Annotated in this window: 97 protein-coding genes and 16 pseudogenes (1 of these 113 cut by a window edge); 64 read left to right on the top strand and 49 right to left on the bottom strand. The window is 69.5% G+C overall.

The features are described from left to right. Positions 1-170 precede the first annotated feature (170 nt). A complete protein-coding gene (locus AB0D59_RS24350) occupies positions 171-368 on the top strand; it encodes a hypothetical protein (RefSeq protein ID WP_362569156.1) in 198 nt (65 codons plus the stop codon). A gap of 315 nt (positions 369-683) precedes the next feature. On the opposite strand, the pseudogene AB0D59_RS24345 reads toward AB0D59_RS24350, so the two are convergent. The 5 genes and pseudogenes from AB0D59_RS24345 to AB0D59_RS24325 all read right to left on the bottom strand — a co-directional run. After that, a pseudogene (locus AB0D59_RS24345) lies at positions 684-1,139 on the bottom strand (ATP-binding protein); the annotation flags it as partial. A 56-nt stretch (positions 1,140-1,195) separates the two neighbouring features. Further along, a pseudogene (gene istA, locus AB0D59_RS24340) lies at positions 1,196-2,793 on the bottom strand (IS21 family transposase). A 123-nt stretch (positions 2,794-2,916) separates the two neighbouring features. After that, positions 2,917-3,501, bottom strand: coding sequence for a hypothetical protein (locus tag AB0D59_RS24335; protein ID WP_362568922.1), 585 nt, complete (start codon positions 3,499-3,501; stop codon positions 2,917-2,919). Positions 3,502-4,659: 1,158 nt separating this feature from the next. Next, complete coding sequence (locus AB0D59_RS24330) at positions 4,660-5,046, bottom strand: peptidoglycan-binding domain-containing protein (protein ID WP_362568919.1); 387 nt, start codon at positions 5,044-5,046, stop codon at positions 4,660-4,662. Positions 5,047-5,296: 250 nt separating this feature from the next. Continuing rightward, a complete protein-coding gene (locus tag AB0D59_RS24325; RefSeq protein WP_362568916.1) occupies positions 5,297-5,713 on the bottom strand; it encodes a peptidoglycan-binding domain-containing protein in 417 nt (138 codons plus the stop codon). Between the two features lie 298 nt (positions 5,714-6,011). Between AB0D59_RS24325 and AB0D59_RS24320 the strand changes: the two genes are divergently transcribed. The 5 genes and pseudogenes from AB0D59_RS24320 (at position 6,012) to AB0D59_RS24300 (ending at position 10,224) form a co-directional block, all read left to right on the top strand. Next, the gene (locus AB0D59_RS24320) at positions 6,012-6,725 is read left to right on the top strand and encodes a peptidoglycan-binding protein (RefSeq protein ID WP_362569144.1); all 714 of its coding nucleotides are present in this window, start codon (positions 6,012-6,014) and stop codon (positions 6,723-6,725) included. Continuing rightward, the gene (locus AB0D59_RS24315; protein WP_362568913.1) at positions 6,722-7,582 is read left to right on the top strand and encodes a helix-turn-helix domain-containing protein; all 861 of its coding nucleotides are present in this window, start codon (positions 6,722-6,724) and stop codon (positions 7,580-7,582) included. The genes AB0D59_RS24320 and AB0D59_RS24315 overlap by 4 nt, the downstream gene beginning before the upstream one ends. A gap of 292 nt (positions 7,583-7,874) precedes the next feature. Continuing rightward, positions 7,875-8,447 (top strand): annotated as a pseudogene (locus AB0D59_RS24310) (transposase); the annotation flags it as partial. A gap of 166 nt (positions 8,448-8,613) precedes the next feature. Beyond that, a complete protein-coding gene (locus tag AB0D59_RS24305; protein ID WP_362568910.1) occupies positions 8,614-8,913 on the top strand; it encodes a putative quinol monooxygenase in 300 nt (99 codons plus the stop codon). Positions 8,914-9,024: 111 nt separating this feature from the next. After that, positions 9,025-10,224: an IS630 family transposase gene (locus AB0D59_RS24300; protein ID WP_362568907.1), complete on the top strand. Its 1,200-nt coding sequence runs from the start codon at positions 9,025-9,027 to the stop codon at positions 10,222-10,224. An 82-nt stretch (positions 10,225-10,306) separates the two neighbouring features. On the opposite strand, the gene AB0D59_RS24295 is transcribed toward AB0D59_RS24300, so the two are convergent. Together AB0D59_RS24295 and AB0D59_RS24290 are read right to left on the bottom strand one after the other, a co-directional pair. After that, on the bottom strand, positions 10,307-10,603 hold the full coding sequence (locus AB0D59_RS24295; protein WP_362568905.1) for a hypothetical protein: 297 nt from the start codon (positions 10,601-10,603) through the stop codon (positions 10,307-10,309). A gap of 25 nt (positions 10,604-10,628) precedes the next feature. Beyond that, positions 10,629-11,045, bottom strand: coding sequence for a hypothetical protein (locus tag AB0D59_RS24290; protein ID WP_362568903.1), 417 nt, complete (start codon positions 11,043-11,045; stop codon positions 10,629-10,631). A gap of 3 nt (positions 11,046-11,048) precedes the next feature. Here AB0D59_RS24290 and AB0D59_RS24285 point away from each other — a divergent pair, with 3 nt between their 5' ends. The 3 genes and pseudogenes from AB0D59_RS24285 to AB0D59_RS24275 all read left to right on the top strand — a co-directional run. After that, the gene (locus AB0D59_RS24285; RefSeq protein WP_362568901.1) at positions 11,049-11,885 is read left to right on the top strand and encodes a methyltransferase; all 837 of its coding nucleotides are present in this window, start codon (positions 11,049-11,051) and stop codon (positions 11,883-11,885) included. Positions 11,886-11,897: 12 nt separating this feature from the next. Continuing rightward, the gene (locus tag AB0D59_RS24280; protein ID WP_362568898.1) at positions 11,898-13,043 is read left to right on the top strand and encodes a glycine amidinotransferase; all 1,146 of its coding nucleotides are present in this window, start codon (positions 11,898-11,900) and stop codon (positions 13,041-13,043) included. Then, positions 13,040-13,552 (top strand): annotated as a pseudogene (locus tag AB0D59_RS24275) (type III polyketide synthase); the annotation flags it as partial. The gene AB0D59_RS24280 and the pseudogene AB0D59_RS24275, both read left to right, overlap by 4 nt. On the opposite strand, the pseudogene AB0D59_RS24270 reads toward AB0D59_RS24275, so the two are convergent. Both AB0D59_RS24270 and AB0D59_RS24265 read right to left on the bottom strand, forming a co-directional pair. Next, a pseudogene (locus tag AB0D59_RS24270) lies at positions 13,551-14,391 on the bottom strand (transcriptional regulator); the annotation flags it as partial. The pseudogenes AB0D59_RS24275 and AB0D59_RS24270 sit on opposite strands and share 2 nt — an antisense overlap. 538 nt (positions 14,392-14,929) lie before the next feature. Further along, on the bottom strand, positions 14,930-15,133 hold the full coding sequence (locus tag AB0D59_RS24265) for a cold-shock protein (protein WP_069934205.1): 204 nt from the start codon (positions 15,131-15,133) through the stop codon (positions 14,930-14,932). A 554-nt stretch (positions 15,134-15,687) separates the two neighbouring features. On the opposite strand from AB0D59_RS24265, the pseudogene AB0D59_RS24260 reads away from it, so the two are divergent. Beyond that, positions 15,688-16,149 (top strand): annotated as a pseudogene (locus AB0D59_RS24260) (ATP-binding protein); the annotation flags it as partial. A 34-nt stretch (positions 16,150-16,183) separates the two neighbouring features. Here the strand turns inward: AB0D59_RS24260 and AB0D59_RS24255 are convergent. Further along, positions 16,184-16,552: a hypothetical protein gene (locus tag AB0D59_RS24255; protein WP_362568894.1), complete on the bottom strand. Its 369-nt coding sequence runs from the start codon at positions 16,550-16,552 to the stop codon at positions 16,184-16,186. Positions 16,553-16,917: 365 nt separating this feature from the next. Between AB0D59_RS24255 and AB0D59_RS24250 the strand changes: the two genes are divergently transcribed. From AB0D59_RS24250 to AB0D59_RS24235, 4 genes are all read left to right on the top strand, one after another. Beyond that, on the top strand, positions 16,918-17,130 hold the full coding sequence (locus tag AB0D59_RS24250) for a hypothetical protein (protein ID WP_362568892.1): 213 nt from the start codon (positions 16,918-16,920) through the stop codon (positions 17,128-17,130). Then, positions 17,127-17,522 carry a hypothetical protein gene (locus tag AB0D59_RS24245; protein ID WP_362568889.1) on the top strand — a complete coding sequence of 132 codons (396 nt, stop codon included), beginning with the start codon at positions 17,127-17,129 and terminating at the stop codon, positions 17,520-17,522. The genes AB0D59_RS24250 and AB0D59_RS24245 overlap by 4 nt, the downstream gene beginning before the upstream one ends. 256 nt (positions 17,523-17,778) lie before the next feature. After that, positions 17,779-18,318, top strand: coding sequence for a hypothetical protein (locus AB0D59_RS24240; RefSeq protein WP_362568886.1), 540 nt, complete (start codon positions 17,779-17,781; stop codon positions 18,316-18,318). 225 nt (positions 18,319-18,543) lie between these two features. Further along, the gene (locus AB0D59_RS24235) at positions 18,544-19,386 is read left to right on the top strand and encodes an aminoglycoside phosphotransferase family protein (protein ID WP_362568883.1); all 843 of its coding nucleotides are present in this window, start codon (positions 18,544-18,546) and stop codon (positions 19,384-19,386) included. A gap of 8 nt (positions 19,387-19,394) precedes the next feature. Here the strand turns inward: AB0D59_RS24235 and AB0D59_RS24230 are convergent, their stop codons facing one another. Both AB0D59_RS24230 and AB0D59_RS24225 read right to left on the bottom strand, forming a co-directional pair. Next, positions 19,395-19,943: a GNAT family N-acetyltransferase gene (locus AB0D59_RS24230; RefSeq protein ID WP_362568880.1), complete on the bottom strand. Its 549-nt coding sequence runs from the start codon at positions 19,941-19,943 to the stop codon at positions 19,395-19,397. A gap of 541 nt (positions 19,944-20,484) precedes the next feature. Then, on the bottom strand, positions 20,485-21,129 hold the full coding sequence (locus tag AB0D59_RS24225; protein WP_362568877.1) for a dihydrofolate reductase family protein: 645 nt from the start codon (positions 21,127-21,129) through the stop codon (positions 20,485-20,487). A gap of 523 nt (positions 21,130-21,652) precedes the next feature. Here AB0D59_RS24225 and AB0D59_RS24220 point away from each other — a divergent pair. The 3 genes from AB0D59_RS24220 to AB0D59_RS24210 all read left to right on the top strand — a co-directional run bounded on the left by AB0D59_RS24220 (position 21,653) and on the right by AB0D59_RS24210 (position 23,572). After that, positions 21,653-22,249, top strand: coding sequence for a hypothetical protein (locus AB0D59_RS24220; RefSeq protein WP_362568874.1), 597 nt, complete (start codon positions 21,653-21,655; stop codon positions 22,247-22,249). Positions 22,250-22,403: 154 nt separating this feature from the next. Next, on the top strand, positions 22,404-22,859 hold the full coding sequence (locus AB0D59_RS24215) for a DUF1153 domain-containing protein (RefSeq protein WP_362568872.1): 456 nt from the start codon (positions 22,404-22,406) through the stop codon (positions 22,857-22,859). 158 nt (positions 22,860-23,017) lie between these two features. After that, entirely contained in the window at positions 23,018-23,572 is a 555-nt protein-coding gene (locus tag AB0D59_RS24210) for a hypothetical protein (RefSeq protein WP_362568869.1), read from the top strand. Positions 23,573-24,044: 472 nt separating this feature from the next. On the opposite strand, the gene AB0D59_RS24205 is transcribed toward AB0D59_RS24210, so the two are convergent. Continuing rightward, positions 24,045-25,034, bottom strand: a complete 990-nt coding sequence (locus tag AB0D59_RS24205) for a cytochrome d ubiquinol oxidase subunit II (RefSeq protein WP_362568866.1) — start codon at positions 25,032-25,034, stop codon at positions 24,045-24,047. Continuing rightward, a complete protein-coding gene (locus AB0D59_RS24200; RefSeq protein ID WP_362568863.1) occupies positions 25,031-26,446 on the bottom strand; it encodes a cytochrome ubiquinol oxidase subunit I in 1,416 nt (471 codons plus the stop codon). The genes AB0D59_RS24205 and AB0D59_RS24200 overlap by 4 nt, the downstream gene beginning before the upstream one ends. A gap of 1,021 nt (positions 26,447-27,467) precedes the next feature. On the opposite strand from AB0D59_RS24200, the gene AB0D59_RS24195 reads away from it, so the two are divergent. From AB0D59_RS24195 to AB0D59_RS24185, 3 genes are all read left to right on the top strand, one after another. Then, the gene (locus AB0D59_RS24195) at positions 27,468-29,438 is read left to right on the top strand and encodes a protein kinase (RefSeq protein ID WP_362568861.1); all 1,971 of its coding nucleotides are present in this window, start codon (positions 27,468-27,470) and stop codon (positions 29,436-29,438) included. Positions 29,439-29,603: 165 nt separating this feature from the next. Further along, positions 29,604-29,771 carry a hypothetical protein gene (locus AB0D59_RS24190; protein WP_362569153.1) on the top strand — a complete coding sequence of 56 codons (168 nt, stop codon included), beginning with the start codon at positions 29,604-29,606 and terminating at the stop codon, positions 29,769-29,771. Positions 29,772-29,941: 170 nt separating this feature from the next. Then, on the top strand, positions 29,942-30,529 hold the full coding sequence (locus AB0D59_RS24185; protein ID WP_362568858.1) for a hypothetical protein: 588 nt from the start codon (positions 29,942-29,944) through the stop codon (positions 30,527-30,529). A gap of 219 nt (positions 30,530-30,748) precedes the next feature. Here AB0D59_RS24185 and AB0D59_RS24180 read toward each other — a convergent pair whose 3' ends face one another. The 3 genes and pseudogenes from AB0D59_RS24180 to AB0D59_RS24170 form a co-directional block, all read right to left on the bottom strand. After that, complete coding sequence (locus AB0D59_RS24180) at positions 30,749-32,404, bottom strand: esterase-like activity of phytase family protein (RefSeq protein WP_362568855.1); 1,656 nt, start codon at positions 32,402-32,404, stop codon at positions 30,749-30,751. Positions 32,405-32,518: 114 nt separating this feature from the next. Further along, complete coding sequence (locus AB0D59_RS24175; RefSeq protein WP_362568852.1) at positions 32,519-33,505, bottom strand: L,D-transpeptidase; 987 nt, start codon at positions 33,503-33,505, stop codon at positions 32,519-32,521. Positions 33,506-33,635: 130 nt separating this feature from the next. Then, positions 33,636-34,229 (bottom strand): annotated as a pseudogene (locus AB0D59_RS24170) (LysR substrate-binding domain-containing protein); the annotation flags it as partial. Between the two features lie 29 nt (positions 34,230-34,258). Between AB0D59_RS24170 and AB0D59_RS24165 the strand changes: the two are divergent. Beyond that, complete coding sequence (locus tag AB0D59_RS24165; RefSeq protein WP_362568850.1) at positions 34,259-34,456, top strand: hypothetical protein; 198 nt, start codon at positions 34,259-34,261, stop codon at positions 34,454-34,456. A gap of 354 nt (positions 34,457-34,810) precedes the next feature. On the opposite strand, the gene AB0D59_RS24160 is transcribed toward AB0D59_RS24165, so the two are convergent. After that, positions 34,811-35,845 (bottom strand): LacI family DNA-binding transcriptional regulator, encoded by a 1,035-nt coding sequence (locus AB0D59_RS24160; RefSeq protein WP_362568847.1) that lies wholly within the window; start codon positions 35,843-35,845, stop codon positions 34,811-34,813. A 167-nt stretch (positions 35,846-36,012) separates the two neighbouring features. On the opposite strand from AB0D59_RS24160, the gene AB0D59_RS24155 reads away from it, so the two are divergent. The 7 genes from AB0D59_RS24155 to AB0D59_RS24125 all read left to right on the top strand — a co-directional run bounded on the left by AB0D59_RS24155 (position 36,013) and on the right by AB0D59_RS24125 (position 47,445). After that, complete coding sequence (locus AB0D59_RS24155) at positions 36,013-37,284, top strand: extracellular solute-binding protein (protein ID WP_362568844.1); 1,272 nt, start codon at positions 36,013-36,015, stop codon at positions 37,282-37,284. Between the two features lie 68 nt (positions 37,285-37,352). Next, a complete protein-coding gene (locus tag AB0D59_RS24150) occupies positions 37,353-38,243 on the top strand; it encodes a sugar ABC transporter permease (protein ID WP_362568841.1) in 891 nt (296 codons plus the stop codon). Positions 38,244-38,299: 56 nt separating this feature from the next. Further along, complete coding sequence (locus tag AB0D59_RS24145) at positions 38,300-39,148, top strand: carbohydrate ABC transporter permease (protein ID WP_362568838.1); 849 nt, start codon at positions 38,300-38,302, stop codon at positions 39,146-39,148. Next, positions 39,145-41,832, top strand: coding sequence for a hypothetical protein (locus AB0D59_RS24140; protein ID WP_362568836.1), 2,688 nt, complete (start codon positions 39,145-39,147; stop codon positions 41,830-41,832). Before AB0D59_RS24145 ends, AB0D59_RS24140 begins: the two co-directional genes overlap by 4 nt. 50 nt (positions 41,833-41,882) lie before the next feature. Further along, the gene (locus AB0D59_RS24135) at positions 41,883-43,586 is read left to right on the top strand and encodes a hypothetical protein (RefSeq protein ID WP_362568833.1); all 1,704 of its coding nucleotides are present in this window, start codon (positions 41,883-41,885) and stop codon (positions 43,584-43,586) included. Next, positions 43,583-44,518 carry an ROK family protein gene (locus AB0D59_RS24130; protein WP_362568830.1) on the top strand — a complete coding sequence of 312 codons (936 nt, stop codon included), beginning with the start codon at positions 43,583-43,585 and terminating at the stop codon, positions 44,516-44,518. The genes AB0D59_RS24135 and AB0D59_RS24130 overlap by 4 nt, the downstream gene beginning before the upstream one ends. Positions 44,519-44,571: 53 nt before the next feature. Next, on the top strand, positions 44,572-47,445 hold the full coding sequence (locus tag AB0D59_RS24125) for a hypothetical protein (RefSeq protein ID WP_362568827.1): 2,874 nt from the start codon (positions 44,572-44,574) through the stop codon (positions 47,443-47,445). A gap of 156 nt (positions 47,446-47,601) precedes the next feature. Here AB0D59_RS24125 and AB0D59_RS24120 read toward each other — a convergent pair whose 3' ends face one another. Further along, positions 47,602-48,240: a TetR family transcriptional regulator gene (locus AB0D59_RS24120; protein ID WP_362568824.1), complete on the bottom strand. Its 639-nt coding sequence runs from the start codon at positions 48,238-48,240 to the stop codon at positions 47,602-47,604. A gap of 273 nt (positions 48,241-48,513) precedes the next feature. Between AB0D59_RS24120 and AB0D59_RS24115 the strand changes: the two genes are divergently transcribed. The 3 genes from AB0D59_RS24115 to AB0D59_RS24105 all read left to right on the top strand — a co-directional run bounded on the left by AB0D59_RS24115 (position 48,514) and on the right by AB0D59_RS24105 (position 51,499). Further along, complete coding sequence (locus AB0D59_RS24115) at positions 48,514-49,164, top strand: nuclear transport factor 2 family protein (protein WP_362568821.1); 651 nt, start codon at positions 48,514-48,516, stop codon at positions 49,162-49,164. A 196-nt stretch (positions 49,165-49,360) separates the two neighbouring features. Continuing rightward, positions 49,361-50,275, top strand: coding sequence for an aldo/keto reductase (locus AB0D59_RS24110; RefSeq protein ID WP_362568819.1), 915 nt, complete (start codon positions 49,361-49,363; stop codon positions 50,273-50,275). Between the two features lie 243 nt (positions 50,276-50,518). Next, on the top strand, positions 50,519-51,499 hold the full coding sequence (locus tag AB0D59_RS24105) for an LLM class F420-dependent oxidoreductase (RefSeq protein ID WP_362568816.1): 981 nt from the start codon (positions 50,519-50,521) through the stop codon (positions 51,497-51,499). Here the strand turns inward: AB0D59_RS24105 and AB0D59_RS24100 are convergent. After that, positions 51,466-51,696: pseudogene (locus tag AB0D59_RS24100) on the bottom strand (hypothetical protein); the annotation flags it as partial. The gene AB0D59_RS24105 and the pseudogene AB0D59_RS24100 sit on opposite strands and share 34 nt — an antisense overlap. 350 nt (positions 51,697-52,046) lie before the next feature. Between AB0D59_RS24100 and AB0D59_RS24095 the strand changes: the two are divergent. Both AB0D59_RS24095 and AB0D59_RS24090 read left to right on the top strand, forming a co-directional pair. Continuing rightward, complete coding sequence (locus AB0D59_RS24095; RefSeq protein ID WP_362568813.1) at positions 52,047-52,646, top strand: isochorismatase family protein; 600 nt, start codon at positions 52,047-52,049, stop codon at positions 52,644-52,646. Positions 52,647-52,656: 10 nt separating this feature from the next. Continuing rightward, positions 52,657-53,568, top strand: a complete 912-nt coding sequence (locus AB0D59_RS24090; protein WP_362568810.1) for a DJ-1/PfpI family protein — start codon at positions 52,657-52,659, stop codon at positions 53,566-53,568. 56 nt (positions 53,569-53,624) lie between these two features. Here the strand turns inward: AB0D59_RS24090 and AB0D59_RS24085 are convergent. The 3 genes and pseudogenes from AB0D59_RS24085 to AB0D59_RS24075 form a co-directional block, all read right to left on the bottom strand. Further along, a pseudogene (locus tag AB0D59_RS24085) lies at positions 53,625-53,975 on the bottom strand (MFS transporter); the annotation flags it as partial. A 189-nt stretch (positions 53,976-54,164) separates the two neighbouring features. Continuing rightward, positions 54,165-54,719, bottom strand: a complete 555-nt coding sequence (locus AB0D59_RS24080; protein ID WP_362569141.1) for a GNAT family N-acetyltransferase — start codon at positions 54,717-54,719, stop codon at positions 54,165-54,167. Between the two features lie 89 nt (positions 54,720-54,808). Next, complete coding sequence (locus AB0D59_RS24075) at positions 54,809-55,744, bottom strand: MerR family transcriptional regulator (protein ID WP_362568807.1); 936 nt, start codon at positions 55,742-55,744, stop codon at positions 54,809-54,811. Between the two features lie 155 nt (positions 55,745-55,899). On the opposite strand from AB0D59_RS24075, the pseudogene AB0D59_RS24070 reads away from it, so the two are divergent. The 3 genes and pseudogenes from AB0D59_RS24070 to AB0D59_RS24060 form a co-directional block, all read left to right on the top strand. Beyond that, positions 55,900-56,142, top strand: a pseudogene (locus tag AB0D59_RS24070) (GNAT family N-acetyltransferase); the annotation flags it as partial. Between the two features lie 540 nt (positions 56,143-56,682). Further along, positions 56,683-56,958, top strand: coding sequence for an FG-GAP repeat protein (locus AB0D59_RS24065; RefSeq protein WP_362568804.1), 276 nt, complete (start codon positions 56,683-56,685; stop codon positions 56,956-56,958). A 417-nt stretch (positions 56,959-57,375) separates the two neighbouring features. Further along, positions 57,376-57,788 (top strand): annotated as a pseudogene (locus AB0D59_RS24060) (hypothetical protein); the annotation flags it as partial. Here the strand turns inward: AB0D59_RS24060 and AB0D59_RS24055 are convergent. Further along, positions 57,760-58,215 (bottom strand): hypothetical protein, encoded by a 456-nt coding sequence (locus AB0D59_RS24055; RefSeq protein ID WP_362568802.1) that lies wholly within the window; start codon positions 58,213-58,215, stop codon positions 57,760-57,762. The pseudogene AB0D59_RS24060 and the gene AB0D59_RS24055 overlap by 29 nt on opposite strands. A gap of 387 nt (positions 58,216-58,602) precedes the next feature. Beyond that, complete coding sequence (locus tag AB0D59_RS24050) at positions 58,603-59,166, bottom strand: hypothetical protein (RefSeq protein WP_362568799.1); 564 nt, start codon at positions 59,164-59,166, stop codon at positions 58,603-58,605. A 341-nt stretch (positions 59,167-59,507) separates the two neighbouring features. On the opposite strand from AB0D59_RS24050, the gene AB0D59_RS24045 reads away from it, so the two are divergent. Beyond that, positions 59,508-59,954: a hypothetical protein gene (locus AB0D59_RS24045; protein WP_362569138.1), complete on the top strand. Its 447-nt coding sequence runs from the start codon at positions 59,508-59,510 to the stop codon at positions 59,952-59,954. A 31-nt stretch (positions 59,955-59,985) separates the two neighbouring features. Further along, positions 59,986-60,111 (top strand): annotated as a pseudogene (locus AB0D59_RS24040) (IS5/IS1182 family transposase); the annotation flags it as partial. Positions 60,112-60,170: 59 nt separating this feature from the next. Here AB0D59_RS24040 and AB0D59_RS24035 read toward each other — a convergent pair. The 3 genes from AB0D59_RS24035 to AB0D59_RS24025 all read right to left on the bottom strand — a co-directional run bounded on the left by AB0D59_RS24035 (position 60,171) and on the right by AB0D59_RS24025 (position 62,595). Next, positions 60,171-60,425, bottom strand: a complete 255-nt coding sequence (locus AB0D59_RS24035; protein ID WP_362568797.1) for a DUF6332 family protein — start codon at positions 60,423-60,425, stop codon at positions 60,171-60,173. A 589-nt stretch (positions 60,426-61,014) separates the two neighbouring features. Continuing rightward, on the bottom strand, positions 61,015-61,746 hold the full coding sequence (locus AB0D59_RS24030) for an alpha/beta hydrolase (protein WP_362568795.1): 732 nt from the start codon (positions 61,744-61,746) through the stop codon (positions 61,015-61,017). Positions 61,747-62,091: 345 nt separating this feature from the next. Further along, positions 62,092-62,595, bottom strand: a complete 504-nt coding sequence (locus tag AB0D59_RS24025) for a DUF1203 domain-containing protein (protein ID WP_362568792.1) — start codon at positions 62,593-62,595, stop codon at positions 62,092-62,094. 517 nt (positions 62,596-63,112) lie between these two features. On the opposite strand from AB0D59_RS24025, the gene AB0D59_RS24020 reads away from it, so the two are divergent. Together AB0D59_RS24020 and AB0D59_RS24015 are read left to right on the top strand one after the other, a co-directional pair. Next, entirely contained in the window at positions 63,113-63,655 is a 543-nt protein-coding gene (locus tag AB0D59_RS24020; RefSeq protein WP_362568790.1) for a DUF485 domain-containing protein, read from the top strand. After that, positions 63,652-65,268: a cation acetate symporter gene (locus tag AB0D59_RS24015; RefSeq protein WP_362568788.1), complete on the top strand. Its 1,617-nt coding sequence runs from the start codon at positions 63,652-63,654 to the stop codon at positions 65,266-65,268. The genes AB0D59_RS24020 and AB0D59_RS24015 overlap by 4 nt, the downstream gene beginning before the upstream one ends. A 65-nt stretch (positions 65,269-65,333) precedes the next feature. On the opposite strand, the gene AB0D59_RS24010 is transcribed toward AB0D59_RS24015, so the two are convergent. Beyond that, a complete protein-coding gene (locus AB0D59_RS24010) occupies positions 65,334-69,605 on the bottom strand; it encodes a discoidin domain-containing protein (RefSeq protein WP_362568785.1) in 4,272 nt (1,423 codons plus the stop codon). A 1,089-nt stretch (positions 69,606-70,694) separates the two neighbouring features. Here AB0D59_RS24010 and AB0D59_RS24005 point away from each other — a divergent pair. Further along, on the top strand, positions 70,695-72,215 hold the full coding sequence (locus tag AB0D59_RS24005; protein WP_362568782.1) for a catalase: 1,521 nt from the start codon (positions 70,695-70,697) through the stop codon (positions 72,213-72,215). 102 nt (positions 72,216-72,317) lie between these two features. On the opposite strand, the pseudogene AB0D59_RS24000 reads toward AB0D59_RS24005, so the two are convergent. After that, positions 72,318-73,803: pseudogene (locus AB0D59_RS24000) on the bottom strand (MFS transporter). Between the two features lie 282 nt (positions 73,804-74,085). On the opposite strand from AB0D59_RS24000, the gene AB0D59_RS23995 reads away from it, so the two are divergent. The 3 genes from AB0D59_RS23995 to AB0D59_RS23985 all read left to right on the top strand — a co-directional run bounded on the left by AB0D59_RS23995 (position 74,086) and on the right by AB0D59_RS23985 (position 77,153). After that, positions 74,086-75,939 carry an arabinofuranosidase catalytic domain-containing protein gene (locus tag AB0D59_RS23995; protein WP_362568779.1) on the top strand — a complete coding sequence of 618 codons (1,854 nt, stop codon included), beginning with the start codon at positions 74,086-74,088 and terminating at the stop codon, positions 75,937-75,939. 148 nt (positions 75,940-76,087) lie between these two features. Beyond that, on the top strand, positions 76,088-76,777 hold the full coding sequence (locus AB0D59_RS23990) for a DJ-1/PfpI family protein (RefSeq protein ID WP_362568776.1): 690 nt from the start codon (positions 76,088-76,090) through the stop codon (positions 76,775-76,777). A 55-nt stretch (positions 76,778-76,832) separates the two neighbouring features. After that, complete coding sequence (locus tag AB0D59_RS23985; protein WP_362568773.1) at positions 76,833-77,153, top strand: hypothetical protein; 321 nt, start codon at positions 76,833-76,835, stop codon at positions 77,151-77,153. Between the two features lie 190 nt (positions 77,154-77,343). Here AB0D59_RS23985 and AB0D59_RS23980 read toward each other — a convergent pair whose 3' ends face one another. Genes AB0D59_RS23980 through AB0D59_RS23965 form a run of 4 tightly spaced genes read right to left on the bottom strand, consistent with a single transcriptional unit; the run spans position 77,344 to position 81,531 of the window. Beyond that, the gene (locus AB0D59_RS23980; protein WP_362568770.1) at positions 77,344-78,357 is read right to left on the bottom strand and encodes a sugar phosphate isomerase/epimerase; all 1,014 of its coding nucleotides are present in this window, start codon (positions 78,355-78,357) and stop codon (positions 77,344-77,346) included. Beyond that, positions 78,354-79,604, bottom strand: coding sequence for a Gfo/Idh/MocA family oxidoreductase (locus AB0D59_RS23975; protein WP_362568767.1), 1,251 nt, complete (start codon positions 79,602-79,604; stop codon positions 78,354-78,356). The genes AB0D59_RS23980 and AB0D59_RS23975 overlap by 4 nt, the downstream gene beginning before the upstream one ends. Beyond that, the gene (locus AB0D59_RS23970; protein ID WP_362568764.1) at positions 79,601-80,719 is read right to left on the bottom strand and encodes a Gfo/Idh/MocA family oxidoreductase; all 1,119 of its coding nucleotides are present in this window, start codon (positions 80,717-80,719) and stop codon (positions 79,601-79,603) included. The genes AB0D59_RS23975 and AB0D59_RS23970 overlap by 4 nt, the downstream gene beginning before the upstream one ends. Further along, entirely contained in the window at positions 80,719-81,531 is an 813-nt protein-coding gene (locus tag AB0D59_RS23965) for a sugar phosphate isomerase/epimerase (protein WP_362568761.1), read from the bottom strand. Before AB0D59_RS23965 ends, AB0D59_RS23970 begins: the two co-directional genes overlap by 1 nt. An 83-nt stretch (positions 81,532-81,614) precedes the next feature. Between AB0D59_RS23965 and AB0D59_RS23960 the strand changes: the two genes are divergently transcribed. Next, positions 81,615-82,244, top strand: a complete 630-nt coding sequence (locus AB0D59_RS23960; RefSeq protein ID WP_362568758.1) for a TetR/AcrR family transcriptional regulator — start codon at positions 81,615-81,617, stop codon at positions 82,242-82,244. Positions 82,245-82,455: 211 nt separating this feature from the next. After that, positions 82,456-83,127 (top strand): formylglycine-generating enzyme family protein, encoded by a 672-nt coding sequence (locus AB0D59_RS23955; RefSeq protein ID WP_362568755.1) that lies wholly within the window; start codon positions 82,456-82,458, stop codon positions 83,125-83,127. 48 nt (positions 83,128-83,175) lie between these two features. Here the strand turns inward: AB0D59_RS23955 and AB0D59_RS23950 are convergent, their stop codons facing one another. Both AB0D59_RS23950 and AB0D59_RS23945 read right to left on the bottom strand, forming a co-directional pair. After that, the gene (locus AB0D59_RS23950) at positions 83,176-83,601 is read right to left on the bottom strand and encodes a hypothetical protein (protein ID WP_362568752.1); all 426 of its coding nucleotides are present in this window, start codon (positions 83,599-83,601) and stop codon (positions 83,176-83,178) included. 161 nt (positions 83,602-83,762) lie between these two features. After that, the gene (locus tag AB0D59_RS23945; protein WP_362568749.1) at positions 83,763-84,785 is read right to left on the bottom strand and encodes an ankyrin repeat domain-containing protein; all 1,023 of its coding nucleotides are present in this window, start codon (positions 84,783-84,785) and stop codon (positions 83,763-83,765) included. A 336-nt stretch (positions 84,786-85,121) separates the two neighbouring features. Here AB0D59_RS23945 and AB0D59_RS23940 point away from each other — a divergent pair, with 336 nt between their 5' ends. Continuing rightward, a complete protein-coding gene (locus AB0D59_RS23940; protein WP_362568746.1) occupies positions 85,122-85,676 on the top strand; it encodes a hypothetical protein in 555 nt (184 codons plus the stop codon). 91 nt (positions 85,677-85,767) lie between these two features. Continuing rightward, a complete protein-coding gene (locus tag AB0D59_RS23935) occupies positions 85,768-86,358 on the top strand; it encodes an SMI1/KNR4 family protein (RefSeq protein ID WP_362568743.1) in 591 nt (196 codons plus the stop codon). A gap of 28 nt (positions 86,359-86,386) precedes the next feature. Here the strand turns inward: AB0D59_RS23935 and AB0D59_RS23930 are convergent. The 3 genes and pseudogenes from AB0D59_RS23930 to AB0D59_RS23920 form a co-directional block, all read right to left on the bottom strand. Then, positions 86,387-86,587 (bottom strand): annotated as a pseudogene (locus tag AB0D59_RS23930) (IS5/IS1182 family transposase); the annotation flags it as partial. 311 nt (positions 86,588-86,898) lie between these two features. Beyond that, a complete protein-coding gene (locus tag AB0D59_RS23925; protein ID WP_362568741.1) occupies positions 86,899-87,894 on the bottom strand; it encodes an amidohydrolase family protein in 996 nt (331 codons plus the stop codon). Between the two features lie 167 nt (positions 87,895-88,061). After that, entirely contained in the window at positions 88,062-88,325 is a 264-nt protein-coding gene (locus tag AB0D59_RS23920) for a DUF2630 family protein (protein ID WP_362568738.1), read from the bottom strand. 206 nt (positions 88,326-88,531) lie between these two features. Here AB0D59_RS23920 and AB0D59_RS23915 point away from each other — a divergent pair, with 206 nt between their 5' ends. Further along, on the top strand, positions 88,532-90,304 hold the full coding sequence (locus tag AB0D59_RS23915; RefSeq protein ID WP_362568735.1) for an ABC transporter ATP-binding protein: 1,773 nt from the start codon (positions 88,532-88,534) through the stop codon (positions 90,302-90,304). A 163-nt stretch (positions 90,305-90,467) separates the two neighbouring features. Next, positions 90,468-91,325, top strand: coding sequence for a DMT family transporter (locus AB0D59_RS23910; RefSeq protein WP_362568732.1), 858 nt, complete (start codon positions 90,468-90,470; stop codon positions 91,323-91,325). A gap of 26 nt (positions 91,326-91,351) precedes the next feature. Here the strand turns inward: AB0D59_RS23910 and AB0D59_RS23905 are convergent, their stop codons facing one another. Next, complete coding sequence (locus tag AB0D59_RS23905) at positions 91,352-91,933, bottom strand: TetR family transcriptional regulator (protein WP_362568729.1); 582 nt, start codon at positions 91,931-91,933, stop codon at positions 91,352-91,354. A gap of 115 nt (positions 91,934-92,048) precedes the next feature. On the opposite strand from AB0D59_RS23905, the gene AB0D59_RS23900 reads away from it, so the two are divergent. Both AB0D59_RS23900 and AB0D59_RS23895 read left to right on the top strand, forming a co-directional pair. After that, positions 92,049-93,245, top strand: coding sequence for an MFS transporter (locus AB0D59_RS23900; protein ID WP_362568726.1), 1,197 nt, complete (start codon positions 92,049-92,051; stop codon positions 93,243-93,245). A gap of 48 nt (positions 93,246-93,293) precedes the next feature. After that, positions 93,294-93,632: pseudogene (locus AB0D59_RS23895) on the top strand (MFS transporter); the annotation flags it as partial. A gap of 4 nt (positions 93,633-93,636) precedes the next feature. Here AB0D59_RS23895 and AB0D59_RS23890 read toward each other — a convergent pair. Next, positions 93,637-93,873: pseudogene (locus AB0D59_RS23890) on the bottom strand (ADP-ribosylglycohydrolase family protein); the annotation flags it as partial. Here AB0D59_RS23890 and AB0D59_RS23885 point away from each other — a divergent pair. Beyond that, positions 93,842-94,174: an aldehyde dehydrogenase family protein gene (locus tag AB0D59_RS23885; protein WP_362568723.1), complete on the top strand. Its 333-nt coding sequence runs from the start codon at positions 93,842-93,844 to the stop codon at positions 94,172-94,174. The pseudogene AB0D59_RS23890 and the gene AB0D59_RS23885 sit on opposite strands and share 32 nt — an antisense overlap. A gap of 312 nt (positions 94,175-94,486) precedes the next feature. Here AB0D59_RS23885 and AB0D59_RS23880 read toward each other — a convergent pair whose 3' ends face one another. Continuing rightward, a complete protein-coding gene (locus AB0D59_RS23880; protein ID WP_362568720.1) occupies positions 94,487-95,761 on the bottom strand; it encodes an MFS transporter in 1,275 nt (424 codons plus the stop codon). A 185-nt stretch (positions 95,762-95,946) separates the two neighbouring features. Further along, entirely contained in the window at positions 95,947-96,360 is a 414-nt protein-coding gene (locus tag AB0D59_RS23875; RefSeq protein ID WP_362569150.1) for a hypothetical protein, read from the bottom strand. Here AB0D59_RS23875 and AB0D59_RS23870 point away from each other — a divergent pair. Continuing rightward, positions 96,274-96,627 carry a TetR family transcriptional regulator C-terminal domain-containing protein gene (locus AB0D59_RS23870; protein WP_362569135.1) on the top strand — a complete coding sequence of 118 codons (354 nt, stop codon included), beginning with the start codon at positions 96,274-96,276 and terminating at the stop codon, positions 96,625-96,627. The genes AB0D59_RS23875 and AB0D59_RS23870 overlap by 87 nt on opposite strands. Positions 96,628-96,710: 83 nt before the next feature. Here the strand turns inward: AB0D59_RS23870 and AB0D59_RS23865 are convergent, their stop codons facing one another. Further along, complete coding sequence (locus AB0D59_RS23865; protein ID WP_362568717.1) at positions 96,711-97,145, bottom strand: Fur family transcriptional regulator; 435 nt, start codon at positions 97,143-97,145, stop codon at positions 96,711-96,713. Positions 97,146-97,252: 107 nt separating this feature from the next. Continuing rightward, a complete protein-coding gene (locus AB0D59_RS23860; protein WP_362568715.1) occupies positions 97,253-97,459 on the bottom strand; it encodes a DUF2180 family protein in 207 nt (68 codons plus the stop codon). A gap of 260 nt (positions 97,460-97,719) precedes the next feature. Between AB0D59_RS23860 and AB0D59_RS23855 the strand changes: the two genes are divergently transcribed. From AB0D59_RS23855 to AB0D59_RS23820, 8 genes are all read left to right on the top strand, one after another. Beyond that, positions 97,720-98,439 carry a GntR family transcriptional regulator gene (locus AB0D59_RS23855; RefSeq protein ID WP_362568712.1) on the top strand — a complete coding sequence of 240 codons (720 nt, stop codon included), beginning with the start codon at positions 97,720-97,722 and terminating at the stop codon, positions 98,437-98,439. Further along, positions 98,436-99,428 carry an ADP-ribosylglycohydrolase family protein gene (locus AB0D59_RS23850; RefSeq protein ID WP_362568709.1) on the top strand — a complete coding sequence of 331 codons (993 nt, stop codon included), beginning with the start codon at positions 98,436-98,438 and terminating at the stop codon, positions 99,426-99,428. The genes AB0D59_RS23855 and AB0D59_RS23850 overlap by 4 nt, the downstream gene beginning before the upstream one ends. Positions 99,429-99,524: 96 nt before the next feature. Continuing rightward, complete coding sequence (locus tag AB0D59_RS23845; RefSeq protein ID WP_362568706.1) at positions 99,525-101,003, top strand: cytosine permease; 1,479 nt, start codon at positions 99,525-99,527, stop codon at positions 101,001-101,003. Further along, positions 101,000-101,968, top strand: a complete 969-nt coding sequence (locus AB0D59_RS23840) for a PfkB family carbohydrate kinase (RefSeq protein WP_362568703.1) — start codon at positions 101,000-101,002, stop codon at positions 101,966-101,968. The genes AB0D59_RS23845 and AB0D59_RS23840 overlap by 4 nt, the downstream gene beginning before the upstream one ends. Positions 101,969-102,312: 344 nt before the next feature. After that, positions 102,313-102,867, top strand: a complete 555-nt coding sequence (locus tag AB0D59_RS23835) for a dihydrofolate reductase family protein (RefSeq protein ID WP_362568700.1) — start codon at positions 102,313-102,315, stop codon at positions 102,865-102,867. An 11-nt stretch (positions 102,868-102,878) separates the two neighbouring features. Next, positions 102,879-103,793 carry an RNA polymerase subunit sigma-70 gene (locus AB0D59_RS23830; protein WP_362568697.1) on the top strand — a complete coding sequence of 305 codons (915 nt, stop codon included), beginning with the start codon at positions 102,879-102,881 and terminating at the stop codon, positions 103,791-103,793. 297 nt (positions 103,794-104,090) lie between these two features. Beyond that, positions 104,091-105,446, top strand: a complete 1,356-nt coding sequence (locus AB0D59_RS23825; protein WP_362569132.1) for an RICIN domain-containing protein — start codon at positions 104,091-104,093, stop codon at positions 105,444-105,446. A 237-nt stretch (positions 105,447-105,683) separates the two neighbouring features. Continuing rightward, positions 105,684-107,111: an alkaline phosphatase family protein gene (locus AB0D59_RS23820; protein ID WP_362568694.1), complete on the top strand. Its 1,428-nt coding sequence runs from the start codon at positions 105,684-105,686 to the stop codon at positions 107,109-107,111. A gap of 108 nt (positions 107,112-107,219) precedes the next feature. Here AB0D59_RS23820 and AB0D59_RS23815 read toward each other — a convergent pair whose 3' ends face one another. Both AB0D59_RS23815 and AB0D59_RS23810 read right to left on the bottom strand, forming a co-directional pair. Next, positions 107,220-109,127 carry an FHA domain-containing protein gene (locus tag AB0D59_RS23815; RefSeq protein WP_362568691.1) on the bottom strand — a complete coding sequence of 636 codons (1,908 nt, stop codon included), beginning with the start codon at positions 109,125-109,127 and terminating at the stop codon, positions 107,220-107,222. A gap of 287 nt (positions 109,128-109,414) precedes the next feature. Beyond that, on the bottom strand, positions 109,415-111,028 hold the full coding sequence (locus AB0D59_RS23810) for a metallophosphoesterase family protein (protein WP_362568688.1): 1,614 nt from the start codon (positions 111,026-111,028) through the stop codon (positions 109,415-109,417). 281 nt (positions 111,029-111,309) lie between these two features. On the opposite strand from AB0D59_RS23810, the gene AB0D59_RS23805 reads away from it, so the two are divergent. Beyond that, positions 111,310-111,783: a carboxymuconolactone decarboxylase family protein gene (locus tag AB0D59_RS23805; RefSeq protein ID WP_362568685.1), complete on the top strand. Its 474-nt coding sequence runs from the start codon at positions 111,310-111,312 to the stop codon at positions 111,781-111,783. A 74-nt stretch (positions 111,784-111,857) separates the two neighbouring features. On the opposite strand, the gene AB0D59_RS23800 is transcribed toward AB0D59_RS23805, so the two are convergent. Then, positions 111,858-112,304, bottom strand: coding sequence for a cupin domain-containing protein (locus AB0D59_RS23800; protein WP_362568682.1), 447 nt, complete (start codon positions 112,302-112,304; stop codon positions 111,858-111,860). Between the two features lie 173 nt (positions 112,305-112,477). On the opposite strand from AB0D59_RS23800, the gene AB0D59_RS23795 reads away from it, so the two are divergent. Continuing rightward, positions 112,478-113,380: an RNA polymerase sigma-70 factor gene (locus AB0D59_RS23795; RefSeq protein WP_362568679.1), complete on the top strand. Its 903-nt coding sequence runs from the start codon at positions 112,478-112,480 to the stop codon at positions 113,378-113,380. A 210-nt stretch (positions 113,381-113,590) separates the two neighbouring features. On the opposite strand, the gene AB0D59_RS23790 is transcribed toward AB0D59_RS23795, so the two are convergent. Next, on the bottom strand, positions 113,591-113,613 hold the end of the coding sequence (locus AB0D59_RS23790) for a hypothetical protein (protein ID WP_362568676.1). The gene runs 319 nt beyond the window's last position; only the last 23 of its 342 coding nucleotides appear in the window; its start codon lies off the right edge, out of view — the gene reads right to left on this strand; it ends in the stop codon at positions 113,591-113,593.

The raw sequence follows: 113,613 nt of genomic DNA, 5'->3' as shown, positions 1-113,613 counted from the left end.
GCAACCGTACTATTTGCTGACGGTGGCGCCGGCGGTTCGGCTCCTGCGTGGAACTGGTCAGCAGAGCGCTCCTGCTCACTTGCCGCAGGAAGGTCACAGCCCCGCGTGCCGCGTAACGGCGGGCCGGCGCACCTTCCGTGGCGGCCCCGGGCCATGAGGTCCTGGCCGGGGTGACTGCCGCTCCCGCCCCCGCACTCCTCGTGCCCGACATCGCCGTGATCGCCCACGACGACGCCCGCCGGGCGAACGCGGCCGTCGCGCCGCTGCTGAACGTCGGCGTACGGCTGCTCGACCACTGCGACGGCGGCCAGGCCGGAGCCGGCGGCCATCCAGCTGCGTTCGGTGGGCGGCGCCGTCACGACGTATAGATCGGCGCGTCCGCGTATGCCCACCGGGACGAGAACACCCTCGTCATCGCCTCGGTCTTCCCGCCGCAGGGCCCGGCCACCCCGGATTCCGCGCGGCACGGCCTCGCCGACCGCCTGGACGGCGCCGCCGTGGGCGACCGGGGGACGCGCCAACGTGGGCTTCGAGAGCCGTCCCGACGCCGCCGCGTTCGCCCGCACCTGCCCCGGGGCCACCGGCGACCGCCTCACGGAGCTCTGCCCAACGTGGCGAATCTGCCGCTCGGAGACGAGTTCGTAAAGGTCGTCGGCCTGGGTGGCGTTCATCTGGCGCATCGCGAAGTCGTCGAGGATGAGCACGTCGGGACGTACCAGTTCGCGGATGCGTTTCTCCCAGGTGCGGTCCGCGTGGCCGCCGGCGAGTTCGGCGAGGATGCGGCTTGTCTTGGCGAAGCGGACGTGGGCGCCCTGGCGGACGGCGAGGTGGCCGAGGGCTTGGGCGATATGTGTTTTCCCGACGCCGACCGGACCGAAGAGGATGACGGATTCGCCCGCGTGCAGCCAGCGCAGGGCTCCCAGATCGCGGATCTGGGCAGCGGGTAGCTTGGAGGAGGCGGCGAAGTCGAACTCCTCCCAGCTACCCGCTGCTCGAACTTCGCTCGTTGGAGCCTGCGTTGGAAAGCGACGGTCTCGCGGCGGGTGATCTCGTCCTGGCAGAGGACCTGGAGGAAGTCGAGGTGGCCGAGTTCGCCGCCATGGGACCTGGGCGAGACGGGCGTCGAGGGTCTCCACCATCCCGGACAGGCGGAGGGACTTGAGCGATTCGCGCAGGGCGCTGTCCATCACGGTCATCACGCGTCCACCTCCGCGTCGTCGCGGACCTGGTCGTCGCGGTCGTCGTCCGTCGTGTCGGGGGTCGTCGCGGCGTCGCCGAACAGCTGGGCCGGGCCGTGGAGGAAGGCTGCGGCTCCGGCATCACCGCTGGTCGCAGGCTCGGGTTCGGTCTCGGTCCCGGCGATGAGGATGCCTTTGATGGTGCGGTAGGAGGGGTCGCCGACCGCGAGGGCCCTGGTGCAGGCGGCGTCCAGGCGGCCGTCGCCGTCCTTGCCTCGCAGGCCGAGAATCCCCTGGGCAGCGCGGAGCCGGTAGAGCGCGTGGACTTCGAGGAGCTGGTCGATGACCGTCCGGCAGCCGTCCCCGACCTGGGACGCCTGGGTGCGGCACCAGATGGGCGTCTTCATCTGGAAGGCGATCTTCTCCGGTGGGTAGTCCAGCTTGTCGGTGCGTTTGCCCTGCTCAAGGGCCGCGTGGGTCTTCATCAGGTCGCCCTCGTGGAAGACCTGGACCATGGTGGCGGTGGAGCGGACATCGACCCTCCTGCCGATCAGTTTCCAGGGCACGGAGTAGAGGGTGCGGCCGACCTTGATGTGAATGTCCGGTCCCACCACGGCAGTTGACCAGCGGGCCAGCACGAACGGGGTGGGTGGCAGCGGCAGCAGTTCGTCCGCCTCGATGTCTTCGAACACCGACGCCGGGGTGGCCCCGCCCAGCGGCCGGCACTGCCGCTGCCCGGCGACCTGCCGACTCCAGGTCACCGCCTCGGCTTGCATGTGCTCGACCGAGACGAACTCCCGCCCGCGCCAGAAGGATCCCGGACGTAGGGCATGGGCCGCTCGACCCGCGGCTTGTCCTTCGGCTTCGATGCCCTCGCTGGGTCCACCAACGCTCCGTAGTGCGTGGCGAGTTCGGCATACGCCTTGTTGATTTTCGGGTCGTAGAGGTCAGGCTTGTCCACTCCGGACTTCAGGTTGTCCGGCACCAGCCGGCGCGGGACGCCGCCGAAGAAGTCGAAGGCCGCGACATGCGCATCGGTCCAGGCATGCTGGCCCAGATGGATCACCGGGCGCACGAACATGTGCCGCGAACACGGCAGCTCCATCACGAACGCCCAGATCCGGTGGCGTTTGCCCGACCGCGGGATGACCCACTGCCCCAGAAGGCCGTAGTCGATCTGAGCTTCCGACCCCGGCGGGACCTCGTCCCGCGGCACGGTCACCTGGGCGCCCGTCACCTCGCTCGGCATCGTGTCGCGCACTCAGCGACGGAACGCCGTCAGCGAGACGTGCAACTTCCGTTCGTCCCGCAGGCGTTGATGGATCGTGGAGACGGTCACCGTCCCCAGCAGCGGCTTGGTGTAGTCGAGGTGCTTGTCGATCTCCGCCCACGTCACCTGTCGCAGCCGCCGGTCGGCGACCTCCGGGAACCACTCCTTGATCAGTTTGGCCCAGTCGGCCTCGCTCATCGGTGGTCCGCCCGGCGTGATGCCCGCTGCCTCCGCCGGCTTCAGATACTTCCTGACCGTCTTGCGGTCCACCCCCAGCGACGCGGCCAGACCGCTCTTCGAGCGCCCCGCGTACCAGTGGACATAGATCTCGGTGATATCGACCACGACGAACTTTCTCCTCGCCATCTGGGCTGCCCATCGGCCATCCGAACCAGCAGGACGAGGAACATGAGCAGCTCCGCGACGACCAGGTCCCTCGATCCCGAACGCCGCGCTACCCATGGCCAATTACAAAAATTCAGAATGGGGAATTACAACGCGTTCAAACGGCCAAAGTGGGGAAAATCGCGACCGTCGACACGAGCTGCCCTTCCCAGGCGTCCCAGCCCTCCGCGACGCTCGCGAGGACCCGCTGGACGGTGTAATAGGGCGGTCGTTGCCGCCTCCGTACAGCTCGGTCGTCCACTCCAGCAGCTCGACCAGGACACGGTCGGGGACACGCATGCTCTTGTCGTCGACGCGGGCTGTCGGCCCGAATTCGGCCGCCTTCGTGTCGGCCTCCTCGCGGGTGCGATAGTGGTCCACGGCCTTGCCGCTCTTGACGACCTCGAACCGCAGGAACCGCTCGGCGGTCTCCGGGGTCATGAGGCTGGCCAAGAACTGCCGCATCGCCCCGTAGACCTGGCGGAGCGCGGCTGGCTCCATCTTGGTCAGGTCCTGCTCGCCGCCAAGCGCGGCCTGCGCCTCCTGGACCTTGGCATAGCCGTCGAGGAACTCGTCCCCGAAGACCTCCGGAACGAAGTGCAGTTCACCCAGGGCGCCGAGGTTGGCGACGTGGGATTCGGTACGGACAGCGAAATCTCTTGTTGCCACGGGTGTGCCCTTGTCTCCCGCGTGGACGCCCGGCCCACAACCAGCGGCGTGCCGGGGAAGGATAGCGGTAGCCGCATCTCCAGCACAGATACGTGAATCGGCAGCGACGAGGCTGCCCGCTGGTCCAAGATCAGCCCATGGATTTGCAGGGGGTAGGCGCCATCACTGCCGCAGCTGTAGCTGCCGTAAGCATTCCGATTTCCGCGCTGGTCGGACGCTGGCAGATGCGTGGAGCTGTACAGACCGGGAGCGCTCGTTAACCGCACTGTACCGCTTGGTCCCCTGGAGTTCGGTTGACCTTGGAATTCGCCGCATCATAGAGCCCCGCCGGGTAAGTGCCCGACGGGGCTGAGATCTTTAACGGTGGGCGTTGTGTCGGGTGGTGACGGCTGTCGTGGGCTGCGCTGTGCCGGGGTGAGTAGTTGCAGCGCAGGGACCGCGGTTGTGAGTGGTCTTGGGGCTGGTCGTGCGGGTACGTGTTCGCGTGGCTGGTGGGCAAGGCGCGTCGGGTGGCGGGACGGGCGGATGGTGAGGTCGACCGGACCCTGGATGCGGGGATGGACCGCTTGCACGATCTGGTCCGCCGCAAGCTCGGTGCGGACCCGGCGCTGGAGCGGGCTCGGGAGGAAGCCGAGGCTGAAGCTTCCCCTATGCCACGAGCACTTCGATGTCTGAATTCGCGGACGTGATGGTTCCCGTCCAGCAGCCAGCATGAGCACCGGGCCCCCACCACTCGAACGTGTGTCTGCTCTTCTATGCGCCGCACCGGCTGCGTCGGCCGATTCCCGACGCCTCGAGTCGCTCCCAGCCTGTGAGGGATGGTCGTTGTTCACAGGCATTAGGTCTCACACGTCGTCCAAGCGCACCGGGTCCATTCCATGCGGGTCCATTCCATGCGGGTCCACATGCAGGGAAAGTCCCGGTCGCACATGGTGCGGTCGATGCCGTGGGCTTTTGGGCGCCACTCCTCTCCCTCGGGGGATCCGGCCGCGACGGAGCGGGCGCCGGCCTCACTCAGGCCGTAGAAGACCTGCAGCGGGCCTGTCGAGGGGCCGCCGGAGGCAGTACGGCAGCGTACGGCAGGCCCGCGTGGCGAATCACGGTTGAACCAGCGGGGACTGGAGACGGGTGAGCCACCGCGCCAGTCCCCGGCCCTACTCAGCCGGCGGCCAGGTAGCGCAGTCCGGGCCAGGACTGGGGCCCCGGAAAACCGTCGACTGAGACGCCTCCCATGGCTTCCTGAGCCAGTTTCATCGCTGCCTGGGAATGCGCACCGAAGATCCCGTCCACGGAGTAGCGGTAATACCCGATCCACTTCAGCAGGCACTGCGCCTCGATACCCGCATTCGTCACAGAGGAAGCCGACGGAACGACCGTGTTGCCGCTGTAGTAGCCGGCGTACTCATGACCTCCAGAGGCGGAGTAGTGACAGGTGTACGTCTGCGCCGACAGAGTTCGAGCCTCCGCGGCCGGGGCCATGGCCAGTCCTGCCGCGAGCACTACGGCAGCCGCGAATGCCGCCGAGAGACGCTTGTTGGTACGCATGGTGAGTTCTTCCTCCAGATGAGGCGTGAAGAGTCCGAATGACAAGTGCCGCCAATGTGTACGCGGGAGGCCATGGTCCGGAAAAGGAGGCATGTGACGGCAGCGGCCGACGCGCGCCCCACTCACGGGCGGCGAACTGCACGACACGGTGCGGGTGCTGGGCGAGGGAAACCGCACTGCCGGCTATGTCCACCCAGATGGAACAGATCTACGTGCTGGAGCGCACCGCAGCCAGTACCGCACCACCCCGTCAGGGAATTCGCAGGCAACGCCACGTCATGGGGCCGACGATGCCGTCCTGCTCCGCGGATGAGAATCCGCACCGCGCCTGCACACGCTTCACAGCCGCGGTGGTAGCCGGCCCGTAGATGCCGTCGAGGGCGCTGGGGCCCTCGCCGTAGTAGTCGGTGAGGCACTGGATCTCCTTGACCCTGTCCCCCGTCGCACCGGGCTGGACGGTGACGTTCCAGGCCCAGGAGTAGCCGGCCGTGAGGCCGATGTAGTTGGTGGTCTCCTTGGTCCAAACCAAGCAGCGGCTGGCCGGATGCACGACAGAAGCCGTGACCTTGGGGTCGGCTGAGGTGGCGGCCGCCGAGGCGGACGTGGTCGATACCGCGAGGCTGCAGGCGACCGCAGCCAGCAGGACCAGGCCCTTGCGATGGTTCATGGAATGTGTTCCTTTCTCGTCGTGGCGAGGGCGGCGCGGGGTGGACCGCGCCGCCCGGCTGGCACACCGAGACTGCAGGGCAACCGGTGCGGGCTGCCAGGAACGGCGCTGGATTGAGGGCTTCGCGGGACGTCCCGGCCGCCGACCTGCTGGGACAGTGCTCTGTTTGAAGCGCGGCCGGGATGCGACGGCACGTGCGGGAGGCGGCCGGGCTGACCGAAAGGCCGCCTACGGGCGCGTCCCCGAGACGGCATGATTGTGACAGCTAATCAGGTCGGCAAGTGGTATGGGGTGGAACGTGCCGCGTTGGAAAGAATTGCCTGATTCACTTGATGAGCGGTCGCGAAGACTGGTCGTTCAGCTGCGCCGGCTGAAGGATCACAGTGGGATGAGTCTGTCGTCGCTGCAGTCGAAGACGGGCTACTCCCGCTCCTCCTGGGAGCGTTACCTCAATGGGAGGGCGCTGCCGCCGCGGCGGGCAGTAGAAGAGCTGGCGCGGGTCGGCGGTGTCGATCCAACACGGCTTCTGGTGCTTCATGAGGTGGCTGAGGAGGCATGGCGGCAAGAACCCGACACATCGAAGGGGCCGGATCTGCCCCAGTCGCGGGGTGCACGGCGCACGGTGGTGATCGGCGTCCTTGTGGCTGTGGTCCTTGGCGGGCTGGTTGCCGGGCTCCTGGTCGTCGCGCCGTGGGAGAACGGGGGCTCGGCCTCTCCGTCTCGCGGGGCCTTCGCCTACAAGGCGGGGAAGACCTATCCCTGTGTGGTCAAGCACAAGGCGGGACGGCTGTACGCGGGCTACAGCAGCACCAGCACCGCGCTGCTCGCCGGGCCGGGGTGGGATGTCGTGGAGGCTCAGTGTCTGCTGCGCCATCTGGGCTTTGACCCCGGTGTTGTGGACGGCGTCTACGGGCCGGACACCACACGGGCGGTCAAGCGCCTGCAGGACAAGGCCGGCCTGCCTCCTGACGGTCTCGTGGGCCCGCACACGTGGCAGGTACTGCGGAAATGACGGATACAGCACCATCCGCGGCCGGGCCCCTGTGCGCGCGGCTGGCCGGGGAACTGCGCGATCTCAGGACCCGGACGGGCTTGAGCATGGTTGCGCTGGCCGAGCGCACCGCGTACAGCAAGTCCTCTTGGGAGCGCTACCTCAACGGCAGGCAGCTCGCCCCGCGCCAAGCCGTCGAGGCGCTGTGCACGGTGGCACGTGAACCCTCCGGGCGTCTGGTGGCGCTGTGGGAACTGGCCGACCTGGAGTGGAGCGGCCGGGCCAACACGACGGCGCCCCCCATGGCCCGAGCGGCCGCAACACCGTCACCCGACGACCGGCCGGGCGACCACGGAACTTCCACAGGCCACACCGCACCCGGCCGGGGACACATACGGAGCATCCGGCGGCACCAAGGGGTCCTCGTCGCCACGTGCGCGGTCGGGCTCACGGCCGCGATAGCGGTGACGGCCCTGCTTCATACGGCCACCGAGAACCCCACGAAGACCGCGTCCTCCGCACGGCCCGCCCCCGGATGCCACGCCCAGACGTGTACCGGTCACAAACCGACGGCGAAGGGCTGCGCGATGCCCCGTCAGGAAGAAATACTCCGCGAGCAGAAACTTTCAACCGGAACACCACTGGAGGTCGTCTACAGCAAGCAGTGCCGCGCCGCGTGGGCACTGGTGGGGACCGCGCAGGTCGGAGACGTACTCAGCGTGTCCACCCCGGGTGGCGCATCCGAGCATGTCAAGGTCACCGACAAGTACGACGCGGAGAGCCCCCTCGTCACGCCAATGATCGACGGCAGTGGCCTCACCGGACTCCGCGCATGCTTCACACCGGCGGACGGGCACAAGCAATGCTTCCAAACCTGAGCTTGACTCTGTCGGGGATCTTGGAGTTGCCCGGTGCGTCGGCGTGATCGGCGGGCATGCTCGGGGTGTTCCGAGAGTCCATGCAGTTGTCGAGGTGTCCGTTGTCGCTCCGTCCTCGTTCCGGTGAGCAAGTCCCGCTTCTGACCGCGCAGATCGCGCGGGCGAGCAACCCGGGTGGCACGACGGCGATGTGGGTGAGAGACCGCCTGGACGGGCTGTGGCGTGACGAGGACTTCGCTCACTGGTTTCCGCGTGGCGGGCGTCCGGGTCTCTCGCCTGCCCAGCTGGCAACAGGCTCACCCATCGCGGCCCCTGGCTGGGACACGTCAAAGAGGAACTGCCCATCCTGCACGGCACGTTGATCCGTCTCAAGGTCGAGCGCCTGCCGGGCGACCGTGACCCGAAACCGGTCTGGCTGTGGTGCTCCGCCAGCGGCGCTCAGGTGGACCTGTGGTGGCAGTCCTTCCTGCGCAGATTCGATCTTGAGCACACTTTCCGGCTGATGAAGCAGACACTCGGGTGGACCGCCCCGCAGGTCCGCCACGCCGACACCGCCGACCTGTGGACCTGGCTCGTCATCGCCGCCCATACCCAACTCCGCCTCGCCCGCCCCCTCGCCGAAGACCTCCCCCGCCCCTGGGAACGCCGCACCGAACCCCGCCGCCTCACCCCCGCCCGCGTCCGCCGCGGGTTTCGCAACCTCCGAGCGACCACGGCCTGCCCGGCAGCCGCACCGAAACCATCCCGCCCCGGCCCGGGACGACCACCCGGTTCGAAGAACAGACACCGCGCCAAGCGCCACGACATCGGCAAGACCGTCAAACGCGCCGAGACCATCAAGGAGCAGGAAGCCCGCCGAGGATAAACGTCAAGCTACGTGGTCGGCTCCGGAAGTCCTTCGGGGGTTGACTCCGGGGCCATTGAGGCGCGGCAGATTGTCGATCCACGCCGTCGACGCCGTACGCCAGTCGAGCTGCCGTCGACGCCGCTAGGTTCGTTGGCGGATATCGTTCGAGATCAAGAGGAGTGTCATGCGCTACGGCTACATCGGTTCGATGAAAGTCAAACCCGGTCACCGACCGGAGGTGGTCGCCGTACTGGTCGCCGGCGCGGACGGTCTGCGCAAAGCGGGATGTGATCTCTACATTGTGACCGAATCGGCCACCGACGAAGACACCGTATGGGTGAGTGAGGTATGGGAGAGCAAGGAGCATCACGAAGCGTCGTTGCAGTTGCCCGAGGCGAAGGCTGCCATCGGCAAGGTCATGCCGCTGCTGACGGGAGAGTTCACCCGTCAGGAGACGCACGTTGTAGGCGGTCTCGGTATCTAACCGCAGATGCGTGCCGTCAGCCAGGGGTTGGTCCGCTGCCTGGCTGATGACGGGAAGGCGTGGTCATCACGCCCTGCGGGCCGGGGACCGGGTGCGTCAGGACGGTCCGTCGTGATCCACCTCTCCCGATCGGCCTGCCTGGTCTTGCCCGTTGCCGCCGCCCACCCCATATCTCTGCGCGCCGCCGAGCGCGAGCGGCTGAAGAAGATGGCCTACGGCCACAAGACCGAGCACCGGCTGCGGAGACGCGCACAAGTGGTGCTTCACGCCGCACGTGGACGTTCCAACGCCCGGATCGCCCGCGAGACCGGCCTGCACCTGGACACAGTTCGCTGCTGGCGCGGCCGGTTCGCCGAGCGGGGCTTGCGCGGTCTGAACGACCGCGAGCGGTCGGGGCGGCCACAGTCGTTCACCTCGATCCAGGTGACCGAGGCCAAAGCGCTGGCCTGCCGCCTGCCCGCAGAGAGTGCGGTGCCGCTGGCGCGCTGGTCGTGTCCGGAGTTGGCCGCCGAACTCACCAAGCGTGGCATCACTGGCGACATCTCCGCCTCCACCGTGCGCCGCTGGCTCGCCGAGGACGCACTCAAACCCTGGCAGCACCGCTCCTGGATCTTCATCACCGACCCCGACTTCCGCGCCAAAGCCCAGCGCGTCCTGGATCTGTACGCCCGCACCTGGCAACGCCAAGCTCTGGGCGAGGACGAGTACGTCATCAGCGCCGACGAGAAGACCTCCATCCAGGCTCGCTGCCGCTGCCACCCCACCCTTGCCTCCGGGCAAGCCCGCGCGATGCGTGTGAACCACTCCTACGGACGCGGTGGCGCCCTGGCTTACCTCGCTGCCTATGACGTCCACGCCGCAAAGGTGTTCGGCCGCACGGAACCGCGCACGGGCATCGCGCCGTTCATGAACCTGGTCGCCCAGGTCATGAGCACCGAGCCCTACGCCAGCGCGAAGCGCGTGTTCTGGCTCGTGGACAACGGCTCCTCCCACCGCGGCACGAAGGCCGCCGACCGGCTGGCCGCGGCGTTCCCGAATGCGGTCATGGTCCACACCCCGGTGCACGCCTCATGGCTGAACCAGGTGGAGATCTACTACTCCGTCGTGCAGCGCAAGATCGTCTCGCCCAACGACTTCACCGACCTGGCCCAGGTCGGGGACCGGCTCCGGGCCTTCGAGGACCGCTACAACGCCACGGCACAGCCGTTCCAGTGGAAGTTCACCACTTCCGACCTGGACGATCTCCTGGCCAGGCTCGACCGGCACACAGCCGATCACCCAGAAGAATCCTCAGTCACCTCGACTCCTTGATCAACCCCCGAAGGACTTCCGAACCAGACCACTAAGTGCCAGAAGTTCGGCACTGAGGGCTACGGCTGCGCACGCCGACCGCTCACGGCTGTCTGGAAGCTGTCACCGTGTGAGTCCGGCCGGTACCCCGGCAGTGCCGACAGCGGCCGTCGCCGTCCGGCTGGGAGCTGTCGTGCGTGGCGAGCTCCCTTCGGAGCGTCTCGGCGATCCAACGGCCCGCCTCGGCAGGTAGTTCGACCCGCCGGGTGCCTTCCTGGTACGACGGTGACCTGATCCCGATGTGCAGGGCAGTGGCCTCCGAGCCGGGTTCAGGCAGTGCGCGGGCGAGTTCGGCGAGTAGGTCTGCCAAGTCGTCGACGTGGGGATGCTGTTCGGTCATGACGGCTCCCGTTCCTTTCTGATGGTCACACCGCGACCCGGCCGGCACGGTAACGAGTGAAGTCCGGCAGCGCCAGCCCGATGAGTGCCGCGCTGATCACCGTCGTCACTCCGCCGCTCACCAGGCCGAACGACGCCGAAGTCAGCGAACCGACGGCGCCAGCACGGAAGTTGCCCAGTTGCGGGCAGCCGACACCGACGACGTACTCGGCGGCGTTGACCCGGCCCCGGTACGGGTCGGGAGTGGCGACCTGGACGACCGTCGAGCGGAAGATGACGCTGATGGTGTCCGCCGCGCCGGCCAGCCCGACGAGGACCAGGGCCGGACCCAAGCTGTGCACCAGCCCGAAGCCCAACGGCTTTCCGGGCATCCCGGGGCCACAGCCGAGGACCTCCGTTCCTGGAGCGGTCTGCCCGCGCACCAACTGCGTGTCCTGCTCCAAGCCGTGTGCGCCACGGGCCTGCTGCGGCGCACCGAGGACGGCGGTTACGTCAACTCGGCCACCGCACAAGACCTGTTGGCGTCGGACGAGGCCGACAGCTGGGGGCACATCCTGGTGGGCTGGAAGGAGGTCTACTACCCGGCGTTCGCGCAGCTGACGACAGCACTGAAGGCCGGCACCAACACGGCCCTGGACGCCTACCCGCGCACCGGTACCACCCTCTACCAGCGCCTGGCCCACCAGCCGCAGCTGGAGGAGGTCTTCCACCGGGCCATGACCGCGTTCACGCTGCGCTCCCTCGACGCCCTCGTGGCCCGTCCCGAGTTCGCGTCCGTAGGACACCTGCTGGACGTCGGCGGCGACGACGGCACCACCTCGTTCCGGCTCGCCGAGCGCCACCCGGAGCTGACGGCGACCGTCTTCGACCTGCCCACCGTCTCCCGTCTCGCAAGTGACCACACCGACCGGGTGACCCTGCACCCCGGCGACATCTTCGAGGACGCCTTTCCGACGGGCGCCGACGCAGTGCTCTTCAGCCACGTCCTGGAGATCTTCTCGCCCGAGCAGATCTCCAGGCTGATGCGCAAGGCGTACGACGCACTTCCCCCGGGCGGGAAGGTGTTCGTCTACGGCTACAACGTCTCGGACGACGAGACCGACGGCGTCTTCTCCGCCCGTCTGGGCCTCTACTTCAACGTCCTGGCCAGCGGCCAGGGCATGGCCTACCCGGCGGTCGACTATGAGAACTGGCTGACGGGCGCCGGCTTCGATCGGATCACGACCGTACGCGGCTTCCCCTACGAACACGGCCTGACCGTCGGCGAGAAGCACTCTTCCTGAAAGGAACTCCTGATGCGTCTGAACAGCTTCGACGAGTGGTCGCCTCTCAAAGAGGTGATCGTCGGCTCCGCCGAGAATTACGTCTCACACGAGCGGGAACTCTCCTTCGACCTCTTCTTCCACGACAACATCGCCAAGGACAACGCCTCCCGGTCCGAGTGGTACTACCCCCGGCTCACGGCGAACGGCGGGAACCGAGCGAGCCAGCCCATCAAGCAGCGATACGTCGACGAGTTGAACGAGGACCTCGACGGCATCGTCAAGACCCTCGAGTCTTTGGGGGCGACCGTGCACCGGCCCCTGCCCCTGGACGCGGCGACCGCCGAGGTGCGCACCCCAGCCTGGACGGCGTCCGTCGTCCCACCGCTCAACGTCCGCGACAACACGCTGATCGTCGGCAACGAAATCATCGAGACTCCGCCGATGATCCGCTCGCGGTACTTCGAGACCCAGTTCCTCACCCCTGTCTTCCAGCGGTACTTCGAACAGGGCGCGCGATGGACGGTCATGCCGAGTCCGCTGATGACCGACTCCTCCTTCGACCTTTCCTACGCCCGCACCACGACGGCCGGTGGTCCCACCGAGCCGATCGAGGACCCCCAGCCGTCGCCGTACGACGTCGGACTTGAGCTGATGTTCGACGGGGCACAGTGTCTGCGCCTGGGCCGAGACCTCGTCGTCAACGTCTCGACGGCAAACCACGCCCTGGCCTGCGACTGGCTCGAACGGCACCTGGAGGGCCGGTTCCGCATCCACCGGGTGCACCGGCTCAGCGACAGCCACATCGACAGCATGGTGCTGGCCCTGCGCCCCGGCACCCTGCTGGTCCGCTCGGCGGAGGTCGCCGAGAAGCTCCCCGAACCTCTGCGTAAGTGGGACTTGATCGTGCCGCCGACGCCGGAGCACAACACCTTCCCGCAGTACGACGATGACGACCTCATCCTCACCAGCCCCTACATCGACCTGAACGTGCTCTCCGTGTCCCCGGACACCGTGCTGGTCAACGAGGCCTGCCCGGAGCTGGCGCGCGAGCTGGAACGGCACGGCTTCACCCCCGTACCGGTGCGCCACCGCCACCGGCGGCTGTTCGGCGGCGGCTTCCATTGCTTCACCCTCGACACGGTCCGCGAGGGCCAGGCCGAGGACTACCTCTCGTGAACTCCCCCGCGCGGCGCCCGCCGAGGATCATCGGCGTTGGCACGTCCGTGCCCGCCACGACGTACACCCAGCGGGAACTGCTCGACCTGTTCGCCATCACCGACCCGCGCATCCGCTCGGTCTTCCTCAACAGCGCCATCGAGCGCCGCGGTCTGACCCTGCCGCCGCCGGGTCCGGACGGCGCGCCACGAGCAGAAAGCCAGGGAGAGCTGCTGCATAAGCATGTCACGCAGGGGCTGGCGATGGGACGGGAGGCGGTCGAGCGGTGTCTGCGCGATGCCGGGAAAGACCTCGGTGATCTGCGCTATCTGTGCTGTGTCTCCTCCACGGGGTTCATCACACCGGGGTTCTCCGCCCTGCTGATCAAGGAGATGGGCATCAGCCGGCACTGCGCCCGCCTCGACGTGGTGGGCATGGGCTGCAACGCCGGCCTCAACGGGCTGACGGCGACCGGTGCCTGGACCGAGGCGCACCCCGGAGAGCTGGCGCTCATGGTGTGTGTCGAGGCATCGCGGACACCACGACCGCCAGTTCCGGGTCGCGCTGACGGTAGCCGTCCATCGCCTTCAAGAACTCCACCAGCGACAGATCGGCGCCCACCCCGAGGTCGGCCATCGTGGCGACGCAGGCGTCGCGCAACCGGTTGTACCAGCCGTCCAGGTCACGCCCGTTGTCGCGGCGCACCCACGCCCCGATCGGCACGACGTCGTAGCCGAGCTCCACCGCCTACGCCACGGTCGGCGTCGCGTACCAGGCCGGCCCCGGCGGGCGCTCGCCCCTCGACGTGAACGGACTGGGCAGCAGCCCGGCGTCCAGGTCCCCCCACTAGTCCTTGGCGACCTTCACACGGGACAGGTCGACAATGGCTCAGATCGACCAGCCAGGAACCGGGCAGTTTCAGATCGAACACAGGGTTCTTGACCTGCATCGGCGCGCCAAGGCCGACCACCAGGCCGTTCCCGCCGGCAGCGAAGGCCATGTTCACGCCGATCTCACGCACCAGGTTGCGGCGCAGGCATTCGGCGTCGGTGAGCGGGCGCGCCCCGTCGTACGCCTCCTCAACCAGGACCTCCGCCGGGGTACGGCGGTCGAAGCGCGGCAGGTCCGCCAGGATCGGGTGCCCGTCGGGTGCCTCGCAGGGCGCGCAGTCCACCGAGTCCTTGCCCAGCGAACCGGGGTTGTGCTCGGAATGCCGCTTGCCCGTCGCATCCGGCTCGGAGGCGCGGGTAGGCGGATGCAGCGCGGTCAACAGCTCCAGGCCGGTCACAGCGGTCGATCCGCGCGGCGTCATCACCCGGGCCGCATACGTGCCCAGCAACCGGACGAGTTCCGCCTGCGGCAGCTGCCCCGTGCCGGCGAACCACGCCTGAAACCACCCCGCAGTCCAGACGCCGTAGACAAGGCACCCAGGACCGCCCCCGCACCGGACGCGATCCCCGAGCCTCCGAACGGCGCCTCCGCATCCGAGCCGGACCGGGCACAGTGAAGAGACAGGATTGTGGCGGTAAACGCCACCGACGAAGGGCCGGGCGGCGGCGCGCGCCTTTCTGGGGCGGCTCCGGCGGGTGAGGCACCTGGTCAGGGTCTGTCCAGCCAACGGTGCAACTCAGATGATGTGAGCTGGCGGCGCCCTGCGGAGAGTTGGCCGTGGGCGGCGGCGTAGTTCGGGACATGCCAGGTGAGAGGACGCGAGACCGGCACCACCCGAATGCCACCATCGACGGCGCTGCAGCAGGTGGAGGCCGCCCGGGTCGAGGTGAGGCTGCCCGATGTCGATCCCGATGTGCAGCGGTTTGTCATCACCACGGCTCCGGAAGGGAGATGCGGGCCCGAGCCGTACGGAACGGGCCCGGAGCACCTGCTCCGGGCCCCGCATGTCCGAGGGGTCAGGCAGGCGTGATGTTCTCCGCCTGCGGGCCCTTCTGACCCTGGGTGATGTCGAAGGTGACCGCCTGGCCTTCCTGCAGCTCACGGAAGCCGGAGGCGTTGATGTTGGAGTAGTGCGCGAAGACGTCAGGCCCGCCGCCGTCCTGCTGAATGAAACCGAAGCCCTTTTCGGCGTTGAACCACTTGACGGTTCCGCTGGCCATGCTGATGCCTCTCAGTCCATGTCAGGAACCGCACCGCGCGGCCCTGGAGTTGATCGCCCTGGTCCGGCCCTGCACAGCAAAGCACCCGCGCCACGGCGCGGGCAGGTACTGCGAACCACGACATCTGCAGCGACGCTACACGGGGAAACCGTCGTTCACCAGAGAGCAACAGCCACAGTCCGCACCGAGCCACCGGCCTCAGCCGTGTATGCCCGCTTCGCGGATCCGCCCGCGGCCACGCCCGGCACTGCGGCCAAGCGACGCCCGCCGTCCAGCCTCAACGAGCTGGCCGGATGCGAGGACGGGCTGGTGGAGCTTCTGCTCCACGTCGCGTGGTCCGGATGGCGCACTCTCGATCTGGCCCGGGCCCGTCAGCACGCATGCGCTGGAAGCCCGCGCTCCAGGCTTTCGGCATCACCTTCGCCTGCCGGCTCTCCGGCGGCAGGCGCGGTCTCGGGCCGTGCCTGCCGCCGGTTCGGGTAGGTGACGTCAGGCACCCGCAGTGCGAGCACCGCCGTCCGCAGCATGCGCGCCCGCGAGCGCCGGCCGGTCGGCCACGGGGAGGGCAACGGACGCATGTCGCCGTCGGGCTCGCGGTCGCCGCCTGCCGGGCCGGCTACTCGATCTACTTCACCAGCCTCGACGGCGTGGTCCGCAACCTCAAAGCCGCCGAGGCCGCCGAAGCCGCCGGACGCCTGACCAGCGAACTCGGCATCTACCTGCGGCCAGGCATCCTCGTCGTCGACGAAGTGGGCTACCAGCCCCTGGAACGAGCCGAGACCGACCTGGTCTTCCAGGTGATCTCCAAGCGCCGCGAAAAAGGCTCGATCATTCTGACCTCGAACAAGACCTTCAGCGAGTGGGGCCAGGTCTTCGGCGACGAAGTCCTCGCAGTCCTCGCCACTGCGATCCTCGACCGCCTCCGCCACGGCTGCCGCGTGATCTCCATCAACGGCCTCAGCTACCGGCTCAGGAACCGGCTCGCCGCCATCGAAGGCGACACCGACGCGGCCTGATCGCCTGAGTCGTGCAGCCAGTAGGTTGGCGGCTCTACTCGTCGAGGTACTGGTACTCCCCGCTTGCGCTTCCGATCGCTACAGCCCCATCGCGGACCTGCCACTCACTCATGCCCCGGACTTCGTGGCTGACGAGGAAGAGGCCGATGACCAGGTCGTTGTCATCATCGGAGGCAGGAATCCTTGCTACGAGACGCAGTTGTTCCAGAAACCAGTCAACGGACTGCTCGCGCATGTCAGCGCCGAAGAAAACCCAGTTGGTCCAGTTGTACTGCCGCGCCGGAAAGCCCCAGCCTCCGCTATACGTCCGATCCGGGTCCTCGGAGCCGACGATCTCCTTGACCTGGGCAAGCTGCCGGTCGTCGCACTCCAACCACCCCCTGATCCGGACAAAGACACCCACGACGATCGCTCCCCCGTGCCTTAGGAACTGCCCTGTTGAGCGTCCACTGTGACGCCGAATCGAACGATAGGCGGAACGAGTTCAGCCTCGCAAAGGACTTGATCAGGGCCGACAGGGCGTCAGTCACAGCCTCTGACAACTGAGCACGTTCATCTGTGCTCGACTGAGCACTTCACCGAGTACGCCGACAACCATGGCTCAGCCCGGCGATCCGAACGGGTTCGCCGCCTGCACCAGTTGGCCGAATCCGGGCCGGCGAACTCGCGCAAGGACGCCCAGATCACCGCGACACGCATCGCGACCCTGCTGGCCTGCGAGGGTGGACTCATCCGCGACATCAGGTTGGCGACCTTGCCCTTGGCCAGTTGAGCGTCGAGGAGCTTGTGGACCGCTACCGCATCCAGTGCCGGCGGGTCCGCGATCTGATCGTGGACTACCTGAGGGAGCGGCAGCCTTCGCTGGACTTCGCCAGCTTGGACACGATCTCGTGCACGCTCGCGGGCCTGTTCCCGGCCCGCGAGCGACCACCTGTCGTGACCGCACTGTGCACGCGCCTTCGGGTCCCCTTGTGTTCATGAGCACGCTTGTGTCAGATGCTCGACACCTGCCCGATCAGCGCGATCCCTGGACTGCGGAGGGCAACCTCTACATCTACGTCGAAGCCGACGATGAGCAGGCCGGCCACCTCTTCTCCGGCTGGGGTCCCGACGACTTGGCGGCCCTCGAAGCGGCCGTCGGGCGTTGTCCCACGTGGGCAGTGCAGCTCGACGTCTCCGGACGGATCGACGGAACCGCAGAGGTTCACCAACTGGTCGAACTGTTGCTTGAGCACGGAGGCGTGGCGACCGACGACTGTTCCGCCCATCCCTGGACCTTGCAGGAGATCAAGTCTGGAGCAGTCAACGACGCCCTGCGCTTCTTCGGCTTTCGTGCCTACCACGAACTCAACCGCGAGTATGAACTTTCCTGACTCGATCACCGCGCGACGGCGAGTTCACAGAAGGGTGCGTGCTGCCCGATGCTCTGGCCCGACGCTGCCCAGCGCGACCGGCTGGTCGAGATCCGCGACAGTCTCATCGCCCGAATCGCCGAGGCCGAGCGCGAGCGGGGCTCGGCGAAGTCGAAGGTCTGCGTGTCAGCCTTGCGGAAGCCAAGGACAGGCTCGCCCACGTCGACCGGCGTCCCCACATCGAGCTCGGCATGCCCACCACCAGGAACGAGGACTTTTGAACGCCGACGCCGATCACGAAAACCCCACCAACGACCTCAGCACCTGGACGATCGAGCGACTTCGGTCGTTCACCGAAAACGCCCAGGGCCAGCAGTTTGAGGCGGTACGTGTCGTCGCGCAGGGCCATGCCTATCGCGCCGACGAACCCCCCGAGGCCCGCCGACAGTGGGCCAAGCTTTCATTGCAGGCCAACCAGCGTCTGCCCGGCGACAGTGTGTGGGATCGAGCACGAGCGACTCAGCACAACTTCATGCTCCGGATGTGGGTGATCGACCAGCTCGGCCCCGACGACGAGGATCATGACTGGAGCCCCGAGACACTGGCGGCCGACACAGTCACCGCGCTCGCCCTCACCCCTGCTGAAGCCCGTGCTCTCGCCACTCACTGGCGCGACCTCGCGATCGAGCAGATCGGCGAGCTACGGCGGCACAAGAACCTGACGGCCCATCTGGACCGGCTTGTCGACCACCTGCGACCCAGCCCGATACGGGATCAACTCCTCGCCTGGACAGAGACTCGCCGGCACCTGCCCTGACCGCTCCAGGTCAGCCCAAAGGTGTTGCCGAGGCTCGCCGGGTCGGAGAAGGATCTCTTGCTGAGGCGCAAGAGGGCTCAGGGCTCAGGGCTCAGGGCCCAGGGCCCAGGGCTCAGGGCTCAGGAAGAGCAATGGCTCGGCGAAATCGAAGGATAGGAGAACCCCGACCAAACCGCCCAGCTGCTCCCAGACGTGTATGTGAACTCAGCGATCAAGGAGGCCGCTATGGAGCCATGGGAACTCCGCCGCGCAGTTGAGGCAGGACGGGCGACCGCTTCGGAGCTGGGCCTTCAGGTCAACGATGTGGTCGTCATCCACAACTCGGACCGCGTCGCACTGCGCCTGGCCCCTTGCGATGTTCTGGCTCGGGTCGCGCCTTCGGGGCATCGGGCTGATTCCGAGTTCGAAGTAGAGGTCGCTCACCATCTCGCCGACGTCGACGCTCCGGTGGCCGAGCTCGACCCTCGAGTCGCCCCTCGAGTCTATTTGCGTGATGCCTTCGCCATCTCGCTGTGGACCTACTACGCACCTGTGGGGTCAGAGATCGCGCCCGCCGACCACGCGGACGCGCTCAGGCGGCACCATGCCGCCCTGCGTCAGATCGATCTGGACGCACCGCATTTCACCGATCGAGTCGCCGTGGCGCTGAGAGAGGTGAACGACCGGGAGCGGTCCCCCGAGCTACCCGATTCTGACCGGGAACTCCTCAGCTCCACACTCGGTGGTCTGAGCGCCGCGATCAGCATCGACAAAGCCGGCGACCAGCTGTTGCACGGCGAGCCGCATCCGGGCAACCTCCTGAACACAAGGAGAGGGCCGCTCTTCGTGGACCTCGCCACGTGCTGCCGTGGGCCGATCGAGTTCGATCTCTCCCATGCGCCCGAAGAAGCGGGAAAGCACTATGCGGAAGCTGACCACGACCTGACTCAGCGCTGCCGCGCCCTGAACTGGGCGTTGTTCTCGGCCTGGCGCTGGCGCCGTGACGACCAAATGCCTGACCGGGACCGCTGGAGAGTGGAGGGGCTCAACCGCGTTCGCGCTGCACTTGATCGCTGCGGGCTGGGCTGAACTCCAGCTCAACGGGACGGCGTGACCGCGGACCACACGCCGAACCACTGCTCGGCGCCGAACTCCTCGAACCTCGCCACCTCGGCGAACCCCAGCTTCAGCGCGAGGCGCATCGAGCGGTCGTTGGCCTTCTGGGTGCACAGCACCACCGGCTCGCCGGGGAGTACGTCGGCGAACCAGCCGAGTGCCGCCGCGCACGCCTCGGCGGCGTATCCGCATCCCCACGCCCTGGGCAGGAACATGTAGCCGAGTTCGGCCTCCCCGGCATTCGGAAGGACGTGACCCGGACGCTCCGCGTCGCGCCGATCGAGCGAGACCGTGCCGATCATCGCTCCGTCGAGATCGATCACGAAAAGGCCAGGGCGCCGCCCGGGCACCTCAGGCACCGCGCGTTCGAGTTCGTCACGCGGTCGAGGGCCTCCGAGGTATGTGCGCACTTCCGGCGATGAGAACAGCTCGATGAACGCCGTACGGTCGCGGGCCTCGGACTCGCGGAGCACGAGCCGTTCTGTCCTTATCGGGGCAGGAGGCCAGGCGACGGGTCCGAGTCCGCTCATGGCGGGCAACCTATCGCAGCCCGTGAGAGTGATCCGAAGGAGGAGGAGTAGGCGGGCGCCCTGACACAGTGCGGAGAAGCAGCCTGCACGCCAAGGGCGGGTCGGCAAAGCGCTGATCGCCCAGAAGATCGACGGCCGACCGATCCCTCAGATGACGGGGTCCAACGCCGACAAGGCCTCCCGCGGCCTCCGAGACCAGGACGTTCTTGTACGACCGGTTCGGCGTGCTGTGGGAGAAGCGGCCGGGGTACCGGCCGGCCGTCGCGGCGGGCAGCGCGAGCACGCGGCGGCGCCTGCGGCCTTGCGCCGCCGGTGAGCGCGGTCGCGCCGTCGGCGGGCGGAACGGCCTCGGCCGACGCACCGGAGGTGCGTGGTCCGGCGAGGCGGACCAGGAAGAGCGGCAGCCCGACCGCCGCCCGACCGCCACCGCGCGGCACTCGCCGCCCGAAGCAGGGAACGTACCCGCATCCGCGGCAGGAAGGGCGTCCGGCGGGACGGACGCCCTTCGCAGTCGCGGCCTCAACCCATGCGGGCCCTCGCGTCACCTTCGCCAGAACAGGTGGTGCCGCACGCCCCTCGGGCTGGGCACGACCTCCAAGTGGAACCGGTCGAGCAACTCGTCGGGCGACTCCCAGAGCCGGAGGCCGGACCCGAGCTTCATCGGCGAGACCGCCACATGCATGGTGTCGACGAGGTCGGCATCAAGGAACTGCCGGATGGTGGTGACCCCGCCGCCGAGCCGGACGTCCTTGCCCTGTGCCGCTTCCCGAGCCCGTGCGAGGACCGCGGCCGGGTCTCCGCCCACGAAGTGGAACGTGGTGTCGGAGAGCGTGAACGACGGACGCTTGTGGTGGGTCATGACGAACACCGGCGTACGGAACGGGGGCTCGTCCCCCCACCAGCCGCACCACTCATGGTCCTGCCAGGGCCCACGCTGAGGCCCGAACTTGTTGCGGCCCATGATCTCGGCACCGATATTGCGTGCGAAGTCGCGCGTGAAGTAGTCGTCCAGGCCCCGGCTCCCCCCGGGATCCGTGCGCCTGGGCCAGCTCGCCGTGGCTCCGGCCCAGGCGAAGAGCCTCTCGGGGTGGTCGTATCCGAACGGGCGCTCGAGACTCTGGTGCTCACCGGCACCGATTCCGTCACCCGAGACGCAGAAATTCATGACTCTCAGCAGTTGATCCACGTGTTTCCTCGTCAGGTCCTGTCGCGTCATCGTGCGGCGAGGCGCCGCACATCATGACGTCGAACGGAAGGTGGCCGGATCGACAGCGGCCCACAACTTTTCCGGGGCGCCTCAGCCGGCAGCCCCGCCGACGGTACGACGGTGACGGACGCGGACGGCATCGCGGGGGCCGCCGCGACCACTCACGTACGTCGCACCGGACGTCACGTAGGCGGAGCGCTGTCCCAGGACCGCCGCACGGCGCCCGGTTTTACCCGATCCATCCCGCCGGGTCAAGTCACGACCCCTCGGAACGTGACCGTGCGGTGTTCACGGGGCCTACTTGAAGTGCGGGCCTCACCGGAAAGGAAATCCGGACAACAAACGAGGCAACACGGCAGGACGGAAATCCTCACAGAGGGTTCCCTCTTTCACCGAAACCGCTAATTGTCCCGAACGGCTGTCCGGTAAAAGCGGTCCGCCGGTCATCGTCCGGGATTTCCGGGGCAAAAAGAAGAGCCCCCATATCGACAGGAGAGAACCCATGACCCGTATTTTTCACACCACCAGCGACGTCCGTTCCAAGCGCCGGGGCTTCCGCCTCGCGACACTCGCCGCCTCGGCCGCGGTCATCACCGGGGGCATCGCCCTTCCCGCGTCCGCCGCGACGGCCGCCCCGACGCATGCCGCGCAGGTCGTGAGCTTCGTCCACGGCGGCGGCGCCGGAGGTGACGGGGGTGCCGGAGGCGGCGGCTTCATCGGTGGTGGCGGTGGCTCCGGCGGCTCCGGCGGCGGCAGCGTCCTGGGCATCGGCGGCGACGGCGGCAAGGGCGGAAAGGGCGGCGACGGCATCCTGTCCGGCGGCGGTGGTGGCGGCGGCGGTGGCGGCGGTGACGGTGTCGTCGGCGGCAACGGAGGTATCGGCGGTGACGGCGGCACCGGCCTGTTCGGCGGCAGCGCCGGCTCCGGCGGCACCGGCGGCGACGGCATCCTCAAGGGCGGCAACGGAGGCAAGGGCGGCAACGGAGGCTTCGGTGTCTTCCAGGGCGGCAGCGGCGGCAAGGGCGGCGCGGGCGGGCTCGGCGTCCTCTTCGGCGGCCTGGGCGGCGGCGGTGGCGCCGGCGGCGGCAGCATCTTCTGACCGTCTCGCCCCGGTCGGGGACGGAGGCCCGCGCGGTCTCCGTCCCCCAGCCCCGGCCACCACGCCCGCTCCCCACCGACCAGTGTGCACAGCCGGGCGGCCGGCGCAGCACCCGCAGAACCACAACCTCGATCAAGGAAAACGGAGACCCCCCATGTCCACAACTCGCTGGCAGCGTCCGCTCATCCTGGCGGTGGCCTCGGTGGCCCTCGCCACCGGCACCGCGTGCGCCGCCCAGGCGGCGCCGGACGTCACCACAGGCACCAGCCACGCGGCCCCGGCCGACCCCGCCCACTGCGGCCGGGGCGGGGAAGGGGGGGAGGGCGGGGAAGGCGGCAAGGGCGGTGCGCCCGGCCAGCCGGGAGAGCCCGGTCAGCCCGGCCGGCTCGGCTGCTTCACGTCCGGTGACCTGCCCGACAAGCCGAAGTCGGATCTCACGGGAACGGACAAGATACGGATCATGCTGATCGTGGAATCCGGGCAGGCGAAGAAGCCCGACGTCATCAAGAAGTACAAGATCTCCGAGAAGGAGTTCGACACCTGGGACAAGCAGTTCCGCGACGGGGACTGGGCCGCACTGGCAGCACTCAATTCCCTCTTCAGCTCCTGAAGAATCCTCCCCGAAGCCCCGGCCCCGTGCGGGCCGGGGCGTTCCTGTCAAGCCCCGAATTCCCGGACCGTGACGACGAGCGCCTTGACCGGGTTTATTAGATACAGCGGAAACCGCAGTACGGGAAATAACTCTCCGGAAAGAGGGATGCCATGCGTATGAGTTCTTGGAAGGTCCGTCTCGGTCTCACGGTCTCGACCGCCCTGACCGCCGCCATCGCGGTCGGCGCGCCGGCCGCGATGGCGGCACCGGCGCCGCAGAGCCATACGGCCGTCGCGGCCGCCCGGCAGCTTCCCGCTGACAGCACCCGACCGGGCGGCGGCAGCCTGTTCGGCAGCGGCCGGTTCGGCGACGTCAAGGGGAGCAACGGCAGTGTGCGGATCGGCGACCGGGTGTGCGCGGGCAACTGCGACGCAACCGTCAACGGGAGCAACGGCAGCCAGGGCGGGATCTGCGCCGGACTGTGCAACGGCAGCGCCAACGGCGGCACCGGTACGACCGGCGCGCCGGGCCGCCAGGGCGGCGCCGGCGGCAAGGGCGGAATCTGCGCCGGGATCTGCGCCGGCAGCGCCAACGGCGGTACCGGCGGCACCGGTGGAGCCGCGACGGGCACCGGCGACGGCGGCCGCGGCGGCACAGGCGGCACCGGCGGCCGCGGCGGGATCTGCCTGGGGCTCGGCTGCGGAAGCGGTGGCACGGGCGGGACCCGCTGATGGGTCAGGCCCTGACAGACGAAGAAGGCCGCGATCGTCATCGGTCACCCACCACGACCAGTTCCCTCGTCGGTCACCCACCACGGCCAGTTCCCTCATCGGTCACCCACCACGACCGGTTCCCGCGGCCACGCCGCGCCCGCCCCACCCCTGAAGCAGAGCCGCGTACCCGTTCCCCGCCGGCAGGGACCCACCGAGCAGGCCGCCCCGACGGCGACCGACCCGGCATACCGCACGCTGAGGCTGCCCACGGCCCGGCCCCTCCCTCCTCGTCGGGGTCGGCGGGCCGGGCTCGCCGAACGGATCCGGGTTCGGACATCATCACACTGAGACCCGTGCCGTCCGACGGCTCACCGGCCGATCAGCCGCTGCGTGACGAACAGACCCGGTGGGAGCGGCAGCGGGACCGGGACGGTGGACAGCCGCCCTGGGCCCCGGGCCGGTGGTGGTCGTCACGGATCGCGCCTCCCCGTCAGCCGAGTCTGCGCCGCAGTTGCAGGATGTAGAGCAGCAGGAGCGACGGTGCGACCAGGACCGTCGCCACGCAGGAGACCACGAACAACTGCCACAAGGTGGCCGACGGGGACGCCGCCTGTTGGATGGTCAGATGCGTGCCCAGGAGGTAGGGATACTGCGCGACCCCCCAGCCCGCCACGACCGCGGCGATCGCGATGGCCGCAAGAGTACGGACGACGGGCGGGCTGCCCCTGCGCAGCAGAAGCAGCGCGGCCAGACCGCACACGGCGGAGACGACCAGCAGCGGCGCGCCGACCCTGCTCAGCTGGTGGAACAGCCGCGGAGCGTCCGCACGGAGGACGAACACGCCTGCCAGCGCCACCAGCCCCGCGACGATGCCGGCACCGAAGGCGCGGTGACGGAACGCCGTCTCCAAAGAGGACTGCGCCCGACGCCGGGCCTGTCCGGTGAGGAACACGGCGGCAAGGTAGGCGCAGGCGGTGACGGCGAGTACGCCGCCGAGAACCGACGTCGGATTGAGCCAACTCGACAGCGGATCACCGTGCCCCGCCGCGGGAACACGGCCGGAGGCGATCCCGCCGGCGACGGCGCCGAAGAAGAAAGGCGTGACCACCGACGAAGAGGCGAAGACGACACCGGCGACCGCCTCGCCCCGACCGCCCGCCAACGCGTGGCGGAAGGCAAAGCCGGCGCCCCGCAACACGATGCCCAGCGCCGCCAGGCCCAGGGGGATGTAGAGAGTGGTGGTGATGGCCGTGAAGGCCTGCGGAAATCCCGTCCAGATCATCACCAGGATGAAGACCAGCCACGTGTGATTGGCCTCCCACACGGGGCTGATGGAAACGTTGATCAACTCCCGGACGGGGCGACCGCGCCGACGCCCACCGGCTGTCAGATCCCAGAAACCGACCCCGTAGTCGGCACCTCCGAAGAGGGCGTAGGCGATCACGCCGACGAACAGGACCACGGCGGTCAGCGTGCTCATACGTCATCACCGCCGAACCCGCGCTCGCTCGTCGCCGGCACCGGCTCGGGCCCATAGGGAACCGCGACGGCCTGGGTACCCTCACGCAGCCAGCGACGATGCATCGCCCGCAGGACGAGCACCGCGCCCGCCCCGACACAGAGGTAGATGGCGAGGACCGTGGCGAACAGCGGCCACAGATTACCCACCGTGGTGACGGCGTCCCTCGTCAGCAGGAGGCCCACGACTGTCCACGGCTGCCGGCCGACCTCCGTCACCACCCAGCCGCTCCACAACGACAGGAGCGCGAGCAGTCCGCACACCGACGCACCGCGCAGGAACCAGCGGTTCACCGGGACCTCGCGACGCCGCCACCACAGCCAGCCGAACCACAGCGACATCAGCAACAGCAGCGAGGCGGTTCCGACCATGACGTCGAACGCGAGGTGCACGACGCTCACCACCCCGTCATCGGGGCGCACGGCCGGGGGAATCGCGTCGAAACCCTTGATCGTGGTGGACGGTCTGAAGCCCGCGAGGATCGAGGCCACGTCCGGAAGGGGGATGCCGTAACGGACCTTGCCGTCGACGAAGATGCCGCCGAGCGTCTCGGGGACGTGCTCACCGGTCTCCGGAACCATTTCGATGGCGGCGAACTTGGCGGGCTCCCTGTCGAAGACCTGCCGGGCGATCGTGTCCCCGACCAGGAACTGCAAGGGCATGGCGATCGCCCCGACCGTGAACGGCACGAGGAACCCGAGCTGGTGGTAGCGGTCCCGGCGGCCTTTGAGCAGGCCCCACGCGTACACCCCCGCGACCATGAACCCGGCGACGATGTACGACGCCAGGAACATGTGCACCATCTCCCACCAGAACGCGCCGTTGAAGAACACCTTGGACGGGAACACCTGCACGACCCGCCCGTGGCTGACGACGATGCCCGCCGGCTGGTTCATCCAGCTGTTCGCCGCGATGACGGAGGCCGTTCCACCGACACTCGCCAGGGTCACCACCACGCCCGTGAAAAAGTGCGGCCACGGTGGAAGCCTGTTCCAGCCGTAGATGTAAATGGCCACGAACACGGCTTCCAGGAAGAAGAAAAGCCCTTCGTAGGCGAACGGAAACCCGAACGCCGCCCCGTACCTGCCCATGAGCCCGGGCCACAGCAGCCCCAACTCGAAGGAAAGAACCGTGCCCGACACCGCCCCGACCGCGAACAGCACGGCAGCGACCTTCGACCATCGTTGCGCGAGAAGCAACGCCTCGTGATCGTCAAGGCGCAGCGCCCGGTAGTGGCAGACCAGCATCATGAAGGTGAATGCCACGCCGAACGGCACCAGAACGACATGGAATCCCAGAGTGAACGCCATCTGCTCACGTGCAGGGAGAAGCTGTGGCGGGTCGGCGGCTGCCAGCAGCGCGGACAACAGCATGAACTCTCTTTCCGGCTCGGACAGCGGCGGACGACTCGCATGTCAGTCATGTGCTCATCGCCGTGGGGAATCAGGTAGAACGGACACCGAGGAGCGTCGTCGAAGCTGGTAGCCATAGGCGGACACGCTGATCGCCCGCAGCGGCCGGAGGACTCACGCAAACATGCGGTCACCGCGGGCCGCACCGCGGCAGCCGCGCGCGATGTCCCGCAGAACTGTGGAGCCCATGTCATTCAAAACCTTCACGGCCCTTACCCCTAGGCAATCCGAACCGACAAAGCGAAATTACGCGAGGATGGATCTCGCGCATCCTAGTCAGCGTCTGGGGTCCCACTTGCCACGACGGTCGGCGGTGTCGTCGATTCCCCCGTTGGTGCCATATCCCGAGTGCCAATTAGCCGAAACGGCAAGGGCCGTCCGCGAGCCCGTCATGGAATTCACCCGCCAGGTCACACGGACACCGATCCAGGCGTCGCCGGTGCCTCGCCGCATTCCGGGCGCGGACGAGGCCGAGCCGGTCGCGATGCACCATCAGCGCTTCTCGACAGGACAGCAGGGGCTATGCCCGAGGCCGGCGTGGGGACCATCCCGGCCGCCGCGCGGCTGGATCACCGGGCCGACGACGATGACGAGTTCAGCGGCTGGTGGTCTCCCGCCTCTGCTCGGGCTTGGTCGGGTCGCCGTTCACCACAGCGCTAACCATGACGGCTGCGCCGTCTCGGCGCAGCCGTGTCCGCGTCCGCAGTGACAGCCTCCCTGGTAGCACCGCACGGTTCGTCAGCACATGCCGTGCCGGGCCACGGTCCCGGAGTCGCCGACACCAGGATCCACGGTCGCGCCGGGGCGCCGTCGACTGAATCTCCCGCGATGACCGGCCCTTCGCGACGGACTCGCCGGGCTACGCGGTGCACGGTTGAATCGAACACCAACTCGCCATTGTACCAAGGATGTTGCGATACTCTCCCGCTGACCGACACCAGTCACACACGTCCCACATGTCACGCGAGAGACCGGGATTCCCATGTCCGACCCTCATCTCAGCCGGTCCAACGCGCTCGCCTACGCAGCGGCCGGTATGGAACCCCCGCCTCCGATCCCGCTCCGGAAGAACGACCCCGTACGGGTCGGACCGTACGCACTCGTGTCGGTGCTCGGCAGTGGCGGCATGGGGCGGGTCTATCTGGGCCGGGACACCGTCGGTGGGGTCGGCCTGGCCGCCGTGAAGGTGGTCCGGCCCGAGTACGCGGAGGATCCCCAGTTCCGGAAGCGTTTCGAGCGCGAGGTCGGTGCGCTGGACCGGGTCCAGGGGGCACATGTCGTACGGCTGCTGAACAGCGGCTGCGACGAGGACCTGGTGTGGGTCGCCACCGAGTACGTCCCCGGGCCCACGCTCGCCGAGCTCGTCGAGGACCGTGGGCCGATCGGTGCGACGGACGCGTGGCGGCTCCTGGCCGACCTGGGACGTGCGGTCGAGGCCATCTGGCGCGCGGGGATCGTCCACCGTGACCTCAAGCCGTCCAATGTGATCCTGGCGGCCGACGGTGCCCGCGTCATCGACTTCGGTGTCGTCCAGGCCACCGACGGCACCTCGATCACCGCCACGGGCCAGAACGTGGGGACCCCCGCCTACATGTCCCCCGAGCAGGTCAGGGGAAAAGAGGTGACCGCCGCCTCCGACGTCTTCGCGCTGGCCTCGGCTCTCGCCTACGCCGTCACGGGACAGGCGCCGTTCGGCGAGGGCACGGGGGTCGACGTCCTGCACCGGGTGGCCTTCGAGCCGCCGCGGGAGGAGGTCCTCGACAAGGTGACGGCGGTCGATGCGGAACTGGGCGTGTTCATCCGCACCTGTCTGGACAAGGACCCCGAGGGACGTCCATCGCCGGAGACGGTGTTCCGGACCGCCATCGGGCACCAGCTGCCCGCCCCGGCCGAGCGGCCACCCCGGTCCGCGCCGAGGAGAACGAAGAGCACGCCCCTCCGTGACCAGCGGCCGGCCACCCCAGCCTCTCCGCCGCCCGCGGACCCGCCCGTCGGCTCCGTCACGTCCGGTGCTCCCCCGCAGGGGCGAAGAAAGCTGATGGTGGGCGCCGCCACCGCAGTGGGTGTCGTGGTCGCGGCGGCCGTCTCCGTGGCGCTGTTACGGCAGGGCGACGACCATGCCCCGGCGTCGGCGGGTTCCGGGCCCGAGACATCGGTGACCGTGACGTACACCCCGGCCTCGACGCCCAGCGGTTCGCACAACACGCCCGCGCCCACCGCGTCGAAGACCGACCAGGCGGTGAAGCAGGCGCCGAGTACGGGGGTCACGGAGGACTCCGACACGCAGGGCTCGGGAACACCGGATCTCCGCGCCGCCACCTGCCCCACCGAGATCGGCTCGGGGGCCGCCGGCGACTGCGTCAAGTCCCTGCAACTCCTCCTCTCCGGTCACGGCCTGTACGTGACGGCCGACGGCAGGTTCGGCAGTGGGACCCTCGCCGCGGTCAGGGCCTTCCAGACCGAAGCCGGGCTCACCGTCGACGGAAAGGCCGACGCGCAGACCAAGAAGCTTCTCTACGATCTGCCCCGTGGGCCGGTCCGGGGCGGCTCGCTCACCGTGACAGAGAGCGTCAACGCCGTCTCGGTGGCCCGATGTCTCGACACCCGCGGCGTGAACGTCCAGGTGTGGGGTTGCAAGGACACGGCCGGGCAGCAGTGGGCGCTGTATCGACTGGCCGACCAGAACGCCCGGTACCGCGTGGTCAATCAGGGCACCCATCTCTGCCTGGACGCCGACGCCGGCACGACCGGCCAGAACGGCCAGAAGGTCCAGGCGCAAAGCTGCGACGGGCTCGGCGCCCAGACATGGCGCCTCGGCGGCGGCGGAACGCTGGTCAGCGTCCCGGACGGATTCTGCCTGGACGCGGAGGCCTCCACCTCCGGGCAGGACGGTCAGGAGGTCCAGGGCTTCGGTTGTGCGGGCAGCAGCAACCAGGTGTGGAACTGGTCCTGACCTGCCGTCGGCCTCGGATCCCGAGCCGGGCCGGCAGCCGCTCTTGGTGGACCGCCGGGCCGCAGAAGAGCGGTTACGTGGACTTGGTCGAAGTCCTCGATCGTCTCGTCGGCTGCGTCGGCGGGCGGGCCAGTACACCGGCGTTGTGGCAGTAGCCCCCAAGGCGTGCACCATCGGAGCGAGGTACGCGAGTTCCTGACCAGCCGCCGTGCCAAGGTCACGCCGGTGCGGGCGGGACTGCTCGCCTGCAGCGGCAACCGGTGCGTGACGGCCTCGAACCCGGCCCGACGGCACGACGCCGACAACAAACACCGCGCACAGCGGAAGCCTTAGGTTCCGCGTCTTTACGCTCTCGAATTCCCAACGGCGGCCGGCCGCCCCAGTGGCGGGTGGGGATATCACGTGAAAAAATACCCTAGCGCGTCTGATGCGCAGCACGCCCTGCGGACGGGAGGGGCGGAGACGCACAGCAGCCGGACCTCCGCCGTTCGAAGGAGGAGAACATGGATGTGGTGTTCGATCCATCAGCCTATCCGCCCTTGGCTCTCGGATTCTTCGGTCTCGGTACCGGATACCTCGTCTACGGGCCGCACGAACTGTTCGGATATCCGCCGCAGAGCGATGCGACGGACCGGGCTCTCGGTGTCTGGGGAATATGGCTGCCGGGCATGTGTCAGTTCGTCGCGGGAAGCATTCTCTTCGTCGGGCTCAGCTGGTTCGAGGTCTTCATCAAGTCACCGCCGCTGTACATGGCCGCACTGGCCTTCTCGGCATACGGAATCCACTGGTTCGCGATGGGCTGGAACCGTTATCGCGGCAACGAGGCGCGTACCAATGCCGGTATGTGCGTCGCCTACATGGTGATCTCCGCGATGGGCTCCACGGTGTTCTTCAAGGTCGGAGACTGGCCGGTGGGACTCCTCTTCCTGGCGCTTTTCGTGATCTACTTCTGTCACTTCTTCTCCGTCATCGGCGTCAAACTGGGCGAACGCGGACTGGGGTTGTTCCATATCCTGACCGGCGGCTGGCTGATGTACCTCACCTACGCGGTCGCTGTGAATTCCTCCCTGGGCTATCACTGGCGGGTGTGAGCGGCGAAGCGGATCGGGCCGAGAGCCGAGAGTCACGTCGCACGAAGCCGTGCGGCCTCGTGGCGGGGTGCCTGCACGCTGGGCCGTCATCTCCGCCTTCGGTGAGCGGCAGCACCGCCGAGATGACGGCCACACCAGCGGCTCACCGTCCAGTCCGCCCGTTCCCGCCCAGGGCCCGTCCACCGGAGTGGACGGGCCCTGGGCGGAGGGATGAGTGCGTCACTTCACGCGGATCGTCACCGTGACGGTCTTGAGCACGGCCGGCAACTTGGTGGTGTCGACCTTCAGGATCTCGCCGTTGTCGGTCTGCCCCGTCGGCGGCAGCACCTTCTGGTGGACGGTCCACTTCCCGTCGGGGTCGACGGCGATGGTGTCGATGCCGAAGTCGTCGTCGTTGGACAGGTACAGCGTCTTGCCGGCGTCCGTGGTCGCGACGCCCTCGACCTTGTCGTGCGCGAAGAACTTCCCGCTGGGGTCGAGCTGGCTCACCAGCGTCCCGACGTTGAGGTACGGCTGCTTCTGCGCGACCTGGACGCCGGCACCGGTGAGCGCGGTGAGCGCGGCGTTGGTGCCGACCTTGCCGACGAACGCCTCGGGCGACTTGCCGCCGATCGTCAGCCCGCTGACGTCGGTCGCGCCGTTGATGTCGACTTCGTAGAGGGACTTCTGGGCGAACGGCTCGAAGTTGCCGTCCCGTTCGTCGATGACGAACTTCGTGTCGGACAGCGCCGTGATCTCGCTGTTGGCGTCCCCCGTGGTGGCCGGGTCGTCCAGCAGGTACAGGTACTGCTTGGTCTGGAACGTGCGCAGGTTGATCGTGACGATACGGGTGGGCGAGAGGTTGGACGCCTTGGTGCTGCCGAGATCCGGCTGCTGCAGCGGGGCCTGCATCACGCCCACCAGCGTAGAGCCGTCGGGCGTTACCGTCAGACCCTCCATGCCCTTGTTCTTCAGGCGGTTGGCCAGCTCGGCCGGCAGATAGCCGACGATCTTGTGGAACTGGTTGTCCGCGCTGTCCTTGTACGGGGTCAGCCGGCCCAGCTCGTAGCCGTTCGCGTCGAAGTGCGTGACGTACGGACCGTACTCGTCCGAGACCCAGAACGTGCCGTCGGGCAGCGCCACCAGGCCCTCGGAGTCGTAGCCGTAGGGGTCCCGGGCGACGGGCGCGGGAGTGCCGCCGTTGGCGTTCGTCGCGGCGACGTCGTCGATCACCTCGCTCGTGTCGTGCGGCGGACGACCGCTGTACTGCACGCCGCCAAGGCTCTTCGGCCCCTTCAGGGTGACCTTCTTGACCAGCTCGGCCTTGCCCTTGACGAGCTTGAACTCGCCGATCTGCGGCGTGAAGTCGGTGAGCATCTCGGACTTGTTGCCGTCCGGGGCGTCGGCGTTGGGGCCGCGGTCGGTGAGGCCCCAGAAGTAGCCCGGCCTGCCCGGCACCGGGGCGAGCGAGGAGCCGAAGCCCTCACCGGAGATCTGGGTGGTGGTGCCGCCCGGGCCGGCGACCGTCGCGAGCGAGGGCAGCGGGGCGCCGTTCGGCTGAGTGTCCTTGAACAGCTGCACGGCGTCGGTCGCCGTGTACGTGAAGGTGTCGGTGCCCGTGAAGCCGGAGCTCGGTGTGTACGTGAACGTGCCGTCCGCGTTAACCGTCGCCGTGCCGTGGGACGGGTCGGTGTGCCGCACGACGGCGGTCGCGCCGGAGTCGTTGCGCAGCACGTCGCCCGTCACCTTGTCGTGGCCGGAGAAGGAGTCGGCGGCCGCGTCGAAGTCGTGCGTCGGGGCGGACAGCCAGCCATGGGCCTGAGCCACGACTGTGCCGGTGCCCGCCACGGCGACGGTGACGGCGATCGCTATGCCGATCCGGGTGCGCTTGCGCAAGCGAGGTCTTGAGGTCATACCCATGAACCTGTAGGTCAGTGATGAACACTGAGTCGGTTTTCGGTGAACCATCAGTTCAAAACGGGCCTGTTTCGCTCTTGGGGCTTCAGTGCGTCAGAGCGTCGCTGTCGTCTGCTCCCCCGACGCGCTGCCCGCGAGCCACTGGTCCCATCCCAGGTTGAAGTCGGCGTAGCCGTTGTCGGCCGGGGCCTTGGCGCGGGGCGAGCCGGTGATGGTCACGGGGTCGCCCTGTTTGACCTGGCCGTAGAACCACTTGGCGTCCGACATGGACAGGTGGACGCAGCCGTGTGAGCCGCGGGCGCTGCCGCTGCCCGGGTTCGGGTCGCCGGTGGAGTAGTGCACGTACGTGCCGGACTGGGTCAGGTGGACGTCCCAGGGCAGTGTCAGGTCGTAGTAGTTGGGGCTGCCCTTGTCGCAGCTGATGCCGACGCTGCAGGAGGTCATGTGGACCTTCTCCTGCTTGTCGATGACGGCCATCGTGCCGTTCCACGTCGGATACTCGGCGCTGCCCGCGTTGATCGACAGGGTGCGTACCGTCTGGCCGTTCCGGGTCACCTTCATGGTGTGGTTGGTCACCGAGACGTCCGCGCGTACATCGTCGCCGACCTTGAAGGTGTGCGTGTAACCGTGCACGCCGTAGCGTCCGTTGCCGTTGCTGACGCCCTTCATGTCGGCGTCGATCTTCACGGTCGTACCGGAGGGCCAGTACGTCTTCGGGCGCCAGTCGGCGCGCCTGTCGCCCATCCAGTGCCAGGCGCCGGCCACCGGCTGCGAGGCGCTCACCTTCATGTGCTTCTCCACCGTGGCACGGGCCTTGGCCGCGACCGGGTTGGTGAAGATCACCGAGATCGGCATGGCCACACCGACCGTGGTTCCGGTCTGCGGGGTGATCGTGTCCAGCAGCATCGGCGGGCCGGCCGGCTTCGTCGGTGAGGGTGAGGCGCTCACGCTCGGCTTGCCCGACGCCTTCGCATCGCCCCCGCTCGCCTTGTCACTGCCGCCCCCGCCGCAGGCACTCGCACCCACCACGATCAGCCCCGTGACGAGTGCGATCCCTATGCCGCCCTTGCGCCGCCCCACGGTCTGCCCCGCTCTCTCGTTCTTCGGCCCTCACGGGCCCGACTCCGACTCACTGTTCAGACAGTGATGGCATGGCCCACGGTTGCCTGTTTCACGTAAAGCGTGTCCCAAGATTCGGTGCGCACCGCGGCAGGCGCGGGCCGACTGTGCGGGGCAGCGGCACGAAGGGCGAGTCCGCCACCTGTGCAGGCTGTACGGTCCGTTGGGCGGCCAGAGGATGGGTGGACGGCAGTACAGCCACGAAAGGCTCGCTGAGTACCGTCCTGAAGCCGAGCTCTGTCTCGTTGGCGGGGGGTTCGCGCAGTAGACCGATGTCGATGGTCTTGTCATGCAGGGCGGCGATCTGCGGAGCGGTGGTCATCTCGTGGATGTCCAGATGCACGCCAGGAAACTGGTCACGGAAGGTGTGCAGCAGGCCGGGCAGGATCGTCAGGGCGAGGGAAGCGGCGAAGCCGATCCGTAGGCAGCCGGCCCGGCCACTGCCAACAGCCGGGGCCGCGGCCAGGCCGTCCACGAGGTCGGTGAGTGCCCGTCGGGCGACGGGCAGCAGTTCGCTGCCGGCGGGCGTCAGGGTGACGCGCCCCGGGGCGCGGGTGAACAGCGCGTGGCCGACCTTCTCCTCCAGACGGCGGATCTGCTGGCTCAGCGGCGGCTGGGCGATGCCCAGGCGGGCGGCCGCGTGGCCGAAGTGGAGTTCCTCCGCGAGCACGACGAAGGCGTGCAGCTGCGGCGGTCGGACCGGAGGTCGACGCCTTGATCTCCATCTGTATCTCGAGGAGCAGCCGGTTCTCCTCGGACATCCGGGGCTTGGTCCCGTCGCCGGAAGACGCCTTCGTCTTCGCGGTCTTCTGGGTGGTGGTCCGAGAATGCTCGGTGTTCCCCGCCACGGCCTTGTGGCCGAAGGACGTCTCCGGCTTCGCGGCGCCCGTCTGCGACTGCTGGACGGCCTGAGGCTCGGCTCCGTGGCCGGACGAGGCGAGCGCCGTCGTGGCCAACACGGCGCAGAGACCCACGCCTACGACGCCGACAGCGGCAAACCCCCATATGCGGTGCTGCATAGTCGGGCCGCACGGCCGTCTCACCACCCCCACGCCACAGGCATCCGCTCAGCGCACACCCCGAGGACCTTCGTCATCGAATCGTGACGGAACACGGGTGCCCCGGCCAGTGAGCCCAGAAGGTCGTCCATCGACCCGAGCGGCCCCTCACCGGCTCATTCCGAATAACGTTATCGCGCACGATCCCAGTGGGCCTCGGCGCCTCCCCGCATGCGCCACATGCGCCAAGAGGCCTCGAACGGCGCCCTCACCCCGGACGTCGGGCGCGTACCTCCCCGGAGCCGCGGACCTTCAGGGTGACCGGGACGATCACGGACTGCACCGGGCGGGTGGGGTCGGCGATGCGGGCGCGGAGCAGTTCGACGGCTGTCCGGCCGATCTCGGAGGTCTGCTGGGCGATGACGGTGAGGGCGGGCTGCAGGAGGTCGGCGAGGGGGACTTCGTCGAAGCCGACGAGGGCCAGGCGGGAGGCGGCCTCGGGGCCGAGGTGCCGCAGGACCGCGAGTGTGGTGTCCATGTTGCCGGTGACCAGGGCGGTTGCCGGGTCCGGTCCGTGCAGTGCGGTGTCCAGGGCGGCGGCCACCCGTTCCGGGGTGATCTCGCCGGGGTGCACCAGGCCTTCGACCGCCTCGCCGTGGGCACGCAGGGCCGCGCGGAAGGCCGCGGCGCGCTCCCGGCCGGAGAAGACGCGTTCGCTGTCGCCGATGTAGGCGATGCGGCGGTGACCGTGCTGGTGGAGGTGGTGGAAGGCCATGCCGATGCCGGAGGCGTTGTCAGACATGACGCAGTCCACGGAGACCCCGCTCATCGGGCGGTCCATGGCCACCAGCGGCACGCCCGCGTCCAGTTCGGGCTGGAGGTAGGCGTGGTTCTCGCCGAACGGTTCGACGATGATGCCGTCGAGGCGTTGCCGGCACATGGAGATCAGGATGTCGCGTTCCCTGGTCTCGTCGAAGTCCGTGGAGGCGGCCAGGAGGGTCAGGCCCGCGTCCCGGGCCGTTCGTTCGATGGCGGCCAGTTCGGGGTTGACCTCGGCGATCCGCCGGACGGCGGCGCCGATCGTTCCGGTGACGCCGGTGCGCAGTTGGCGGGCACGGTCGTCCGGGCGGTAGTTCAGCGCGGCGATCGCGGCCTCGACCTTGACGACGTACTCCGCCCCCACCGTGGGGTCGCTGTTGACCACCCGGGAAACGGTGCGCAGGGCCACCCCGGCCTCGCGCGCGACGTCGACCATCGTCGGGCGCCTGGGCCGTCCCCCGCTGTCACGCCGTGCTCGCGTCATCCGGCAACTCCTCCTCGAAACATCGGACCGATATCAGACCGGCCCTTGACACATTCCCGCAACGCGCTTCTATTCTCGGGATAACGTTATCTCGAAGGGTGCGGCGGCGTCGATCCTGTCCGGTCCGCCCCATCCATCGGGCCGCATCGTCCCTTCAGGAGACTTCCATGAGGCGCAAACGTCCGACCGTTGTCTGCCTCGCCGCGGCGCTCGCCCTCACCGGATGCTCCGCCGCGTCGACCGGGGGCGGGAAGGGTGGCAGCACCCTGACCTACCTCACCTTCGAGACCCCCAGCCTGACCGCGACGTTCTGGGACACCTCGATCGCGGGCGCCGAGAAGAAGGTCCCGGGCGTCACGGTGAAGAAGATCGTCGCACCGAGCACGGACCGGGACGCGTACGCCAAGCAGTTGCAGGCCTCCGGGCAGTTCCCGGATCTGCTCCAGTCGATCACGCCGTCGACGTTCGCGACGGCCGGGCTGCTCAAGCCGTACGACCAGAAGTGGGTGAACGCCAACTTCCTGCTGCCCATGGGCAACGCCTACAAGGGCAAGGTATACATCCCGCCGACCAACTCGCAGATCATCCCCGAGGTCTTCTACAACAAGAAGCTGTTCGCCAAGGCCCACGTCACCGCGCCCCCGAAGACCTGGTCCGAGTTCATGGGCGCCTGCGCCAAGCTCAAGGCCGCCGGCGTCACCCCGGTCGAGCTGGGCGGCGGCGATCCCTTCTCGGCGTCGATGCCACTGGTCGGCATCCTCTCCGCCGACGTACTGGGCAAGAACCCGAACTGGCTGAAGGAACGCTACGCCGGCCAGGTCAAGTTCACCGACTCCAACGTCAAGGCTGCGGTGGGCAAGTACCGGACGATGGTCAAGAACGGCTACTTCGAGGACGGTGCCCTGGGCGTCAAGTACGCCGACTCCATCACGAACTTCACCTCCGGCAAAGCCGCGATGTACATGATGGGCAGCTGGTTCCTCGGTGCGGTGCCCAAGGACCACGCCGACGACTTCGGCGCCTTCCTCACCCCCACCGAGGACGGATCGCTCGTGGTGCCGTTCTCGGTGGGCGGCTCCATGGCGATCAGCGCCAAGACGCCGGACCCGGCCAAGGCGACCGCGTTCGCCGAGGCCTGGTCGCTGGACCCCGCCAACTACAAGGCCCTGATCGAGGGCGACGGCGCGTTCCCGATGCTCAAGGGCAAGACCCTGGACGACTACGGCGTCAACGTCACCAAGGTCTTCAAGGACTCGTACTCCTACGTCACCCAGCGGAACACGAAGGTCTCGGCGTTCGGCTGGGCGACCAACGACGACTCCATGCCCTCCGGTCTCAACAACGCCTTCTACGCGGCCAGTCAGGCGCTGTTCTCGTCCGACGACGTCGACGGGCAGCTGGCCAAGCTGGACACCGCCTGGGACTCGGCGACCAAGTAAGCCGCCTCACCGGCCCGGCCCCGGCCATACCGGCTCCGGCGCCGCAGATCTCCTCCGAGGGAAGAGCCATGATCACCCGAGTCCGCCCACGCCGTGGCGACCCCGCCCTGAGCGCGATCGCGCTCGTCGCGCTTGGCCTGTACGCCCTGTTCATCGTCGTTCCCGTGATCATGAGCGCCTGGAAGAGCCTCACGAACGAGAACCCGCTGCTGGCGCGCGCCGACTTCGTCGGCCTCTCCAACTACCGGGAGATGACGCACGACAGCGCCCTGGCCGGCAGCCTCGGCTTCACCCTGCTGCTGGCCGGCGCGGTGACGATCGTGGCCAACGCCGCCGGCATCGCCTTCGCGATGCTGCTCAACAGGACGTCGCTGAGCTTCCGGATGATGCGTACCGTCGCGTTTCTGCCACAGGTACTGTCCGGTGTCATCGTCGGCTACGTCTGGCGCTACATCCTGGCCAGGGACGGCATCCTCGACAACGTCCTCGTCTCGCTGGGCGTCATCGACAAGCCGATCACCTGGCTGGGCAGTCCGCATCTGGCGGTCCTGTCCGTGGGGACCGTCGCGGCCTGGGTACTGACGGGGTTCACCACCGTCGTCCACCTGGCCGCGTTGCAGTCGATCCCCGTCGAGCTGTACCAGGCCGCGATGGTCGACGGAGCCGGCCGCTGGCAGCGGTTCCGCCGGATCACGTTCCCGATGCTGGCCCCGGGCACCACCATCAGCGTCACCATCTCGCTGATCACGATGCTGAAGCTCTACGACATCATCGCGGTGCTCACCTCAGGCGGCCCGGCCAACTCCACGCAGTCCACCGCCCTTTACATCATCCAGCTCGCCTTCACGGACGACCGCTACGGCTATGCCTCGGCCGTCGCGATGCTCCTGCTCGTCGTCTCGATCGTGATCGCACTGTCCGTGACCGCCCTGCTGCGCCGCCGGGAGGTGGACCTGTGAGCACGTCGACTTCTGAGCGGCCCATGGCACGTGGGCGAACGGCACCATCTCCGGCCGTGCCCGCGCCGCACGGAAGCCGCCGTCCCTGGACCACACGCGGACACCTCGCGGCGGCCGCCCTGCTCACGCTGGCCTTCGTCAGCCCCGTCTACCTCACGATCGTCAACGCCTTCAAGACGCAGGACCAGATCGTCCGCGATCCGGCGGCTCCCCCGGCCCCGCCGACCACGCACAACCTGACGGACGCCCTCTCCCGGCCCGACCGGATCGTCCAGATCGGGCTGACCAACTCCGCGGTCACCGTGGTCGTCTCGGTGCTGCTGATCATCCCGCTGGGTGCCGCCCTGAGCTTCTGGCTGTCGCGCCGCTCGGCCCGGTTGCGCAGGATCGTCCTGGCGGGTTTCGCCGCCGGCCTCATGATCCCGCCCGCGGTGATCCTGCTGCCCACCATCCGCATCCTGACCTTCCTGCACCTCGACCACACCTATCCGGGGCTGGTGCTGGCCAACGTCGGCGGCGGCTACCTGTCGTTCGCGGTGTTCGTCTACTCCGGCTTCCTGCGGTCGATCCCCGGCGAGATCGTCGAGGCCGCGACCGTGGACGGCGCCGGGAGTCTGCGGGTCTGGTGGACGATCGTCATGCCGCTGCTGCGCCCGGCCACCGCGACCGTCACGATCTTCCTGTCGCTGTGGATCTGGAACGACTTCATGAATCCGCAGTTCATCCTCGGCCCGCTGCACGGCCAGACGATCACCACGGGGCTGTATCTGTCGGTAGGTCAGTTCTCCACCGACTACGCCCAGTTGTTCGGCGTGATGCTCCTGGCGGCGGTCGTTCCCGTCGCCGGCTACCTCGCGCTGCAGAAGCAGTTCATCGCCGGACTGACCTCGGGAGCGACCAAGTGACCACGAAGACCGACGCGCAGGCCGTGGGCATAGGCAGGACGGGCGTCCCGGACCTGGACGACGTCGCCGGACACTGGGTCGGCGTGGACGAGATCGCGCATCTGCCCTCCCTGCGCAACCAGCAGGGCCAGGTCCACGTCAACCACGACCTCACCTCCCTGTCCTGGCTGGCCGCCCCGCCCTTCACCTTCGGATACCACACCGGGGAACTGCGAGTGGACGGCCAAGTCCCGGCCGCACAGCGGTTCCTGTGGAAGCCGTGGGGCGTGCTGCGCGAACACCGCCGCCAGGACGGGCTGTTGCTGACCACCGACACCCGGATGGCGCTCGCCCGGGATCTGCTCCTGTGGCGGATCGAGGTCAGCAACGAGAGCGGTGCGGCCAGGACAGTCGAGTTGGCCCAGGACCTCTTCGCGATGGTCGCCCACTCCGAGGTCGGGTACGGCTGGCTGTACGACGGTCCGTGGAATCACGGCATGCACCACGACTTCATGGCGCTGGAGCGCATCCGGGCCACCACGGGCGGAGGCGAGCCGCACTACCTGCTCTCTCCCGCACCACGACGCCTCCGTCTCGGCAGGCCCCGCGTGCCAGGGATCCAACGCGACGAGGACCACGGCCCGATGCTCCTGGACGACGCGCTCCCGGCACACGTCAGCCACGACAAGGAGCCGGAACCCCGGGCCGGCGTGGGCGGGGCCGTGCGCTGGCTTCGGGTGGCGCGGGCCGACGGCGAGGGGATCCTGCGGGCCGCCGACGAGCCGATCGCGTTGACACCCGACGGCGAGACGGCTCTGGATCCCTTCGCCCTCTCCCCCGGCCTGACGATCGACTTCGCGCTGCGGCTCGACACGGCGGGACAGTCCGGGACGGTTCTCACGCACGGCAACCATCCCGACTCGCTCCAGATCGGTGTCGACCACGGCCGGCTGTGGCTCGGCATCACAGGGGAACGGGAGTCCACCGACGCCGAACTCCCTGTCGGGGACTGGCATCACGTCCACGTGGACGTCGAGGCCGACCAGGTCGTCCTGCGTCTCGCGGCCTCGGAGATCGTGCGTACCCGGCACTGGACCCAATCGCGCCGCTGGGTGTCCCGCATCGAGGACGGCAGGGTCGCTTTCACGGACTCCCGATCGCCGGCGCACGCCGTCTACGCCTTCGCCGGGCCGCCCGGCGAACTGCGGCCCCAGGACGCCGGCGGCCGGGCGACGTGGACGTGCCGGATCGAGCCCGGCCGGAGCGTGACCATCGGGATCGCCTGCGCGTACGGAACCGACCTCGACACCGTCTCGGCCCAGGCCCGTACCGCCGCCGAGGACTTCGAGGCGACGACGCGTGCCGGGGAGGACGGCTGGCGGCGGCTGTGGGCGAGCATGTTCACCCCGGGCAACCCCGAGTTCTCCGGGCACCTGCCGACCTTCACCACCGAGGACACCGGACTCGCGCGCACCTACTACATGGGGGCCCTGCAGGCGCTGTACATGCGCAACACCCGCATCCGGCCCGGCGAACCGGTGTTCCTCACCGGCGGCCCCCGGCTCGGGCCGACCACCACCTACTTCTGGGACCACTGCGAGTGGAGCCGCCTGTACGCCCTGCTGGAGCCGGCCGGACTGCGCTCCTGGCTGCTCCGGGTCCTGGCCGGTCCCTACCGTGACTCCTTCGGCGTCGAGAACCTCGGCGGCGGGCCCCTGGGAAATGCCTACAGCTCCACCGACTACGCGCTGTTCCGGCTCATCGAGCATTACGTCTGCGTCAGCGGTGACTTCGCCTTCCTCGACGAGACGACCGGCGGGGCGACCGGCGGGGCGACCGGCGGCACAACGGTCCTCGATCATCTGGAGCGGCTCGGCCTGGGGTGGTGCGAGCGGCGGAGCCCGGCCACCGGGGGCGTGCTCGCCGACTTCGGTGAGGATCCGTGGCAGTTGCTGGAGTGCGTGCCCACCTACACCGGTGTCGTCGCCTCCTTCAACGGCGCCTATGTCGCGTCGACGCGCTCGCTGGCCGGACTCTACCGACGGCTCGGCCGCGACGAGGACGCCGACCGTACGGACGCCGAGGCCGGTCAACTGGCCGATGCGCTCGTCGACTTGTACGCCGGATCGGGCCGCTGGCAGATACTCCGCCCGGACGGCACCGACACGATCGGGCACTGTCTGGACTTCGGTCTGGTCGCGGCGGCCCTCCACCGCGACCTTCCGTCCGGGACAAGGCAGGAGATGGCCGACTTCGTCACCGGCCGTCTGCTGGTGGGTGGTTGGATGCGGGCACTCAGTCCCGACGATCCCATCGCCGCCGCCTCCGACCGTCCCGACCACGGCGCGGCCGGCGCCTTCGCCGCCTGGCCCGGCGTCACCGCCCACGGGCTGGCCCGCCTCGGGTATCGCGACCGCGCGATCGCTCTCCTGCGCGACCTGTCGTCCGCCGCCTCGGGCGGGCTGTGGGGTCAGGCAATGGAGATCGTCTCCGGTGCGGACGGGCGGAACCGGCCCCGGGTGGCCGAGCGCGGCACCGCCACCCGTGACAACATCGCGGGCGCGGCCGGAGCGGAGGCGGTGCTCTCGGCCCTGTTCGGCATCAACCCGACGTTCGCGTCAGGCGGGAAAGCCCCAGCCCCACTGCCCGCCACCTTGTCCGTCGAGGGCGTCGGGACGCTCACGCATCTCGGCGCGGTCGCCTGAGCGACCCGAGCCTCACTCATGGTTGGACCCACAGAAAGGCCGACATCGTCATGCCGGGAGTTCGTGGCTACGAAGCCGACCCCTGCCACAGCATCACAGGAGAGGTCCACGTCGGATACCGGGACGCGGTCGCCGGGCTCGCTCCCGGGCTGATCCTCGCCGTCGACGGCCCGGTGGCCGTCGACTGGGAGACGGTCACCGGCGGCATCCGCGACGCGCTGGCAGCCCGCGACATCACGGCGAAGCAGATCGACGTGCGCGAGCACTTCGCCCCTTGGCAGGACATCCTCGCCCTCACCGCGTCCGCGGAGCTGACGGACGACCCGGACTTCGCCCCGTTGTCCCGGGCCGGGCTCGCCGACTTCTTCACCGGGCTGCCGCAGCCCGGGGCCCCCGCCGACACCGTCACCGTCGTCTTCGGGCCGGGGGCGGCCCTGGTGTCGTACGACAGGCTCTGGTACGCGGACCTGCCCAAGCGGTACGCCGAGGCCCGGATCACCGGCGGTGCCGGGCGCAATCTGGGTCAGCCGGCCGGCACCGGAGCGGGCACCACCCGCCGGCTGTTCTACATCGACTGGCCCGTCCTGGACCGGCACCGCGACAGCCTCGTCGGCGGCGTCGACCTGTGGCTGGACACCCAGGCCCCGCAGGCTCCGGCCTGGCTGGCGGGCCCCGCCCTGCGCGAGGCGCTCGCCGACCTGGCCGGGCGGCCCTTCCGTACCCGCCCGACCTTCAACACCACGTCCTGGGGCGGGCATTGGGCCCAGGAGCGACTCGGCTTCAACCGTGCGGCGGTCAACACCGCGCTCGGTTACGAACTCATCGCGCCGGAGAGCGGAATCCTCGTCGGCACGCCGGACGGCCCCCGGGTCGAGGTCCCCCTGCAGGCACTGGTCGCGGTGCATCCCGAGGAGCTCCTCGGAGACGGCGTGCACACGGAGTTCGGCACCTCGTTCCCGATCCGCTTCGACTATCTCGACACCGTCGGCGGCGGCAACCTGTCCGTCCACTGCCACCCGCAGTCGGACTACATGCGACGGGTCTTCGGCTGGCCGTACACCCAGCACGAGACCTACTACATGATGCTCGGCGGTCCCGACCGTCAGGTCTTCCTCGGCCTGCGCCAGGACGCCGACCTCGCCGCCTTCCGGCGCGAGGCGGACCGGGCGGTCCACGACGGCGTGCCGTTCGACATCGAACGCCACGTCCAGACCTTCCCCGCCGACCCACACCAGCTCTTCCTCATCCCGGCCGGCACCCCGCACGGCAGCGGCGAGGGCAATGTCGTACTCGAGATCAGCGCGACGCCCTACCTGTACAGCCTTCGCCTCTACGACTGGCTGCGCAAGGACGGCCAAGGGAAGCAGCGGCCGGTCCACGTGGGCCACGCCTTCGAGAACCTGGACCCCGCCCGGTCGGGGGAAGCCGTGGCGCGGGACCTGGTCCAGCAGCCACGCACCCTGCGTTCGGGCGACGGCTGGCGCGAGGACGTCATCGGCCGGCTCCCGGAGATGTTCTTCGAGGTCCGGCGCCTCGAACTGGCGGCGGACGCCGTCGCGGACGACGACACGGACCACCGCTTCCATGTCATCAACGTCGTGGAGGGCGACGGAATCCTCCTGGAGACAAGCGGCGGCCACGGCTTCGAACTCGCCTACGCCGAGACGCTGACCGTGCCCGCCTCGGTCGGCGCCTACCGCGTGCGGGCCCTCGGCGCGGGACCGGTGCGCTATGTGAAGGCGCTGGTGCGGTGAGACCCGGCGGCGGGAGCGTCGTCTCGGTGCTGGAGGTCGGTGGTACGCACGTGACCGCGGCGTGTGTGGACATCGGGACGCGGAGTCTCCGGTCGGGCCGGTCGTTCCGTGAGCCGTTGGACGGTGACGGCAGTACCGAGGACATCGTGTCCGCCCTCGTCCGCTGCGCCGCCCACCTGTCCGGCGGGAGCCCGGGCCCGTGGGCCGTGGCGCTGCCCGGTCCCTTCGACTACGAGCGCGGGATCGGACGGTACGAAGGGGTCGGCAAGTTCGACGCCCTGCGCGGGTTCGATCTCCGGGCCGCTCTGACGGCGTCGCTGCCCGGCGCCACCTCGGTCAGCTTCTGGAACGACGCGGACGCGTTCGTGCTCGGTGAGTGGTGGGCCGGAGCGGCGCACGGGCACCGGTCCGTCGCCGGGATCACCCTCGGAACCGGTGTGGGCTCCTGCTTCCTGCGTGACGGCCGCATCGTGCGACACGGGCCCGGGATCCCGCCCGAAGGCCGGGTCCACGCCCTGCGGTACGCGGACAAGCCGGTCGAGGAAACGGTGTCCAGACGTGCCCTGCGGCGAGCCTACGCACAGGCCACCGGCGCATCGCCGCCCGATGTCCGGGAGATCGCCCGACGAGCACGCGAGGGCGAAGGAGCCGCGGCCGCCGTGTTCGCCGAGGCCTTCAGTGCCCTGGGAAGGGTGCTGGGGCCGCCGCTCGCAGCCTTCCGACCGACGGTTCTCGTGGTCGGGGGCGCCATCGCGGGTGCCTGGGATCTCGTCGCCGAACCGCTGCGAGCGGGACTCGACGCGGCCGACCCGGCCCGCACCCGACACATCGTCATCACCCCGGCGCACCAACCGGATCAGGCCCCGCTGCTCGGCGCGGCCCGTCTGGCGACGGCGTGCGGTGAGTCGCGCCGCCGTACCGCGTCGCGCTGAAACGCCCGCTCGCCAAGAGCGGGACACCGGATGAGAAGAAAGGTCACACCGCAGTGGCATCCTCACGTCGCTACCGGCGACCCATCAGCACCCTGCTCGCCTCGGCTCTCATCGCCATCGGCCTGACAGCCCTTCAGGGCGGCTCGCCCGCCGCCGCACAGACCGTCCGCGATCCCACCGGGGCCCAGGCTCTGCGCACCGCGGCGAAGTTCCGGGGCGAGTGGGACTCCCCGCCCACCGTCCTGGCGAACGGCGAGACCGTCGACGCCCCGCTCATGGGCAACGGCGACGTCGGCGTCGCGGTCGGCGGCTCCATCGACGACCAGACCTTCTACCTCGGCAAGAACGACTTCTTCTCCACCGCCACCAACGGCATCGAACCACTGGGCCGGATCGTGCTGGCCGTCCCGGGACTCGCCGGCGCCGACCACCACGTCGTGCAGAACATCGCCCAGGCACAGGTCGAGGGCACGTACACGCTGGGCAACCAGACGCTGTCGTCCAGGAGTTGGGTGTCGGCCACCAAGAACCTCTTCGTCACCACCCTGCGGCTGTCCGGCTCGCGGGCGCAGGACGCGACCGTCACCGTGCAGGACGGACTCGGCAAGACCCCGTCAACGTCCAGCAGGAACGGCGTACTTGACGCCGACGTGCAAGCAGGCACCACCGACGCGCCGGGCAACCCCCATGCCCGGATCGCGACGAGCGTGCGCGGCACGGCCGCGAGACCGTCGGGCAACCGCATCAGCCTGACCCTCCGGCCCGGTGTGACCTACACCGTCGCCGCAGCGATACAGAGCAGTCATGACACGCCCCGCTACCAGTCGGTCGCCCATACGACGGCCACCTCGCTGACCGACGGCTCGCTGGCGAAGCTGTACGCGGCCCACGAGTCCTGGTGGCGCGCGTACTGGTCCCGCTCGTTCGTGCAGATCCCCGACCAGGCCGTGGAGAAGAGCTGGTACGGCTCGCTCTACCTGCTCGGCTCGGTCTCGCGTGCCGGGAAGTACGCCCCGGGCCTGTGGGGCAACTGGACCACCGGGGCCATGAACTGGTACGGCGACTATCACGCCAACTACAACTACGAGGCGGCGTTCTACCCGACCCTGTCCACCAACCACGTGGCCCAGATGGGTAATTACGACGACCCGATCCTGGACTGGATGCCGAGAGGCAAGGCGAAGGCCGCGGCGGCCGGCTACAAGGGCGTCCTCTACCCCGTGGGCATCTCACCCAACGGCACCAGCGCCGCCGACGACCTGTACAACCAGAAGTCCGACGCCGTGAACTTCGCCAGCGACATGGTCATGAAGTACGAGTACACCCGCAGCGCCACCTACGCGCGCAAGGTACTCCCCTACCTCCAGCAGGTCGGACTGTTCTGGCAGGACTACCTGACCTGGGACGCGGCCACGGGCACGTACAGCATCGAGAACGACGCACCGCAGGAAGGCGGCGTCTACCCGCAGACCAACAGCATCCTCTCTCTCGGACTGGTGCACCTGCTGTTCCAGGGGCTGATCGACATGAGCAGGGACCTCAACATCAACGACTCGGCCGTCCCCACCTGGCAGCACATCGACAGCCACCTCGCGCCGCTGCCCACGATGACGCGGAACGGCCAGACCGTCTTCCGGCAGACCTCCGAAGGATCCGGCTGGGTCAGCGACGGCAACGACGTCGCCGTCCAGGCCGTCTACCCCGGCCTGCAGGTCGGGCTGAACGATTCCGCCGACCTCCTCCACACCGCGCGCAACACCGTCGCGCAGCTGAACAACTGGCACAGCGACAACTCCCCGGCCACCCTGTACGCGGCCGCGGCGATGGTCGGCTACAACCCCAGCACCCTGATGGAGGAGTTGCACGCCGAGGCCACCGCCTACTCGTACCCGAACATGGCGGTGCACCACTACGGCGGCGGCATCGAGAATCTCAACGTCACCACCTCGGGGCTCGACGAGATGCTCCTGCAGTCCTTCCAGCACGACATCAAGGTCTTCCCGAACTGGCCCGCCGGCTCGAACGCCAAGTTCGGCGGCCTGCTCGCCTACGGCAACTTCCTGGTCTCCAGCAGCATCCGCGACAACGCCGTCGAATACGTCCGGATAACCAGCCAGTCCGGCGGCAACCTCACCTTCACCAATCCCTGGCCCGGCAAGCCCATGGAGTACTACGCGGACGGCGTCCACCAGGGCACCCTCTCCGGCTCCACGATCAAGCTGCACACCAAGGTCGGCGAGACCATCGACCTCGCCCCGGCCGGCACCAGCGAGGCCACCGTCCAGCACGAGCTGTCCCAGCCGGCCAAGGCCGCGACGACAGGTTCGCTCAGCACGGGCTTCGAGACCGGACAGCCCCAGCCGACCTGGACCGACACCGTCGACACCGTTGACGCCAAGGGCGGCGGCAACTACGGGATCACCGGCCTGTGCTGCGGTCTCACCGATCCCCAGGCTGCCGTGCGCTCGGGCGAACAGGCCCACACGGGCGACGCTTCGCTGATGTACTCGGGCTACGCCAACGGCGGGCCGTACGACCACGCGTACCTGCAGGTCTACGGCTTCAACGGCGCGCCGCTCACCGTCCACGGCGACACGACCCTCAGTTACTGGATCTTCCCGCAGTCCGACGCCACCACTCCGTGGGTGCCCGCCGGATCCGACAACAGCAGCGCCTGCGTCGCCGTCGATCTGATCTTCACTGACGGCAGCGATCTACGGGACTCGGGCGCCACCGACCAGTCCGGCACCGGCGTCCATCCGGTCGACCAGTGCCACCGCCTCGCGCTCGACACGTGGAACCACGTCACCGTGAACGTCGGCGCGGTCAAGGCAGGGCAGGCGATCAGCAAGATCCTCGTCGGCTACGACCGGCCGGGCGCGACGGGTGGCTACCGCGGCTACATCGACGACCTGAGTATCGGCTGACGCCGGGAATCCGGTCGGTCGGCAGCCTCGGGGAGGGCCACGGTGCCCGCCGGCCCTCCCCCGGCCCGTCGCAGCGGAGCTGGCCGAGGAGGCGCCCTTCGCCTCCTCGGCCAGCAGTGGTTTGAGTTGTCCGGATTCCGGGGGCCGTTGGTCTGATCAGCGGTCGATGGCGGCTTCCCCGCGGAACGCCCCGGCCACCACGGGGACCAGCTGCCGCTCGATCTGCTCGGCGGGCAGGGCGGCCAGCTCGGCGCCGATGGGGGCCAGCGCGAGCCAGTTCAGCAGGCCGGCCGCGCAGCGCGTACGGAAGTTCAGTTCCTGCTCGTCCACTCCGGGAAGGTTCGCCGTCAGCACCCGGAGGGCCTCCCGGCGGCTCTGGTCGAACTTGCCGTTCAGCCGCTCCCAGGCCTGGGGCGGATCGATGCCGACCCGCGCCACGGTCCGCATCACGGCCAGGTCCTGTCCGCCGGCCGCCAGCGCGCGCATCATCGGCCGGGCGAACGCCGCCGCGACCTCGTGGAGTGTCGAAGTGGAGCCGAGCGAACCGAGTTCCAGGAGCTGCGCGTCCAGATACCGCTCCAGCGCGTGCTCTATCGTGGCCTCACACAGCGCCTTCAACGACCCGTAGTGGTAGCTCACCGCGGCGACGTTGGTTCCGGCGCGCTCTGTGATCTCGCGGAGTGTCACGCCCTCCTGGCCTCGTTGCGCGAGCAACTCCAGGGCGGCCGTCTGTAGGCCGTCCCGCGTGCGCTGCCCGGCCTCCCGGCGCAGATCCGCCTTTTCCACCCTCGTCATGACATGTACTCAAGCAGATGTTTGAGTACATTGTCAACAGTCACCGCGCAGGTCGAGGCGGACGTCGAGCAAATCCGATCCCACCCCGAGCGCAGCGCCGGGCGCGGCACCGACCCTTCGACTCCACGGCTGCGCGACCTCGGAATTCAAACAGTGGCTTGACAGCTCGCACCGCCACCCATAAAGTCAAGCGAGCGTTTGAATTACTAACGACGCGACAGAGACCGTTGCGACGGATCACGGATCCTGGGAACCGACCTGGAGGAACACGGCATGAAGCTGCTCAGCCGGAAGTCGATCACCGCCGCGACCGCGGTAGCTGTCCTGGGTGGTCTTTCCATCGCCGCCGCGCCGACGCAGGCCGCCGGTCCTGCCCACAGCAGTGCGGCGGTCCACAGCGGTACGGCGGTCCCGGAGCTGACTCCTCGCCAGCTGGCGAAGCTGCCGCTCGCGGACCGGCACCTGACGAAGCACGAGAGGCACAATCTCGCAGTCGTCCTGCGCGACTACCAGGTAGCGGAGGGCAAGAGCATCGACGTCAAGGCGTTCGTCGACAGCTTCACCAAGGACGGCGTCTTCAACGACATGGTCCCCGGCGTGGCCTATCGGGGTAAGGCGCTCGGTGACGTGCTGCCCTACATGGCGAACCTCTTCCCCGACGTTCACCGTGACCTCAAGCGCATCACCGTGAACGGCGACGTGATCAGCATCGAGCTGTCGATCCAGGGCACGTTCGAAGGGCCCCTGCAGTCACCGGCGGGCACCGTCAAGCCGAACGGCGCGAAGGTCGACGCGCCGACCGCCGACTTCTGGTACCTGCACAACGGCAAGGTCGAGAAGTTCAACTGCTTCGTCGGGTACTCGACCATGTACCAGCAGATGGGCGTCAACTGGGACTGGGCCTCGGCGGTCGACAAGCACTGAACCGCTCCCCGGCGGGTGATGCCCGGCACCACCAGCCACACATCACTCGCCGGTTTCTGCCCCGCCGGCCGCTGCGGGGCCGGGGAGCAGTAGCGCGGACGCCTTCGGCTGCGTCGTCCAGGCGGAGCGGGACTCGCCGTTCCATCAGCACCGCTCGACCAATCAACAACACGCAGAAATCGGCAGGGAGATTACGGTGACCAATACGCAGGATCGTGAGTTGACCACTGGGGTGGAGATTCCCCTTGTCGGTTTCGGGACTTATCTCATTCCGAACGAAGAGGCCCCGTCCGCCGTCGAGAACTCCCTGGCCGCAGGGTACCGACACGTCGACACGGCCGAGGTGTACGAGAACGAACGCGGCGTCGGCGAAGGGCTGCGTCGCGGTATGCAGCGAGCAGGTCTCGAACGCGGCGACGTGTTCGTAACGACCAAGCTGTGGCCGCTGATCCAGGAGCGCGCCAAGACGAGCGAAGAGACCCTGCGGTCCCTCGACGAGAGTCTTGACCGGCTCGGTCTGGAGCGGGTCGACCTGTACCTCATCCACGCCACGTTCGGGCGTGAGCAGCGCCTGGAACAGTGGCAGGCACTGGTTGAGGCCTACAAGAGCGGCAAGGCGCGTGCGATCGGCGTCTCGAACTTCAATGCCGCTCACATCGACGAGCTGGTCGAGGCGGGACTTCCCCTTCCGCACGCCAACCAGATCGAGCTGCACCCCTGGTCACAGAAGCCCCAGCTGACCTCCTACCTGAACCAGAAGGGCATCACGCCCATCGCCTACAGCAGCCTGGTTCCGCTGTCGACCTGGCGCACCGCGCCCGGCCACATGAGCGGAAAGACGCGGGAGATGCGCGCCGAAGGAGAGCGCTCCGACTCTCCCTTCAAGAAGCTGGCGGAAAAGTACGGTGTGACCGAAGCGCAGTTCCTGCTGGGCTGGGGCGTGCAGAACGGCTATCCGGTGCTCCCCAAGAGCACCAACCCAATCCGCATGCGTGAGAACCTGGACGTTTTCTCGTTCCGCATCGACGACGCCGACAAGGACCACATCCGCGGTATGGACCGCGGCGCAGGGCTCGCCTGGGGCGAAGTAGATCCCACCACGCACGGCTGACCAGCCCCGGACCAGCGCGTTCCCCGGCCCCGCCCGGACCTGCCGCCGGTCGGAGTCATGGGAACCGCCGGCGGCAGGTCCGGGCCGGGCACGCACGCCTTCTGTGGGGCGGCCCGGATACTGCCGCCCTCGCTCCCCGACCGGGGGGGATCCGTTCAGACCAACCTCGGCCGCGTCTCGCCCCAACCTCACTGAGACAACGTTAATTTGATTGCGCAACCAACTACAGAGGAGCGCACCGGCATGACCACCCGGCTCGGAATCGGTCTTCCGCAGAATCGCCAGTACAACCTCGGCAAGGACGTGCCCGACGTGGCACGCGCCGCCGAGGACATCGGATACGACAGCCTCTGGGTGTACGAACGGGCCCTGTTCCCGGAACCCCAGACCCAGCCCCTGTACGGCGTCCAGGGCCTGCCCTGGCCCGATGCCTACCGGGGCGTGGCGGAGCCGCTGGTCACGCTGACGCTCGCGGCGGCGGCCACCGAGCGGGCCGAGTTGGGCACCGCCGTGCTGGTCGCCCCGCTGCACATCCCCTTCCAACTGGCCAAGTCGCTGGCCACGTTGGACGCGGCGAGCGGCGGCCGGGTCGTCGCGGGCCTCGGCAGCGGCTGGTCCCTCGACGAGTACGCGGCCGCCGGGGTACGCCCGTTCGAGGAGCGCGGCAAGGTCATGGACGAGATGTTCGAGGTGTGCCGGGCGGTGTGGGGCCCGGACCCGGTGGTCTACGAGGACGGCCGGATCACGAGGATCGCCTCGGCCGTGGTCGGGCCGAAGCCGGCCCGGCCGATTCCGATCCTGGTGCCGGCCAACACCCCGCGGGCGATGCGCCGGCTCGTCGACCACGCCGACGGCTGGCTGCCGTACGCCGACGGTCCCGATCAAGTGGCCGAGAGCTGGCGCCGGTTGCAGGACCTCGCCGCCGAGCGGGGCCGCACCCGGCCGCTGCGGACGGTGGTGCGCGTGAACCCGGACTACACCGCCAAGCGGTACGAGGGTCCGGACCGCCGGCCCTTCCAGGGGGACGTCGAGCAGATCGTCAGCGATCTGATGGCGTACGCCGAGATCGGTCTCGACGAGTTCCTGGTCGACGTCTCGTGGGCCGCGCGGGACGCGCAGGAACTGAAGGACGTGGCCGCCGAGGTGTACTCGGCGGCCCGAGCGGCCGGGTTCTGTGCGGGCGCACGGCCCTCGGGGAGTTCGACCGGCGCGATCTCGTCGTAGGCGCCTCCGGGGCCCGGGGTGGTCCGGTCGGTCGTGCCTCCGAAGCGGTGCATCACGGCCGCCGCGCGGGCGACCTGGTCAGACGCCCAGACCGCGTTCTGCTCGGTCTGGGCGGCCTCGGCCCGGCCCGCCGTCCAGGAGCTGTCGTCGCCGACGAGGAGGACGCCGTCCTTGTTCGCGGGCAGCCGGTCCTCCACGGAGCGTTCTTTACCGCGATTGACCAGGTCGCTCGCGCGGCGGCCGTGTCTGCCGGGCAGGGTGCCGCGGGCCTTGCGGCCCCGTACCGCTCCGGCCGGCCCCTCGGCCCGCATCAGGCCCGGTGGATCCGCCGGATCTCACCGGCCGGCAGCACCCAAAGGAAGATCAACAACTACGACGCGTGGCCGACCGGCAGACCTTGTGCCGGCCCCGACTCCAACCGTTGAAGCCACAGCGTGGTGGCCAATGCCCAGCGAGTGGTCACGGCTCCAGCTGTGACCGGATCGGTCCGTGTCCGGACCCGATGAGGCCTGTCGCCGCTCCAGCCCCGCCGGTCAGGCTTGGGAGCATGACCCGAGCACTGATCGTCATCGACGTCCAGGAATCCTTCCGCGCCCGCCCGCTGTGGGAGACCATCTCCAACCCGAAGATCGCCGACCAGGTGGACCGGCTGGTCCGGCTCGCCCGCCAGGCCGGGGACCTGGTGGTGTGGGTGCTGCACTCCGAGCCCGGCAGCGGCGATGTCTTCGACCCCGCCCTCGGACATGTCCGGCTGATGGCGGAGTTGCAGCGCCGGGACACGGAACCTCTGATCCACAAGACCTCGCACAACGCCTTCACCACCACGAATCTGCAGCAGATCCTCACAGAGCGCGGCATCCACGAGCTCACTGTCTGCGGCATCCGAACCGAGCAGTGCGTGGAGACCACCACCCGCGTCGCCAGCGACTTCGGCTACCTGGTCACCTTCGTCGTCGACGCCACCGCGACCAACCCCATCCCGCACCGTGACGCTCCCGCCGACCAGAGCGTCGCCGAAATGCTGTCGGACCCCCGTACCCTGAGCGCCGAGGAGATCATCAGGCGCACGGAGTACGCCCTCGCCGGACGCTTTGCCACCATCGCCACTGTCGAGCAGCTGGAGGCTGCGGCCGTGCCTCGGGCATGATGACCGGATCGTGAATCACATCGTCTTTCTCCTGGTGCCCGGACTCCACCTGCTGGACCTGGCCGGCCCCGCGCAGGTCTTTTCCACGGCCTCCGACTTCGGGCACCCCTACACACTCAGCTACATCGCCGAGCAGCCGCTGGTCCCCACCGCTCAGGGCCTGCCCTTGGCGGCCCGGCTCGACTGGCCCGAACTCGGCCCCGAGGACCTGATCGTGGTGCCCGGCTGGCGGGCGCCCGCCCTGGCCGGCGGTCCTGCCATCGGCGCGGCCTTCCTGCAGTCCCTCCGGGACCACCACGCCAGGGGCGGGACCGTTGCCAGCGTCTGCGCGGGAGCCGAGGCGCTCGGCCGAGCCGGCCTGCTCGACGGTCGCCGCTGCACCACCCACCACGACGTGCAGGACGAACTCGCACGCCGCTACCCCAGGGCGACGGTCGTTCGCGATGTTCTGTACACCGCCGACGACCGGGTGGTCACCTCGGCCGGCATCGCCAGCGGCATCGACCTGGCCCTGCACCTGATCGCCGCCCGGCACGGCCCCGCCGTCGCCGCACAGGTGGCCCGGGACATGGTCGTGTACGCGCGGCGCAACGGCCATGAACCGCAGACCAGCGCAATGCTCAGGTACCGATCCCACCTCGACGACACCGTGCACCACGCCCAGGACCTGCTCGACACCCGCTTCGACCAACCGTTGCCCCTGGCCGCCCTGGCCGCGACCGTGGGCGTGAGCGAACGTACCCTCACCCGCCTCTTCACCCGCGCCACCGGCGGCCTCACCCCACTGCGCTATCAGCAGACCCTCCGTCTCGAACGCGCCGAGCACCTCATCAGCCACGGCGCCACGGTCGATGCCGCCGCCCGCGCGGTCGGTTTCGAGGACCCCCGCATGCTGCGCCGCCTGCGCGCTCGCGAGCACTGACCAGCATCAGCGCACGCCAAAGCGCCCTACGAACCAGCCCTGGCGACGGGGCCTGCGCCTCGATCGGGGACGGGGTCGGGTGCCTTCACCGAGACGAGGAGCAGGCCGGACACCAGACAGGTGTGGGCATCTACCAGCACGGCGAGCGGCGCTCCCATGACTTTGATCAGGACCCCGGCTACCAGAGGGCCGGTTGAGCCGGCCACCGCGCCGGCCTGTTCCACCCGGGCGTACCCCGGGTTGAGGAGTTCGTTCGGTACCAGCTGTGGCACGTAGGACTGGTTCGCTGCCTCGAAAAGCAACGACAGCGCCCCGAACGCGAAGACGAACAAGCACAACGCAGTGATGGTGAGCTGATCCAGCACGTACAGCACGGGTATCGGACCGAGCAGGACTGCCCTTGGCATGGGCATGTACAGCCGGCGTCCGCGGCCTGTTCCACCAGACGACTCGCGTGCACGATGCGCCGCCGAGAAGGCACGGCGCGCATGGGACCACGGACAGAACCGGATTCAGATATCGCCATCACTCTTGAGCGACCGGCTGTCCGTGGGGAGCCGCCAACAGCATGGCGAAGGGCGGCTACCCCGGCCGGTTCACAGGTCACGCGGCCGTACGTGCACGTGGCCGGCCAGGGGGTACGCGGGCGGTGCCGCGGGCAGGCACGTGGTCAGTTCGTACCAGCTCTTCTCGGCCACCCGGCAGGATGCCGTGTTGTCCACTTGGTGCAGGAGTTCAAGGCGGGTCAGCCTGTCCCGGGAGAAGACGGTGAAGGCCCAGTCCGTCAGCGCCTCCAGTGACCGGGGCGCCACTCCCCGGCCGCGTGCATGCGCCGCGGTCCAGTAGCCGACCTCGGCGGACGACGCGCGCGGTGAGACGTTCTTGAGGACCACGTGCCCTGCCAACTGTTCCTCAGCACCTCCAGGTTGGGATTCCACGATGGCGAATCCGAAGCGGTGGCCCGTCTCCCATCCCTGTTGCTGGTCCTGAATCCACTGCACCGCGCCCGCCTCGTCGTTCACGGCTGAGCTTGTCCACCGGCGCATGGCCTCGTCGCGATACAGCTCGACCAGCTCCGCAGCGTCTGCCGGGCTCCAGGGGCGCAGTACGAGAGCGGGGGCTGTCGGTGTGGCGTCTGCCCTCAGCCGTATGGCGGTCTTGTCCCTCGGCTGAGGGTACGAGCCCACAATGGTTTCCAGCGCTGCGTCTGGCTGTGCGGCGGGGCTGTGGGGCCGTGGCGTCATCGGGCTGTCCGTACCCGCAAAGCCGTGACGGACCAGGCGACCAGCGGGGCCAGGCGTTCCGGTGCCGGCCAGTCGTTGATCAGCGCGAGCAGCCGGCAGTACTCGTCCCTGCGGGGATCGCTCGCGGCTTCCAGGCGGTGCAGCAGCCACGTGTGCAACTCGGCGTCGTCGGGGCGGCCGTGGGCGAGCGCGCAGCGAGCGGTGAGCGCCGCGACGACCGGATCGGCCTGGGCCGAATCCGCCCTGATGCCGCACGCCACGGCCGGTGCGACGACATCACGGGCGACGGCGACCGTGTCCGGGCGCGGGCGCCTGGGGACACCCTCGGGCAGGCTGCCCGCATGGTCCTCGGCCAGGCGCCGCACACTGGCGCGGAAGTCCGGGTCCAGGGACAGTTCGGCCAGCTCCACCCACGCCCTGACCTGCTCATCTGTGGGGTTGTCGGGGAGTTCGGGTGTCATGGAGCGCCGAGCTGCGGCGTGGGAGCCGCTGTGGAGGCCTTCGAAGACGGCATCAAGGAAGTCGTCGGTCATGCGTCGGCGCTCGGCTGCGGACAGTGTGGCCAGCTGGTGCATGAGTTCCATCTCCTTGGGGGTGGGCTCGCGATCGGCGGCGGACCTCAGCACCGCACGCCGCAGACGCAGGACGCTGATCTCCACGTCCAGTGCAGCGGCGTGCTCCGCGGCGACTTCGCCGAGGGTGAGTTCCTGATCCACGACCCGCCGAATCACGTCCAGGCCGAAACCCAGTTCCCGCAGCGTCCGCACGAGGGCAAGGCGAGCGACCGCATCCGGGGCGTAACGCCGGTAGCCGGCGGGAGTGCGGCCGGCAGGCGCCACGATGCCGCGATCGGAATAGAACCGGATCGTCTTGACCGACAGCCCGGTGTGCCGGGCCAGTTCACCGATCGAACAGAGAGTGCCGCCGTCCATGAGCCCACCTTCCCGTCTCCCCCTGCAGGAGACTCAAGTCTGCGCCCCACCTCCGCACGCTCTGCTGCCGGCTCTCGGCTTGCCGAACGTGAGAACGCCTCCGTTCCGACGGGCCGGCCCTGCCCTTGGGGGCGCCACGGCCCGGCTGCCCGGCGCTCGGCAACATGTTCCTGCCACGGGCGTGGGGACACGGTTACGCCGCCGAGGCAGGCGCCGCGGCACTCGGCTGGTTCACCGACGCGCTCCCGGGTGAGCCGGTGGTGCTCTGCACGCAGACCGCCAACGACCGCTCCATGCGCCTCGCGGCGAAACTGGGGTTCGCCGAGGAGGAGCAGTTCGAGGAGTTCGGCGCCGAGCAGTGGCTCGGCGTGTGGCCCTCGCCCGTGCCGTCCGGCTGAGCCCGGGCCCGCAGCGCGGGCCCAGGGGGCCGGCGGCCGGCCGCCGGGCCGGGCACGCCGCTCGACCTCGCGGAGCAACCTCGGAGACTCGGAGAGGGGGAGCGTACGTCAGGGGAACGGTGTCGGGTGGGTGGTGCGGTACCTGGCTCACCCCACCGCCCGTACCGGCTGCCCTTCGCAAGTAGCCCCCGGGCACGCCGCGCCACCCGCAGCCGCCGACTCCCCCGGCCACGGCTCCTGTCCTCACCACCAGCCGGACTCGCCGTACTTCGAGACCGGATCTCGTCGGAGACCAGGCGGTCCAGCACGGCGGCGGACGACCTCGCACAACCCCTCAGCCCGCTGACGGGTCCCGTACTCGGCGGCAGGCAGCGGGTCTGCGCGGCCCGGCTCCGTCCGTGTCCGGCCTCGCAAAGATTCCGGGAGCCTCACCGTGCGCCACATCAGACCCTCCAGCACAAGCCGGCTGCGCCACGCCACCGGCGCCGCTGCCGCGACACTGCTGCTGACGATCGGCGCCACCATCATCGCGACGTCCGCGTGCTGAGCCAGAGCCCACGGGCCGTCCCCAGCGTCCCGGAGAGCGGTGACCAGTTCGGCGGCGCGGTACGGCTCATCGACGCCGACCGCGACAACAGGGCCAGCCTGATCGCCGGTGCTCCGGGCGAGGACGGCGGCAACGGCGGGGTCTGGGTCTTCCCCGCCACCGGCAACGGCCCCTCCCCCAACCGCTCGTGGTCCTTCAACGGCAGCACACTGCACGCTCCCCACCCCGACGCCCGCTTCGGCCAGACCCTGGCCCCGCACGGCCGCTGACAGCAGGCCCACCGGCCACCGAACGCCGACAACCCGCCGCGCAACACAAGTTCGCGCGGCTTCCGCGCAAGCACCAGAAGCCGTGCCGAACCCTCGGCAGTACGCCTCCTCCTGACCCACCCTCGCCGGACGCTGGAGGTCCGCGCAGGCGGACGCCCGGCCGCGGGACGGGTGGGGGCGGCAGTCCGGCTCAACAGGAGTCCGGGCCCACCCGCTACGGGGGAAAGCGGTGGACCCGGACTGGGCCAGGCTCCCACACCCCCACCCTCGGCGCACGGCATTCACCTCCTTCGGCTCCGCCGGCGTGCCGGCTGTCTGATCGGGTGCACCTGGCTGAGGCGCGTCGACAGTGAGCGCAGGCCGATGACCCGGGCCAGCCAGTCGGGGCCGGTGATCCGCGGCGGGAGGGCACCGACCGCGGGTATCTTCGGCAGCCTGGACAACGCCCTTGTCCGGACCGCGGCGGACCTCACCTATCTCGGCTGGGGCATCTCGGTCGTCATCCTCACCATGGTTGGTCTCGCGCCCCTCAGCTACCCGCTGGTCGGCGCCGCGATCGAAGCCTGGGGCGCCGCCCCGGTGTTCGTCGGCTGCGGCTGCTTCGCCAGTCCGGTGTGATCATCGCCCTGGCCTCCGACGCGGTGCGGGGTGCCGAACCGCCCCGGCAGCGGACAGCCCGCCTAGGCATCCGTGGCGCGTGCGCCACCTTCGACCTTGTCGATTGTCGATGCAGTGGCAGTAGTCGACTCACCCGGGTCCCGGCCTCAGAAGGGGCTCGGTGGGCGCCCGCGGGTGTCTGCCTCAGGACTGGTTGCGAAGGATGCCGGTGACCGCGCGGGTGAACTCCGCCGGCTGCTCGACGTGGCCGAAATGGCCGCTGTGTTCGAGCACGGTCAGCCGTGCTCCGGGGATGCCGTCCCGCAGCATCACAGCCCGGCGCGGGCCACAGATGAAGTCGCGTCGCCCTGCGATCACCACGGTCGGCACGGTGATCTCGGCCAGCCGGTCCCGGACGTCGAAGGGCTCCCCGCCGGGTGCGGTGGCCGGCTCGGCGGAAAGGTCTACACGGGCCAGGAAGTCGGCGAACTCGGCCTCGCGGGCCCAGAAGTCGGCGAAGTAGACCGGCAGCGCCTCCCGCAGCAGTGCGCTGACCTGCTCGTCGTCGCCTGCGGCCAGTGCGCTCTGGAACGCCGCCGGGACGTTGGCCGCCTCCGGGACGTCCGGGTAGATGTCCGGGTAGGCGGCCAGTCCGGCCATCGCGGCCTCCCACCGGTCCGGGCCGCCTACCAGTGAGGTGTGGTGGAGAACCAGGCCGGCCAGCCGGTCCGGATGGTCGAGGGCCTATGTACGGCGTCGGCGAGTGTGGATGCCGGCGCGGCCAGGGCCCCAACGGCCTCGCGGACGTAGTGGTACACAGTGGCTCATGCCGACCCCGAACCCCGCGGCTACCTGACGTAGGTGTCCCCGCAGCGTAGGGGCGCGAGGGCAAGCAGGGCTTGGTGTCCGGGCGTTGCAGCACGCCGTGCACCGCGGCACGCGTCGTCGGATACCGCCTTCCCAGTGACGGGGCATCGCTGACCTGGGACCTAACCGCGCGGACGATGGCGGAGCGCACGTCGTCCGTGACGAAAACGTCCGCTGCCCTCAGCTCGTGTGCTGGGCAGGGCGCACACCAGGATGTGCGTCGCTGGCGATGGCGATGAAGCGTTCGAGTTCGCCGGGGATGTCGGGGCCGGTGGGCTGGTAGACGATCTCGGTGATGCCGTCCCGGGCGTAGGTGCTGAGCTGGTCGCGGATGCGATCGGGGGTTCCGGTGACGGTGGTGGAGGTGACTGCCTGCCAGCTTCCGGCGTTCCAGGCGGCGTTGTCGGCCGCGTTGAGGTCGGTGAGGTGCTGATCGTGTACGGCGAGGTGGCGTTCGCGGTGCGGGTGCGCGGTGACGGCGTCGAGCCAGGCCTGGCCGCCGGGCAGGGAGGCCGGGTCGCCGCCGAATTCGTAGGCAGCGTGGTAGGCCAGAGCGTTGCCGGGGCCGGCGGCGGCACGGACGCGGGGGGAGTCGAGTGGTTCGTCCTCGCTCAGGACGGTGCCGTGGATGCCCAGGGCTGACCAGGTGAATTCGTGGGCGTGGGCGGTTTCACCGTTGACGGTGAAGAGGCCGTCAGCGATCTCGTGGGTGACAGCGAGACCTTTGGGACCGAGAGCGGACACCAGGCCGCTCGCTACCAGTCGTCGGGTGCTCGTTCAGGCAGCTTTGTGGCAGGTGCGGCGTGGTGCAGTCGATGGGCCGTGTCGGCTCCGCCCTGGACAACGCCGCCGCGGAGTCGTTCCACTCGGTCCTCAAGGTCGAATACGTCCACCGACACCCGTTTCGCCACCCGCGCCGAGGCGCGACTGAAGACCGCCACCTGGATCGCGGACTTCTACCACACCAAACAACGCCACAGCGCGGCCAGCGGGCAACAACCCGTCGAGTTCGAACGGATCACCAACAAGCGCGAGCTCGGCCCGATCAACAAGACCGGGCCGCATAACCAACGTCTCTACGATATCTGGGGATCGACATACCCAGAGACCAGCGCAACTGCGTGTGGCTGACATTCACCCACCCAACTTGGCGGGAGAGCATCGTCAACTGGGAAGCCACCGCCGCGCGCATGGTCGCCAACCTACGAGTCGCCATGGCCGACCACGTCGGCGACCCACTGTGGCGGAACCTCGTGTCCCGGCTTCGGGCAGTGTCCCCGGAGTTCACCGAACTGTGGGACCGTCACACGGTTGCGCAGGTCGAGGACTCCGGAGTTCGGACGATTCGCAACGCCATCGTCGGTGAGCTCCGCTTCGAGGTGTCCAACATCTGGCTGGCACCACGGTCGGGCCACCGCCTACAGGTCTTTGCCCCGGCCGATTCCGAGACCGAACGACGCCTTGCCGACTTGGTCGGCCGGGCCCCCACTCGCGGCCCGCGCCGTAAAAGCCTTGGAGATCGTCTCAACTAGCCTGATCGCCGGGCCGGCGGTCGTGACGGCGATGGGGCGTCCGGTTCCGGATGGGCTGTGGGAGTTGTTCCAGCAGGTGGTCCCGGCCGCTACGGGACGGCCCCAAGGCGGTGGTCGACGCCGGCATGGGGACCGGGAGGTGCTGGCTCAACTCATCCGGCACCAGCCGCTGAGCGTTCCCCACGTCGGCGGGCGACCGACCTGAAGGGCCCGCAGTCAGTGGCCTCTTCGGCGCTGCGCGTCGAACCGATACAGCACCCGTACCAGGCGCCACACTCCTGCCGCCGCTCCGAGCAGCGCACCCCCCACCAACACATCCTTCTCCGCTGAACCAGAGATGCCAAAGACCAGTGCGAGAGCCAGAGCGACGGCGAAGACCGCCGCAGCCAACGCGACGGCGGTCACCAGGGCGAAAACGATCTCTACCGTCATTGCGTCCTTTTCCCACCGCGACTCACGCCCCATGTCCATGCTGCAAGTCTCACATCGCGGTCAAGCCCCGGCTCCTGGACCGAACAGCACCCGACTCTCACCTGCTGAGGCCCGGTTACCCATCGAGATGACTTCTGAACAGGTGTCTTTCGTGGGCCGTACGACCGGCCGCGGCCGGTGCGAGCAGGCCGCGCGGCCCCGGCCGTCCCAGGATCCGAAGCCGCCGACGCTTCGTTTGACAAGCTGCCTGGGTGCCGGCTGACACGATCGTTGGGGCTTGGATGGCTGCGCGTGCCGCACTGCAGTTGCTGAAGCGTCAGGCCGAAGGCGGACAGTCGCTTGAGAGCCTGTCCCGGTCGACGCTCGGCGTCGGGACATTGCCGGAGCCACAACTGAACCGCGGCGACTGTGACGGTGCCGTGAGTGGCCTCGGTATCCCGTGGTTGAAGCCCTTGTGGCGCGGTCATGACGCGAGGAAACAAGGGGCCGCCCAGCACGCCCCGCCTGCGCAGGCAGGCTGGGTTGGTGCCGAACGGCTGGGCCCCCTTTCCCCACTCACCCGGGGCAGGCGAATGCGAGGACGACCGGCGCCGCGACGGCGACCGGCGCCGCGACTCGGAACCCGTTGTCAGGCGAGGTGCCGGGAGAAGAATCTCAGTGTGCTGTCCTGTTCGAATGCCGGCAGGTCTCCGTGTCCGCCGGGGTTGGCGTGCAGTGTCTTCTCGGTCGAGGCGAAGGCGTCGAACAGCGCCAGGCACTGGTCACGCGGCACACGCTCGTCGTCCCACTGCACCAGAAACTCCACCGGAACGGTGATCCGTGCGGCGTCCTGGCTCGAGGCCAAGGCTCCGCCCAGGCCCAACACAGCGGCGCGGACACGGGGTTCGGCGGCAACGAAGGGAACGCCGAGCCCGCATCCAAGTGAGACTCCCCAGTAGCCCACCGGGCCGTCGCCCACGTGACCGAGTTGTTGGACCGCTTCCAGAACCGTCTGCCATTCCGGGACGGTCTGGCGGGCCACGAGCGCCTGGAATCCGGCGACCAGCGGCGCGAGTTCTTCCCCGGCCGCCACACGTGCCTGGTTCTCGGTCGCGATCCGGTCGTACTTCTCGTCCAGCGGCCGATCGCCATGGCCCGGTACGTCGACCGCCATCACCGCGAACCCGCACTCGGTCACAGAGCGGCGCGCACGGTCCATGATGTCGGGAGCCTTCTTGTGCTGACCGCCGCCGTGTCCCATCACGATGAGGGGACGCGTACCGGCAGCGCCTTCCGGCGTCCACAGAACGCCGGGAATGTCGTCGAGGACAAAAAGCTGTTCGCGGACGCCGTCGCAGGACGTCTCAGAGATGAAGCGCATAGCGTTTCAAGCCCTTCGGGATGCCTTCTGCGGGCACTCCTCAGGCCATGCGAGGGAGGGAGGCCCGACCTGTCACAGTGTTGATCGGTCTCACCTCCTCAGTTCGCGGCAGACGCACGGCGGCGTTGAAAGTATCACAAGGGTCCCCGGGTCCCCGCGCTCTCGGGCGGAGTTCGCAGGTCCAGGACGAGGCGGTGGATGTCGCGCGCGAGACGCAGGGGTACATGCGGCCCGTAGCGCCCCGCTGTCGTCGCGGTGTTCGGGGTCGCCCGGTCGGGATGCGGTTGTCGGGGTCGGGCCCGCATCTCCGGGTGTGGTCGCCCATCGGTGGCCTCTCCTGTTCTGTCAGGGGCGGTCCACGCGGAAGTGGTAGCAGCCGTATTCGACGGCGCGGACGTGTACCTGGGCGGTCTCGGGGTCGGCGAACGCTTCGGCCAGTGCGTGTTCGAAAGCCGCGCGGGAATCGTCGGGAAGCTCCAGCATGCGGCCGCCTGTGATGTGGCCTCGGCCGTCGTAGCGGCGCAGGACGCGCAGGGCGCCGGAACGTGCCCAGGGGTAGCCGAGGTTCTCGCCGGACGGGCCGCCGCAGTCCTCGGCGTGGATGAAGACCGGCCCCTGTTCGTCGTACGCCCCGGGGTCGGCGTCCGTCCGTGCCGCCCACCGGCGCAGCGGGGCGTAGGAGACCAGGGCGATCCGCTCCCCCCGGGTACTGGACCGAAGGCAGCAGCGCAGCGGCGCGTCGCCCTCGTCGTCCGGGTACGGGCGTGGCGGATTTCCGGCGTCGTCCTGGACGCGGAGTTCCTTGAGAGCCGTGGCGGAGATGGGGAGGGGAGGAAAGGTGGGAGTCATGAGTTCAGCGTGACGCGGGCCGGCCCGGGACGCTGGCGGGATCCGGACGCCGTCATCCGCACCGGAGAGGCGCCCGCCGGAGGAGCCCGGGTATCCCGTGTGCCGTAAGCGTGGCGGCCGCCTCTCCCGGGCACGTGCAGGCGTGGGTCGGATGCAGAGCGAACCGGTGGGTGCCCTGGGGCTCGTGAGGTGTGCGACGGCGCACTCTTCGAGGCAATCGCGCCACCTCGCGCTCCGTTAGTGCTTCAGCACTCCTGGGCAGAGATCCCACGGTCAGCTCCGCACACCGCGGACCGCTCCCGCCGACCCCGGCCGCACCTCTGGCGGACCACGCCCACGCCGGAGACCATGGCGCCCTGCGCTCACACGATCGCGACGTACAAGACGTCGACCCGGACGACCGGCGCCAACCGCTTCGCACGATCTTCGGTCCGCACGGCGTGCGGTCACCCGAACCGCTCTCCCCGCACACGGTCCACCACACGCGGGGCCGGGTCCCCTTCGAGGAGTTGTCGAAATGTCCCCTGATTCCCCCGAGTTACCCTCGGACCGGTCCCCGAACGACCACTCCCCGTACGACCGACCCTCGTACGACCCATCCCTGTGCGACCGACCCTCGTACGACCCGTCCCCGTACGACCCGTCCCTGCACGACCGGCCCTCGTACGACCGATCCCTGTACGACCGCCCTTCCCCTGCCTGGTCGACCGGCCAGGACGAGGCCTCCGGTGTCCGTCCGCCGAACGCTCACTCCGGTGCCCACCGCACCCTGCGTCTGCTGCGGCGGGCGTACCGCTGGCAACGGCGCGTGGCGACCTTCACCGCGCTCGGCTACTTCGCCGCCTTCCTCACCCTGACCGTCAAGGCGCCCTCCCTGATGGCCCACCCCGGCCCCGGCGGACTGCCCACCGGGCTGGTCCTCGGCCTCGTCCAGATCCCCGTCACCTGGCTCGCGGTCCTCCTCTACGAGGCCACCGCGCACCGCTTCGTGGATCCCCTGGCGCGCCACGCCCGCCGCCAGACGCGCGTGGCCGCCGCGGACCGGGAGCAGGCGCCATGACCGAGTTCAGCGGCTCCGCCCAGTCCTGGTCGCTCGTCGCGTTCTGCTCGGTCGTCGCCCTCACCCTGCTGCTGTGCGTGCTCACCGGACCGGAGGCGGACGACCTCGCCGAGTTCTACACCGGTTACCGGTCCCTCTCGCCCATACGCAACGGGCTCGCCGTCGCCGGTGACTACATCTCCGCTGCCACCGTCCTCACCATCGGGGGGATCATCGCCCTGTGCGGCTACGACGGCATCGTCCTGGCCCTGAGCGCCTTGCTGTCCCTGCTGTTGCTGATGTTCCTGCTGGCCGAACCGCTTCACAACACCGGCCGCTACACCATGGGCGACGCGCTGGCCCGCCGCCATCCGGCACGGTCGGTGCGCGTCACAGCCTGTCTGGTCACCCTCGCCGCGCTCGTCCCGATGATGGTCGTACAGCTGGCCGGGGTCGGCGAACTCCTGGCGTACGTCCTCGGGTTCGACGATCCCGGCATGAAGAACGGCTGCGTGGCCGGAGCCGGTGTCCTCATGATCACTTATGCGGCGCTGGGCGGGATGCCCGGCACCGCGCTCGTCCAGATCATCAAGACCGTGGTGCTGCTCGGCTCCGGGCTGGTCGTGAGCGTCCTGATCCTGCGCATGTTCGGCTGGCAGCCCCAAGCCCTGTTCCACGCGGCGGCCGCGCAGAGCGGGGCGGGGCCCGCCTATCTGAGGTGGGGTCTGCAGTACTCCAGCAGCCCGCATCCCGCCCTGGACATGGCCAGCACCCAGTGTGCGATCGTGCTCGGCGGTGCCAGCCTGCCGCACGTCACCATGCGGATGTACACCGCCGGCACCCCGCGTCAGGTCCGTCGTGCGATGTCCTGGGCGGTGTCCTCGGTGACCCTGTTCATCCTGATGCTCACGCTGATCTGCACGGGCGCGGCCGCGCTCGTCGGTCATGACCGCATCGCCGCCGCCGACGCGCACGGCACGACCGCCTATCTCCTTGGCGCCCGCGCCGCGTTCGGAACCAGTCTGTCCCGGCCGGAGAGCCTGCTCTTCGCCACCGTCACCACCGCCGTCTTCCTCACCCTCCTCGCCTCCGTCGCCAGCATGACGCTCGCCTGCGCCAACACCCTCGCCCACGACCTGACCGCGTCCCGCGCCACTCCCCCGGCCCCGGCCCGGGAACTCGCCCTGGCCCGGTTCAGCGCCCTGGCCGTGGGCGTCCCCACCATCCTTCTGGCCGTCCTCGCCCAGCACCGCAGCCTTCAGCCGCTGGCGACCGTCTCCTTCACCCTGGGCGCCTCGGCCATCGCCCCCGCGCTGCTCTACACCCTCTTCTGGCGCCGCTACACGCGCACCGCACTCCTGGCCACGCTTATCGTGGGTACCCTGAGCGTCCTGGCCCTGGCCCCCGGCACCACGCTGGTCTCCGGGACGCCGCTGTCCGCCTTCCCGGACGCCGACTTCGCCTGGTTCCCCTACAACACGACCGCCCTGGTCTCCGTACCCGCGGGCTTCCTGGCCGGCTGGCTCACCACCGTCCTGGCCGGGCGACGGGCCACCGCCCGTGAACGCAGCCGTTACGAATCCCACGAGCACCACCTGCTCACCGGCCCGCCGCCACGCCACTCGCCCCAGTAGCACCGGACACGGCGGGAAGGGGCGCCCCGTCAGGGACGCCCCTTCCGTTCACCGCCCTTCGGAACCTACTCGATGTTGATCTTGAATGTGCTGGTCGTGTTCTTGATGTCCTGAGCGTTGCCGCTCATCCGCAGGTTGCGGAAAGTGGCCTCGCCGACGGCCGGGCCCTGGCCGGGCTCGGGCAGTTCGTTGGCCCAGATACCGAAGCCGGACTTGGCGTCGAAGGCGTCTCCGCTCTTCTTGGAGTTGGTGATGGAGATGTCGGTGAAGATGGTGTCCTTCACCGGGAACTGCGCCTGGCCGCCGACGTAGTTGGTCTGGAACATCACGCCTCCGTAGGTGGAGTCGTCGATGTCGACGTCGTTGACCCTGATGCCCTGGAAGACCTTCGAGGCGGAGAACGCCCAGATGGCGGGGAAGACCTGGGAGCCCCAGAAGTGGCCGCCGGTTCTGTCCAGGGAGACGTTCTCGATGGTCGTCGGATCGGTCCCGAAGCCGTTCATCGGGTAGCCGAAGTCCAGCGAGGAGATCGTGATGCCGGAGTAGACGAGGGTGTCGGCGACGCGGATGTTACGGAAGGTGTTGTTGTAGCCGCCGTAGACGGCGATGCCGGCCGCGCGCCAGGTGAGTGTGGACGTCAGGTTCTCATAGAGGTTGTTCTTCTCGTCGGCGCCGCCGGCGTCGATCGCCGAGAAGAGCGCGAAGCTGTCGTCGCCCGTGGCACGGGCGTCGTTGTTGACCACGTGGTTGTCCGTGGAGCCGTTCGTCATGTTGATGCCGTCGGCGAACGTGTCACGGATGCGGGAGTTCTCGATGGTCATGTTGTCGGTGTTGGCGCCCCAGTAGAGGCACACCATGTGCTCGGCCCAGATGTTGTCGATGGTGATGTTCGAGACGTTGGAGAAGTCGAACACCTTGCCCGGGCCGTCGATGCGGGACGTGTAGTTGCCGAAGTAGGCGAAGCCGGCGAACGTCGAACCGTTGGCGGTGGCTTCGGCCCGGAAGCCCACGTCGGTGTTCTCCTGCGAGGAGGGGGCGTGGAAGCGGGTGAACCACGGCCCGGCTCCGACGACCTTGACGGCCTTGCCGTAGACCTGGAACTTGCTGGAGGTCTCGTAGTCACCGGCGGGCAGGTAGACGCCGACGAGCTTGCCCGTGGTGTCCATGCGGACCTTGTCGAGGGCGTTCTGGACGTCCTGGTGCGTGAAGCCGGCCGGGACCGTGTAGGCGGCCGGGTCCGGGTTCGGGATCTCCGTCGCCTGTTCGAGGTTGATGAAGTCGATGGCGTAGGTGGAGGTGTTGGCCGCGTCCTTCTGGAGGCGGATCTTGGAGCCGGCCGGCACGGTCTTGCCGAGCAGCAGGTTGGCCTCGTCGTAGATGTGGCGCTGGGCACCGGAGCCGGGCGAGTTGCCGGGCGAGGTCTCGTTGCCGTAGAGCCAGGCGTACTTCGAGGTGAGGTCGATCGCCTTGAGGAACTGGCCGTCAACGTAGACGTTCAGGGTGGTGTTGGTGCCGTCCGGGATGGAGAAGCGGGTGACCAGGGTGTTGGTCGCCGCGCGGGTGGTCCACTCGACGTACTGGCCGGTCCCGTTCAGCGTCACCGCCTTGCGGCCGCTCGCCTCGCCGGCGATGTCGCCGATGGTCCGGTTCGGGCCGACGACCGTGGCGCCGCCGCCGACCGTGCCGTCCTCGGCCTCGTACATGTCGTAGGGCATGTCCGCGCCGCGGCCGACGAACAGGGGCTGCGTGGTGGTGTTGTTGGTGCGCTTGACCGGCAGTTCGTTGGTGTCGTCGGCGATGACCGTCTTGACGGTGAACTTCCCGTTGACGGCCGTCCACGAGCCGAGGGCGATCGGTGCGGTCGTCTGGCCGGACGCGATCGTCCCGGTGTAGGAGCCGCTGAGCGTCTTGACCGTGGCGCCGTTGGCGTCCTGGACCGTCAGCGTGACACCGTGCGCGCCGGAGGCCGAGGCCACCGTGCCCTGGTTCTTGATCGCGACGGTGAAGACGACCGCGTCGCCCGCCGAGGCGCTGGACGGGGTCCAGGCGACCGGCGCGGCGACCAGGTCGGAGCTGGAGACCGGCTTGACGACCAGGGCGTCGGAGCGGGTGAAGACGTTGTTCGCCTCGTTCTGCTCGATGACCTTGTTCGACGGGTCCACCTCGGCGCCGACCGGGTAACTGCCCGCGTCCCGGCTGCCGATGCTCGCGGTGACCGTCTTCGTCTCGCCGGCGGCCAGGGCCGGGACATCGGCCGTGGCGGCCTTGGTGCCGCCGAGGGTGAAGTTCAGGTCGGTGGCCTTGGACGCCTTGCTGCCGCTGTTGGTGACGGTCGCCGTCAGGCTGATGGCGTCCGACTCGACCGGGGCGGCCGGCGAGTTGGTGATCCCGGTGACCTTGAGGTCCGGGTTGGCGGCCGGGGTGCCGATCACCTGCACCTCGGCGACCTGCGCGCCCGGGGCACCGGTGTTGGACGCGAACTTGAGCTGGATGTCGGCGGCCGCGCCGGAGACCGGGATGGTCACCGTGTTGCCGATCGCCGGGTTGAACGTGTAGTCCTTCGCCGCGGCGAGGCTGGTGAAGGCCGTGGCGTCCTGGTCACGGCCGAGCACCTGGATGTTCTGGGTGCGGGTGGACCAGGCGGCGTCCGGGTTGAGCTTGACGACGACCTGGCCGAGGTCGGCGTTGGCACCCAGCTTGGTGGTCAGGGTGGCCGGGTAGGCACCGCCCGCGCTCTCCCAGTACGTGCCGAGCTGACCGTCGTTGGCGTTCGTGGCGACGTAGGTGAAGGTGTACGAGGAGGCCTCGATGGGCTTGCCCTGGGCGAGGTCGGAACCGGTGCCTGAACCGGTCCGGGTGACACTGTTGCTCGCCACCGACACGTTCCCGGCGGCGTCCTTCGCCTTCACGTAGTAGGTGACCGTGGCCGTCGCCGACGGGGTGTCGGTGTACGTGGTGACGTCGCCCGCCACGGACTTGACGAGCTGGTCGTTGGCGTAGACGTCGTAGCCGGTGACCTGGACGTTGTCGCTCGACGCCTGCCAGGTGAGCTTCACGTCGCTGCCGGACTGGGTGTAGGCGAGGTTTCCGGGCGCCGTGGGGGCCTGGGTGTCGCCGCTCGCTCCCTTGCGGGTGACGCTGTTGCTGTTGGCGGAGACGTTGCCCGCCGCGTCCTTGGCCCGCACGAAGTAGGTGATGTCGCTGCCGGCCGGCTGGGTGTCCGTGTAGGTCAGGACGTTCCCGGCGACGCTCGACCGCAACTGTCCGTTGGCGTAGACGTCGTAGCCGGTGACGCCCGTGTCGTCGGTGGCCGCGCTCCAGGTCAGCTTGATCTGGCCGGTGGCGGGCTCGGTGTAGCTCAGGTTGGACGGCGCGGTGGGCGCCTGGGTGTCGCCGGTGGCCGGTCCGTACACCTCCAGTTCGGACGCCTGCCCGGCCGGCCATCCGCTGTTGGCGGTGAACAGCACGCGCACGTATCGCGTGGTGGTCGTGTCGAAGGTGATGGTCGCCGACTGGTCGTCGGAGCTGTCGAAGGTGTACGCCTTCGAGGCCGTCAGGTCGGTGAAGTTCTGGTTGTCGGTCGAGCCCTGGACCTTGAAGGTCTGGCTGCGGCTGGGCCAGCCACTGGGCAGCCGGAGCGTCACCTGGTTGACCTTGACCGACGAGCCGAGGTCGACCTGGAGCCACTGCGGGAAGGCGTTGTTCGTGCTCTCCCAGTAGGTGTCGCGGTTGCCGTCACCGGCGTTCGCCGCGCCGTAGACGTCGGCGTGCCCGCTCTCGCTGAAGGGCTTGCCCTGGGCGAGGTTGGGCGTCGAGGCGGCGGCCGTGAGGACCTGCATCTCGGCGAGCTGCGCGGTGGCGGCGACCGAGTTGGCGGTGAAGTCGGCCCGGACGTACCGGGCGAGGGTCGCCGGGAAGGAGACCTTGACCGTGTTGCCGTTGCCGGGGCTGAAGACGTACTGCGCCGATGACTTGAGCGTGGCGAAGCTCTTGCCGTCGGCGCTGCCCTGAAGGGCCAGCGTCTGCTTGCGGGTCTGCCACTGCTCGGGCAGCCGCAGCACGACCTGCCGGACGCGCTCGGTCCGTCCGAGGTCGGTCTGGACCCACTGGGCGGACTTCTTCCCGGCCTGCCAGTAGGTGTCGGTGTCGCCGTCGGTGACATTGGCGGCCGCGTGGGCGGCGCGGGCGCTGCCCGCCTTGGTCCTGGCGTCCGCGGCGGCGTTGGGCCCGCCGGCCGCGTGCGCGCCGACGGCGGGCAGGCCCAGAGCCATGACGGCGGAGGCGAGCACAGCGGTCGCTGCGCGCCGTCTCCAGGATCTCGGCTTGTGTCGAGTCATGCGGGGTCGCTTTCTGCGGAGGCTCGCACACCGAAGGGGCGGCGAGGGCGGCTCGTTCCTGACGGAGTGGTGCAGAAAGGTGCGGGAGGAGCGGTTCTCCGCGGTTTCTGTGCGGAGCGGTGACGCGGTGGCTCGATGGAGTGGTGCGCAGGATATTGCGTTGTTTCATCGAAATATTGCAGAGACCCGTGAGTCGGTCCACAGGCAGGACGTCACAAATTTCACCAGAAGAGCTCACGCCTCGGCAGGGAAAGCGGTACACGCAGCCTTTCCTGACCGCCGACGCGGTCAACGAGCAGGCGCACCGGCGCACTTCACTCGACCGGACGCCTCGGTCCGCAACTCGGATGCGAGTGCGGCGCTTGCGTCACCGTCCCGCAAGCGAACGCAAGATGCGCAAGAATTTGCGTCAACCTGCGTCGTGGGCCTGCAACGCAGGTCCGGCTTCGGCGCGCGTATAGCGGGCGGCGAGCACGTCCGGGTTCTTGGTGCGGACGTCGATCTTCCGCACCGGGCCGTCCTCGACCTCGTGGATCTCGACCAGGTCAGCCCGTACTCCTTACTGGTCGTGTGCGCGGTCTGCTCGACGAGCCCGACGACGGCCCGGGCGGCCGCCTCGAGGGGCGGCGCGGCGAGCTGCGCCGGGGAAGGGGATTCAGGCCCACCGGGAGAGCGGCGGGACCCCGCCGCTACGTGGCACTCGGCCCCACCCTGCGGACGGGCAGGGTGGGACCGAGTGCCAGGGGTGACATGCAGACCGCATGAGCCACTCGCCGGGTCCGCCGGGGCAGCGGCGAAGCGGTCGGGCCGGGCCGTGTCCCCGAGTGGCGGCTCCGGGCCGGTGGGACCAGGCTGGATGCCGGAGAGCCCGGCCAGGACGCGCCGGCCCGAGTCCTCGGGCACCGGGCTCACGGTGTTTGCCTCGCACATGCAGGGTCACCCGCTCAGTCGGAGCCCGAAGACTTCGGAAACCAAGGACGCGAGTACATCCGTACGGCACCGTCCCGGGGCGCTCACGGGTGCACCGGCCGGTCCGGGACACCGCGAGGACCGGCACCTCACTGCTCCGTGCGGAGAAAGGCGAGAGCCATGACGCAGAAACCACCCCTCACCACCACCGACTCCGGTGCCCCCGTCGAGAGTGACGAGCACTCGCTGACCGTGGGGCCCGGGGGGCCGGTCCTGCTACAGGACGCCTACCTGATCGAACAGATGGCACAGTTCAACCGGGAGCGCATTCCCGAGCGCCAGCCGCATGCCAAGGGGAGCGGCGCGTTCGGTCACTTCGAGGTGACCGAGGACGTCAGCGCCTACACCATGGCCGGCCTCTTCCAGCCCGGCACCCGCACCGACCTGGTCATCCGCTTCTCGACGGTCGCCGGTGAGCGGGGCAGCCCGGACACCTGGCGCGACCCTCGCGGCTTCGCGGTGAAGTTCTACACCAGCGAGGGCAACTACGACATGGTCGGCAACAACACGCCGGTGTTCTTCGTGAAGGACCCGATGAAGTTCCAGCACTTCATCCGGTCCCAGAAGCGCCGCGCGGACAACAACCTGCGCGACCACGACATGCAGTGGGACTTCTGGACGCTCTCCCCGGAGTCCGCCCACCAGGTCACCTGGCTGATGGGCGACCGCGGCATCCCGCGGACCTGGCGCCACATGAACGGCTACACCTCCCACACGTACATGTGGATCAACGCCAAGGGTGAGCGGTTCTGGGTGAAGTACCACTTCAAGACCGACCAGGGGATCGAGTTCTTCACCCAGCACGAGGCCGACCAGATGGCAGCCGTCGACACGGACTACCACATGCGCGACCTCTTCGAGCACATCCGTGACGGCCAGTTCCCCAGCTGGACGCTGTACGTGCAGCTCATGCCGTACGCGGAGGCCGCGGGCTACCGCTTCAACCCGTTCGACCTCACCAAGGTGTGGCCGCACGGTGACTATCCGCTCGTCCCGGTCGGCCGCATGACCCTGGACCGCAATCCGACCGACAACCACGCCGAGATCGAGCAGGCGGCGTTCCAGCCCAACAACTTCGTCCCCGGCATCGGGCCCAGCCCGGACCGCATGCTGCTGGCCCGGCTGTTCTCCTACGCGGACGCCCACCGGCACCGGATCGGCGCCAACTACCAGCAGCTCCCCGTGAACGCGCCCGTCGTCGACGTCCACACGTACTCCAAGGACGGGGCGATGGCCTACCGGAAGACGTCTGATCCGGTGTACGCCCCGAACTCCAAGGGCGGCCCGGCGGCGGATCCGGCCCGGTTCGGCCCGCCGCCCACCTGGGCGGCCGACGGCGAGATCACCCGCGCCGCCTACGTGTCCCACCCCGAGGACGACGACTGGGGTCAGCCCGGCACGATGGTGCGCGAGGTACTGGACGACGCCGCTCGCGACCGTCTGGTCGACAACGTCGTCGGGCATCTCCTCAACGGCGTCACCGACCCGGTCCTGCAGCGCGCCTTCACTTACTGGTCGAACATCGACGAGACGATCGGCAAGCGCATCGCCGACGGCGTACGGGCCAAGGGCGACGAGAAGGACCCCAAGGCCGCCGAACAGGGCAACCCCGCACGCAGCTCCATGCAGGACAAAGCCTGACCGGAGCCACACGGGAGCACGCGCCTTGGGCTGAGCGAGTCGCTCAGCCCAAGGCGCGTGTCGTGTGCGGCCAGGCGAGGGCAGGCGGTCGGCTCGACGCCGTCAGCGCGGGTGCGAACGCGTCGAGGGCACCGGGTGCGGCTCACCGCGCGAGTCCCGCAGGCAGGCGCCGTACAGTTCCCGCGACGTGGTGATCAGCTCCCGCCGCTCCGCGCGCGAACCGACCATTGGGCGGGATCCGTTGAGCGGGACCTGCGCGCTCTCCGGCAGGAACCGTACGGTCAGCAGGCCGATCGCACCGGCCGGCATCAGGTAGTAGGCGGGCATCAGTTCGTCGCCGGTGACGTTGACGAGCGCCTCGGTCACCAGAGGGGTGGTGCCGCCGAACGCGGCGACCGCGATGGTGAAGCCGATACCCATCGCGGCGTACCGGACGGCCGTCGGGAAGAGCGCCGGCAGGGTGGCGGCGCTCGGCGCGGCGAAGCAGGCCAGCAGGGTGGCGAGGATCAGCACGCCGAGGACGGGCGGCCAGCTGCCGTGCATCTTGATCAGCTGGAAGGACGGCACAGCGAGCAGGATCATGGCGGCCGCGCAGACCCCGTAGACGGGCCGTCGTCCGATCCGGTCGCTGAGCCGGCCGATGAAGGTGATCAGCACGACGATCCAGACCATGCCGATCAGCACCAGCATGTCGGCGGAGCCGCTGGACCGGTGCAGTGTCTCCGTCTGGTAGGTCGGGGGGAACCCGGTGACCATGTAGTTGGTGACGTTGTACAGCAGCACCAGGCCCATGCAGATGAGCAGCGGACGCCGGTACCGGGTGACGACGGTCCTGAGCTCACTGCCCGCCGAGGCATGCGCGAGGTTCTTCTCGTGTTCGTCCAGTTGCTGCTGGAAGCCGGCGACTCCTCCAGCCTGAGCCGCATGTAGAGGCCGATCACGCCCAGCGGGCCGGCGATCAGGAACGGCAGGCGCCAGCCCCAGGTGAGCATCTGGGCGTCGGTGAGCAGCAGGTTCAGCACGGTGACCAGGGCGGAGCCCAGGGCGTAGCCGCGAACGTGCCGAAGTCGAGCCAGCTGGAGAGGAAGCCGCGGCGCCGGTCGGGTGAGTACTCGGCGACGAACGTGGTCGCGCCGCTGTACTCGCCGCCGGTGGAGAAGCCCTGCACCATCCGGGCGAGGAGGAGCAGGATCGGCGCGGCGATGCCGATCGTGGCGTAGCTGGGGATGAGGCCGATGGCGAAGGTGCCGAGCGCCATCATGATCATGGTGGTGGCGAGCACCTTCTGGCGGCCGACCCGGTCGCCGAGCGGGCCGAAGAAGAGCCCGCCGAGGGGCCGTACGACGAACGCGGCCGCGAAGGAGGCGAACGACGAGATCACCTGGACCCCGGGAGAGGCGCCGGGGAAGAAGACCTTGCCGATGGTGGCCGCCAGGTAGCTGTAGACGCCGAAGTCGAACCACTCCATGCAGTTGCCGAGCGCCGACGCGCCGACCGCGCGCCGCAGCAGCGGGGGCTCGACGACCTGGACGTCACCGCTGCGGAAGGCTCCCCTGTTGAAAGCGAATTCTGTGACAGGTGTGAACATCCCGCACGAGAACCGGCTGCCCCGGAACGGCGACCTCACACTCGCGACCTGTGCGCCTGCAACGGCTCCGGTTACGTGCCGACAGCAACACGCCGTCCCGGACTTGGTCTGAACCAAAAAGGAAACGAATATTGACGCGGTCGAACAGGATGCGTAGGTTCCGGGCCGAGCCGATCGAAGAGCTGTGTCACCGTGCCCTTGGTACGGCCCTCCCCCACCCCGGCTTCGAAGGGACTTGCCATGCGCGGCGCCCCACCCGCCCCGAATGTCATGGCCGCGCCAATGTTATGGACCAGGTCACGGACGTGGCGGGCGCGGTTCGTCGCCGTACTGGCCTCCCTCGGCCTCGCTCTCGGGCTGCTGCTCGGGCTTCCGGCCGTCTCCCAGGCCGCCGGCTCGCTGCCGTGTGACCTCTACGCCGCGGCCGGCACCCCATGCGTGGCCGCGCACAGCGTCACCCGCGCCCTGCTCTCCGCCTACGACGGCCCGCTCTATCAGGTGACCCGTGTCTCGGACGGGGCCACCGCCGACATCGGGCCGCTGGCGTCGGGCGGGTATGCCGACGCGGCGGCCCAGGACGCCTTCTGCGCGAACAGCGGGGGCTGCCGGATCACGAAGATCTACGACCAGAGCGGCCGGCACAACGACCTGACGCCGGGGCCCGCCGGCACCGCCGGCACGGGCGACGACCGGGGCGCCGACGCCTCGGAGATCGCCGTCACCGCGGGCGGCCACAAGGTGTACGGGGTGTGGATCTCGCCGGGTGTGGGCTACCGCTACACCGGCGTCGCCTCCGGTGTCGCCGTGGGCGGTCAGCCCGAGGGCGCCTACATGGTGGCCAGCGGTACCCATGTCGGATCCGCCTGCTGCTTCGACTACGGCAACGCGGAGCGCACCCCGGCCGACACCGGCAACGGGCACATGGACGCCGTGTCGATCGCCACCACCTGCTACTTCGCGCCGTGCACCGGGAACGGGCCCTGGGTGGAGGCCGACCTGGAGAACGGCATGTTCCAGGGCGACAACGGCTCCAACACGGCGAACCTGGGCAACGGCAGCACCTTCGTGACCGCCGTGCTGAAGAACAACGGGCAGACCCGGTACGCGCTCAAGGGCGGTGACTCCCGGTCCGGCGGGCTCACCACGTGGTGGGACGGGGCGCTGCCCACCCGGGGCGGCTATCAGCCCATGCACCAGGAAGGCGGGATCATCCTGGGTATCGGGGGCGACAACAGCAACTGGAACCGGGGCACCTTCTTCGAGGGCGTCATGGTCTCCGGCTATCCCACCGACGCCGCCGAGAACGCCGTCCAGGCGAACATCGCCTCCGTCGGCTACAGCGGGGAGACGGACGTGCCCAACGGTCCGCAGGGCACGATCACCGGCCCCGGCGGCAAGTGCGTGGACGTCGCGGCCGACGACACCGGTGGCAACGGCGCCGCCGTACAGCTGTGGGACTGCCAGACGTATGCCGAGGACCAGCACTGGACGCACAACCCGGACGGTTCACTGTCCACGCTCGGGCGGTGCCTCGACATCGAGAACAACGGCACGACCGGCGGGGCCAAGCTGGAGCTGTGGGACTGCAACGGGGTCGGCGGACAGAAATGGGTCCAGCAAGCCGACGGCTCCCTCCTCAACCCCCAGTCCGGACGCTGCCTCGACTCCCCCAGCGGCGCCACCGCCAACGGCACCCGCCTCCAGATCTGGGACTGCAACGGCGCCACCGCACAGAAGTTCTCGGTGAACGGCGGAGGGCCGGTCAAGGGCCCGGGCGGCACGTGCGTGGACGTCGCCGCCGACGACACCGGCGCCGACGGGGCCGCCGTACAGCTGTGGGGCTGCCAGTCGTACGCGGTCGACCAGCACTGGTATCACGGGTCCGACAACTCGCTTGCCACGCTCGGACGTTGCCTGGACGTCGTGGGCAACGGCACGGCGAACGGCGCCAAGGTGGAGCTGTGGGACTGCAACGGGGTCGGCGGACAGAAATGGGTCCAGCAAGCCGACGGCTCCCTCCTCAACCCCCAGTCCGGACGCTGCCTCGACTCCCCCAGCGGCGCCACCGCCAACGGCACCCGCCTGCAGATCTGGGACTGCAACGGCGCCACCGCACAGAAGTTCAGTCTGAGCTGAAAGCGGCGCAGGTCAGGGGCCTCTTCCCGGCCGTGGCATTTTTCCGTCGAAGGGTGTCGCCCATGCCACTGGGAGGGGAGGGGGCCGCTGGTTACGTTCGGTGTGTGCCCGGCAGTAGCCGGGTCCTCCGCACTCCGAAGGGCCCTTCATGCACGCCCAGATCGTCCTGTTCGACGGCTTCGATCCGCTCGATGTCATCGCCCCCTACGAAGTGCTGTCCGCCGGGGGCACCGCCACGCAGGGTGCGGTGACCGTGGAACTCGTCTCGGCGGAAGGGCCGCGCGAGGTGGCCGGCGGTGTCGCCGGGATCGCGCTGCGCGCCACCGCCACACTCGACCCGGACCGCGCCGGACTGGTGCTGGTCCCGGGTGCGGCGGGCCGGATCGGGGATCCCGGTGACGTCCCCGACCACGCGGCCGGGGCCGCTGAGGTGTGGGAGGACGCGACCGTTCCCGAGCTGCTGGGCCGCACGTTGAGCACCGAGCTGCCCACCCTGCTGAAGGCCGCGGCGGAGAATCCCGACGTGACCCTCACGGCCGTCTGCGGCGGCTCGGTCGTCCTGGCGATGGCCGGTCTGCTGGAGGGACGCCATGCCACCACGCACCACATGGGCCTCGACCTGCTGGATGCCACCGGTGCGCACGCCGTGCAAGCACGTGTCGTCGACGACGGCGATCTCGTCACCGGCGCCGGTGTCACCTCCGGGCTCGATCTGGGCCTGTATCTGCTGGAGCGCGAGGTCGGCCCACGGGTCGCGCAGGCCGTCGAAGAGCTGTTCGCCCATGAGCGCCGCGGCACCGTCTGGCGGAACACCGGACCGCAGCCCGCCCGGTTCTGAGCCGTCACCCCGATCTCCCCCAGCACCGCACCACACCGTGAGGAAGAACAACACCATGTCCGCCGAAGGCACTTGGGACCTGTCCATCTCCACCCCCATCGGCACCGTCGAGGCCGTGGCCGAGTTCCGGTACGAGGACGGCGTTCTCGTCGGGACCGCGCGCGGGACGGGAGAGGAGGTGACGCTCAGCGATGTACTCCTCGAAAACGGCCGCCTCACCTGGAAGCAGGCCGTCACCAGGCCCATGCGGCTGAACCTGGCCTTCGCCCTGACCCTCGACGGCGACACGCTGACGGGAACCTCCAAGGCCGGCCGCCTCCCCTCGTCCAAGGTCACCGGCCGACGCCGCACCCTCCCGGCGAACACGGCACCCTGACCATGACGCATCAGCGCGGTTCACGGCACTGCGATGCGCCTGGCGGTGCCTTTCCGGCGGGCCCGGTGCCTTTCCCTCAGCGTGGAAGGGCGCGGCTCGGGTCCGTCGGCCGCCACGTGTCCCAGCACGCCTCCCGCCCCGTCGTCATCCCTCGCTCCCCGTAGGTCTGACCGGACGGGCCGCTACGGGCCTACTGGTTGCTGAACGCAGCGTCGAAGGACGCCTTCGGCGCCGGCCACAGCAGCGAGCGTACGAAGGTCACCGCCTCCGCGGCGCCGTGCAGGCGGTCCATGCCGGCGTCCTCCCATTCGATGGAGATGGGGCCGTCGTAGCCGATGGACTCCAGGGCGCGGAAGGCGTCCTCCCAGGGGACGTCGCCGTGACCGGTGGAGACGAAGTCCCAGCCCCGGCGCGGATCGCCCCACGGCTGGTGCGAGCCGAGGACGCCGGCCCGGCCGTTGCGCGGGCGCAGCCGGGTGTCCTTGCAGTCGACGTGGTAGATACGGTCCTTGAAGTCGGTGATGAACCCGACCGGGTCGATGTTCTGCCACATCATGTGGCTGGGGTCCCAGTTGAAGCCGAAGGCCTCGCGGTGGCCGATCGCCTCCAGGGTGCGGACGCTGGTCCAGTAGTCGTACGCGATCTCGCCGGGGTGCACTTCGTGGGCGAAGCGCACCCCCTCCGCGTCGAACACGTCGAGGATCGGGTTCCAGCGGGTGGCGAAGTCCTCGTAGCCGGCGTCGATGACGGCGGCCGGTACCGGCGGGAACATGGCGACGTAGGGCCAGATGGCCGAGCCGGTGAAGCCGACGACGGTGTTCACGCCCAGTTTGCGGGCCACCCGCGCGGCCCGCTTCATGTCCTCGGCGGCGCGCTGCCGTACTCCTTCCGCGTCGCCGTCGCCCCAGACATACGGGCGCAGGATCGCCTGGTGGCGGAAGTCGATGGGCGCGTCGCAGACGGCCTGGCCCGCGAGGTGGTTGGAGATGGCGTAGGCCTTGAGGCCGTGCCGGTCCAGGACCTCCAGGCGTGATGCCGCGTAGGCGTCGTCCTCGTCGGCGCGCTTCAGGTCGAGGTGGTCTCCCGAGGCGGCGATCTCCAGGCCGTCGTAGCCCCACTGCGCGGCGAGGCGGGCGACCTCCTCGAAGGGGAGGTCGGCCCACTGTCCGGTGAACAGGGTGACGGGGTGGGTGGCTGTGGTCATGTGCGGTCCTCCGTCGCGGGTACGGTCCCGATCGTCTCGGGTGCGGTCCCGATCGTCTCGTGTGCGGTCCCGATCGTCTCGTGTGCGGTCCCGATCGTCTCGGGAGCGGTCCCGATCGTCTCGGGAGCGGTCCCGATCGTCTCGGGAGCGGTCCCGATCGTCTCGGGAGCGGTCTCGATCCAGGTGCCGCGTCCGGCGGCGGAGGCCAGGACGGCCTCGGTGAGCCGTGCGGCGCGCAGTCCGTCGTCGAACGTGGGCATCCCCTCGGGGTACCTTCCCTGTACGGCGCTGTAGACGTCGGTGACGAACGCCGTGAAGGCGTCCTGGTACCCGAGGGCGTGACCGGGAGGCAGCACCGACAGGCGGGCCGAGTCGGGCGCGGCGGTGCCGGGGTCGCGCAGGAGCAGCTGCGATCCCTCGCGCCTGCCGATCCACAGTTCCTCGGGGCGTTCCTGTGCGAAGCGCACGCTCTGCCGGGTGCCGTGGAGTTCCAGGGTGAGACTGTTCTTGCGGCCTGGGGCGAGCTGGCTGACGAGCAGGGTGCCCAGCGCCCCGTTGCCGAGTTCGACGAGGAGGGCGGCCGTGTCCTCGTTGGTGACGTGGGTGCCGCCGCGCTCGGCGAAGACCGTCCGGGTGCGGGCGGCAAGGCGGTGGATGCGCTGTCCGGAGACGAACTCGACGAGGTCGCACAGGTGGGAGCCGATGTCGGCGAAGGCGCGGGAGGCGCCGCCCGCTTCCGGGTCGGCGCGCCAGTTGGTGTCGCCGGGGTCGAGGAGCCAGTCCTGGAGGTAGGTGGCGTCCAGGGTGAGGACGGTGCCGAGCTGTCCGTCCGCCACCAGGGCGCGGGCCTGCCGGGCCATCGGGTGGTAGCGGTAGACGAAGGGGACCGCTGCCACCCGGCCGGCCTCCCGCGCGGCCCGGACCAGTCGTTCGGCGTCCGCCGCCGTGGTGGCCAGGGGCTTCTCGCAGATGACGTGCGCGTCCGCGGCCAGCGCCATCAGGGTGTGTTCGGTGTGCAGACGGTTGGGGCTGCACACGTGAATGACGTCGAGGTCGCCGGCCGCGACGAGGCGGTGGGCGTCCGGTTCGGAGCGTTCGACGCCGAGGGCCTCGGCGGCCCGCTCGCCGCGTTCGGGGGTCGAGCTCGCGAGGGCGGCCGGGTGGCCGCGGGCGGCCCGGCTCGCCCGGGTGTGCACGGCCGCCATGAAGCCGCCGCCGATGAATCCGGCGCGCAGGGGGCGGTTCACAGGGTGGCTCCGTAGGGGTCCCGGTCCTCGGGGACCAGCGGTATCTCACCGGCGGCGCTCGCGACGTGGATCGTCTCGCCGGAGGTGACGGACTCGTCGATGGAGATCATGGCGTCCAGGACGTGGTAGCCGAGGGCGCCGGAGGCGGTGTGGGGCCGTCCGCCGCGGATGGCCCGGGCCATGTCCAGGACACCCAGTCCGCGTCCGGCCTCGATGCCGACCGGCGTGACCGTCTCCCATACGGGATCCTCGCCGCGTTGCTGGACCCGGGTGATCCGCACCTCTCCCGCGAAGGTGTTGGGGTCGGGCAGCACCAGCGTGCCCTCGGTGCCGGTGATCTCGACGAACCCGGTGCGGGTGAGCGGGGAGTCGAAGCTGAACACGCTCTGGCCGACCCCGCCGTTCTCGAACTGGGTGAGCGCGGAGACATGGGTGGGTACGGCGACGGCGAACTCGGTGCCCGCCCGCCGGCCGCTCCTGACCGTGCGCACCGTCCGGGCGGTGGAGCCGACCGCGGCGACCCGGCTGACCGAGCCGAACAGGCAGACCAGGGCGGTGAGGTAGTACGGCCCCATGTCGAAGAGGGGCCCGGCGCCCTCGGCGAACAGGAACTCGGGGTCGGGGTGCCACAGGTCGGGTCCCGCGTACTGCATGACGGTCTGCGCGGACAGCGGGGTGCCGATGTCCCCGCGGGCGATGGCGCGGAGGGCCGTCTGCAGGCCGGGGCCGAGCACGGTGTCGGGGGCTACTCCGACCCGCAGGCCGGCCGCGGCCGCCCGGTCGAGCAGGGCGCGTGCGTCGGCCCGGTCGACGGCGATGGGCTTCTCGGACCAGACGTGCTTGCCCGCGGCGACGATCGCCGAGCTGACCTCGGCGTGGACGGCGGGCACGGTCAGGTTGACGACGATGTCGACGTCCGGGTGGGCGAGGACGTCGGCGGCGGTGCCCCACTCCTCGACGCCGTACTTGCGGGCCTGGGTCTCGGCGCGCACGGTGTCGAGGTCGCCCACGACGGCCACGTGCAGGTCGGGGAAGCGGGTGAGGTTGGTCAGGAACTGGTCGCTGATGTTGCCGGCGCCGACGAGTCCGACGCCGACCGGGTTGTGTGCCGCCATCAGGCGATGCCCTTCCCGTTGAGGTAGGCGACGCCGGCCGCGATGCCCTCGAAGATGTCACCGTCGCAGTGGTCGAACTCGATGACGGCGTACTCGGCGTCCGGGGCCGCGGCCAGCGAGGCGTCGAGCGGAATCTCTCCCCGGCCCGCCGGAACCTGGCGGGTGTCGGCGGGGTCGAAGGGGGCACCGGAGGTGAACGGGTCGTCGATGACGGGGCCGTCCTTCACATGCAGGGCGCGCACCCGGGAGCCCAGGCGGTTCAGCAGCGACACGACGTCGTAGCCGCCGGCCGAGGCCCAGAACAGGTCGATTTCCAGGGCGACTTCCGGGGCCAGCAGGTCGGCGAAGCGGTCGAAGGCGTTGACGTCGGCGACGGTGTGGACGAACTCCTGCGAGTGGTTGTGGTACCCGACGCGCAGCCCGTGGTCGGCGGCCCGTTTCGCGGCCTCGTTCAGGAGTCCGGCGGTACGGGCGATCTCCGTCTCGTCGGCCCAGCGGGCGGCGGGGACGAACGGGTCGAAGAGGATCTCCACGCCCAGTCGACGGGCGGCCCGGAAGGTCTCGTCGAGGGTGGGTGCGGGTGCCCCCTCGGCCGTGGCGCGTTCCGGGGAGAGGAAACCGGCGTGTCCGGTCGCCGCGGACAGGCCGTGCCGGGCGAGCGCGTCGGCGAGTTCGCCGGCGCGGTGCACGAAGCCGAAGGCCTCGACGTTGCTCAGTCCCAGGGCGGCGAGGCGGCCCAGGGCCGCGTCCTCGTCGGCTTCCAGAGCGTGGCGGACGGAGTAGAGCTGCACCGACATCTGTGGCGTCGACATGTTGGGCTCCTCTCGAGGCGGACGACCGCACAACAGAATACCGACAGGGGTGCTGGTTTCTAGAGGGCGATTAGCATCTCCGTATGGCAAAGGCGACCGCGCGGCAGGGGACGGCCCCACGGAACTACCCCAAGGGGGAGCGCCGGCGCGCCCAGATCATCGAGGCCGCGTTCACCGCGTTCGGGCAGGTCGGCTACCGCAACGCGAGCATGGTCCAGCTCGCCGCGGCCTGCGATGTCTCCCGCGCGGGGCTGCTGCATCACTTCCCGACGAAGGAGTCGCTACTCGAAGCGGTTCTGGAGGAACGAGAGCACCAGGACGACGCGCACTTCTTCGATTCGGGCGCGGTGAACCACGACGGCCTCGAGTACTTCGCCAGCATGATCCGGCTCGTCGCGCACAACCAGGCCAACCCGCTGATCGTGAGCCTGTTCGCCGTGCTGTCGAGCGAGGCGACCGCGGCGGACCACCCCGCGCGCCCGTACTTCGTCGCCCGCTACGAACGCACCCGCCGGCAGATGCAGTTGGCCGTCGACGACCTGGTACGACGTGATCTGCTGCGCCCCCACGTGGACGCGTCGGGGCTGGCGGCGGACCTGATCGCGTTCATCGACGGCCTGCAGATCCAGTGGCTGCTCAGCCCGCACGACATCGACATGCCGGACCACCTGCGCAAGCTGCTGCGCGGCCTCATCAGCGTCGAACTGCCTTAGACCTGCTGGCGAAACGAGATGAAGGACGCCCTCAGGCCTGACCGGTATCCCGGTCGGCGGGACGCCCTGGAGGTCCCCGCGCGGTACGAGGTTGCGGGAGACGTCGATCCGGCCCGCACGCTGGACCGCGGCGGACGCGTGTCGCTGTCTCACTTGGTGTGGTCCGACCCCGCCGTGGCGAACTGACCGGTCTCGGTAGGATCTCCCGATCATGGACGTGGTCGCGGGAAACCAGATGGTCGCTATCCCATCAGGGCGGGTAACGCTGTCGGACCGGCGGACTCAGCGCAGTTGGTCGGTCGAACTCGCGCCGTACTCGCTCGGGGCGTTCCCGGTCACCCAGGCGTTGTATGCCCAGATCACCGGCCGGCGGCCGAGTACTGCCCATGGGGACCAGTTGCCCGTCGAGTGCGTCTCCTGGTGGGACGCGGCGCGGTTCTGCAATGCCTTGTCCCTGCGCGACGGATTCACATCCGCCTACCACTTCCGTGCCGACGGCGAAGGCATCGAGTGGGACGCGTCCGCCGACGGGTACCGGCTGCCGACCGAAGCCGAGTGGGAGCACGGCTGCCGCGCCGGTACGGCCGGGCCGCGGTACGCGCCGCTCGACGAGATCGCCTGGTACCGCGGCAACTCGCACGAGCGCGTCCACGCCGTGGGCGGCAAACACCCCAACCGGTGGGGTCTTTACGACATGCTCGGCAACGTCTGGGACTGGTGCTGGGACGTGTATGACGCCGAGGTCTACGGCACCTACCGGGTGCTCCGTGGCGGTGGCTGGTTCGATGAGCACTGGAGTTGCCGGGCCTCTGCACGGCGCCGCAGCCACCCGACGTTCCAGGTCGACGACGTAGGATTCCGCGTCGCCCGCTCCATCGTGTGACGAACGGTTCCCGCGCGTCGTCGAACCGGCCCGGGCAGCTTCGAGCGGTCAAGTGGGCGACGGAGACAGCGTCGTGGCGATGGACCGCTCGCGAAGTCCTTCCGCCAGATGCGCCATTTCCACGGACGTGCCGACCAGGCCGCCTTCGCTCAGGGCGGCGGCCGTCAGCCGGGCTTCGCCCAGTGGCAGGTGCCGCACCTCGCGCAGGGCTCGCAACACGGGGAGGAGACTGGTCTCCGTGGTCGCCAGGCGAAGCCGAGCGGCCCCGTGCTCGGCAAGCAGTGCCTGTCTGATCTCTCGGGGAGCGGGGCCGGCGCCCGTCTCGCACCACGCGTCGGGGCACGCCAGGCATCGCCCTTCGATGCCCCAGCGCAGCTGTCCCCGGTCGATGAACTGACCAAGGTCGCGGACCAGCACGCCGCCACAGGCCACGCATGTCGAGGTGACCTTCACTCCCTGAGTGGTGATGATCATTCTGTTCTCCCTCCCCCACGATCTCGATCTACCTGATCCTGCCCGAGGCAATGAAGCCTGACGTGACGCGACGCCGTGCGAGGGCGAGCACGGTTTGGGTGTGGCGCCTGCCCTCGGCTCGTTTGCGATCGTAGAGCCGGCCGGATTCCCCAGACCTTCGGCTACTGAACAACGGAGGTGTGGAACAGCCGTTTGAGACGACGGTTATATCGCTGGGCGCTGTCAGTGACTCCAGTAGTCGCGGCGAGGCAGTTCGACCCATACATCGGGAGGTCCGACCACGGCACGCCTGTCGGCCGGACGCAGTCCTGCAAAGGCGCAGCGCAGGAATAGGCCACGGCGTTGTGCTGGTAGAGGTACGAAGCCAACACTTCTTCGGAGGTGTCGTTCTCATCCGGTCCCCCGCCCGGGTGCAGGTCCCAGCCCTCGACTCTTCCATGACGGGCGATACTGCCTTGGTTGCCGCTCTTGGGATTGGCGTACAGGCCGTAGCAGACCGTGTCGGCAGACAACCGGGCCAGCACACCCGGCATTTGCGGCGCGTATCCCCAGGGCTGGGTTATGACACAGCCACCCGGCACGGCCGTCACACCGATGATCTGCGAGATCTCGTCCATGTCGTACCCGTACGGATCTGCCAGCAGCTCGTCGATGACTTCGTACTCCACCGGCGCCGCCTCCAGACGGCGCACCGCCTCGGCCGCGTCGATGCCGGCCACGCAGGCCAGCCCCGTACCTTCGTAGTGGAATGTGCCCAGTGCCGTGGTGAGCCGCTTGGCCTCGTCCGCTGCCGCACTCTCTGTTTCGGTCAGGCGTACCCATTCCGGTACCGGGAACAGGCTCGGCGTCGGTCCGGCCAGGCTCAGCCGCCCAGGTGACCAGCCGCCGATCGACAGGCGCCAAGGATCAGCCCCGGCAGCGGCGAGGGCTCGTGCGTTTTCCGGCTTCCTGGACACGACGGCCACCCAAAGCGCCGTCACGCCGTTCTCAACCGCGTCCACATCCGCAACTCGCCCAGCCAGCTCGGCGACGGCCCCCGAGGACCCGAACACCGCTGCGCGATGCAGCGGTCGGCCCCCGGTCCATCTCTCTGGATCGGCGCCCTCGTCGAGACGCCGGCGAATGTCGTCGGCATCCGTCCAGTCCCAGCCCATCCCAGCCCAGCCGTCCCTCACTGCTGCCACCGGTTCCCCTTCGACATGTCACATGCTTTCGCGCTACACGCTCGCACACGGGTCCGACACCGGGGACCTGTCCGTTCTCATCGCGGCTCGCCGGCCAGAGGTCTGTGAGCCGGGAGCTGTCGTCTTGGAGTGACACGGCTCCGTCCGCCGGAGAGTCACGTGGTGTGTGGGACGGCCGGCAGGGCGCGGGTGTGTCACCGAGCCTGGTGAGGGTCGGGGTGCCGAGCTGCCGGTTGTCGGTCTCGCTGATACTGGCCTCGCGTGCTTCTCGCCGGACTCGGCAGGATCAGGAAGAGGGCGAGGTGAACGGGGAGAGGCAGCTGAGAAGCTGTCCTGATGATGGACAAGGCCGGTGGGATTCAAGGTCAGTCGGTTTGCCCGGGAAAGTATGCACGCGTTGAGCGAGAGAGACGGTTCCTGCTCGCCGAACCGCCGACGCCGTCAACAGTGACGGCCACCCGTGTGATCACCGACCGGTATCTGGTGGGAACACGACTACGGCTGCGACGTGCCGATTTCCCGGACGGCGGCTGCGAACGCAAGCTCACACAGAAAGTGCCGATCCCTCGTCCGGGCGGTGTTCAGGGCCTGATCACCAACACCTACTTGTCGCGGAACGAGTACGACCTGATCGCCTCGCTGCCGGCCGCTGTGCTGTCCAAGACGCGTTTCAGCGTGCCTCCCTTGGGCGTCGATGTCTTCGAGGGTCCCCTACTGGGTCTGGTCCTTGCTGAGGCCGAGTTCACCACTGATGAGGAGGCGCAGTCCTTCGTTCCCCCGCAGGAGTGCGTGGCCGAGGTGACCAACGACGTCCGCTTCACCGGAGGACGGCTCGTCCAGGCCTCTCGCCAAGATGTGCTCGGGTGGCTGGCAGAGTACGGGGTCCGCTAGGCCATGTCTCTTGGAGCGGCCTGACTCGGCGATGCCGTTGGGTCCGCGTGAGCGGATCGATGGTCTGCATGACGCGGACTAGGCTCGGTCCATGACACAGCCGCCCCTCACTGAAGTCGAGACTGTCGAGGCAGAACGTGAACTCGGTGTGTCCTTTCCTGAGGGATACCGGGCGTATCTGCGCGAAGTGAGCGCGGGCGGAGCGCTCTTCCGGCTTGAGCGGACCGGGCGTGGTTGGTGGTGGGCCGGCAATGATGAGTGGCGGCGCGAGCTGCTGGCCATTCCCTTTCCGCATCCCGACTCCTATGCCGAGAGCGACGACGACCTGATGGCACGTGAGCCACAGGCTGAGGCCTTTGAGGACGACGCCGCGTATCGGACAGCTTGGCGTGCCTGGGCCGACGAGGCCGACACGTTCGAGGACCTGAAGACGGCCGGTGCGGTCGTCATCCAGGAGCACGGCTGCGGCTTCTCCACCCTGTTGGCGCTGACCGGCTCGCTGGCCGGCACGGTGTGGTGGGACGGACGGGCAACTTGTGGTCGGATCGTCCCGCTCTCTTTGGACCACGTCACTGGCGCCCGGCCCGTCCAATTCCGGGAGTGGTTGGACCATGGTTCGTGGGCCTTGTTGCCGCCGGACTGGGGGCCGCGCCTTGCGCCCAACCCTGTTGCTCGCCGCTAGGCTCTGTCCTTTTGGTCAGCGTCGGGTCCATCAGGATGCCCGCCAGGTGATGTGCCGCCTGGTAGGCGATCGCGAGCTCGTCGGTTCGTGTGGCCAGGCCGCGCCACTGCTTGGGACGATTGATGCACCGCTCGACGGTGTTCCGCTGCTTGTATGCCTCGCTGTCGAAGCCGGGCGGACGGCCGCCGAGTCGCCCTCGCCGCAAGCGGTGGCCGACTTGGTCGGACGGCAGGGTGCGGCGGTTGTCGGCCCACCGCCGCCCGCGGACCGGATCCGCTGGCATCAACGGCCGGATCCGGTCCCACATCGCATCGGTGATCACTAATCGGACGGACATATCCGATCAACTGACCAACCCATCAAAGAGACACGCGCTGGCAGGACGGCCACCAGCAGCCCGTCGCTCTGACCGACCCCGTCGGCGGCCCGGTCGCCCTGGCGGAGGTGATCGGGCTGTTCGAGAGGCGGGAAGCGGGCGTCGCCGTCGTCGCCGCGCCCGTACCTCCGCCGGCCTGACCGGGCGCGGTCAGTGCGGACCGGTCACAGCCGGAACAACCGGGCCGCGTTGCCGTGGCACACCGCCCGCAGCCACTCGTGCCCGAGGTCCAGACGCTCCAGAGCGTGGAGCTGGTGCACATACGGATAAGGGATGTTGGGGAAGTCGGATCCGAGCAGGATGCGGTCGCCCAGGGCGGCGACGCGGGGCAGGGCGCCACGGGGGAACGGCATGAACTCCTCGGTGAAGTCGGTGAATGCCATCGTCGTGTCCAGCCGCACTTCCTCGAACCGCTCGGCAAGGCCGAGGAAGTCCTCGTACTCGGGCATCCCCATGTGCGCGACGATCAGCCGCAGCCTCGGATGCCGTGCCAGCACCCGCGCGATCGGCTCGGGGCCGGTGTGCTTGCCGGGCGCGGGACCGGAACCGCAGTGGATCACCACGGGTATCCCGGCTTCGGCCAGCACTCCCCACGCCTGCTGGAGGAGTTCGTCGGCCGGGTCGTACGCCCCCACCTGGACATGCGCCTTGAAGACCCGGGCGCCCGCTTCGACGGCCTCGCGGACGTACGTCTCCACGCCCGGTTCGGGGTACAGGGTGGCGGTGTGCAGGCAGTCGGGGGTGCGCTGGGCGAAGTCGGCGGCCCACGCGTTCAGCCACGTCGCCATGCCGGGCTTGTGCGGGTAGAGCATCGCGGTGAAGGCCCGGACGCCGAACTCCCGGAGCAGGGCGGTACGTTCCGCCTCCTCCTTCCGATAGGTGATCGGCCATTCCAGTCCGCCGATCAGCGGCCCGGTCGTGTCGAAGTAGTTCCAGACCTTGTGCAGAACACGCTCTGGCATGAAGTGCGTGTGGACGTCGACCAGTCCGGGCAGCCCGAACCGCTCCCGGAACCGGCGAACCTCGGCCGCCTCCGCACGCGCAGCCGCCTCGCTCAGGCCCCACGCCGCGCCTGTGGCATCGCCCGGCACCGGTGCTTCCGGGCGGGCGGAAGGGACGTGACCGGGGGTGCCGGCGGAGGCGGTGCGGTGATCGTTCATACCGCCACGATCGGTGCTCGTGAACGGTGAGTCCAGTCCCTCTGCGCCGACGGTCGTGCCCGGCGTGGGCCGGGGGGACGGCACCCCGCGGTGCGGATCCGTCCACCCGGCCCATCAGGCCGTCGCGCCTGCGGTCCTGTCCTCCGCGGCCGTGACCTGTCCGGTCCTCAGGACAGGTAGCCCTCCACCTCGGACGCCGAGCGGACATTCGCCCCGGTGGGGTCCTGGCCCGCCGCGATCCTGGCCCGGCGCTGCCGCAGCAGGTCCCAGCACTGGTCCAGCTCGGTCTCCAGGTGTGCCAGGAGCGCGTGCTCGGTCGTCCCGTCGATCTCCTCCTGCGCCAGGCGCTCACGCAGGTCCTTCTCCTGGCTGATCATTTCCGTGATGCGGCCGAGTATCCGCTTCTCGGCCTCGGCCTCTGGTCCTGTCATGGCTGCCTCTTTCCGGACGACGGAGTGGATCACAACTACGACGGGGCGCTCGCCGTTCCGTCCGCCCCTCTCCCCCACCCTCTCCCACTCGGCCCCCAGCCGCATCGGTCGGTCGACCGCACCTCTGTGGTCGTCGGGCGCCGGGTGTACGGTGACCGACGGAAAGCGGTTGCTGAAAGCCGGGCGCGCAGGGAGGATCACCACCGATGGCGTCGACGTCGGAACGACCGCTCGACCACCGCTACCAGGGCGAACATCCCGTCCGCACCCTCCTGTACCTGCTGCGCGCCGACCGCCGCAGCCTGGCGGCGGCGGTCCTCGTCTTCACCGTCAAGCACAGCCCCGTCTGGCTCCTGCCGCTGATCACCGCCTCGGTCGTGGACACGGTCGTGCAGCACCGGGAGATATCCCGGCTCTGGACGGCTGTGGGGATCATCATGGCGATCCTGCTGGTCAACTACCCGCTGCATGTGCTGTATGTACGGCTGCTCTACGGCAGTGTGCGCCGGATGGGCACCACGCTGCGCTCGGCGCTGTGCACCCGTATGCAACAACTGTCCATCGGCTACCACTCCCGGGTCAGCGCCGGCGTCCTCCAGGCCAAGGTCGTACGGGACGTCGAGACCGTCGAGCAGATGGTCCAGCAGACCGCCGACCAGGGCCTGGGCGCACTGACCGTGCTGACCGGCGGGCTGGTGATCATCGCCGTCCGCACACCGGAGTTCCTGCCTGTCTTCCTGGTCGTGGTGCCGGGCGCGACCCTGATCGTGGCCCGGCTGCGGTCGCGGCTGCGGACCCACAACGAGCACTTCCGGCACGAGGTGGAGACCCTGTCCTCCCGCGTGACCGAGATGACGCGGCTCATCCCGGTCACCCGCGCCCACGGTCTGGAGGGCAAGGCGCTGCGCCGGATGGACGGCACCCTGAGCCGGCTGCTCACCTCCGGGATACGCCTGGACCTGGTCAACGGCCGCTTCGGCTCGCTGGCCTGGGTTGTCCTCAACGTGATCGGCGTCGCCGTGCTCGCCGCCGCCGCCATGGTGTCGTACTACGGCATGTGGGGCGTCTCCGCCGGTGACGTCGTCATGCTCAGCGCCTTCCTGACCACCCTCACCAACTCCACGACGACGCTGACGAGTCTGGCCCCGGTCGTCACCAAGGGGCTGGAGTCGGTGCGTTCGGTCGGTGAGGTGCTGCAGGCGCCCGAACTGGAGGACAACGAGGGAAGGGCGGAGGTCACCGCCGTCCGCGGTGCCGTCGTGTTCGACCGGGTCGGCTTCGCCTACGACGACACCGGCCGCGCGGCGGTGGCGGACTTCACCCTCGATGTGGTGCCGGGCGAGACCGTCGCGCTGGTGGGCGCCTCGGGTGCCGGCAAGTCCACCGTGCTCAACCTCGTCATCGGGTTCATCCGGCCCACCGCCGGCCGGCTGCTCCTGGACGGCACCGACATGAGCGGCCTCGATCTGCGCACCTACCGGCGGTTCGTCTCGGTCGTCCCGCAGGAGTCGATCCTCTTCGACGGCACGATCCGGGAGAACGTCGCCTACGGCATGGAGGACGAGGCCGACGACGGGGCGGTCCGCGCGGCGCTGCGGGACGCCAACGCCCTGGAGTTCGTGGACCAGCTGCCCCAGGGCCTGGACACCGTGGTCGGCGAGCGCGGTGCCCGGCTCTCCGGCGGTCAGCGCCAACGCCTCGCCATCGCACGGGCGTTGATCCGTGATCCGCGGGTCCTGGTGCTGGACGAGGCCACCTCGGCGCTGGACACCCGCTCCGAGGCGCTGGTGCAGCAGGCGCTGGCCCGTCTGCTGCGCGGCCGCACCACCTTCGTGGTGGCCCACCGGCTGTCCACCGTGCGCGGCGCCGACCGCATCGTCGTGATGGACGACGGCCGCATCCGCGAGGTGGGCACCCACGAGGAACTGCTGCACCGAGGCGGTGCCTACACCGCGCTGCACGGTGGGCAGGTGGCCTGACCCGCGGGACTCCCCCGGACGTGCGGCGACCAGGCATCCTGGTCCTCGGAATGCGCCGTCCTCGGAATGCGCCTACCGGGATGCGAGAGAACGAAGCGGCCCGGGACGGCCCTCACCACGCCTTCGGAGAGAGCGCGCGGCCCGCTCACGGCATGCTGGAAGCATGATGGTGCTCGCCGTGCTCTTCGCCGTCCTGGGTGCCGTCAGCAATGCGACGGGCACGGCCTTCCAGCGGAAGGCCGCTTCCACCCTGCCCGGCGGAGGCGGGGTGCGCCTGCTGCTCGCCCTGGCACGGCGGCCCGCCTGGGCCATCGGGATCACCGGTGTCGTGGGGGCCGCGGTGTTCCAGGCGCTGGCCCTGGTGAACGGCCCGATGGCACTGGTCCAGCCGCTGTTCATGCTGGAGCTGCCGTTCGCCCTGCTCATCGCCATGCCGCTGATGCACCGGCGGCCGAACCCGCAGGGCTGGTGGGCGATCGCGGTGGTGGTGTCCGGCCTGGCCCTCCTGCTCGGTTCGGCGGCTCCGTCGGGCGGCCGGGAGCAGGCGTCCATGCAGCGCTGGATCCCGGCCCTGGCCCTCACCGTGGGGGCCATCGCCGGCACTGTGCTGCTCGAGCGGTCCTCGTCGTCACCACTGTTCCGCGCGGCGGCCCTGGCGTCGGGTGCCGCGATCGGCAACGCGCTGACCGCCGCGCTGATGAAGTCGGCCACCGGCCGGCTCGCCCACTCGGGCCTGCCCGCCTTCCTCACTACCTGGCAGACCTACGGCTTCGCACTCGCCGGGATCTCGGCGCTGATGCTCCTGGAGAACTCGTTGCAGGCCGGTCCGCTCGTGGCGTCCCAGCCGGCGCTGACGATCGGCGACGCGGCGGTGAGCCTGCTGCTGGGCGTCGCCCTGTTCGGCGAGTCGGTGCGCACCGGCTGGTGGCTGCTGCCCGAGGTGCTCGGTGCCGGACTGATCGCGTGGGGCGTGGTCCGGCTGACGCGCGTCGTACCGCACCTCGCGGACGTCGTGCACTGAGGCGTCGTGCGGTGGTGGGGGCCGGCTCAGGGGCCGTCGGTGGTGAGTTTCGGGGCGGCGGTGACGATCGCGTGCACGGTCTCGGTGACGAGGCGCCGGTCCAGGGGGGCCTCGTCGAAGGCGCGGTGCATCGGCCAGCCCTCGATCAGCGCGTCGAGCGCGCGGGACACCCCGGGGGTGAAGTGCAGGGCGAGGCTGTCCCTGCTGCGTTCGAGCCAGGTGCGGGTGGTCGCGGACACCGCCTCGTTGTGGTTGGCGTAGGCGTACATCTCGAAGATGAGCGTCATGTCGCGTTCCGTGGCGTACGCCGGTCCGCAGATCAGCTCCACCACGGCCGCCTCGGCCTCGGCCGTGGACGCGGCGGACTGCAGAGTCCGCCGGTAGAGCTGGGACATGGTGTCCGACAGGCGGGCGAAGGCCTGGGCGAGCAGGTCCGCCATGCCGTCGAAGTAGTACGTCAGCGAGCCGAGCGGGACCTGCGCCCGCGCCGCGATCCTCCGATGGGTGGTCGTGTGCACACCACCCTCGGCGATCACGTCGAGGGCCGCATCCAGAATGCGCTCCTTGCGTCCGGGGTCGTTCGGGATCTCGCGTCGTGTGCCGGTCACGCCCTCAATCTGCCATGGGTTGACCGACGCAGAGTGTGTACGGATGTACAGCACAGTGTGTACATTCGTACAGACTCACGCACGGACCCATCGGGCACATCTGGAGCCACCAGCCATGACCGCCGAACTCGCCCGGCGTCGTACCGCCGTCTTCGTCCTGTTCTTCGTGCCCGGCCTGACCATCTCCTCCTGGGTCACCCGCACCCCGGACGTGCGGGACATGCTCGGCGCCTCCACCGCGCAGATGGGTCTGATCCTGTTCGGGCTCTCGGTGGGCTCGATGGCCGGGATCCTGTGCTCGGGCGCGCTGGTGGCCCGCTGGGGCGCCCGGCTCGTCGTCCTCGCCGGAACGTCGGTGATCGCCGCCGGTGCCGCGCTGATCGGCATCGGGGCCGCCGTCGGCGCGGACCTCTGCGTGGCCCTGGGCCTCGGGCTGTTCGGTCTCGGCATGGGCGGCGGTGAGGTGGCCCTCAACGTCGAGGGCGCGGAGGTGGAGCGGCTGCTCGGCCGCTCCACGATGCCCGCCATGCACGGCTTCTTCAGTCTCGGCACCGTGGTCGGCGCGGTCGCCGGTATGTGCCTGACGGCGATCGGCTTCCCCGTGCTCGTCCATCTCGTCACGGTCGCCGGCGTGGCCCTGGCCGCACTCGCCCTGGTGATCCGGAGCGTCCCCCCGGAGGTGGGCCGGCGGACCGCCGCCGGGCGCCCCGAGCCGGGCGCGGCACGGGCCGCGGTGTGGAAGGACCCCACGCTGCTGCTCATCGGCTGTGTCATCCTCGCCCTCGCCATGGCCGAGGGCACCGCGAACGACTGGCTGCCGCTGGTCATGGTGGACGGTCACGGGTTCGACGCGGCGCTGGGCTCGGCCGTGTACGCCGTGTTCGCCGCCGCGATGACCGTCGGACGCTTCGTCGGCGGGCGGTTCGTCGACCGGTTCGGGCGGGCGGCCGCGCTGTGCGGGAGCGCGCTCGTCGGGGCCGCGGGACTGGCCCTGGTGATCTTCGTCGACAATCAGGCCGTAGCGGCGGCCGCCGCCGTCCTCTGGGGCCTCGGGGCGTCGCTCGGGTTCCCTGTCGCGCTCTCCGCGGCGGGCGATTCCGGCGCCGACTCCGCCGCCCGGGTCGCCCTGGCCGCGACCGTCGGCTATGTCGCCTTCCTGGTGGGACCGCCCTCCCTCGGTTACCTCGGTGAGCACTTCGGCCTGCGAAACGCCCTGATCCTGGTGCTCGCCCTGGTGGTGGCCGCCGTCTTCGCCACTCCGGCCGCCCGTTCACCGCAGGAGGTACGGGACGCGGAGCCGGCGCGCGGGTGAGGGTTGATACCGGCGAGAGCCGCCGATGCGCGGTCGGTCCGCCGTCATTCGGTCGGCCTCTATGTGCCCTTCTCGCTCCAGGTGACGCTCGGGCAGGACTGTCCGCCCTCACGGATCGGCACGGCAAGCGGGGCCACCCTCGGCCTGACCGTGCGCATCGGCGGCCTGGCCGGATCCGCCCTCAGCAGCCTCACCGACGCCGCCTCCTTGCAGACCGCGCTGGCGCCGCTGCTCCTGATGCCGGTGCTGAGCCGACTGCTGTTCGGCACCCTCCACGAGCCCGACGGTCCTCGGCGGCGCGACACGACGCCGACCGATACCGATACCGATACCGGGGACGGCGCCTCCGCCGCTCCGACCACACCGGGACACCATTCATTCGGCTGACCCGTCAGCCCGCGTCAGATCCGAGGCGGTGCGCGAGATCGATCAGATCGGCCAGACGCAGCACCTGTCCACCGAACCCTGGGAGGGGGACATGCAAGGGCTCAGTCCAGCGGACAGGGATCGCGTCCAATCCGTGATACGCACCCGCGAGGCCTCCGGTGACCGCGGCGACAGTGTCTGTGTCACCGCCCACGTCGATCGCCGCGCGAATGGCGTCCTCGAAGCTGGACGTACTACGCAGAGGGGAGATCTTCGGCCCGGTCGTCGCCGTCATCCCCTACGAGGACGAAGCCGACGCCATCCGGATCGCCAACGACTCGCCCTACGGACTGAACGGCGCGGTCTTCACCGCTGACCACGCGCACGGCGTGCAGGTCGCTCGGGCCGTGCGTACCGGTGTGTACTCGGTCAACGGCGCCCCGCGCCACTGGGACGCGCCCTTCGGCGGCTACAAGAGCAGCGGCTTCGGGCGGGAGTTCGGGCTGCACGGGCTCGACGCGTACGTCGAGTTGAAGGCGATCGCCACCGGACTGACCGTCTGAGTCCGCCCGCCGCCCCCACCCCGGACCCGGTCGGCCGTTTCAGAGGTGCTCCCCCTGTGGACCACGAGCCAGGTCCTGCGTTTGCCACTGGCCTTCTGGACCGGGACTGGCGTCCAGGGCCCACCTCGGAGGGACCCTCGCGCCACGCAGCCCCGCAGCGGGCGCTCGCGCTAGCCGACGGCGCCCTGCGTACCGATCACGCCGGGACTCGGTCACCGCGCCGACAGTGAGTGCGGGAACAAGACTGGCGGACCGGCGACTCCCAGCCCGGACGGCACCGCCCACGAGTGATCCGTGGCACGGGCCGGTGACTCAGGTGGCGGGGCGGTGGTCCTCCACAGCGTGGTCGGGGCCGACCTCACCCGTGACCGTGGCGGCGTCCGCGACCACGAAGGCGTGGTCGGCCTCGCCGCCGCCCTGGGAGGTGATCACCTTCGAGGGGCGGTTGCCACGGTCCAGGACGCCGCCGGTGACGGCCAGCGCCAGGCCGGCCATCGCGAGGGCCGCGCCGACCAGGTTGGGGGCGGCCCAGCCCCAGCCCGCCGAGATGACCAGGCCGCCGAGCCAGGCGCCGGCCGCGTTGGCCAGGTTGAAGGCGGAGTGGTTGGAAGCGGCCGCCATCGTCGGGGCGTCCTTCGCGTTCATCATCAGCAGCATCTGGACGGGCGTGGTGATGAGCGCGCCCATCGCGCCGATGAAGGTGACCGTCACCAGCGCCGGCACCGTGCTGTGGACGGTGAAGTAGAACGTCACCAGTGCGGCCGCCAGCAGGATGATCCCGGCGTACAGCGTCGGGCGCAGGGCCCGGTCGGTGAGGGGGCCCGCGGCCAGGGTGCCGAGGGTCATGCCGACGCCGTACAGGGCGAGGACCGCGGTGGTCGAGGAGTCGGAGATGCCGGTCAGGTGCGTCAGCATGGGGACGAGGTAGCTGTAGACGGCGAAGAAGCCGCCGAACCCGACGACGGCGGTGCCCAGGCCGATGAAGACCTGCCGGTTGCCCATCGCCCGCAGTTCCCGCCGGATGCCCGCCTGTGGGCCGCGCGGCTGGTGGGGCACGAGAAGTGCGAGCGCGGCGAGCGCGACGAGGCCGATGACGGCGACCGCGCAGTAGGCGTACCGCCAGCCCAGATGCTGGCCAAGGGCGGTACCGGCGGGCACGCCGACGATGTTCGCGACGGTGAGGCCGAGGAACACGCTGGAGACGGCACGCGCGGCGCGCTCCGGAGCCACCAGCCGGGAGGCGACGACCGCGCCCACGCCGAACAGCGCGCCGTGCGGCAGTCCGGCCAGGAAGCGGGCGGCGAAGAGCAGGCCGAAGTTCGGGGCGAGCGCGGACGCCGTGTTGCCCACCACGAACAGCCCGGTCAGCAGGAGCAGCAGCCGCTTGTGGGACACCCGCGCGCCGATGCCCGTCAGCACGGGGGCGCCGACGACCACGCCGAGGGCGTAGGCCGATACGAGGTTGCCGGCGTGCGGCACCGACACACCGAGCCCGTCCGCGATCTGGGGCAGCAGCCCCATGGTGGCGAACTCGGTGGTGCCGATTCCGAACGTGACGACGGCAAGGGCCAGGAGAGCCAGAGGCATGGTGGGTGAGCGAACCTTTCGGGGACGGTGGTCCGGGGACGGGGAGCGGGACGGGACCGGGAGGTGTCTTCGGCCTCCGGGGTCCGTCGCACCGAGCGCCCTTGCCCAGCACACCCCAAGAACGTTGCAGCGAGATGGACCGGGTGTGCATTCCGCGATCGGCTCGAACAGCAGGGTGACCTGCGTCACCACGGTGACGGCCGGGGCCCTTGGCGCGCTCCTCCCGGGGAGGGCGCGACCGTGCCCGGTCGCGGCGGGGAACCCGGCGCGGTACGGGCCAGGATCCGGCGGCGCCACAACACGGTCCAGGCGACGAGGGGCGCGAGCACGACGTACTCCGGCGGCGGCGTGACCGCGGCGGCCGTGGCCGCGAGCAGCACGAACACCAGCAGGACGCGCGCCAGCGTGCTCTCCGCCGCGGCCCGCGAGATGGCGCACCGCGTGGAGGCACGGGTGCCGGCTCGGCTGGAGGAGCAGAGCCACGGCGGGGATCCCCGCCGTTTCGTGGAGCGATCGCGAGCGAGTTCCTGCCGCTCGACCCGGCGCGCGCCGACGAGACGGCGGTCTGGCTGGAGTTCTCGGTGGCCGCGCGTACGCACCCCACCCTGGCCGCGATCGCCGCCGAACTCCACGTCGGGCTGCGGGACATCAGCGGCCGACTGCTGCGCCGCCTGGATGTGGACGACCCGGTGGCGACGGAACACCTCGCCGCCGTCCTCGACGGCCTCGCCCTCAACGCGGCGCTCCACCCCGACCGTCTGGACCCGGACACGGTCCGCGCGGTCCTGCGGCACCATGTGGCACAGCTGCCCGGCACCCGGCGGGACGGAGGCGCGGACGCGCCCCGAACCGGGGGCCGCACGTAAGCACGTAAGCCGGGGCCGCCCATAAGCCCGTCGATGTCAGTCGCGGTCCACGCGGACGGCGCCTCCGGCCACCGCCGGCCGGTTCAGGCGCCGACGGCTTTCTGGCACTGCGCGCACAGTCCCCACCAGGTGATCTCGGCCTCGTCGACGGCGAATCCCAGGTCCTTCTCGGGCGTGAGACAGGGCGCGGCGCCCACACTGCAGTCGACGTCCTCGATCCGACCGCAGCGGCGGCAGACGAGGTGATGGTGATTGTCGCCGACCCGCAGCTCGTACCGGGCAGGTGAGCCGGCGGGCTCGATACAGCGGACGAGCTCCGCCTTCGTCAGGTCTTCCAGCACGTTGTACAGGCCCTGCCGGGAGAGTCCGCCGACCGCGGCCGGGTCCGTGCCGATGCGCGTCTCGAGGTCCGCCGCGGTGGAGTGCGGATGACCCTGCAGCGCGGTCAGCACCGCCCGGCGCTGGGCCGTGCTGCGCAGCCCCTTGCGCTTGAGCAGGTCGCCCACCAGTTGCTCCATGGTCACTCCCCTACGCAGATCCGGGCAGCGCTTGCGCGCGGCCGGGGTGCCGGCGCGGCCCACGATACAACCCAGAGTTGACTCGGTCAGATCTGGGCAGACAGGCTCTAGGAGGCTTCCGCCGTGCGGCAGGAGCCGCAGACGAGGCGCCGGGCGGGGCGGACGCTCGTCATGGGGATCACGCCGATCGGCCGCTGGACGGTCGTCCGCAGGATCCGCGAGTGCTCGGCGCAGGTGAAGAGTCCGCAGCGGGTACAGGCGCCGATCCCGGTGGTCTCGTTACGCCCGTCCTGGGCGCAGTCGTAACAGTGCATGGTGCTTCCCGAAGAGGCTTGGCCCACTCGCCTTGCGAAGTGGGGGGCGCGGTTTCCGCATCCCGCCGACGCCGCGCTGCGCACCCTCGGGCAGACAGAAGGCGTTTCCGGCAGGGATGGCCATGTGCCACGACGAGCGTTCGCTCCCTGGGCACACATCGAACATAGCCCGCCAGTTTTGACAGAGTCAAGTCTAGGGACGGGAGAGAAATCGCCAGAGGGCTCTGGACCGCCGACACTTGTTCACCTACTGTCTAGACATGCCTGGACAGGTTCACAAGCACCATCGCATCGCCCGCGTCCTCGCCGACGAGATCCGGGCCGGGGTCCATGCCGACGGCAGCCGGCTCCCCGGGGAGCACGCGCTCACCGAGCGGTTCGGCGTCAGCCGGACCACCCTTCGGCAGGCTCTTCAGGTTCTCGGTGAGGAGGGCCTCATCGCCACCCACGCGGGGATCGGCTCGTTCGTCACCTTCGACGGGACGCCGATCGACAACCGCCTCGGCTGGACCCGGTCCCTGGCCGAGCAGGGCACGGAACTCACCACCGAGATCCTCCGCTTCGAGGAGGTGACCGATCCGGAGCTGGCCGCCCGGCTGGGGCTCACGTCGCACGCGTTCATCGCCCTGGACCGGGTCAGACGGCTGCCCGACGGGCCGGGCGTGTCGCTGGAGCGCAGCCGGGTGCCGGCCACCGGGAGCCTGGCCGGGCTGCCCGAGCGCGGGCTCGACGGCGGTTCGCTCAGCCGGGCGCTGATCTCGGCGGGCCGGGTCACCCACTCCGGTGAGGGAGTCGTCTCGGTGCGCGGACTGGCGGCGGACGAGGCGGCCGTACTGCACCGCACCCCCGGCGAATCGTTCCTCCGTCTGGACCAGGTGTACCGGGCCGCCGACGGCTCGGTGGTCGAGCAGGTCGGCAGTCTGCTCGATCCCGCCCACTTCGAACTGCACGTCCGCTCGGGCCATGGAGGCCGCTCGTGACCGACCGACTCGACCGCGCCCTGGGCGCCTTCTACGGACTCGCCCTCGGTGACGCCCTCGGCATGCCCACCCAGGTGATGTCCCGGGAGGACGTCGTCCGGGTCTACGGCGCCATCAGTGGCTTCGAGGCCGCCCGGCCCGACAATCCGGTGAGCGCGGGCATGCCCGCCGGGTCCGTCACCGACGACACCGAGCAGGCCGTCATCGTCGCCCGGCTCATCGACGAGGGCCACGGGCGGATCGATCCGCTGCGCCTGGCCCATGAACTGCTCGACTGGGAGAAGGAGATGAAGGCCAAGGGGTCCTTCGATCTCCTCGGCCCGTCCACCAAGGCCGCGCTGGACGCGGTGGCCCGTGGGGTCTCCCCCCAGGAGGCTGGCCGCAACGGCACGACGAACGGCGCCGCGATGCGCGTCACCCCGGTGGGGATCGCCTTCGCCGCCGACCCGCTCGACCCGTTCGTCGACCGGGTCGTGGAGTCCTGCCAGGTCACCCATGACACGACGATCGGTATCGCGGGCGCGGCCGCGGTGGCCGCCGCGGTCAGCACCGGAGTGGGCGGCGGCTCGCTCGGCGAGGCCGTCACCGCCGCCGTGACCGCCGCCCGCGCCGGTGCGCGGCGCGGGCACTGGATCGCCGGGGCGGACATCGCCGCCCGGATCGAGTGGGCGTGGGAGCTGGTGCGGGACCTCCCGGAGGCCGAGGCCCTGGACCGGGTGGTCACGCTCGTCGGCACCAGCGTGGCGAGCCAGGAGTCGGTGCCCGCCGCCTTCGCGGTCCTCGCCCTGGCCGACGGCGATCCCTGGCGGACCGCGCTGCTCGCCGCCAACCTCGGCGGCGACAGCGACACCATCGGCGCGATCGCCGGGGCGGTGGCCGGTTCGGTCGCCGGGCTCTCCGCGCTGCCCGCCGAGGCCGTACGGACCCTTCGAACCGTCAACTCCCTCGAACTGGAGCCTCTGACGGCCCGTCTGCTCACCTACCGCTGATTCATCCGCCCTCACCAGGGGGGCGCGTCACGTACACCGCCCTGGATCACGACACCGCCCGCCCTTCCGCACCGCACCCTGCAAGGAGGTTCCGTCATGGCCGTTTCGAAGACGAACGATCGCGTCGGTACCATCGAGACCCGCGGGATCGAACCGGTCCCCGACAGCGAACGGCACGGCCACGCCGGCCAGATGTTCTGGACCTGGTTCGCCGCCAACATCAGCATCCTCGGACTGCCGCTCGGTGCCACGCTGGTGGCGTTCCGCGGCCTGGACATCTGGCAGTCGGTGCTCGTCGCCGTCCTCGGCTCCTTCGGCTCCTTCGCCCTGGTGGGCGCCCTGAGCCTGGCCGGCAAGAAGGGCGGCGCCCCGGCTCTCACCCTGTCCCGCGCGGTCTTCGGGCAGCGCGGCAACGCGGGTCCGACCCTGATCACCTGGCTGAGCCGGGTCGGCTGGGAGACCATCTCCACGACCACCGCGGCCTACGCCCTGCTGGCCCTGCTCGACACGGCGTTCGGTATCCGGCGGAACACCGTGCTCACCCTTGTCTGCCTGCTGGTCTTCATCGCCTGCACGCTGCTGATCAGCGGCCTCGGCCATGCCACCATCATGTGGATCAACAAGTGGGCCACGGTCGTCTTCGGCGTCCTCAACCTCGTCGTGATGGGCTTCCTGATCTCGAGCGTCGACTGGAGCAAGGTCCTCGACGCCCCGGCGGGGCCGGCCAGCGCGGTGGTCGCCGGTGTCGGGTTCATCGCCTCCGGCACGGGCATCGGCTGGGCCAACGCCGGTGCGGACTACGCCCGTTACCTGCCCCGCGCGATCCCGGGCCGGCGGCTCGTGGTGGCCTCGGCCTTCGGCGCGGGCATCCCGCTGGTGCTGCTGATCTCGCTTGGCTCCCTGCTCTCCGCGGGCGACCCGACGCTGGCCACCGCCTCCGACCCGGTCGCGGCGATCAACGCGATGCTGCCGTCCTGGATGGCGATCCCCTACCTCGTCGCGGCCTTCGGCGGACTGCTGATGTCGAACCACCTCTCCACGTACTCCGCGGGGCTCACGATGATCACCCTCGGCCTGCGGGTGCCGCGCGCGTACGCCGTCGCCGTCGACGTCGTGGTCATGTTCGCCGGCGGTATCTACTTCATGCTGATCGCCGACGACTTCTACGGCCCGTTCTCGACCTTCCTGACGCTGCTGGCCGTGCCCATCTCGGCCTGGATCGGGGTGGTCGCGGTGGACTCGCTGCGCGGCCGTACCTACGACCCGCAGGCCCTGATGGACACCACCCGCTCCAGTGCGTACTGGTACACCGGCGGCCTGCGACTGCCCGCCGTGCTCGGCTGGGCCCTCGCCATCGTGGCCGGGCTGCTGTTCACCAAGGCGTCCACCAGTGCGGCCGACGTCTGGTTCGCCGGCCCGCTCTCCGACACCTGGTTCGGCGTCAACGGCCTCGGCTGGGCCGTCTCGATGGCCGTCGCCGCCGGGGTGTACGGGCTCTTCGGCCGGCGGGACACCCCGGTCCCGGACGGCGGCGGCGAACCCGCCTCCGCGCGCCTCCAGGGAGCCGGACGATGACCGGCCGGGTGGTCCTCGCCGGGAACGTGATGGCCGATCTGGTGATCGAGGTGCCCGCGCTGCCGGAACGCGGCGGCGACGTCATCGGCACCCGGACCGAGACGACCGCCGGTGGCGGCTTCAACATGCTGGTGGCGGCCCGCCGCCTGGGCACGGAGGCCGTCTACGCCGGTCTGCACGGCACCGGACCGCACGGCGACCTCGTCCGCGCGGCGCTGGCCGCCGAGGGCATCGGGACGCTGCTGCCCGCCCGCACGGACCGTGACACCGGCTTCACGGTGGCCCTGGTCGACTCCGGCGGCGAGCGCACCTTCGTGACCAGCTTCGGGGCCGAAGCGACCCTGGCCCCGGCCGACGCGGCCGCCGTCGCGGCGCACCTGCGCCCCGGTGACCTTCTCCAGCTCTCCGGTTACGGGCTGGCCCTGCCGGGCAACGGCCCGCTGCTGTCCGGCCTCGCCGCCGCGCTGCCCGCCGGGATCACCCTCTGTCTCGACCCGGGACCTCTGGTCGCCGACATCCCCGCGAGCGTCCTCGCCCCTGTCCTCGCACGGACCGACTGGCTCAGCGCCAACGCCCGCGAGGCACGCCTCATGACCGGGCACGAGGACCCCCGCTCCGCGGCGGCGGCTCTCCGGCAACGGCTGGCGCCCGGAGCCGGTGTGCTCGTACGGGCCGACAAGGACGGCTGCTGGCTGGCCGCCCCCGGTCAACCACCCGCGCACGTACCGGGGTTCCCGGTCACGGCGGTCGACAGCAACGGCGCGGGCGACGCCCACGTCGGTGCGTTCCTCGCCCTGCTCGGCCAGGGGCTCGACCCTCTGACAGCGGCGCGCGGCGCCAACGCGGCGGCGGCCTACGCGGTGACCCGGCGCGGCCCGGCCACGGCGCCCGGCCGGGCGGAGCTGGCCGCGTTCCTGGCGGACGACCCCCTCGCCGAGCGGATCACCGGCTCCGCACACGGCTGAGCCGCGCCGGTTCCGGACTCACGACCGCTCGACACCCTGTTTCCGAAGCCGTCGGCAGAGATCCTCAGGAGAACTGGTCGAACAGCTCCTGAGGGTGTGCGGTGGCCCAGGACTCCGGATGGACGGGCGCTCGGCCGAGCAGGTCCTGGGCCGTGCTGGTGGTGACCGCGGAGTTGTCGAAGCGGCCCCCGTAGGTCTGTCGTTCCCAGACCAGCGTGCTCGGCCGCGTATGCGGCGTCCATGTCGGCGGGCACGGTGTTCAGCCCAGACCGATTCCTCTCGGAGCTGACCCGAGTCTTCCTGTGCGAGGGCCGGAACGTCCGGCCCCGAGGACGGAGAACACCATGCGCAAGCTCATCGCGGGGGCATTCGTCACGCTTGACGGCGTGGTCCAGGATCCGGGCGGATTCAGCGAGATCGGACGTGGCGGCTGGGCACTGGACTATTTCGACGACACCTCTCGCCGGCGGGCCACCGACGCTCTCCTGGCGAGCGACACCTTCCTGCTGGGGCGGGCGACCTTCGAGATCATCGAGAAGGCCTGGTCGCGCAACACCGGACCGTACGCCGAGGCGATGAACAGCATTCCCAAGCTCGTGGTGACGAGGACGCCGCGCGGCCCGTTGCCCTGGAACGCCACCGCTCTCACCGGCGAAGCGGCGCAGACGGTCGCCAAGCTCAAGCAGGAGCCCGGCGGCAATATCGTCATGTACGGCAGTTCCACGTTGATGCGAACCCTGCTCCAGCACAACCTTGTCGACGAGCTGAACCTCGGTGTGCACCCCCTTGTCGTCGGCGAGGGGAAGCGGCTGTTCGAGAGTGCGCTGCCGGGCTCGCTGCGGTTCGTGGCCGCAACGCCGAGTGCGACCGGGGTCGTCACGCTCACCTACGCCCCGTAGGGTCGATCGCGATGGGAGATTTCGCGACGGACACGGAACCCTACCGGCGTGAGCTGCTGGCGCACTGCTATCGCATGCTGGGGTCGGTGGACGACGCCGAGGACGTGGTCCAGGAGACCTACCTGCGTGCGTGGCGTTCGTACGAGGCGTTCCAGGGCAGGTCGTCGGTGCGCACCTGGCTCCACCGGATCGCCACCAACACATGCCTCTCCGCGTTGTCGCACCGTAGTAGGCGTTTTCTGCCGTCGGGACTCGGCGGACCCGCCGACGATCCCATGACTCCGCCGATGGCCGCGGACTCCCAGTGGGTTCAGCCCGTTCCCGACTCGATGCTCGACCCGGCAGCGATCGTCACGGCGCGCGACAGCCTGCGGATCGCGCTGATCGCCACGCTCCAGGAGTTGCCGGGCCGCCAGCGGGCGGTGTTCATCCTGCGCGACGTCCTGGCGTGGCCGGCGTCGGACGTCGCGCAGGTGATGGGCAGCAGCACGGCAGCGGTCAAGAGCACGCTGCAGCGCGCGCGTGCGCGGCTGGCGCAGGTGCCTCCTGACGTCGAGCAAACGGTCGAGCCCGGCGAGCTGAGCGCCGTGCTGGCCCACTACATCGCGGCAGTCGAGGAGGCCGACGGCGCGGCGCTCGAACAGTTGCTGCGTGTCGATGCCAGGGTCGAGGCGACGCCTTGGCGCACGTGGTTCTCCGGCCGTGCCACCTGTGTGCCCTATCTCGTGCGGCAGGTCCTGGGCTCGCCGGGCACCTGGCGGTTGCTGCCGACCAGCGCGAACGGTCAGCCGGCGGCGGTCGCCTACCACCGTGGTCAGGCCTACGGCATCCTCGTGCTCACCGTGAGCTCGGCGGGCATCACGAGAATCAACGCGTTCGGGGATCCGGCGCTTGTCAAGCGGTTCGGCTTTCCCACGTCCGTGTGAGCGCGGAGATCCGCAGGTCTCTCCGGGTGGACCATCACGCTCGTCCCTCCCGGGAGCTGCGGGGCCGCGGCGGACATCCGGGAGGGAGGCGTTCGCCGGCCATCCGGCCGGGCGGTGCGACACGGGGGGAGAGCCCTCGGGCTTCGACGCTGCTGCGAGTGGCTGACGTATCGTCATATCTGCTTGCAGGAAAAGGAATTCAATCAGGACCACTGGCGCAGCACACGTCCCACCAGATATCCCATGCCTCTGACAGCGTTGGTATCTCGTGTCAGAGTGAAGGGAAATCCCGTGCGACTGCGCCCCCTGCGCGTCCTGTGCTGTTCCGCCGTCCTCGCCCTGTCGGCGCCCGCCCTGCTGCCGGGCACCGCCTCGGCGGCCGTCCCCGCCGCCTCGGTCTACCTGCAGAACTTCGTCACCGGCCGCAACGCGGCAGACAGCGGTGGCACCGTGGCGGCCCACGACCCCAAGGGCAACGAAGACCACCAGCAGTGGACGGCCGTCGCGGTCGGCGGCGGCTACCAGCTCCAGAACGCCGACGAGTCCGGCACCTGCCTCGGACGCAGCGGCACCGCCGCGGTGACCGCCGCCTGCGGCGCGGACGGCACCACCTGGAGCATCACGGCCGGCGCCGACAGCACCTACACCGTCACCGCCCCCGGCACCTCGCAGTACCTCACCGGCTCCGCCTCGGACTCCGGCGCCGTACAGCTCGGCTCCGCGGGCGACCTCGCCCGCTGGTACCTCACCCCGGTCTCCTACGTCACCACGGCGATGCCCTCCGCCGACACCCGCACCCTGGACCAGGTCACCTTCCTGACCGCGCACAACGCCTTCGCCAACGGCTCCGACGGCAACTTCGCCTCGTTCCCCGTCAACCTGTTCCCCAACCAGAACTACGGCATCAGCCGGCAGCTGTCCGACGGCGTCCGCGGCTTCATGCTCGACGACTACACGGTCTCCGGCCAGGCCGTGCTCTGCCACAACAGCTGCGACGGCGTGAGCAGCCCCGTCCCGCTCGCCACCGACCTCCAGCGCATGGTCGACTTCCTCAAGGCCAACCCCGGCCAGTTCGCCACGGTCTTCCTGGAGGACTACGCCTCCTCCGACGTGCTGAAGTCGTCGCTGGCCTCGGTCAACGGCCTCTCCGACGTGCTGTACCGGCCGGACCAGGAGGGTGTGGCCGTCAAGGGCTGGCCCACGATGGCCGATCTCGCCGCCCGCGGCAAGCAGCTGCTGATCTTCAGCGACCGGACCCGGGCGAGCGACACCGCAGGCGGCTGGGCCGCCCGTGACACCTTCGGCGTGATGTACCAGCGCGAATGGACCGTGGAGAACTACTGGTCCATGGGCGGCGGCATAGGCGACTCCGACTGGTCCTGTTACAGCCGCTGGGGCACCGACAGACCCCTCACCACCGACTCGTCGGCGTTCCACCCGCTCTTCGTCATGAACCACTTCCGGGACTACCCGATCAGCTCCACCGTCGCCACCGACAACGGCAAACTCCTCAACCGCGCCCAGAGCTTCTGCACCCCCGCCGCCCGCAAGAAGCCCAACTATCTCGCCGTGGACCGTTACGACACCGGTTCACCGACCCCGATCACGACCGTGGGCTCCCTCAACACCTACATCCTCGCGCCGGGCCAGTGACCCCGCCCAGGTAGCAGCCGACGTTCTTCAACACCCGGCAACACCCGCGCGACGAGGAGGTGTTGCGGGAAAACGCCTGACCAACTCCTTCCGTGCGTTGGCCCGGAGTTCATCAGCCGCCCCTGATGCACCCCACCTCCCGGGGCCCACAGTGAACGGCGGCCCGTCCTCACGGCCGGGTCTGCCGTCACTCCCGCAAAAGTTCTCGCCCCCCGAGAACTTGAGAAAGGAGCATCCATGGCCGAGTTGACCCGTCGCAGACTCCTGGGCTCCGCCGTCGGCGCGCTCGGCGGCGCCGCCGCCCTCTCCCTGCTGCCGCCCAGCGTCCAGCAGGCCGTCGCCGCCGGACCGCCGAAGAACAGTTCCTTGCACGACATCGAACACGTCGTCATGCTGATGCAGGAGAACCGCTCCTTCGACCACTACTTCGGCACTCTCTCCGGTGTCCGCGGCTTCGCCGACCCGCACGCGCTGAAACTGGCCAGCGGGCGGTCCGTCTTCTACCAGCCCGACGCCGTCAACCCCAAGGGCTACCTGCTGCCCTTCCACCTCGACACGCACACGTCGAGCGCCCAGGCCATCCCGTCCACCAGCCACGCCTGGTCCGTGCAGCACCAGGCCTGGAACAACGGCAGGATGGACCAGTGGCTGCCCGCCCACCGCAAGGCGGACGGCGTCAACGGCCCGTATGTGATGGGGTACTACAACCGCAAGGACATCCCCTTCCAGTTCGCCCTCGCGGAGACCTTCACCGTCTGCGACAACTACTTCTGCTCCGTCTTCGGCCCGACCTGGCCGAACCGGCTGATGTGGATGACCGGGAGCATCGACCCGGGCGGCACCCAGGGCGGCCCGATCATCAGCAACGTCGCGCCCACTCCGTACCGCTGGACCACCTACGCCGAGCGCCTCCAGGCGGCCGGCGTCAGCTGGAAGGTGTACCAGGAGGAGGACGACTACGGCACGAACATGCTGGAGCAGTTCGCGTCGTTCAAGAACGCGCAGCCCGGCTCCGACCTGTACGAGCGGGGCGTACGCCCGCAGCCGCACGGCACCTTCGAGGACGACGCCCGCAACGACCGCCTTCCGACGGTGTCGTGGATCTGCCCCACCAGCTACCAGTCGGAGCACCCGAACTACCTCCCGGCGGCGGGCGCCGACTACGTGGCCTCCAAGATCGAGGCGATCGCCTCGAACCCCAAGGTGTGGCGCAAGACCGCGTTCATCCTCAACTACGACGAGAACGACGGCCTGTTCGACCACGTGGCACCGCCGACACCGCCCACGGGCACCAAGGACGAGTTCATCCAGGGTCTGCCGATCGGCGGCGGCTTCCGGGTCCCCGCCATCATCGTCTCGCCCTGGACGGTGGGCGGCTGGGTCGCCACCGAGGCCTTCGACCACACCTCCGCCCTGCAGTTCCTCGAACGCTTCACCGGCGTCGAGGAGCCGAACGTCAGCGACTGGCGCCGTGAGACCTTCGGCGACCTCACCACCGCCTTCCGGTTCCGCGAGGCCCGGCCGCGCCCGCCCCGCCTCCCCCACGACACGGCCGAGCAGTTGGAGAAGGCGAAGGAGGAGGTCGCCACCCTCCCCAAGCCCACGCTCCCGCAGGCCGACCAGACCTACCCCCACCAGGAGAAGGGCCACCGCCCCCATACCTGACAGCCGCCGCACCTGACAGCCGCCGCACCCCGCCCCGCGGTCAGCGGCGGCGGGGTGTCGGGCGAACGGGCCGTCCGTTCGGCGGCGCGTGCCGAAACGGATTCCGTCCTACGGCTTGGCCGTCGGCTCCAGTGCGACCACCGCCGCGGCGGCCGCGGACGAGTCCTCGCCGTAGAAGATGTCGATGTCGACCTCCTCGCCGCCCATCGTCAGCGTGTCCCAGGCTCCGCTGAGGACGAGCATGCGCAACGTGGCGGGCTGCAGTGTGCGCAGACGCTCCAGGATCGCCTCGTCGTCCGGCATGCCCTCCAGCCGGAGGGCCAGACGCGCACGGATGGCCTGCATACGCTCCAGCAGCGTCTTGGTGTCCGCCTCACGGTCGGGCTCGTCGGGGATCCCGTCGATGCCGTGGCCGATGATGTCCTTGATGGCCCAGGTGACACCCTGGTCGTCGGTGGTCACCATCGCCTTCCAGGCCCGGCTCTTGTGCCGGTACTGGAGCATCGACATGGCCGCCTCGTGCCGCAGGAAGTCCGCGTCCCGGAACGGCCGCCCGTGCCACGCCCCGTTGAGGGACCGGGCCAGCGAGATCGCCGAAGCCAGACCGCTGTTCAGCCCACGGCCCGGCCAGAAGTGGATGGAGTTGGCGGCGTCGCCGAGGAGGAAGCCGTAGGTGCCCGGGGAGTTGGCGGTGGGCGGCAGCAACTCGGCCGAGAAACGCGGGCGTTGCACCATGTCGAGGCGGAAGCTGGTGACCGCCGACAGGTCGTCGGACTCGACCCCGAACAGCAGCAGCCCCTCGCGCACCCGGCGCCACAGCGGGGAGCCCTTGACCAGGGCGGGCAGGAACAGCGTGCCGTGGGTCGCGCACTGGAAGTCGCCGTACTCGTCGCGGTCCATCAGGCACGGCCGGGAGGCGATGCACTCCTCGAAGACGCGGCGGACCGGATCGAGTCCGATGACCTCCGCGGCCTCGGCGTCGGTCAGCCGCATGTTGAGGAAGCCCTCGCCGCGCAGCGAGTTGAGCAGGAAGCGGTTCTGGGCGACGGTCAGCAGCACCGCCATGGGGTCGGTCAGGCCGGACTTCACCCGCAGGCCGAGGACGACGTCCTGCAGGTGGCGCCCGTCGAGGGAGTAGATCGACTCGTCGGCCTTGCCGAAGCGGGCGGCGAAGCGGTCCCGGGTGCGCGAGCGGCCGCCGTCGCAGATCGCGAGCACATGCTGGGTGGCGAGCGCCTCCTGCTGTTCCTCCGCGTCGAACCGGGCGGGTATGAGCCGGATCCGGTCCCGCTTCTCGTTCGCCAGCTCCAGCAGCCGGTCCTCGATATAGGCGATGCGCATGTTGCGAGGGTGGTTGTCGCCGACCGAGTCCGGACCGGAGGGCCACATCTCGGTGAAGTGCTCCGGGTCGAAGAGGCGCTCCCGGACCTCCTCCGGCCAGGCGAGGTACTGGCGGCTCTGTACGGTCACCACCTGCAGACGCCGTATGTTGCCCTCGTCCGGGCCCTTCCAGACGATGGTACGGCCCTGCTTGCGCCACCTGCCGTCGTAGACGGTGATCTGCACCTGGGGTCCGAGGAAGTGCTCGAGGAGCAGGGCGAAGGACAGGCCGACCGGGCCGCCGCCGGCCACGGTGACCCGCAGGACGGGCCCGCGTTCGCTCTCCTGCGCGCCGTGCGTCACGGATCGCGGAAGGGAGAGCGCCATCAGCGTCTCCATGGCGTCCGCGACCTCGAAGCGGAACTCCTGGTCGCCCAGGGAGATCTCGTCACCGGGCTGCAGCAGCCGGGACTCCACTTCCTCCCCGTTGACCAGAGTGCCGTTGCTGCTCTCCAGGTCACGCAGTACGTAACCCTTGTCCTCGTCGAAGACGATCTCCGCATGGAAGCGGGAGACGCTGAGGCTGGAGATGACGACGGTGTTCTCCGCGTTGCGTCCAAAGGTGACGCGGGTGTCCAGGACCGGGATGCGCTCCCCCGCCAGCAGACCTTCGAGTCCGACCAGCACCGGTGCCACGGCACTTCCTTCCACAAGCTGTCATGTTGTTGAACCGCGACACCGATCATGCGCTACAGCGCGGCAGTTCCCAAAGCGGCGTGCGGCTCAGTCCCCCGACCGCCCGCCGGGCGAGCATATAGTTGCTTAGCCAAGTATTTCCAGTGCGCGCTTCGGTACAATCCCTGCCGATCTGATGGGAGTTCGTCGGTTTTCGGCCAGAGTGGAAGCCGCCGCGGGGATGCGGTGAGCGGGCCGGGCGGATGCCGCCCGGCCCGCGTTTCGCTGCCGGCCCGCCAGGCTCAGGATCAGTGTCCGTGGCCGTCGGAGCGCTTGCGGTGCAGGGTGAAGTTCTCGAAGACGGTCAGTTCACCGTGCGGCTTGTTCACGTTGTAGTACGTGACGTGCATCCGGGTGGTGTCACCCGGGTGCCGGCCGGGGTCGACGGTGAACGCGGCGAAGCCATAGGGGTGTTCGATGTCCCGGACGCCGGTCCACACCGCCTGCTCCTTCACATAGGTGGAGGTGCGCTTGCCGTTGGAGCCGGGCGTCGCCGACACGGCGGTGATCACCTTGGCCGTGCCGTCCTTGAAGAAGCTCTGGTTGGTGGTGCCCGAGACGCCTCCGCCGCCGAGGATCATGTGCACGGTGCCGAGGCCGGCGTCGATGTCGTCGGTGGCCTGGGAGGCCGGGTTGGGGGTGAGGGTCTCACTGCCGGTCACGACACCGCGCACGGCCAGCGAACGCTCGTAGTTGTGCTCGTGGCCGCAGAGCACCAGGTCGACGCCGTACCGGTCGAACAGCGGGCCGTACTTCTCGCGCAGGCCCAGGTCCGCTCCGTTCGCGTCCGAGGAGCTGATCATGACCTGGTGCATGGCCACGACCACCCAGTCGATGTCCCGCGAGGACCGCGCCGCCTTCAGTTCCTTCTCCAGGAAGGCGAGCTGGCGGCCGCCGGAGTAGCCGCTGATGTAGACGTCACCGCCGTCCTGCAGGCAGTTGTCGTCGTTCTGCAGCACGATCACCCGCACCGAGCCGGCCGTGAACGCGTACCACAGGCCCGCGAGTTCGGCGTCCGTCTCGGTGGAGGGGAGGGAGAAGTAGGTCTGGTAGGCGCCGAGGCCGAGCGGGCCGTTGGCCTTCTCGATCTCGTGGTTGCCGGCCGCCGGCATCCAGGGGCGGAAGCGCGCCGAACGGGTGTTGTTGGTGAAGAAGTTGTTCCACGTCCGTACCCGGTCGACGTCCAGGTTGGCGTAGCAGAGGTCGCCGTTGAGGAGGTGGAAGAGCGGGGCGACCTGCTCGATACCGGTGACGATGTCCTTCGTCGCGGGTGTGGAGTTGGCGTCCAGGGCGACGGTGCCGTCGGCCGCCCAGGTCACCTGCGGGGCGGACTGGTCGCCGAAGCTGGTGAAGGTGACCGGCCGGCGTCCCTGCGGAGCCGTGCGGAACGTCCCGCTGTCGGGGGTCGCCCCCTCATGGGTGGCGAGGTACAGGTAGTCCGTATCCGGGGTGAGCCCCTTCAGCGGGGCGTGGTGGACGTAGACGGTGCGGTTGGAGGTGCCGTCGACGTAGGTGACGGTCTGGGCCTTCTTGCTGGATCCGAAGCCGTGCTCCAGGGTGCCGTAGCGCACGACGGGCTTGGTCACCGGCCGGTCCGTGATCCACGACACCGTCATCTGGGTGCGCGGGTCCGCGCCGAAGGTCAGGTGCAGGCCCTGGACCGGGGGCGCGCCGGAGGAGTCCGCGGTGAGGTGGAAGGCCGGGGCGGCGAGCGGGGCGGCCTGTGCCGTACCCGCGCCGAGCAGCCCGGTGGCGGCGGCCCCCGCCCCCGCGGTACCCAGCAGGCCCAGCGCGTGACGACGGCTGAACCCCTCCGCACCTCCCGCCGGTCTGCCCTCTGTCGAATCTGCCTGTGTGGTCATGACGCCCTCCCGACGTGCAGCTGAGCTGACAACGACCGCACCCTGGCCCAGCCCAACTGCCGCCACATGAACACCACATGGCCACCTGGCCACCACACGTCAGGTATCAGGCCGCCAAGTCCGGGCCATGCCCTCGCCTTTACCGACAGCCGCCCTGGTCTTGACCAACCCGTCGACGCCGAGCCCCTCGGGTGAGACCCACGTCACACACGCCTTCCTGTCACATCCTGCCGTCCGCTCCGGTCATTGGTGTGCACCCACCGCACGGCAAGGAGATCATCATGGAATCGCGTCTCGACTACTTCGGCCACCCGCTCGCGGGGAAGGTGCTGAGGCACATCAACTCGGCCGGCAAGGCCGTCTCGGACTCGACGCTGCCGGCCGCGGTCCAGGAACTCGTGAAGATCCGTGCGAGCCAGATCAACGGCTGCGGTTTCTGCACCGACATGCACACCAAGGACGCCGTGGTGGCCGGGGAGACCGCGCAGCGCCTCAACCTGGTCGCCGTCTGGCGTGAGGCGAAGGTGTTCACCGACGCGGAGCGCGCCGCGCTGGAGCTGGCGGAACAGGGCACCCGGATCGCCGACGCGGCCGGGGGCGTCACCGACGAGGTGTGGGCCAACGCCGCCAAGCACTTCGACGAGGAACAGCTCGTCGCCCTGATCTCCCTGATCGCCGTCATCAACGCCTACAACCGCATCAACGTCATCAACCAGCAGCCCGCCGGCGACTACCAGCCCGGCCAGTTCGGTTGACGGACGCCCGCCATCGGGACCGGCTGTGCCTTCCCCTCCGCGGGGAGGGGAAGGCACAGCCGGTCCGCCTGTCGTCAGTCCGTGGTGGGACGTGGGGCGCGCAGGTGGGCCCGCTCGGCCAGTTCACTCTCGTCGACCAGCTCCAGCATGGGCCTGCCCGGTGCGCACATCATGGTCACGACGAACCGGGTCCGCGCATCCGCCAGCGCGTTGCCGTCCTGGTAGTGGATCACGTCACCACCCGGCTCCCAGAACGTCCCGCCGGCCCCGACCACCCGCTCGGGCTCGCCCTCCAGCTCGAAGCGGACGGCGCCCTCGACGACGTACCCGAACGCCGGTCCCGAGTGGCGGTGCGGCGGGGTTCCCGGGTCTCCGGGCTCCCACTCGACATGGATGGTCATCGCCGAGGCTCCCTCGGGGACGGTGATCGGTGCGGCCTCCTGCAACACCGTCAGCGCCGTCTTCCACCCCTCCGGACGGGGCTGCCCGCCGGCCCCGTGCGCCGTGTTCCTGTCCGACATGGTCTGGCACCTCCATGGATTCGCCGTCCCTCGGCATCGGCCTTCGCCGCCGACGAGCGGGTACACAGTGGATCTGTGACCCGGCGGGAGCGGTTCGCACCGATCCGTACCGTTCTGTGTAGTTCTGTGCGATGCCAGCTTGTAGCATGGTGATCCAACTCTGGAGGACATCGATGCGCGGCGGTGAGAACGGGGACTCGGGCTCCCTCGACCAGGCGACGAAGGAATTCCTCGGCGCGCGTCCCAAGCTCTTCGGTATCGCCTATCGGGTGGTCGGCAGCGCCGTGGAAGCGGAGGACGTCGTCCAGGAGGCATGGGTGCGGTGGCAGAACACCGAGCGCGCCGGCATCCGGGAGCCGGTCGCGTTCCTGGCCACGGTCACCACCCGGCTGGCGATCAACTTCACCCAGTCCGCCAGGGCGCGCCGGGAATCCTACGTCGGCCCCTGGCTGCCCGAGCCCGTCGACACGAGCACGGACCCACAGCTGGGCGCGGAACGTGCGGAGGCCCTCGACCTGGCGGTTCTCCTCCTGCTGGAGAAGCTGAACCCCGTGGAGCGGGCCGCGTACGTGCTGCGGGAAGCGTTCGCCTACACGTACGGGCGGATCGCGGACATCGTGGAGACGAGCGAGGCGAACGCACGCCAGCTGGTGAGCCGTGCCCGCAGGCGTCTGAAGGCGGAGCGCCGGGAACCGGTGGACTCCGCCGAGCACCGGCGTTTCCTGGAGGTGTTTCTCGCCGCGGCGCAGAACGGCCGTCTGTCGGTGCTCGAAGAGGTCCTCACCGAGGACGTGATCAGCTATACCGACGGCGGCGGTATCCGCGGGGCGTCCAAGATCCCGGTTTTCGGGCTCCCGCATGTCTCCCGGTACCTCGTCGCCTTCGCGCCGCGTTTCTGGCCCCAGGCGGACGTGCGCTGGGTCGAGGCCAACGGCAGGCCGGCCGTCCTGATCTCGGCCGACGGGCACGCGGTGGCGCTGCTGTCCGTCGATGTGTCGGCACGCGGCATCGAACGCATCATGTGGGTGATGAACCCGGCCAAGCTGGCCCCCTACGTGGCTTCGCTGGACGGCTGAGCTCCTCGCCCAACAGGCCGCACCCCGACGCGGCAACGGATGATTTTCCTCGTTCTCCCGAACGGAGCTCTCCCGGACGGACTGTCACAAACGGCGGAGCCGCCCGTCTCTTCTGGGGTGCAGACACGGCGCACTCACATGACCGAACAGGGGCCGCGCATGTGACATCCCCATGCCACCGTCGGGGCCGGCGGGGAAGCGGGCGCGAGCTTACGACGCGCCGACCAGCACCA

This window comes from Streptomyces sp. NPDC048417 (genome assembly GCF_040651615.1).
In the GTDB taxonomy this organism is placed as follows: Bacteria; Actinomycetota; Actinomycetes; order Streptomycetales; family Streptomycetaceae; genus Streptomyces.
The sequence above is the reverse complement of the archived record's forward strand: the minus strand, read 5'-3'. Positions and strand labels throughout refer to the sequence as shown.

What these genes read in the sequence shown, in the direction of transcription:
- AB0D59_RS24330 (WP_362568919.1), bottom strand. Translation starts at nt 5,046, where the DNA reads ATGCGTACCAACAAGCGTCTCTCGGCGGCATTCGCGGCTGCCGTAGTG.
- AB0D59_RS24325 (WP_362568916.1), bottom strand. Translation starts at nt 5,713, where the DNA reads ATGAACCATCGCAAGGGCCTGGTCCTGCTGGCTGCGGTCGCCTGCAGC.
- AB0D59_RS24315 (WP_362568913.1), top strand. Translation starts at nt 6,722, where the DNA reads ATGACGGATACAGCACCATCCGCGGCCGGGCCCCTGTGCGCGCGGCTG.
- AB0D59_RS24305 (WP_362568910.1), top strand. Translation starts at nt 8,614, where the DNA reads ATGCGCTACGGCTACATCGGTTCGATGAAAGTCAAACCCGGTCACCGA.
- AB0D59_RS24295 (WP_362568905.1), bottom strand. Translation starts at nt 10,603, where the DNA reads ATGACCGAACAGCATCCCCACGTCGACGACTTGGCAGACCTACTCGCC.
- AB0D59_RS24280 (WP_362568898.1), top strand. Translation starts at nt 11,898, where the DNA reads ATGCGTCTGAACAGCTTCGACGAGTGGTCGCCTCTCAAAGAGGTGATC.
- AB0D59_RS24265 (WP_069934205.1), bottom strand. Translation starts at nt 15,133, where the DNA reads ATGGCCAGCGGAACCGTCAAGTGGTTCAACGCCGAAAAGGGCTTCGGT.
- AB0D59_RS24245 (WP_362568889.1), top strand. Translation starts at nt 17,127, where the DNA reads ATGAGCACGCTTGTGTCAGATGCTCGACACCTGCCCGATCAGCGCGAT.
- AB0D59_RS24235 (WP_362568883.1), top strand. Translation starts at nt 18,544, where the DNA reads ATGGAGCCATGGGAACTCCGCCGCGCAGTTGAGGCAGGACGGGCGACC.
- AB0D59_RS24230 (WP_362568880.1), bottom strand. Translation starts at nt 19,943, where the DNA reads ATGAGCGGACTCGGACCCGTCGCCTGGCCTCCTGCCCCGATAAGGACA.
- AB0D59_RS24220 (WP_362568874.1), top strand. Translation starts at nt 21,653, where the DNA reads ATGACCCGTATTTTTCACACCACCAGCGACGTCCGTTCCAAGCGCCGG.
- AB0D59_RS24215 (WP_362568872.1), top strand. Translation starts at nt 22,404, where the DNA reads ATGTCCACAACTCGCTGGCAGCGTCCGCTCATCCTGGCGGTGGCCTCG.
- AB0D59_RS24210 (WP_362568869.1), top strand. Translation starts at nt 23,018, where the DNA reads ATGAGTTCTTGGAAGGTCCGTCTCGGTCTCACGGTCTCGACCGCCCTG.
- AB0D59_RS24205 (WP_362568866.1), bottom strand. Translation starts at nt 25,034, where the DNA reads ATGAGCACGCTGACCGCCGTGGTCCTGTTCGTCGGCGTGATCGCCTAC.
- AB0D59_RS24200 (WP_362568863.1), bottom strand. Translation starts at nt 26,446, where the DNA reads ATGCTGTTGTCCGCGCTGCTGGCAGCCGCCGACCCGCCACAGCTTCTC.
- AB0D59_RS24195 (WP_362568861.1), top strand. Translation starts at nt 27,468, where the DNA reads ATGTCCGACCCTCATCTCAGCCGGTCCAACGCGCTCGCCTACGCAGCG.
- AB0D59_RS24185 (WP_362568858.1), top strand. Translation starts at nt 29,942, where the DNA reads ATGGATGTGGTGTTCGATCCATCAGCCTATCCGCCCTTGGCTCTCGGA.
- AB0D59_RS24160 (WP_362568847.1), bottom strand. Translation starts at nt 35,845, where the DNA reads ATGACGCGAGCACGGCGTGACAGCGGGGGACGGCCCAGGCGCCCGACG.
- AB0D59_RS24155 (WP_362568844.1), top strand. Translation starts at nt 36,013, where the DNA reads ATGAGGCGCAAACGTCCGACCGTTGTCTGCCTCGCCGCGGCGCTCGCC.
- AB0D59_RS24150 (WP_362568841.1), top strand. Translation starts at nt 37,353, where the DNA reads ATGATCACCCGAGTCCGCCCACGCCGTGGCGACCCCGCCCTGAGCGCG.
- AB0D59_RS24135 (WP_362568833.1), top strand. Translation starts at nt 41,883, where the DNA reads ATGCCGGGAGTTCGTGGCTACGAAGCCGACCCCTGCCACAGCATCACA.
- AB0D59_RS24120 (WP_362568824.1), bottom strand. Translation starts at nt 48,240, where the DNA reads ATGACGAGGGTGGAAAAGGCGGATCTGCGCCGGGAGGCCGGGCAGCGC.
- AB0D59_RS24115 (WP_362568821.1), top strand. Translation starts at nt 48,514, where the DNA reads ATGAAGCTGCTCAGCCGGAAGTCGATCACCGCCGCGACCGCGGTAGCT.
- AB0D59_RS24105 (WP_362568816.1), top strand. Translation starts at nt 50,519, where the DNA reads ATGACCACCCGGCTCGGAATCGGTCTTCCGCAGAATCGCCAGTACAAC.
- AB0D59_RS24095 (WP_362568813.1), top strand. Translation starts at nt 52,047, where the DNA reads ATGACCCGAGCACTGATCGTCATCGACGTCCAGGAATCCTTCCGCGCC.
- AB0D59_RS24075 (WP_362568807.1), bottom strand. Translation starts at nt 55,744, where the DNA reads ATGGACGGCGGCACTCTCTGTTCGATCGGTGAACTGGCCCGGCACACC.
- AB0D59_RS24055 (WP_362568802.1), bottom strand. Translation starts at nt 58,215, where the DNA reads ATGGCCGGACTGGCCGCCTACCCGGACATCTACCCGGACGTCCCGGAG.
- AB0D59_RS24035 (WP_362568797.1), bottom strand. Translation starts at nt 60,425, where the DNA reads ATGGACATGGGGCGTGAGTCGCGGTGGGAAAAGGACGCAATGACGGTA.
- AB0D59_RS24030 (WP_362568795.1), bottom strand. Translation starts at nt 61,746, where the DNA reads ATGCGCTTCATCTCTGAGACGTCCTGCGACGGCGTCCGCGAACAGCTT.
- AB0D59_RS24025 (WP_362568792.1), bottom strand. Translation starts at nt 62,595, where the DNA reads ATGACTCCCACCTTTCCTCCCCTCCCCATCTCCGCCACGGCTCTCAAG.
- AB0D59_RS24020 (WP_362568790.1), top strand. Translation starts at nt 63,113, where the DNA reads ATGTCCCCTGATTCCCCCGAGTTACCCTCGGACCGGTCCCCGAACGAC.
- AB0D59_RS24015 (WP_362568788.1), top strand. Translation starts at nt 63,652, where the DNA reads ATGACCGAGTTCAGCGGCTCCGCCCAGTCCTGGTCGCTCGTCGCGTTC.
- AB0D59_RS24010 (WP_362568785.1), bottom strand. Translation starts at nt 69,605, where the DNA reads ATGACTCGACACAAGCCGAGATCCTGGAGACGGCGCGCAGCGACCGCT.
- AB0D59_RS24005 (WP_362568782.1), top strand. Translation starts at nt 70,695, where the DNA reads ATGACGCAGAAACCACCCCTCACCACCACCGACTCCGGTGCCCCCGTC.
- AB0D59_RS23995 (WP_362568779.1), top strand. Translation starts at nt 74,086, where the DNA reads ATGTTATGGACCAGGTCACGGACGTGGCGGGCGCGGTTCGTCGCCGTA.
- AB0D59_RS23990 (WP_362568776.1), top strand. Translation starts at nt 76,088, where the DNA reads ATGCACGCCCAGATCGTCCTGTTCGACGGCTTCGATCCGCTCGATGTC.
- AB0D59_RS23985 (WP_362568773.1), top strand. Translation starts at nt 76,833, where the DNA reads ATGTCCGCCGAAGGCACTTGGGACCTGTCCATCTCCACCCCCATCGGC.
- AB0D59_RS23980 (WP_362568770.1), bottom strand. Translation starts at nt 78,357, where the DNA reads ATGACCACAGCCACCCACCCCGTCACCCTGTTCACCGGACAGTGGGCC.
- AB0D59_RS23970 (WP_362568764.1), bottom strand. Translation starts at nt 80,719, where the DNA reads ATGGCGGCACACAACCCGGTCGGCGTCGGACTCGTCGGCGCCGGCAAC.
- AB0D59_RS23965 (WP_362568761.1), bottom strand. Translation starts at nt 81,531, where the DNA reads ATGTCGACGCCACAGATGTCGGTGCAGCTCTACTCCGTCCGCCACGCT.
- AB0D59_RS23960 (WP_362568758.1), top strand. Translation starts at nt 81,615, where the DNA reads ATGGCAAAGGCGACCGCGCGGCAGGGGACGGCCCCACGGAACTACCCC.
- AB0D59_RS23955 (WP_362568755.1), top strand. Translation starts at nt 82,456, where the DNA reads ATGGACGTGGTCGCGGGAAACCAGATGGTCGCTATCCCATCAGGGCGG.
- AB0D59_RS23950 (WP_362568752.1), bottom strand. Translation starts at nt 83,601, where the DNA reads ATGATCATCACCACTCAGGGAGTGAAGGTCACCTCGACATGCGTGGCC.
- AB0D59_RS23940 (WP_362568746.1), top strand. Translation starts at nt 85,122, where the DNA reads ATGATGGACAAGGCCGGTGGGATTCAAGGTCAGTCGGTTTGCCCGGGA.
- AB0D59_RS23935 (WP_362568743.1), top strand. Translation starts at nt 85,768, where the DNA reads ATGACACAGCCGCCCCTCACTGAAGTCGAGACTGTCGAGGCAGAACGT.
- AB0D59_RS23925 (WP_362568741.1), bottom strand. Translation starts at nt 87,894, where the DNA reads ATGAACGATCACCGCACCGCCTCCGCCGGCACCCCCGGTCACGTCCCT.
- AB0D59_RS23920 (WP_362568738.1), bottom strand. Translation starts at nt 88,325, where the DNA reads ATGACAGGACCAGAGGCCGAGGCCGAGAAGCGGATACTCGGCCGCATC.
- AB0D59_RS23915 (WP_362568735.1), top strand. Translation starts at nt 88,532, where the DNA reads ATGGCGTCGACGTCGGAACGACCGCTCGACCACCGCTACCAGGGCGAA.
- AB0D59_RS23910 (WP_362568732.1), top strand. Translation starts at nt 90,468, where the DNA reads ATGATGGTGCTCGCCGTGCTCTTCGCCGTCCTGGGTGCCGTCAGCAAT.
- AB0D59_RS23900 (WP_362568726.1), top strand. Translation starts at nt 92,049, where the DNA reads ATGACCGCCGAACTCGCCCGGCGTCGTACCGCCGTCTTCGTCCTGTTC.
- AB0D59_RS23885 (WP_362568723.1), top strand. Translation starts at nt 93,842, where the DNA reads ATGGCGTCCTCGAAGCTGGACGTACTACGCAGAGGGGAGATCTTCGGC.
- AB0D59_RS23880 (WP_362568720.1), bottom strand. Translation starts at nt 95,761, where the DNA reads ATGCCTCTGGCTCTCCTGGCCCTTGCCGTCGTCACGTTCGGAATCGGC.
- AB0D59_RS23865 (WP_362568717.1), bottom strand. Translation starts at nt 97,145, where the DNA reads ATGGAGCAACTGGTGGGCGACCTGCTCAAGCGCAAGGGGCTGCGCAGC.
- AB0D59_RS23860 (WP_362568715.1), bottom strand. Translation starts at nt 97,459, where the DNA reads ATGCACTGTTACGACTGCGCCCAGGACGGGCGTAACGAGACCACCGGG.
- AB0D59_RS23855 (WP_362568712.1), top strand. Translation starts at nt 97,720, where the DNA reads ATGCCTGGACAGGTTCACAAGCACCATCGCATCGCCCGCGTCCTCGCC.
- AB0D59_RS23845 (WP_362568706.1), top strand. Translation starts at nt 99,525, where the DNA reads ATGGCCGTTTCGAAGACGAACGATCGCGTCGGTACCATCGAGACCCGC.
- AB0D59_RS23840 (WP_362568703.1), top strand. Translation starts at nt 101,000, where the DNA reads ATGACCGGCCGGGTGGTCCTCGCCGGGAACGTGATGGCCGATCTGGTG.
- AB0D59_RS23835 (WP_362568700.1), top strand. Translation starts at nt 102,313, where the DNA reads ATGCGCAAGCTCATCGCGGGGGCATTCGTCACGCTTGACGGCGTGGTC.
- AB0D59_RS23830 (WP_362568697.1), top strand. Translation starts at nt 102,879, where the DNA reads ATGGGAGATTTCGCGACGGACACGGAACCCTACCGGCGTGAGCTGCTG.
- AB0D59_RS23820 (WP_362568694.1), top strand. Translation starts at nt 105,684, where the DNA reads ATGGCCGAGTTGACCCGTCGCAGACTCCTGGGCTCCGCCGTCGGCGCG.
- AB0D59_RS23810 (WP_362568688.1), bottom strand. Translation starts at nt 111,028, where the DNA reads ATGACCACACAGGCAGATTCGACAGAGGGCAGACCGGCGGGAGGTGCG.
- AB0D59_RS23805 (WP_362568685.1), top strand. Translation starts at nt 111,310, where the DNA reads ATGGAATCGCGTCTCGACTACTTCGGCCACCCGCTCGCGGGGAAGGTG.
- AB0D59_RS23800 (WP_362568682.1), bottom strand. Translation starts at nt 112,304, where the DNA reads ATGTCGGACAGGAACACGGCGCACGGGGCCGGCGGGCAGCCCCGTCCG.
- AB0D59_RS23795 (WP_362568679.1), top strand. Translation starts at nt 112,478, where the DNA reads ATGCGCGGCGGTGAGAACGGGGACTCGGGCTCCCTCGACCAGGCGACG.